The 98061-nt window shown below is 72.1% G+C and carries 74 protein-coding genes and 3 pseudogenes; 24 read left to right on the top strand and 53 right to left on the bottom strand.

Features of this window, described 5'->3' with window-relative positions:
* Positions 1-112: 112 nt before the first annotated feature.
* The 11 genes from ABZ887_RS41835 to betA all read right to left on the bottom strand — a co-directional run bounded on the left by ABZ887_RS41835 (position 113) and on the right by betA (position 17448).
* Positions 113-715, bottom strand: a complete 603-nt coding sequence (locus ABZ887_RS41835) for a sarcosine oxidase subunit gamma family protein (protein ID WP_361302404.1) — start codon at positions 713-715, stop codon at positions 113-115.
* Entirely contained in the window at positions 708-3923 is a 3216-nt protein-coding gene (locus ABZ887_RS41830) for a sarcosine oxidase subunit alpha family protein (RefSeq protein ID WP_361302401.1), read from the bottom strand. The genes ABZ887_RS41835 and ABZ887_RS41830 overlap by 8 nt, the downstream gene beginning before the upstream one ends.
* A gap of 11 nt (positions 3924-3934) precedes the next feature.
* Positions 3935-5167, bottom strand: coding sequence for a sarcosine oxidase subunit beta family protein (locus tag ABZ887_RS41825; protein WP_361302398.1), 1233 nt, complete (start codon positions 5165-5167; stop codon positions 3935-3937).
* Positions 5164-6447, bottom strand: a complete 1284-nt coding sequence (gene glyA / locus ABZ887_RS41820; protein ID WP_361302395.1) for a serine hydroxymethyltransferase — start codon at positions 6445-6447, stop codon at positions 5164-5166. The genes ABZ887_RS41825 and glyA overlap by 4 nt, the downstream gene beginning before the upstream one ends.
* Before the next feature lie 117 nt (positions 6448-6564).
* A complete protein-coding gene (locus ABZ887_RS41815; protein WP_361302392.1) occupies positions 6565-9003 on the bottom strand; it encodes an FAD-dependent oxidoreductase in 2439 nt (812 codons plus the stop codon).
* A 257-nt stretch (positions 9004-9260) separates the two neighbouring features.
* Complete coding sequence (locus tag ABZ887_RS41810) at positions 9261-10226, bottom strand: ABC transporter substrate-binding protein (protein WP_361302389.1); 966 nt, start codon at positions 10224-10226, stop codon at positions 9261-9263.
* Positions 10227-10239: 13 nt separating this feature from the next.
* A complete protein-coding gene (locus ABZ887_RS41805) occupies positions 10240-12213 on the bottom strand; it encodes an ABC transporter permease subunit (RefSeq protein ID WP_361302386.1) in 1974 nt (657 codons plus the stop codon).
* Entirely contained in the window at positions 12213-13304 is a 1092-nt protein-coding gene (locus ABZ887_RS41800; protein ID WP_361302383.1) for a glycine betaine/L-proline ABC transporter ATP-binding protein, read from the bottom strand. The genes ABZ887_RS41805 and ABZ887_RS41800 overlap by 1 nt, the downstream gene beginning before the upstream one ends.
* Before the next feature lie 21 nt (positions 13305-13325).
* Positions 13326-14795 carry an aldehyde dehydrogenase family protein gene (locus ABZ887_RS41795; protein ID WP_361302380.1) on the bottom strand — a complete coding sequence of 490 codons (1470 nt, stop codon included), beginning with the start codon at positions 14793-14795 and terminating at the stop codon, positions 13326-13328.
* Positions 14796-14937: 142 nt separating this feature from the next.
* A complete protein-coding gene (locus ABZ887_RS41790) occupies positions 14938-15774 on the bottom strand; it encodes a 5,10-methylenetetrahydrofolate reductase (RefSeq protein ID WP_361302377.1) in 837 nt (278 codons plus the stop codon).
* Positions 15775-15777: 3 nt separating this feature from the next.
* Positions 15778-17448, bottom strand: coding sequence for a choline dehydrogenase (gene betA / locus ABZ887_RS41785; RefSeq protein WP_361302374.1), 1671 nt, complete (start codon positions 17446-17448; stop codon positions 15778-15780).
* Positions 17449-17597: 149 nt separating this feature from the next.
* Between betA and ABZ887_RS41780 the strand changes: the two genes are divergently transcribed.
* On the top strand, positions 17598-18395 hold the full coding sequence (locus tag ABZ887_RS41780) for an IclR family transcriptional regulator (protein ID WP_361302371.1): 798 nt from the start codon (positions 17598-17600) through the stop codon (positions 18393-18395).
* Between the two features lie 132 nt (positions 18396-18527).
* On the opposite strand, the gene ABZ887_RS41775 is transcribed toward ABZ887_RS41780, so the two are convergent.
* The 4 genes from ABZ887_RS41775 to ABZ887_RS41760 form a co-directional block, all read right to left on the bottom strand.
* Entirely contained in the window at positions 18528-19661 is a 1134-nt protein-coding gene (locus tag ABZ887_RS41775) for an aromatic ring-hydroxylating dioxygenase subunit alpha (protein WP_361302367.1), read from the bottom strand.
* A gap of 52 nt (positions 19662-19713) precedes the next feature.
* Positions 19714-20877, bottom strand: coding sequence for an FAD-dependent oxidoreductase (locus tag ABZ887_RS41770; RefSeq protein WP_361302364.1), 1164 nt, complete (start codon positions 20875-20877; stop codon positions 19714-19716).
* Complete coding sequence (locus tag ABZ887_RS41765; protein ID WP_361302361.1) at positions 20874-21236, bottom strand: bifunctional 3-phenylpropionate/cinnamic acid dioxygenase ferredoxin subunit; 363 nt, start codon at positions 21234-21236, stop codon at positions 20874-20876. The genes ABZ887_RS41770 and ABZ887_RS41765 overlap by 4 nt, the downstream gene beginning before the upstream one ends.
* 262 nt (positions 21237-21498) lie before the next feature.
* Entirely contained in the window at positions 21499-22587 is a 1089-nt protein-coding gene (locus ABZ887_RS41760) for an S-(hydroxymethyl)mycothiol dehydrogenase (RefSeq protein ID WP_361302358.1), read from the bottom strand.
* On the opposite strand from ABZ887_RS41760, the pseudogene ABZ887_RS41755 reads away from it, so the two are divergent.
* The 3 genes and pseudogenes from ABZ887_RS41755 to ABZ887_RS41745 all read left to right on the top strand — a co-directional run.
* Positions 22523-23521 (top strand): annotated as a pseudogene (locus ABZ887_RS41755) (PAS domain-containing protein); the annotation flags it as partial. The gene ABZ887_RS41760 and the pseudogene ABZ887_RS41755 sit on opposite strands and share 65 nt — an antisense overlap.
* A gap of 310 nt (positions 23522-23831) precedes the next feature.
* Positions 23832-24833 (top strand): GAF domain-containing SpoIIE family protein phosphatase, encoded by a 1002-nt coding sequence (locus ABZ887_RS41750; RefSeq protein WP_361302355.1) that lies wholly within the window; start codon positions 23832-23834, stop codon positions 24831-24833.
* The gene (locus ABZ887_RS41745; protein WP_361302352.1) at positions 24811-25272 is read left to right on the top strand and encodes an ATP-binding protein; all 462 of its coding nucleotides are present in this window, start codon (positions 24811-24813) and stop codon (positions 25270-25272) included. The genes ABZ887_RS41750 and ABZ887_RS41745 overlap by 23 nt, the downstream gene beginning before the upstream one ends.
* Here ABZ887_RS41745 and ABZ887_RS41740 read toward each other — a convergent pair.
* Positions 25258-25461 carry a hypothetical protein gene (locus tag ABZ887_RS41740; protein ID WP_361302349.1) on the bottom strand — a complete coding sequence of 68 codons (204 nt, stop codon included), beginning with the start codon at positions 25459-25461 and terminating at the stop codon, positions 25258-25260. The two genes, ABZ887_RS41745 and ABZ887_RS41740, sit on opposite strands and share 15 nt — an antisense overlap.
* 174 nt (positions 25462-25635) lie before the next feature.
* On the opposite strand from ABZ887_RS41740, the gene ABZ887_RS41735 reads away from it, so the two are divergent.
* Together ABZ887_RS41735 and ABZ887_RS41730 are read left to right on the top strand one after the other, a co-directional pair.
* Complete coding sequence (locus tag ABZ887_RS41735) at positions 25636-27009, top strand: deoxyribodipyrimidine photo-lyase (RefSeq protein WP_361302346.1); 1374 nt, start codon at positions 25636-25638, stop codon at positions 27007-27009.
* A 97-nt stretch (positions 27010-27106) separates the two neighbouring features.
* Positions 27107-27547: an SPW repeat protein gene (locus ABZ887_RS41730; RefSeq protein WP_361302343.1), complete on the top strand. Its 441-nt coding sequence runs from the start codon at positions 27107-27109 to the stop codon at positions 27545-27547.
* Between the two features lie 76 nt (positions 27548-27623).
* Here ABZ887_RS41730 and ABZ887_RS41725 read toward each other — a convergent pair whose 3' ends face one another.
* Genes ABZ887_RS41725 through ABZ887_RS41715 form a run of 3 tightly spaced genes read right to left on the bottom strand, consistent with a single transcriptional unit; the run spans position 27624 to position 30516 of the window.
* Positions 27624-28391 (bottom strand): metalloregulator ArsR/SmtB family transcription factor, encoded by a 768-nt coding sequence (locus ABZ887_RS41725; protein ID WP_361302340.1) that lies wholly within the window; start codon positions 28389-28391, stop codon positions 27624-27626.
* 55 nt (positions 28392-28446) lie between these two features.
* Complete coding sequence (locus ABZ887_RS41720) at positions 28447-28986, bottom strand: GNAT family N-acetyltransferase (RefSeq protein WP_361302337.1); 540 nt, start codon at positions 28984-28986, stop codon at positions 28447-28449.
* Between the two features lie 60 nt (positions 28987-29046).
* A complete protein-coding gene (locus ABZ887_RS41715) occupies positions 29047-30516 on the bottom strand; it encodes an APC family permease (protein ID WP_361302334.1) in 1470 nt (489 codons plus the stop codon).
* Positions 30517-30656: 140 nt separating this feature from the next.
* On the opposite strand from ABZ887_RS41715, the gene ABZ887_RS41710 reads away from it, so the two are divergent.
* Together ABZ887_RS41710 and ABZ887_RS41705 are read left to right on the top strand one after the other, a co-directional pair.
* On the top strand, positions 30657-31844 hold the full coding sequence (locus ABZ887_RS41710; RefSeq protein ID WP_361302331.1) for an ROK family transcriptional regulator: 1188 nt from the start codon (positions 30657-30659) through the stop codon (positions 31842-31844).
* A 112-nt stretch (positions 31845-31956) separates the two neighbouring features.
* On the top strand, positions 31957-34704 hold the full coding sequence (locus tag ABZ887_RS41705; protein WP_361302328.1) for an exo-beta-D-glucosaminidase: 2748 nt from the start codon (positions 31957-31959) through the stop codon (positions 34702-34704).
* Here the strand turns inward: ABZ887_RS41705 and ABZ887_RS41700 are convergent.
* Positions 34691-36124: a hydrolase gene (locus ABZ887_RS41700; protein ID WP_361302325.1), complete on the bottom strand. Its 1434-nt coding sequence runs from the start codon at positions 36122-36124 to the stop codon at positions 34691-34693. The genes ABZ887_RS41705 and ABZ887_RS41700 overlap by 14 nt on opposite strands.
* A 216-nt stretch (positions 36125-36340) precedes the next feature.
* Here ABZ887_RS41700 and ABZ887_RS41695 point away from each other — a divergent pair, with 216 nt between their 5' ends.
* Entirely contained in the window at positions 36341-36604 is a 264-nt protein-coding gene (locus ABZ887_RS41695; RefSeq protein ID WP_361302322.1) for a GlsB/YeaQ/YmgE family stress response membrane protein, read from the top strand.
* A gap of 90 nt (positions 36605-36694) precedes the next feature.
* Here the strand turns inward: ABZ887_RS41695 and ABZ887_RS41690 are convergent, their stop codons facing one another.
* The 3 genes from ABZ887_RS41690 to ABZ887_RS41680 all read right to left on the bottom strand — a co-directional run bounded on the left by ABZ887_RS41690 (position 36695) and on the right by ABZ887_RS41680 (position 39406).
* Positions 36695-37483, bottom strand: a complete 789-nt coding sequence (locus ABZ887_RS41690; RefSeq protein ID WP_361302319.1) for a GNAT family N-acetyltransferase — start codon at positions 37481-37483, stop codon at positions 36695-36697.
* A 74-nt stretch (positions 37484-37557) separates the two neighbouring features.
* On the bottom strand, positions 37558-38412 hold the full coding sequence (locus tag ABZ887_RS41685) for a GNAT family N-acetyltransferase (protein ID WP_361302316.1): 855 nt from the start codon (positions 38410-38412) through the stop codon (positions 37558-37560).
* Positions 38413-38689: 277 nt separating this feature from the next.
* Complete coding sequence (locus ABZ887_RS41680) at positions 38690-39406, bottom strand: chaplin (protein ID WP_361302313.1); 717 nt, start codon at positions 39404-39406, stop codon at positions 38690-38692.
* Positions 39407-39687: 281 nt separating this feature from the next.
* On the opposite strand from ABZ887_RS41680, the gene ABZ887_RS41675 reads away from it, so the two are divergent.
* Positions 39688-41322, top strand: coding sequence for an alpha/beta hydrolase (locus tag ABZ887_RS41675; protein ID WP_361302310.1), 1635 nt, complete (start codon positions 39688-39690; stop codon positions 41320-41322).
* A gap of 3 nt (positions 41323-41325) precedes the next feature.
* Here ABZ887_RS41675 and asnB read toward each other — a convergent pair whose 3' ends face one another.
* A complete protein-coding gene (gene asnB / locus ABZ887_RS41670; RefSeq protein ID WP_361302307.1) occupies positions 41326-43164 on the bottom strand; it encodes an asparagine synthase (glutamine-hydrolyzing) in 1839 nt (612 codons plus the stop codon).
* A gap of 323 nt (positions 43165-43487) precedes the next feature.
* Positions 43488-44267 carry an alpha/beta fold hydrolase gene (locus ABZ887_RS41665; protein ID WP_361302304.1) on the bottom strand — a complete coding sequence of 260 codons (780 nt, stop codon included), beginning with the start codon at positions 44265-44267 and terminating at the stop codon, positions 43488-43490.
* Between the two features lie 168 nt (positions 44268-44435).
* Here ABZ887_RS41665 and ABZ887_RS41660 point away from each other — a divergent pair, with 168 nt between their 5' ends.
* Positions 44436-45530, top strand: coding sequence for a chemotaxis protein (locus ABZ887_RS41660; protein ID WP_361302301.1), 1095 nt, complete (start codon positions 44436-44438; stop codon positions 45528-45530).
* Between the two features lie 66 nt (positions 45531-45596).
* Positions 45597-46622 carry a Gfo/Idh/MocA family oxidoreductase gene (locus tag ABZ887_RS41655; protein ID WP_361302298.1) on the top strand — a complete coding sequence of 342 codons (1026 nt, stop codon included), beginning with the start codon at positions 45597-45599 and terminating at the stop codon, positions 46620-46622.
* Here ABZ887_RS41655 and ABZ887_RS41650 read toward each other — a convergent pair.
* Together ABZ887_RS41650 and ABZ887_RS41645 are read right to left on the bottom strand one after the other, a co-directional pair.
* Positions 46612-48639 carry a phosphocholine-specific phospholipase C gene (locus ABZ887_RS41650; protein ID WP_361302295.1) on the bottom strand — a complete coding sequence of 676 codons (2028 nt, stop codon included), beginning with the start codon at positions 48637-48639 and terminating at the stop codon, positions 46612-46614. The two genes, ABZ887_RS41655 and ABZ887_RS41650, sit on opposite strands and share 11 nt — an antisense overlap.
* A 140-nt stretch (positions 48640-48779) precedes the next feature.
* On the bottom strand, positions 48780-49193 hold the full coding sequence (locus ABZ887_RS41645; RefSeq protein ID WP_361302292.1) for an SsgA family sporulation/cell division regulator: 414 nt from the start codon (positions 49191-49193) through the stop codon (positions 48780-48782).
* A gap of 349 nt (positions 49194-49542) precedes the next feature.
* Here ABZ887_RS41645 and ABZ887_RS41640 point away from each other — a divergent pair, with 349 nt between their 5' ends.
* A complete protein-coding gene (locus tag ABZ887_RS41640) occupies positions 49543-50964 on the top strand; it encodes a SpoIIE family protein phosphatase (RefSeq protein WP_361302289.1) in 1422 nt (473 codons plus the stop codon).
* 93 nt (positions 50965-51057) lie between these two features.
* Here the strand turns inward: ABZ887_RS41640 and ABZ887_RS41635 are convergent, their stop codons facing one another.
* Positions 51058-52554: a hypothetical protein gene (locus tag ABZ887_RS41635; protein WP_361302286.1), complete on the bottom strand. Its 1497-nt coding sequence runs from the start codon at positions 52552-52554 to the stop codon at positions 51058-51060.
* Between the two features lie 266 nt (positions 52555-52820).
* On the opposite strand from ABZ887_RS41635, the gene ABZ887_RS41630 reads away from it, so the two are divergent.
* Positions 52821-53960 (top strand): aminoglycoside phosphotransferase family protein, encoded by a 1140-nt coding sequence (locus ABZ887_RS41630; protein WP_361302283.1) that lies wholly within the window; start codon positions 52821-52823, stop codon positions 53958-53960.
* A 290-nt stretch (positions 53961-54250) separates the two neighbouring features.
* On the top strand, positions 54251-56266 hold the full coding sequence (locus ABZ887_RS41625; protein ID WP_361302410.1) for a peptidoglycan recognition family protein: 2016 nt from the start codon (positions 54251-54253) through the stop codon (positions 56264-56266).
* Between the two features lie 18 nt (positions 56267-56284).
* On the opposite strand, the gene ABZ887_RS41620 is transcribed toward ABZ887_RS41625, so the two are convergent.
* The 8 genes from ABZ887_RS41620 to ABZ887_RS41585 form a co-directional block, all read right to left on the bottom strand.
* Entirely contained in the window at positions 56285-56782 is a 498-nt protein-coding gene (locus ABZ887_RS41620; protein WP_361302280.1) for a hypothetical protein, read from the bottom strand.
* Positions 56783-57406: 624 nt separating this feature from the next.
* Positions 57407-60070, bottom strand: a complete 2664-nt coding sequence (locus ABZ887_RS41615) for an AAA family ATPase (protein ID WP_361302277.1) — start codon at positions 60068-60070, stop codon at positions 57407-57409.
* A gap of 131 nt (positions 60071-60201) precedes the next feature.
* Positions 60202-61104, bottom strand: a complete 903-nt coding sequence (locus ABZ887_RS41610) for a universal stress protein (RefSeq protein ID WP_361302274.1) — start codon at positions 61102-61104, stop codon at positions 60202-60204.
* A gap of 159 nt (positions 61105-61263) precedes the next feature.
* Positions 61264-61506, bottom strand: coding sequence for a DUF397 domain-containing protein (locus ABZ887_RS41605; RefSeq protein ID WP_361302271.1), 243 nt, complete (start codon positions 61504-61506; stop codon positions 61264-61266).
* A gap of 83 nt (positions 61507-61589) precedes the next feature.
* Positions 61590-62756: a thiolase domain-containing protein gene (locus tag ABZ887_RS41600; RefSeq protein ID WP_361302268.1), complete on the bottom strand. Its 1167-nt coding sequence runs from the start codon at positions 62754-62756 to the stop codon at positions 61590-61592.
* The gene (locus ABZ887_RS41595; RefSeq protein ID WP_361302265.1) at positions 62753-63799 is read right to left on the bottom strand and encodes a thiolase domain-containing protein; all 1047 of its coding nucleotides are present in this window, start codon (positions 63797-63799) and stop codon (positions 62753-62755) included. The genes ABZ887_RS41600 and ABZ887_RS41595 overlap by 4 nt, the downstream gene beginning before the upstream one ends.
* Entirely contained in the window at positions 63799-64740 is a 942-nt protein-coding gene (locus ABZ887_RS41590) for an OB-fold domain-containing protein (RefSeq protein ID WP_361302262.1), read from the bottom strand. The genes ABZ887_RS41595 and ABZ887_RS41590 overlap by 1 nt, the downstream gene beginning before the upstream one ends.
* Positions 64741-64874: 134 nt before the next feature.
* Positions 64875-65675 carry a crotonase/enoyl-CoA hydratase family protein gene (locus tag ABZ887_RS41585; RefSeq protein ID WP_361302260.1) on the bottom strand — a complete coding sequence of 267 codons (801 nt, stop codon included), beginning with the start codon at positions 65673-65675 and terminating at the stop codon, positions 64875-64877.
* Between the two features lie 208 nt (positions 65676-65883).
* Here ABZ887_RS41585 and ABZ887_RS41580 point away from each other — a divergent pair, with 208 nt between their 5' ends.
* From ABZ887_RS41580 to ABZ887_RS41570, 3 genes are all read left to right on the top strand, one after another.
* Positions 65884-67497 carry an acyl-CoA synthetase gene (locus ABZ887_RS41580; RefSeq protein ID WP_361302257.1) on the top strand — a complete coding sequence of 538 codons (1614 nt, stop codon included), beginning with the start codon at positions 65884-65886 and terminating at the stop codon, positions 67495-67497.
* A gap of 188 nt (positions 67498-67685) precedes the next feature.
* Entirely contained in the window at positions 67686-69731 is a 2046-nt protein-coding gene (locus ABZ887_RS41575) for a sulfatase (RefSeq protein ID WP_361302254.1), read from the top strand.
* A 213-nt stretch (positions 69732-69944) separates the two neighbouring features.
* Positions 69945-71612 (top strand): sulfatase, encoded by a 1668-nt coding sequence (locus tag ABZ887_RS41570; protein WP_361302251.1) that lies wholly within the window; start codon positions 69945-69947, stop codon positions 71610-71612.
* On the opposite strand, the gene ABZ887_RS41565 is transcribed toward ABZ887_RS41570, so the two are convergent.
* The 4 genes from ABZ887_RS41565 to ABZ887_RS41550 all read right to left on the bottom strand — a co-directional run bounded on the left by ABZ887_RS41565 (position 71549) and on the right by ABZ887_RS41550 (position 76373).
* Positions 71549-72385, bottom strand: coding sequence for an alpha/beta hydrolase (locus ABZ887_RS41565; protein ID WP_361302248.1), 837 nt, complete (start codon positions 72383-72385; stop codon positions 71549-71551). The two genes, ABZ887_RS41570 and ABZ887_RS41565, sit on opposite strands and share 64 nt — an antisense overlap.
* A 63-nt stretch (positions 72386-72448) precedes the next feature.
* A complete protein-coding gene (locus ABZ887_RS41560; RefSeq protein ID WP_361302245.1) occupies positions 72449-73165 on the bottom strand; it encodes a class I SAM-dependent methyltransferase in 717 nt (238 codons plus the stop codon).
* 27 nt (positions 73166-73192) lie between these two features.
* The gene (locus ABZ887_RS41555) at positions 73193-74728 is read right to left on the bottom strand and encodes a metallophosphoesterase family protein (RefSeq protein ID WP_361302242.1); all 1536 of its coding nucleotides are present in this window, start codon (positions 74726-74728) and stop codon (positions 73193-73195) included.
* A gap of 142 nt (positions 74729-74870) precedes the next feature.
* A complete protein-coding gene (locus ABZ887_RS41550) occupies positions 74871-76373 on the bottom strand; it encodes an acyl-CoA synthetase (protein ID WP_361302239.1) in 1503 nt (500 codons plus the stop codon).
* A 267-nt stretch (positions 76374-76640) separates the two neighbouring features.
* On the opposite strand from ABZ887_RS41550, the gene ABZ887_RS41545 reads away from it, so the two are divergent.
* The 3 genes from ABZ887_RS41545 to ABZ887_RS41535 all read left to right on the top strand — a co-directional run bounded on the left by ABZ887_RS41545 (position 76641) and on the right by ABZ887_RS41535 (position 82217).
* The gene (locus tag ABZ887_RS41545) at positions 76641-78116 is read left to right on the top strand and encodes a cytochrome P450 (protein ID WP_361302236.1); all 1476 of its coding nucleotides are present in this window, start codon (positions 76641-76643) and stop codon (positions 78114-78116) included.
* Positions 78100-79107 (top strand): (-)-alpha-amorphene synthase, encoded by a 1008-nt coding sequence (locus ABZ887_RS41540; protein ID WP_361302233.1) that lies wholly within the window; start codon positions 78100-78102, stop codon positions 79105-79107. Before ABZ887_RS41545 ends, ABZ887_RS41540 begins: the two co-directional genes overlap by 17 nt.
* A 200-nt stretch (positions 79108-79307) precedes the next feature.
* Positions 79308-82217, top strand: coding sequence for an AAA family ATPase (locus ABZ887_RS41535; RefSeq protein ID WP_361302231.1), 2910 nt, complete (start codon positions 79308-79310; stop codon positions 82215-82217).
* Between the two features lie 17 nt (positions 82218-82234).
* On the opposite strand, the gene ABZ887_RS41530 is transcribed toward ABZ887_RS41535, so the two are convergent.
* From ABZ887_RS41530 to ABZ887_RS41485, 10 genes and pseudogenes are all read right to left on the bottom strand, one after another.
* Complete coding sequence (locus tag ABZ887_RS41530; protein WP_361302228.1) at positions 82235-83788, bottom strand: acyl-CoA synthetase; 1554 nt, start codon at positions 83786-83788, stop codon at positions 82235-82237.
* On the bottom strand, positions 83785-84894 hold the full coding sequence (locus tag ABZ887_RS41525) for a nitronate monooxygenase family protein (RefSeq protein WP_361302225.1): 1110 nt from the start codon (positions 84892-84894) through the stop codon (positions 83785-83787). Before ABZ887_RS41525 ends, ABZ887_RS41530 begins: the two co-directional genes overlap by 4 nt.
* Positions 84895-85011: 117 nt before the next feature.
* On the bottom strand, positions 85012-86577 hold the full coding sequence (locus ABZ887_RS41520) for an NAD(P)/FAD-dependent oxidoreductase (protein ID WP_361302222.1): 1566 nt from the start codon (positions 86575-86577) through the stop codon (positions 85012-85014).
* Between the two features lie 206 nt (positions 86578-86783).
* Entirely contained in the window at positions 86784-89018 is a 2235-nt protein-coding gene (locus ABZ887_RS41515; RefSeq protein ID WP_361302220.1) for a serine/threonine-protein kinase, read from the bottom strand.
* 63 nt (positions 89019-89081) lie between these two features.
* A complete protein-coding gene (locus ABZ887_RS41510) occupies positions 89082-89927 on the bottom strand; it encodes an oxygenase MpaB family protein (RefSeq protein WP_361302217.1) in 846 nt (281 codons plus the stop codon).
* A gap of 9 nt (positions 89928-89936) precedes the next feature.
* Positions 89937-91115, bottom strand: a complete 1179-nt coding sequence (locus tag ABZ887_RS41505) for an acyl-CoA dehydrogenase family protein (protein ID WP_361302214.1) — start codon at positions 91113-91115, stop codon at positions 89937-89939.
* Between the two features lie 94 nt (positions 91116-91209).
* Entirely contained in the window at positions 91210-91614 is a 405-nt protein-coding gene (locus ABZ887_RS41500; protein WP_361302407.1) for a cupin domain-containing protein, read from the bottom strand.
* 357 nt (positions 91615-91971) lie between these two features.
* A pseudogene (locus tag ABZ887_RS41495) lies at positions 91972-93063 on the bottom strand (Glu/Leu/Phe/Val dehydrogenase dimerization domain-containing protein); the annotation flags it as partial.
* A gap of 231 nt (positions 93064-93294) precedes the next feature.
* Positions 93295-93669 (bottom strand): ferredoxin, encoded by a 375-nt coding sequence (locus ABZ887_RS41490; RefSeq protein ID WP_361302211.1) that lies wholly within the window; start codon positions 93667-93669, stop codon positions 93295-93297.
* A 56-nt stretch (positions 93670-93725) separates the two neighbouring features.
* Positions 93726-94169, bottom strand: coding sequence for a universal stress protein (locus tag ABZ887_RS41485; RefSeq protein ID WP_361302208.1), 444 nt, complete (start codon positions 94167-94169; stop codon positions 93726-93728).
* 314 nt (positions 94170-94483) lie between these two features.
* Between ABZ887_RS41485 and ABZ887_RS41480 the strand changes: the two genes are divergently transcribed.
* Together ABZ887_RS41480 and ABZ887_RS41475 are read left to right on the top strand one after the other, a co-directional pair.
* Complete coding sequence (locus ABZ887_RS41480) at positions 94484-95149, top strand: CBS domain-containing protein (protein ID WP_361302205.1); 666 nt, start codon at positions 94484-94486, stop codon at positions 95147-95149.
* Between the two features lie 126 nt (positions 95150-95275).
* On the top strand, positions 95276-95641 hold the full coding sequence (locus tag ABZ887_RS41475; RefSeq protein ID WP_361302202.1) for a DUF6479 family protein: 366 nt from the start codon (positions 95276-95278) through the stop codon (positions 95639-95641).
* Positions 95642-95679: 38 nt separating this feature from the next.
* Here the strand turns inward: ABZ887_RS41475 and ABZ887_RS41470 are convergent, their stop codons facing one another.
* The 3 genes from ABZ887_RS41470 to ABZ887_RS41460 form a co-directional block, all read right to left on the bottom strand.
* Positions 95680-96135, bottom strand: coding sequence for an RpiB/LacA/LacB family sugar-phosphate isomerase (locus tag ABZ887_RS41470; protein ID WP_361302199.1), 456 nt, complete (start codon positions 96133-96135; stop codon positions 95680-95682).
* 10 nt (positions 96136-96145) lie between these two features.
* A complete protein-coding gene (locus ABZ887_RS41465; protein ID WP_361302196.1) occupies positions 96146-97069 on the bottom strand; it encodes an NAD(P)-dependent oxidoreductase in 924 nt (307 codons plus the stop codon).
* 153 nt (positions 97070-97222) lie between these two features.
* Positions 97223-97678, bottom strand: coding sequence for a MarR family transcriptional regulator (locus tag ABZ887_RS41460; RefSeq protein ID WP_361302193.1), 456 nt, complete (start codon positions 97676-97678; stop codon positions 97223-97225).
* A 258-nt stretch (positions 97679-97936) separates the two neighbouring features.
* On the opposite strand from ABZ887_RS41460, the pseudogene ABZ887_RS41455 reads away from it, so the two are divergent.
* Positions 97937-98061, top strand: a pseudogene (locus ABZ887_RS41455) (esterase); the annotation flags it as partial.

Below are 98061 nucleotides of genomic sequence, written 5' to 3'. Positions count from 1 at the left end.
CGCGAGTGAGGCGAAGCGTGGTTCGGGGCGGTGGGAAAGCGATACCGACGGGGCATGCGCCGGACGGCAAAGGGCCCGCCCGCTCGCGTGAGCGCCCGCGGTTCGTGGTGGCTCAGACGTGTTCCACGGCCGCGTCCAGCAGCCAGTCCACCAGGTAGCCGGCGAACGACGAGCGCACCAGCACCCAGAAACCGGCCCTGGTCTCGTCCCGTGCGACCAGCACGACCTGGGTGCGGGCCAGCGTGGTCTGGGCGCAGCGGCCCGGGCCGAAGGCACGGGGGTGCAGGTCCAGGGCGCAGCCGTGGGCGAGCAGGTCGCGGGCGCGCGGGCCGCCGACCAGGAGGGTGGTGCGCTGGGCGGAGACGTCGGTGACGGCGACCGGTTCGTCCCCGGCGGCCGCACGGATCCGGTCCTCCAGCTCCCGCTCGGTGCCCGGCCGGCCGACCACCAGCCATTCGTCGGGGCCGAGCCACACCGCGGTCACCTCCCCCGCGTGCACCACGGTGTCGGGTTCCAGGGGCAGTTGGAGCCCGAGGGCCAGGCCCACGGCGTCCGCCGCCGGGCTCTTGGCGTCGAGGCGGACGTTCACCTGGGCCAGGAACGGGAGTTCGGCCAGGCGCAGGGCACCCTTGGAGGAGCGGGTCACGGCGGCCAGGCGGGGCGCGGCGTCGGCCAGGGGGCTGCGCGGCCGTGCGGTCGGGGCGGTGTCAGCCATCGCGGCGGGCTCCCTCGGGGTCGTAGAGGACGGGACCGGCGACGGTCACCGGCAGCAACCGGTCGCCGACGGGGGCGTAGAGGCGCTCGCCGATGCGTTCCCGGCCGCCCTTGACCAGGGCGAGCGCGAAGGTCCGGCCGAGGGCGGCGCTGCGGTAGCTGGAGGTGACGTGGCCGAGCATCGGCACGGGCGGGGCGGGCAGTTCGCCGTCGGCGACCAGGTGGGTGCCCTCCGGGAGGAAGGCGCCGGGGTCGTCGGTGAGCAGGGCGACCAGGTGCTTGCGGTCGGGGCGCACGGCGTCGGCGCGGGCGTAGGAGCGCTTCCCGATGAAGTCGGGCTTCTTCTTCGACACCGCCCAGCCCATGCCGAGGTCCTGCGGGGTGACCGTGCCGTCGGTGTCCTGGCCGACGATCGGGTAGCCCTTCTCGGCACGCAGCACGTGCATGGTCTCGGTGCCGTACGGGGTGATGCCGTACGGCGCGCCCGCCTCGTACAGCGCCTCCCACAGGGTGACGGCGTCCCACGGCGACACGTTGATCTCGTAGGCGAGTTCACCGGAGAAGCTGATCCGGCAGACCCGGGCGTCGATGCCGGCGACGGCGGTCTCCCGCCACGCCATGAACGGGAAGTCCTCGTTGGCCACGGCCAGTTCGGGTGCGAGCGAGCCGAGGACCGCACGGGACTCCGGGCCGACCAGCGCGACGGTCGCCCAGTGCTCGGTGACCGAGGTGCAGTGCACCCGCAGCTCCGGCCATTCGGTCTGGAGCCACTCCTCCATCCAGTCCAGGACGGCCGCCGCGTTGCCGGTCGTGGTCGTGACCAGGAACCGGTCGGGGGCGAGCCGGATGACCGTGCCGTCGTCGAACACCATCCCGTCCAGGCGGCACATCACGCCGTAGCGGATCATGCCGACCTTCAGGTTGCTCATCATGTTCGTGTAAAGCAGGTCCAGGAAGCGCGCGGCGTCCGGGCCCTGGACGTCGATCTTGCCGAGGGTGGAGGCGTCCATGAAGGCGACGCCCTCGCGGGCGGCACGGCACTCGCGGAGCACGGCGGTCTCCATGTCCTCGCCGTCCTGCGGGTAGTACCAGGGCCGCTTCCACTGCCCGACGTTCTCGAAGAGCGCGCCGTGCTCCACGTGCCAGCCGTGCAGGGCCGTGGTGCGGATCGGGTCGAGCAGTGCGCCCCGGTCACGGCCGGCGAGGGCGGCGAAGGAGACGGGGATGTACGGCGGCCGGAAGGTGGGCAGGCCGAGCGCCGAGATGTCCACGCCGAGGAGTTCGGCGACGACCCCGCTCGCCAGCACGCCACCGGTCCGGCCCTGGTCGCCCGCGGTACCGGCCGTGGTGTAGCGCTTGGTGTGCTCCACCGAGCGCAGGCCCGCGCCGGTCGCGCGGCTCAGGTCGGCCACGGTGACGTCGCGTTGGAGGTCGACGAACCGGGGTGCCTCGCCGGGGACCGTGAAGACGTGCATGGGCGGGGTGTACGGCTCCGGGGCCACGGCGGGCAGGGCGGGGGCCTCGGCCGTGTAGCCCTCAGCCTGCACCGCGCGGGTGCCGGCCGCCGTGCCCTGGGCGAGGGCCGTGGCGAGGTCGAACGCCCCGTTCGCGGCGCCCGCGACCGCCACCGCCTGACGGCAGCTGTCGGGCACGAACGTGCCGAGCTCCGCGTCGTGGCGGAGCTTGCCGCCCGCCTGGCTGAACAGGTGCGCGACCGGGTTCCAGCCGCCGGAGACGAGGAGCAGGTCGGCGGCGAACTCCCGCTGTGCGCCGGTGCCTTCGTACGGGGCGACGGTCACGGCGGTGAGCCGCTCGCCGCCCGCCGTGCCGGTGACCGCATGCCCGGGGAGCACCTCGATCCCGGCGGTCCTGGCCCGCTCGGCCCACTGGCCCGGTTCGGGCCGGGTGTCGACGATCGCGGCGATGGCGACTCCGGCCGCCGCGAGGTCGAGGGCGGCGGCGTAGGCGCTGTCGTTGGTGGTGAAGACGACGGCCTGCCGGCCGGGGAGCACGGCGTACCGGTGCAGGTAGGTGCGGGCCGAGGTCGCCAGCATCACGCCCGGGCGGTCGTTGTCGCCGAAGGCGAGGGATCGTTCGTGGGCGCCGGTGGCGAGGACGACGTGCCGGGCGCGGATCCGCCAGACGCGTTCGCGGGAGACGTGCGGTGGGGCGTCGGTGCCGAGGTGGGTGGTGCGGCGCTCCACGGCCAGGAGGTGGTTGTCGTCGTAGTGGCCGAAGACGGTGGTGCGGGGCAGGACGCGTACCTCGGGAGCGGCTTCGAGGCGGGCACGGGTGGCCGCGACCCAGTCGAGGTGCTCGCCGGTGCCGAGCAGGCTGCCGCCGGGTTCGGGCTGGTCGTCGGCGAGGATGACACGGGCGCCGCTGGCGGCGGCGGCCGCGGCGGCGGCGAGGCCGGCCGGGCCTGCGCCGACGACGAGGACGTCGCAGTGGGCGTGTACGGCGTCGTAGCGGGCCGGGTCGGGGGTGGTGGCGAGGCGGCCCTGGCCGGGGAGGCTGGTCGCGGCGAGGCCGTCGTGGAGTTCGACGGTGGTGGCGGGGAGCATCGGCTCGGGGAACGGGGCCTCGATCTGGACGACCGCGTTGGGTTCCTCGACGCCCGCGGAGAAGATGCCGCGGGGGCGGCCGAGCTTGATGCTGGTGGCGGCCTGGATGACGCCGTTGGCGAGGAGGGCGGAGGCGAGGGTGTCGCCTCGGTAGCCCTGGTACTCGGTGCCGTCGAAGGTGAAGGTGAGGGGGGTGGTGCGGTCGATGCGGCCGCCGGTGGGGGTGCGGAGAGGGTGGTCGCCCCCGCCGCCCCTACCCGTCCCGTCCTGAAGGGGCGCTGCCCCTTCGACCCCGGCGGGGGCTGCGCCCCCGGGCCCCCCTTCGGCCTGAACGGCCTCGTCCTCAAACGCCGGACGGGCTGAAAGAGGCGGCGGCGTTGGACGCGGCTCTCCTGCCCTGTACACCGTCAGGATCTCGTTCGTCGAGGTGTCGCGGACCGCGTTGAACCATCTCCGGCAGCCTGCCGCGTGGCTCCAGCGTTCCGCGAACGGGCCCTTGGGGTTGTCCCGGAAGAACAGATACCGGGCCCACTCCTCGTCGGTGAGCGACGACGGGTCCTCCGGGTACGGCACGTGGGCCTGGCCGCCGTAGTGGAACTCGGTCTCGTCGCGGGGCCCGCACCACGGGCAGGGGATGAGCAGCATGGTTGGGCTCCCTAGTGGGCCACCGCGGCAGCGCCGTGCTCGTCGACGAGCGCGCCGGTGGTGAAACGGTCGAGCGAGAAGGGGGCGTTGAGGTGGTGAGGGGTGTCGTGGGCGATGGTGTGGGCGTAGACCCAGCCGACTCCCGGGGTGGCCTTGAAACCGCCGGTTCCCCATCCGCAGTTGAGGTAGAGGTTGTCCACCGGGGTGAGGCCGACGATCGGTGAGGCGTCGGGGCTGACGTCGACGATTCCGCCCCAGGTGCGCAGGACGTGGGCGCGGGCGAAGACCGGGAAGAGTTCGAGGGCCGCCGCCATCTGCTCCTCGATGATGTGGAACGCGCCGCGCTGGGTGTAGGAGTTGTACGCGTCGATGCCCGCGCCCATCACCAGTTCGCCCTTGTGCGCCTGGCTGACGTAGACGTGCACCGCGTTGGACATGACGACAGTGGGATGGACCGGTTCCAGGAGTTCGGAGACCAGGGCCTGGAGCGGGTGGCTCTGGAGGGGGAGGTCGATGCCCGCCATCGCGGCCAGGACCGAGGTGTGGCCGGCCGAGCAGAGGGCCACCTTGCCGGCCGCGATCGGGCCGAGGGTGGTCTGGACGCCGACCACCCGGCCGTCGACCACGTCCACCCCCGTGACCTCGCAGTTCTGGATGATGTCGATGCCGGCCGCGTCCGCGGAGCGGGCGAAGCCCCAGGCCACGTAGTCGTGCTTGGCGATGCCGGCGCGGGGCTGGTAGGTGCCGCCGAGGACCGGGTAGCGCACGTCGGGTGAGGTGTTGACGATCGGGCAGACCTCTTTGACCCCGTCCGCGTCCAGCCACTCGGCGTCGACGCCGTTGAGGCGGTTGGCCTCGACCCGGCGGACGCTGTCGCGGACGTCCTGGAGGCTGTGGGCCAGGTTCAGGACACCGCGCTGGGAGAAGAGGATCGGGTAGTCGAGCTCCTCCTCCAGGCCCTCCCAGAGTTTCAGCGCGTGTTCGTAGATGCCCGCGCTCTCGTCCCAGAGGTAGTTGGAGCGGATGATCGTGGTGTTGCGGGCCATGTTGCCGCCCGCCAGCCAGCCCTTCTCCAGGACGGCGACATTGGTGATGCCGTGGTTCCTGGCCAGGTAGTGGGCGGTGGCCAGGCCGTGTCCGCCGCCGCCGACGATCACGACGTCGTACGACCGCCTGGGCTCGGGCGTGCGCCAGAGGAACTCCGGGTGGTCGGGGAGGTCGGCGCCTGGGGTGCTGGGGCTCATCGGGCGTCTCCGTCGTGCGAGAGGTGCGGGTAGAGCGGGTGCTTGGCGGCGAGTGACTCCGTGCGGGCGAGCAGGGCGGCGGTGTCCGGCTCGGGCTGGAGGGCGAGCGCGATCACGTCGGCGACCTCGGCGAAGTCCTCCTCGGTGAAGCCCCGGGTGGCCAGTGCGGGGGTGCCGATGCGCAGGCCGGAGGTGACCATGGGCGGGCGCGGGTCGAAGGGGACCGCGTTGCGGTTGACGGTGATGCCGATCTCGTGAAGGAGGTCCTCCGCCTGCCGGCCGTCCAGCGGGGACTCCCGCAGGTCGACGAGGACGAGGTGGACGTCCGTGCCGCCGGTCAGCACCTTCACGCCGGCCGCGGCCGCGTCGGGCCGGGTCAGCCGCTCGGCCAGGATGCGGGCACCGGCCAGGGTGCGGGCCTGGCGCTCGGTGAACTCAGGTGACGCGGCGACCTTGAAGGAGACGGCCTTCGCCGCGATGACGTGCTCCAGCGGGCCGCCCTGCATCCCGGGGAAGACCGCCGAGTTGATCTTCTTGGCGAGGTCGGCGTCATTGGTGAGGATGACCCCGCCGCGGGGTCCGCCGAGGGTCTTGTGGGTGGTGGTGGTGACCACGTGGGCGTGCGGGACGGGGCTCGGGTGCAGCCCCGCCGCCACCAGGCCCGCGAAGTGCGCCATGTCGACCATCAGCAGGGCGCCGACCTCGTCGGCGATCCGGCGGAAGGCCGCGAAGTCCAGCTGCCTCGGGTACGCCGACCAGCCCGCGATGATCATCTTCGGCCGGTGTTCCTTGGCGAGCCGCTCCACCTCGTCCAGGTCCACGAGGTTGTCGGTCTCGGAGACGTGGTACGGCACGACGTTGAGCATCTTGCCGCTGTAGTTGATGCGCATGCCGTGGGTGAGGTGGCCGCCGTGCGCGAGGTCGAGGCCGAGGATCGTGTCGCCGGGCTTCAGCAGGGCGAAGAAGACGGCGGTGTTGGCCTGCGCGCCCGAGTGCGGCTGGACGTTGGCGAACCCGGCCCCGAAGAGGGACTTGACCCGTTCGATCGCCAGCCGCTCGGTGACGTCGACGTGTTCGCAGCCGCCGTAGTAGCGGCGCCCGGGGTAGCCCTCGGCGTACTTGTTGGTGGCCACCGAGCCCTGCGCCTCCATCACGGCGGTGGGCGCGAAGTTCTCGGAGGCGATCATCTCCAGGGTGGACTGCTGCCGGTGCAGCTCGGCACGGAGAGCGGCGTGCACCTCGGGGTCGAGCTCGGCCAAGGGCGTGTTCAGCGCGTTCATGTGAGTTTCGCGATCCTTTCAACGACCTTGGCAAGAGGTGCGCCCCAAAGGGGCGCGGGGAACTGCGCGACCAGCCACGACAAGCCCGCAGCCGAACAACGACGCCACCCGGATCCGTCACCCACGGAGCCGACTCATCCCCGGGTCGAACAACGGCTCCTCGGCCACCACCGCGTCCACGCGCTCGTCGAAGTACCCGATCTGAACGCCGGTCCCCGGCACCGCCAGCTCCACCGGCAGCCACGCGTACGCGATCCCCTTGCCGACCGTGTAGCCGTACGCCGCGCTGGTCACGTAGCCCACCGCACGGTCGCCGTCATAGACCGGCTCCTTGCCCATCACGACGGCGCTCGGGTCGTCGATCGTGAGGCAGCTCAGCCGGCGCCGTACGTCCGTCTTGCGCCGCTCCAGCGCGGCCTTGCCGACGAAGTCGCCCTTGTCGAGCTTGACGGCGAAGCCGACGCCGGCCTCGTAGGGGTCGTGCTCGTAGGTCATGTCGGTGCCGAAGGAGCGGTAGCCCTTCTCCAGGCGGAGGCTGTTGAAGGCGCCACGGCCGGCGATGATCCCGCCGAGCGGCTCGGCCGCCTGCCAGAGGGTGTCCCAGAGCTTCTGGCCCTGGTCGGCGGTGGTGTACAGCTCCCAGCCGAGTTCGCCGACGTACGACAGCCGCATCGCGGTGACCGGCACCGAGCCGATGTAGGCGCGCTTGGCGCGGAAGTACTTGAGGCCGTCGCCCGAGAAGTCCTCGTCGGTGAGGGGCTGGAGGACCTCGCGGGCAAGGGGGCCCCACAGGCCGATGCAGCAGGTGCCGGGGGTGATGTCCCGGATCTGGACCGTGCCGTCGGCCGGGAGGCGACGGCTGAACCAGTCGAGGTCGAGGTTGCCGTTGGCGCCGACCTGGAAGAGGTCGCGGGCGAGGCGGGCGACGGTGATGTCGCTGCGGATGCCGCCGTCGTGGTCGAGGAGCAGGGTGTACGTCACCGAACCGACGGACTTGGCGACCTTGCCGGTGACCAGCCCCTCCAGGAAGTCGGCGGCGCCCGGGCCGCTGATCTCCAGGCGCTTGAGGGCGGTCATGTCGTACATCGCGACGGTCTCGCGGGTGACCTGGGCCTCGGCGCCGACGATCGGCGACCAGTAGCGGGCGGCCCAGTCGTTGGGGATGGGGATGGAGCGGCCTTCGAGCAGGCCCGCGTTCGCCTCGTACCACTGGGGGCGCTCCCAGCCGTTCGCCTCCAGGAAGAACGCGCCGTGCGCCTGCTGGCGGGCGTGGAAGGGGCTGGTGCGGATCGGGCGCGGCTTCCCGGAGGGCTGGAGGGGGTGGAGGATGTCGTAGACCTCGACGAAGTTCTGGCAGTCGCGGGCCAGGACGTACTCGGGGGCGAGCTGGTGCGGCTCGAAGCGGTTGACGTCGCACTCGTGGAGGCCGAAGGACGAGCAGTGGCCGTCCACCAGCCATTCGGCGACCGCGCGGCCGACGCCCGCGGAGTGGGTGACCCAGACGGCCTCGGCGACCCAGAAGCCCTTGACGTCCGGGGACTCGCCGAGCAGGGGGTAGCCGTCGGTGGTGAAGGAGAAGAGGCCGTTGATGCCCTCCTCGACCTTGGCCTCGCGGGTCGCGGGGAGCAGGGACTGCGTCTCGGTCCAGGCGTCCTCGAAGTCCTCCTCGGTGAACTTCAGGACGGAGGGCATCTGCGCGGCCTCGTCGACGGAGAGGATGTCGTCGGCGGAGATCGGCATGGGTCGGTGGCCGTAGTAGCCGATGCCGATGGCGTCGAAGCGGTCGCGGTAGTAGAGGTCGGCGTCCTGGTGGCGCAGGATCGGGCGGACCGCCTCCTCGGTCTGGCCGGCCAGGGCGGGGACCGGGCCGGTCCAGGCGAGCTGGTGGGCGAGCGGGGTGAGCGGGAGGTTCATCCCGACCATGCGGGCGATCTTCGGGCCCCAGATGCCGGCGCAGCAGACGACGATGTCGGCGGGGAGTTCGCCTTGGTCGGTCACCACGGCGGTGACGGCGCCCTCGCTCTGCCGGACGTCGAGGACCTCGTGGCGGGCGAGGAAGCGGACGCCGCGTTCGGTGGCCCGGCGGATCTGGGCCTCGACGGCGAGGACGGCCTTGGCGAGGCCGTCGGTGGGGACGAGCAGGCCGCCGAGGACCCGGTCGCGGTTGACCAGCGGGTGCTGTGCGACGCACTCGTCGGCGGTCAGCAGGCGTGCCTCTATGCCCCACGCGGTGATCCAGCCGTGCCGGCGGTGGAGTTCGGCGAGGCGCTCCGGGGTGGTGGCCACTTCGAGGCCGCCGACCTGGAGGAAGCAGGGCTTGCCGTCGACGTCGAGGGAACAGAACTTCTCGACGGTGTACCGGGCCAGCTCCGTCATGGTCTTCGACGGGTTCGTCTGGAAGACCAGGCCCGGGGCGTGCGAGGAGGAGCCGCCCGTGGCCGGGAGGGGGCCCTGGTCGACCACGGTCACCTCGGTCCATCCGCGCGCGGAGATCTCGTCCGCGAGGGCCGCTCCCACGACGCCCGCTCCGATGATGACCACTCGGGGTCCCGCCATCGCCCAACCTCCGAACTTGAGACCGGTGCAGTTGCTTTGTGCGCAACGTGATTCAGGCTGCGCAACTCAATGTGCCCGCCGCCGAGGAGGGGTGTCAAGAGGGAGGTGACCCAGTGGAACGGCCCGTGGCACACCCTGCGGAACGGCCCCGTCCGCGGCGGTGTCCGCGGCCGGAAAACGGCAACGCCCGGCGGGCGGCGCGCGCAGCTGCGCACCGCCCGCCGGGCGTCCCGGAACGGTTCCTCCCGCGGCCCTCGTTACTTCAGCCAGGCCTTGACCTTGTCGGGGTTGGCGTCGACCCACTTCTTGGCCGCCGCCTCGTCCGACAGCTTGTCCACCGCGATGTACTTGGCCACGGTGTTCTGGTCGTCGTTGGTCCAGTTGAAGTTCTTCACCAGGTCGTACGCCGGGCTGCCCGACTTGGCGAAGCTCGCGCTGACGACCTTGTCGAGGTCGTAGACGGGGTAGTCGCAGGCGACCTTCGCCGCGTCGGCGTCGCAGCCCGTCGTGTACGCCGGCAGGGAGACCTTCTTCAGCGGCACCTCGGACAGGAACCACTGCGGCTCGTAGAAGTAGCCGATCAGCCACTGCTTGTTCTTCTCGGCCGTTCTGAAGGCCTGGATGAGCGCGGTCTCGCTGCCCGCGTACACCACCTTGAAGTCCAGCTTCAGGTTCTTCACCAGGGCCGCGTCGTTGGTGACGTAGGACGGGTCGCCGTCCAGCAGCTGGCCCTTGCCGCCCGACTCGGAGGTCTTGAAGTTGGCGGCGTACTTGTTGAGGTTCTTCCAGTCGAGGATGTCGGGGTGCGCCTTGGCCAGCCACGGCGGCACGTACCAGCCGATGATGCCCTTGTTGCCCGTCGAGCCGGCCTCGACGGCCGTCTTCTGGCCGGTGATGTACTTCTTCTTCAGGTCGTCGTGGCCCCAGTTCTCCAGGACGGCGTCGACCTCACCGGTCCCGAAGCCCTGCCAGGAGATCTCCTCCTTGAGGTCCTTCTTGTTGACCGTACAGCCGAGGTTGTGCTCCGCGACGTACGCGACGACCGCCGCGTCCGCCTCGTAGCCCACCCAGGGGTTGACGGCCAGGTTGAAGGTGCCGCACTTGCCGCCCGAGGACGTCGAGCCGGCGGAACTGCTGCCGCCGACCTTCGCCCCGCCGCAGGCGGTGAGGGTGAGGCCGAGGACGGCCAGGCCGGCCGCGCCGGCTCGCCAGTGTTGTGCCATGGTGTCGAGCTCCTTATGCCCTGGTGCGTCGTGCCGCAGCCTGAGTGATCCGGTCGAACATGACTCCGAGCAGTACGATGGCCAGCCCTGCCGCCAGCCCCTTGCCGTACAGCTCGCTCTGCGAGAAACCGGCCACGACGTCGTAGCCGAGGGCGCCCGCCCCTACCAGGCCGCCCAGCACAACCATCGACAGCACGTAGATCAGGCCCTGGTTGGTCGCGAGAGTCAGGGCGCCGCGTGCCATCGGCAGTTGGACCTTGGTGATGATCTGCCAGGTGTTGCACCCGGCCGAGGTGGCCGCCTCCACGGTGGGCGCGGACACGTTCCGCACCCCGTCCGCGATGATCTTGATGGAGACGGGTGCCGCGTAGACGACGCCCGCGATGATCGCCGTGAAGCGGGTGGCGCCGAAGAGCGCCAGGAACGGCACGAGGTAGACGAACGGCGGCATGACCTGCGCGGCGTCCAGAGTGGGCCGGATCAGCCGGTCGGCCAGCGTGCTGCGGCCCATCCACACGCCGACGACGACGCCGGCCAGCATCGTCAGGACGGTGGCCACGACGGTCGAGGCGAGCGTGGTCATGCTGTCCGACCAGAGTCCGGTGCCGACGAGGAGCCCGACGCACACAGCCGCGATCGTCCCGGCCCGCCAGCCGCCGAGGACCGCGCCGAGCGCGACCAGGACGGCGCCGACCAGCCACCACGGGGAGTCGGTGAGCAGGGTCTGGAAGGGGTTGAGCAGGCCGTTGGTGACGGCGTCCCGCAGGGCGTTGGTGAGACCGAAGAGATGGTCCTGCAGCCAGGTGGACGCGGTGTCGGCGGCGCTCGCGATGTGGCTGCCGACGGTGCCGTCGCCGGGGAACTCGGCCGCCCAGACGTAGGTGTGGGAGAGGTAGACCAGGACGGCGGCGACGACTCCGCCCGCCCCCAGCAGCGGGCGGCGCCACTTGAGCAACCGCCCGTCCGTGCGGCGGACCTCGGTACGCGCGGCGGCCGCCGTGGTGACCCGGTCGAGCACGATGGCCATGACGACGATGGCGAGGCCGGCGTTGAAGGCGGTGCCGACGTCGAGTGACTGGAGGGCCTGGACGACGGTCTTGCCGAGGCCGGGCGCGTCGATCAGGGCGGCGATGGTGACCATGGCCAGGGCGGCCATGATGGTCTGGTTGACGCCCACGACGACCGTGCGCTTCGACATCGGCAGCAGCACCTTCACCAGTTGCTGCGTGCGGGTGGTGCCGAGCGAGTCGGCCGCCTCGACGGTGGTCTCGGGGACCGAACGGATGGCGTACGCGGTGATGCGGATGGCGGGCGGGGCCGCGTAGATGACCGTGGTGATCACGGCGGAGGCGCCGCCGATCAGGAAGATCAGGGTCAGCGGGGCGAGGTAGACGAACGTCGGCATCGTCTGCATGAAGTCCAGGAAGGGCGTCATGATCCGGTTGACCCGGTCGGAGAGCCCCGCCCACACGCCGAGCGGGATGCCGACGAGCAGGGCCACCAGGACCGCCGACAGGGTCAGCGCCAGGGTGTCCATGCTCTCCTGCCACAGGCCCTGCAGCCCGAAGAAGGTGAAACCGGCGACGGCCAGCAGCGCGACCCGCCAGCTGCCCACGGCCCAGGAGACGTAGCCGGTGAGGCCGACGACGCCGAGCCAGCCGATCTGCGGGACCGGACGGCCGTCGGTGGGCTGGGAGATCAGGGACTGGACCAGGGTGACCAGGTTGTCGATGGCCAGCCGGATCTCGTTGAAGAAGTACAGGAAGACCGGGTTGGAGTTGCGGTTGGCGCCGATGCTGTCGTTGACGTCGTTCAGCCAGCGGTGCAGGCCGGTGAGGTCGGCGGCGGCCAGGGTCAGGGTCTGCCGGCCGCGGAGCGCGGCGAAGAGCACCAGCCAGACGACCAGGATCGCCGCCACCACCATCGGGCGGCCGACCTTCTTGCGTAGCGTCGCGACCGGCGCGGTCGCCTCGGCGACGGCGGCCATCAGGCGCCGCCCTCCTGCCCGGCGACGACCGCGAGGATCTCCTCGTCGCCGACGATGCCGAGCAGCTTGCCGTTCTCGACGACCTTGACCGGCTTCTCGGCCGCGAGCACCGCCCGGGTGGCCTCGCGTACGACGACGTCCGGGCCCAGCTCCGGTCCGTCCAGGGCGTCGTCGGGCTCGGCGGGCCGCATGATCCAGCGCAGGGTGAGGACGTCGCCGCGCGGCACGTCCTTGACGAAGTCCCGCACGTAGTCGTCGGCCGGGGCGCCCACCAGTTCGTCGCCGGTGCCGCACTGGACCATCTTGCCGTCCCGCATGATCAGGATGCGGTCGCCGAGCTTGAGGGCCTCGGAGAGGTCGTGGGTGATGAACACCATGGTCTTGCCGACCTCGTGGTGCAGGCGGATGACCTCGCTCTGCATGTCGCGGCGGATCAGCGGGTCGAGCGCGGAGAACGGCTCGTCGAAGAAGAGGACGTCGGGGTCGCCGGCCAGGGCGCGGGCGAGGCCGACGCGCTGCTGCATGCCGCCGGAGAGCTGGTCGGGGTAGGAGTTCTCGTAGCCGGCCAGGCCCACCAGCTCGACGGTCTCCATCGCGCGTTTCATGCGCTCGGCCTTGCCCATGCCCCGGATCTCCAGGCCGAACGCCACGTTGTCGACGACCTTGCGGTGCGGCAGCAGGCCGAAGTGCTGGAAGACCATGGAGAACTTGTTGCGCCGCAACTCCCGCAGCCGCCGGGGGTCGGCGTCCCGGATGTCCTCGCCCTCGAAGACGATCTCGCCGGCGGTGGGTTCGATCAGCCGGGTCAGACATCGCACCAGGGTGGACTTGCCGGACCCGGACAGGCCCATGACGACGAAGACCTCGCCGGGCGACACCTCGAAGTTCACGTCCCGGACGGCGGCGGTGCAGCCGGTGCGGTCCATCAGTTCGCGGCGGGTGAGTCCGCACAGCTCCTCGGAGCCGGGCACCTCGTCGGCCTTCGGCCCGAACACCTTCCACAGCCGGCGCACGGAGATGACCGGGGTGCCGTCCCGGGGGTCCTCGGACGTGTCGCGCCGCCGCGCCACGTCGGTCTGGGCTGGGGTCATGGTGGGGACCTCTCTTCGGCGTCAGCCGCGGAACCAGTGCTGCGGCCCGGGTTGGATGTTCTGCCAGATGTGCTTGGGCTCTCGGTACTCGTCCAGGCCGGTCGGTCCCAGCTCGCGGCCCACGCCCGAGTGCCCGAAACCACCCCATTCCGCTTGCGGCACATAGGGGTGGTAGTCGTTGATCCAGACGGTGCCGTGGCGCAGTCTGCGGGCGACCCGCTGGGCCTTGCCCGCGTCCTGCGTCCAGACGGCACCCGCGAGGCCGTACTCCGTGTCGTTGGCGATGCGGACGGCGTCGTCCTCGTCCTGGAAGCGCTCCACGGTGAGCACGGGCCCGAAGGACTCCTCGTGCACCACGCGCATGTCCTGGGTGCACTCGTCGAGGACGGTGGGCGGGTAGTAGAAGCCGTTCGCCAGCGCGGGGTCGTCGGGGCGGCTGCCGCCGCAGCGCAGTACGGCGCCCTCGGCGACACCGGCGGCGACGTACGCCTCGACCTTCTCGCGGTGCTGTGCGGAGATCAGCGCGCCGGTCTCGGCCTCGGGGTCGAAGGGGCCGCCCAGGCGGATCTGCCGGGCGCGGCGCACGACCTCGTCGACGAAGGCGTCGTGGATCGAGTCCTCGACGATCAGCCGGGCGCCGGCCGAGCAGACCTGCCCGGAGTGCAGGAAGACGGCGGTGAGCGCGAAGTCCACGGCGGTGTCGAGGTCCGCGTCGGCGAAGACCACGTTGGGGTTCTTGCCGCCCAGCTCCAGCGCGACCTTCTTCACGGTCGCCGCCGCGGTGGCCATGATCCGCTTGCCGGTCTCCAGGCCGCCGGTGAAGGACACCAGGTCGACGGCGGGGTCCTCGGAGAGCGCGGCACCCGCCTCGGGCCCGGCGCCGAGCACGAGGTTGCCGACACCCGGCGGGAGTCCGGCCTCCTCCAGCGCCTTCAGCAGCAGGATCGCGGTGGAAGGGGTCAGCTCGCTGGGCTTGAGGACGAACGTGTTGCCCGCGACCAGGGCGGGCGCGACCTTCCAGCTGGCCTGCAGCAGCGGGTAGTTCCACGGGGTGATCAGTCCGCACACGCCGACCGGCTCGTACACGACCCGGCTGACGGCGTCCGCGCGTCCGGTGTCGATCACCCGGCCGGCGTCGGTACCCGCGATGCCGCCGTAGAAGCGGAGGCAGGAGACGACGTCCGCGATGTCGTACTCGCTCTCCACCAGCCGCTTGCCGGTGTCCAGGGACTCGGCGCGGGCGAACTCCTTGACGTCGCGCTCGATGATGTCGGCGGTGCGCAGCAGCAGCGCGCCGCGCTCGCGCTCGGGGGTGTGCGGCCAGGGGCCGTCGTCGAACGCGCGCCGGGCCGCGCCGATCGCCGCCTCGGTGTCGGGGCGGGTCGCCTCCGAGACCGTGGCGACGAGGGTGCCGTCCGCAGGACAGCGGATCTCGCGCCGGCGGCCGGCCACCGCGGCGCGCCATTTACCATCCACATACAGATCTGCCACGGCCGCGCCCTTCGAGCCCGAATTCGTTGCGCATTGTGCATTGGATTGCTTTTGGTGGAACACCCTGACCGAATGTACGGACAGCCGTCAAGGGCTCCGCGTATCCCGATTCGGCCGCGAAAGCGGCGCCCTCGGGGGTGGGTCAGCCGCCCAGCCGGTCCAGCAGCGCGCGGCGCCACCGCTCCGTCTCGGCAACCTGGTTGAACGTGAACAGATGGAGGCCCGCCACGCCCGCCGACGGCGCGGTGAACGCCTCCTGGCCGCGGTCGAGGAGCCGCTCCGGGTCGTACCCGCCGGGTGTGGCGAAGCGCAGGAACCAGGAGGCGTGCTTGGTGAGGAAGCGGGTGGACTCCCCCACCCCGATCTTCGTCGCCATGGACAGCAGCCTGGCCCGCTGGACGGGCCCGGCGACGCCTAGGTAGACGGGCAGGGTGACGTCACGGCGCCGGATGCGGGTGAGCCAGTCGCCGAGCACGCGCGCGTCGAAGCAGAGGTTGCTGACGATGTAGGTGGCGTGCGCCCGCTTGTCCCACATCGCCTGGATGGTGAGGTCGTCGTGGATGAGCGGATGACTCTCCGGGTAGCCGGTGATCCCGGTCTCCGCGAAGGGTCTGCCCAGCTCGGTCAGCCGGCGCAGCACCGGCAGCGCTCCCTCGTACGGCCCGGCGGGCGGATCGGCGTCGCCCGCCGGGACGAACAGGTCGTCGACGCCCGCCGCGCTCAGCCGCTCCGTGACGTCCTTCAGGTGGGTGTCGTCGCGGAGCAGTCGTGCGGGTACGTGCGGGACGACGCGGTAGCCGTGCGCCGCGAGCCGCTCGGTGAGGGCGAGGGTCGGTTCCAGGCCCTTGACCGGCGACGCCGTGACGGTGACCACGACGTCCCGGGGCACGTGGGCGAGGACCTTCTCCTCGGTCGCCCTCGCCGGCAGCACCTCGTAGCGGACGCGGGCCAGCAGCGCCCGCAGCGCCTCGGCACCCATGGGCTACCCGGCCTGCTTCTGGGCGTCGCGGTGCCGGTAGTACACGGCCTCCGACGGCGGCAGCGGCTCCTTGCCGAGGATGAGGTCGGCGGCCTTCTCCGCGATCATCATCACCGGGGCGTAGATGTTGCCGTTGGTGACGTACGGCATCACCGAGGCGTCCACCACCCGCAGGCCCTCCACGCCGTGCACCCGCATGCTCGTCGGGTCGACGACGGACATCTCGTCGGTGCCCATCCTGCAGGTGCAGGACGGATGCAGAGCGGTCTCGCCGTCCTTGGCGACCCAGGAGAGGATCTCCTCGTCCGTCGCCACGGACGGGCCGGGTGAGATCTCCCCGTCGTTGTAGGGGGCGAGCGCGGGCTGGTTGAGCAGGTTGCGGGCGACTCTGATCGCCTCGACCCACTCGCGGCGGTCCTGCTCGGTGGAGAGGTAGTTGAACCGCAGGGCCGGGTGTTCGCGGGGGTCCCTGCTCCTGATCTTCACCGAGCCGAGGGCGTCGGAGTACATGGGGCCGACGTGGACCTGGTAGCCGTGGCCGCCCGCGGGCACGGAGCCGTCGTAGCGGACCGCGATCGGCAGGAAGTGGAACATCAGGTTGGGGTAGTCCACGTCGTCGTTGCTGCGGGCGAAGCCGCCGGCCTCGAAGTGGTTCGTGGCGGCCGGGCCCTTGCGGAAGAGCCACTGCAGGCCGATGAAGGGGGCCCGCCACTTCGCCAGGTACGGCTGGACCGAGACGGGCTGCTTGCACGCGTACTGGATGTACACCTCAAGGTGGTCCTGGAGGTTCTCGCCGACGCCCGGCAGGTCGTGCACGACGTCGATGCCGAGGGCGCTCAGCTCCTCCGCGTTGCCGACGCCGGAGAGCTGGAGCAGCTGCGGAGAGTTGATCGCGCCGCCGCAGAGGATGACCTCCTTGGCGCGGACCTCCTGGAGGGCACCCTTGCCGCGCCGGTACTCGACGCCGACGGCCTTCTTGCCCTCGAAGAGGACGCGGGTGACCAGGGCGCGGGTCGTCACGGTGAGGTTGGGGCGCTTGCGGGCGGGCTTGAGGTACGCCTTGGACGCCGACAGGCGCCGGCCGCGGTGGACGTTGCGGTCGAACTTGGCGAAGCCCTCCTGCCGGTAGCCGTTGACGTCGTCGGTGGGCGCGTAGCCCGCCTCCTCGGTGGCCTTGAGGAAGGCGGAGAAGAGCGGGTTGGTGGCCGGGCCGCGCTCCAGGACCAGCGGGCCGTCGTGGCCGCGGAACTCGTCGTCCGGGTCGGCGGCCAGGCAGTTCTCCATCCGGCGGAAGTACGGCAGGCAGTGCGCGTAGTCCCAGGTGGCCATACCGGGGTCGGCGGCCCAGCGCTCGTAGTCGAGCGGGTTGCCGCGCTGGAAGATCATGCCGTTGATGCTGCTGGAGCCGCCGAGGACCTTGCCGCGGGCGTGGTAGATGCGGCGGCCGCCCATCTGGGGCTCGGGCTCGGACTCGTACTTCCAGTCGTAGAAGCGGCTGCCGATGGGGTAGGTCAGCGCCGCCGGCATGTGAATGAACACGTCCCACGGGTAGTCGGGGCGGCCCGCCTCCAGGACGAGCACCCGGTTGCCGGGGTCCGCCGAGAGCCGGTTCGCCAGTGCGCTGCCGGCCGAGCCGCCGCCGACGATGACGAAGTCGTACTGCAAGGGAGCCATGGTGCCTCGTCTCGCTCGCGCCGTCGATTGCGCGGAATGCTAGTACGGGTATCGCTATACGCACCAGGTTGCGAACCACGCAACTTGTAAGATCTTTGTTCACATCGCGTTACTTGGAGGGTGTTGTTTACTGCGCGTATAGTTTCGCTATGAGCAACTTCAGTCCGGATACCGAAACGAACGGCTCATCATCTGGTGGCGTGCAGTCCGTCGACCGCGCCATCAGCGTCCTGGAGATCCTGGCCCAGCGCGGCGAGGCGGGGGTGAGCGAGGTGGCCGCCGAGATCGATGTTCACAAGTCGACCGCGTTCCGGCTGCTCGGCGCCCTGGAGGCGCGCGGTCTCGTGGAGCAGTCGGGCGAGCGGGGCAAGTACTCGCTCGGCTTCGGCATCGTACGCCTCGCCGGGGCCGTGACGGGACGCATCGACGTCACCCAGCAGGGCCGGGCGGTGTGCGAGCGGCTGGCCGAGGAGATCGGCGAGACGGTGAACATCGCGGTGCTGCAAGAGCACTACGCGATCAACCTCTACCAGGTACGGGGCACCGCCGCCGTCACCGCGCACAACTGGGTCGGCCAGCTGACCCCGCTGCACGCCACCTCCAGCGGCAAGATCATGCTGGCCCACGTGCCGGCCCAGGAGCGTGCCGCGCTGATCGCGGAGGGCGGCCTGAAGAAGCTGACCCCGCACACCATCTCCTCGAAGGCGAAGCTGGAGAAGAACCTCGCCGACGCCCGGGAGCGCGGTTACGCCTGGACGCTGGAGGAGCTGGAGATCGGGCTGCACGCCATGGCGGCGCCGATCAGGGACCGGGACGGCGTGGTCATCGCCTCGATCAGCGCCTCCGGGCCCTCCTACCGGTTCACCGAGGAGCGCATGCACGAGCTGGCCCCGGTACTGGTCAAGGGCGCGGAGGAGATCAGCCACCGGATGGGGTTCCTGGGCTGAGCGCCCTCGGGACGACCCCCGTCGAGCGCTCCGCAGGATGCGCTGTCGATCGTCTGCGGCGCCGTCGTGGCTGGTCGCGCAGTTCCCCGCGCCCCTTCGGGGCGCGGCCGAACCGCACCGGCGTCGGCACCGTCACTCCGGCTGACGGGTCCCGAGCCGCTCGTGGACCCAGTCGTGGAAGGCGCCGATGTGGTGCTCGCTGGGCACCAGCACGCCGCCCTTGGCGTACAGCCGGGAGCTCATGCCGGGCTGGGTGCGCTCGCAGGCGTCGAAGTCCTGGCGGTTGACCCGGTCGAAGAGCTCCACGGACCGGCTGACGTCCTTGCCGCTCTCCACCACGTGCGGGAGGTAGAGCCAGTCGCACTCGACGATCGTGCGGTCGACGGCCACCGGGTACATCCGGTGGAATATCACGTGGTCCGGCACCAAATTGATGAACACCTGCGGCTTGACGGTGATCGCGTAGTACCGCCGGTCCTGGTCCGCCGAGACCCCGGGAATGCGGTCCAGCCCCTCGGAGCCGTCGACGGTGAAGCCCTGGACGTCCTCGCCGAACTCTGCGCCGTGCCCTACGTAGTACTGCGCCGCGTAGCCGTCGGCGAACTCGGGCAGCACCTCGGTGAGTTCGGGGTGGATGGTGGCGCAGTGGTAGCACTCCATGAAGTTCTCGATGATGAGCTTCCAGTTCGCCTTCACGTCGTAGACGATCCGCCTGCCGACCGAGAGGTCCTCGACGCCGTAGCGCTCGATCGACTCGACGTCGCCCAGCCGCTCGACCGCCGCCCCGATCACGTCCTCCTCGAAGGACGGCGGGTTCTCCGCGAGACACACCCACACATAGCCGAGCCACTCCCGGACGGCCACGCCGACCAGGCCGTACTCGGTGCGGCCGACGTCGGGCATCTTGGTGAGGTTGGGCGCGGCGACCAGCTTGCCGTCCAGGCCGTAGGTCCAGGCGTGGTAGGGGCACTGGAAGGCCCGGGCGACCTCGCCGGTCTCCTCGGTGCAGAGCTTGGCGCCGCGGTGCCGGCAGACGTTGAAGTAGGCGCGGATCGAGTGGTCCCGGGCCCGGGTGACGAGGATGCTCTCGCGGCCCACGTCGACGGTGCGGAAGGCGCCGGGCTTCGGCAGGTCCGCAGCGCGCGCCACGCAGAACCACATCGTCTCGAAGATGCGCTCCTGCTCCTGGGCGAAGATCCCGGGATCGGTGTAGGCGGAGCCGGGGAGGGTGGCGATCAGGCTGTCCGGCAGGCTGGTCGAGGTCACGGTGCACTCCTCGGAGGACGTCGTGGATCGGTGGGGTGGTGCGGGCGCCGGGTCAGGACGCGGCGGTGCCGAACTGCTTGCGGGCGCGGGTGAACAGCCGCGGCTGGTTCATCCCGAGCACGGCGACCTGCCGGCCCGCCCGCCGGTACACGGCGAGAAAGCTGCGGTCGTCGGTCGAGCCCTCCTCGACCGTCACGCTGTCGGCCCCGGCTGCGTGGCCGACGAACTGGATCTTCACGCCGTACTGGTCGGACCAGAAGTACGGCGGCCGGGGCGTCCCCGGTTCCCGCGCGCCGTGCGCGAGCAGGGTGGCGACGGCGGTGTCCGGCCGTTCCAGCGCGCCGGTCCAGTGCTCGACCCTGCGGTGGCCGCCGGTGTGCGGGTCGTACCAGTTGGCGCAGTCGCCCACGGCCACCACCCCGGCGATGCTGGTGCGCCCGTCGGCGCCGCACTTCACGCCGTTGTCGAGCACGACGCCCGAGCCCTCCAGCCACTCGACGCAGGGGCGCGCCCCCACGCCGACGACGACGGTGTCGGCGGGCACGCTGCGGCCGTCCTCCAGCAGCACGGCCTCCACCTGGCGCTCGCCGCTCAGCCCCTTGACGCCCACCCCGCACAACAGCCGTACCCCGTGGTCGGCGTGGAGCGCGGAGACAACGGCGCCCATGGCCTCGCCGAGCGGTCCGGCCAGCGGGGTCGGGGCCGCCTCGATCACGGTGACGTCGAGGCCGAGGGCGTACGCCGTGGAGGCCACCTCGGCGCCGACGAACCCGCCGCCGATCACCACGAGCCGGCCGCCCCTCGCAAGGTCCGCCCGCAGCGCGCGGGCGTCATCGAGGGTGCGCAGGGTGTGGACCCCGGCGAGGCCCTCGGCACCGGGCAGGGTACGGGCGGCGGCGCCGGTCGCGATGACCAGGCCGTCGGCGCGGACCTCCCGGCCGTCGGCCAGCCGGACGGTGCGCGCGGTGCGGTCGAGCCCGGTGGCGCGGGTCCCGAGCAGCCACTCGGCGTGGAGCTCCTCGTCCTCGCGCTCCAGGGCCAGGTCGGCCTCGCCGAGGGTGCCGGCCAGGAACTCCTTGGACAACGGCGGCCTGTCGTACGGGCGATGGGACTCGTCGCCGACGACGACCAGCCGGCCGTCGTACCCGCGTTTCCGCAGCGAGCGCGCGGCCGACAGTCCGGCCAGCGAGGCGCCCACCACGGCGACCGTCCTCACGCGGCGCCCCCGGCCAGGCGGGCGCTGACGCACGGCGGCAGGTTGGGGGGCTCGGCGGACAGCCGGACGTAGACCGTGCCGTCCTCGACCACGACCTCGTGGGTGCGGACCGGACGCTTGGCCGGGGGTGCGTCCACGGCGCCCGTGCGCAGGTCGAACTTGGAGGCGTGCAGGGGGCATTCGACCTCACAGCCCTCCAGCCAGCCGTCGGCTAGCGAGGCGTCCTGGTGGGTGCAGGTGTCGTCGATGGCGAAGAGCTCACCGTCGTCGGTGTGGAACACCGAGACGGGCGGTTCGATGTCGAGCCGGTGGGCCTCGCCTCGCGGCAGATCCGCGAGACGGCACGCGGGAATCATCATGACACCTCGGTGCGTATAGCGAAACAGATTGCGGTTAGCGCAACGCCAGTCTGCGGGCCGCCGCGAAGCGTTGTCAAGGAGTTCACGCGCCGGTTTGCCCGGGCCACGACAGCGGGCCGCCGGGCACGCCGGAGCACCCTCGAAAGCGCGCGTGAGCAGGGCGAACAGGCCCCGCGTGAAGTGCGGCCACGGCCCTGCCCCGGTGCCGTCACCGGGGCAGGGCCGCTTCGTCGGCGGGGCGGTCAGAGACCGCGGCCGCCCGTCACAGGAGCACCACCGAGCGCAGGACGTCACCGTGGTGCATGCGCTCGAAGGCCTTCTCGACCTCGTCCAGGGCGATCGTCTCGGTGACGAAGGCGTCCAGGTCGAGGCGGCCCTGCAGGTAGAGGTCGATGAGCATGGGGAAGTCGCGCGAGGGCAGACAGTCCCCGTACCAGGACGACTTGAGCGCCCCGCCGCGGCCGAAGACGTCAAGGAGCGGCAGCTCCAGCTTCATCTCGGGGGTGGGCACGCCGACCAGGACGACGGTGCCGGCGAGGTCGCGGGCGTAGAAGGCCTGCCGGTAGGTCTCCGGGCGGCCGACCGCCTCGATGACCACGTCGGCGCCGAAGCCGCCGGTCAGTTCGCGCACCGCGTCGACGGCGTCGGTCTCCTTGGAGTTGACGGTGTGGGTGGCGCCGAGCCCGCGCGCGGTGTCCAGCTTGCGGTCGTCGATGTCCACGGCGATGACCCGCGCCGCGCCGGCCAGCTTCGCGCCGAGGACGGCGGCCGCGCCGACGCCTCCGCAGCCGATCACGGCGACGCTGTCGCCGCGGCCGACGTTGCCGGTGTTGAGGGCGGCGCCGATGCCCGCCATCACACCGCAGCCCAGCAGCCCGGCGGCCGCCGCCGACGCACGCCGGTCGACCTTGGTGCACTGCCCGGCCGCCACCAGCGTCTTCTCGGCGAAGGCGCCGATCCCGAGCGCAGGGGAGAGCTCCTGCCCGGTCGATGCGAGGGTCATCTTCTGCTTGGCGTTGTGGGTGTTGAAGCAGTACCACGGCCGCCCGCGCAGGCAGGCCCGGCACTGGCCGCACACCGCACGCCAGTTGAGGATCACGAAGTCGCCGGGCGCCACGTCGGTGACCCCGTCGCCGACCGTCTCGACGACCCCCGCCGCCTCGTGCCCGAGCAGGAACGGGAAGTCCTCGCTGATCCCGCCCTCGCGGTAGTGGAGATCGGTGTGGCAGACCCCGCAGGCCTCGATCCTCACCACCGCCTCGCCCGGCCCGGGGTCGGGGACGACGATGGTCTCCAGGCTGACAGGGGCGCCCTTGCTCCGCGCGACGACGGCACGGACCTGCTGGGACATGGCCACTCCTCGACTGACAGAGGCGGCGAGACGTTGCCCAATGCGGCACGCATCTCGTGTTTCGCAACACAGCATCGCGGAGCCCGCAGCGGCGGTCAAGGATCCGGACGACGGGCCGACGACCCCCCGGGCGGGGCTGCGCGGCCGTCCGCCGTTCGGCCGAGCCGGGGGCGGTCATCGCCTGCGCAGGTATCATCTATTGCGCAATCATCACAAACCACCACATCCCGAGTCCGGCACGGATGTGCCCGAGGTGAGGATGCGCGACATCACCTTCGACGACCGCGGCGAGCTCCCGGAGCCCGGGGGCGAGGCGGAGGTCCTGCTGGACGCGGCGGGCCGGGTCGTGGCCTGGGGCCCGGGCGCCGAGCAGCTGCTCGGCCGTCCGGCGCGGGAGGTGCTGGGCCGGCCCGCGGCCGAGCTGCTCCACGACCCGGCCGAGGGCGGGCAGGTCGTCCGGCGCTGGGCGGAGGGTGACCGCCAGGGACCGCTGGTGCTCCGGCGGCACGACGGGGAACCGGTCGACGTCCAGGTCTGGGCGCGCCCCCTCACCAGCGAGGACGGCGAGCAGCGGTGGCTCGTGCAGGGAGCGGGAGCCGAGTCGTACCGCACGTACGAATTCGGCCGTGCCCTGCTGCAGGGGCTGTTCACCGACATCCCCTTCCACATCGACCTCTTCGACACCCGGATGCGGTTCGTCGCCCAGAACCTCGCGCAGCGGCGCGCCGGGGTGTTCCGGGAGACCCCGTACAGCGGGCACACGATGCGCGAGATGGCCCCGCCCGGTCTGCTGGACCTCGACGCCCTGGAGGAGCGGCAGCGGCGGGTGCTGGAGACCGGCGAGGCCCTGCTCGACACCGAGGTCGTCGGCCATCCCGTACCCGGTTCGCCCAACGACTACGTGTGGTCGGAGTCCATCCTGCCGCTCAGGAACCCGGCCGGGACGGTGATCGCGCTGGCCCATGTGATCTCCGACGTGACCCAGCGGGTCCGCTCGCGTGAGCGGCTGGTCCTGGCCAACGAGGCCGGCACCTGGATCGGGACCACCCTGGATCTCTGGCAGACGGCCCGGGAACTGGCCGAGGTCTCGGTGCCGTGGTTCGCCGACGCCTGCCATGTCGACCTGCTGGACTCCGTCTTCTCCGACCGGGAGCCCGCCGACGAGGCACGGCCGCGCCACCCGGTGCTCCGCCGGGCCGCCCGCGGCGGGGCCGCCGAGGACACGGACACCGAGGGAGCCCCCGGTGGTGCGGGTGGGCGATCTCGACACGGCGGCGACGGCCCCCGGCTCGCCGTTTCTGGACGCCCTGACGAAGGGCGGGGCCGTCCTCCTAGCGGACGAGCAGCTGCGTCCCGGCCCCGGCGCCGCGGGCCCGCGCCTGCCGCCGGGCGCCGGCCCCGGAGTCCACTCCTGGCTGCTCGTCCCCATGCTCGCCCGGGGCGTCGCCCTCGGCACCGCAGTCTTCATGCGCTCCCGCAGCCCGCGCCGGTTCGAACCCGAGGACGTACAGCTCGCGGAGCAGATCGTGACCCGTACCGCGGTGTGCGTCGACAACGCGAGCCGCTACCACCGGGAGCGGACGACGGCCCGTACCCTCCGGCGCAGCCTGCTCCCCCAGCGGCTGCCGTCGCCGTCGGCGGTACGGACGGCGACCCGCTATCTGCCGGCCAGCGAGCACACCGGGCTGGGCGGGGACTGGTTCGACGTGATCCCGCTGTCCGGGGCGAGGGTGGCGCTCGTGGTGGGCGACGTGGTCGGGCACGGCCTGCAGTCGGCGGTGACCATGGGCCGGCTGCGCGGCGCCGTGCGCACCCTCGCCGATCTCGACCTGTCCCCGGTGGAGCTCCTCGCCCACCTGGACGAACAGATGAACCGGTTCCTCGACGAGCGCGGCGACGAGGTGTCCCTGGTGACGGGGGCGACCTGCCTGTACGCGGTGTACGACCCGGTGTCGCGGCTCTGCCAGCTGGCGCGCGCCGGCCATCCGCCGCCGGCGGTCGTCTCGGTGGACGGCGCCGTCGACTTCGTGGACCTGCCCGGCGGCCCGCCCCTGGGCCTCGGCGGTGTGGTGTTCGAGGAGCGCGAGATCGCCCTGGACGACGGGGACCTCCTGGTCCTCTACACCGACGGACTGCTGGAGTCGCGCGCAGGACTTCGACACCGGGCTGCGCCGGATGCGTGCCACCCTCTCCCGGACGCCCGCGTCGGCCGCGCCGAAGGAGGTGTGCGACACGCTGGTCCGTGAGCTGCTGCCGCCGGGCCACCAGGACGACGTGGCCGTCCTGGTGGCCCGGATGAGCGGCCTGGGCCCGGACTCGCATGTCACCTGGGAGATCGAGGCCGAGGAGAGGATGGTCGGCCGGGCGCGGGAGCTGACGGCGTGCCAGCTGGCGCGCTGGGGGCTGGCCGAGGAGTCGTTCACCACCGAGCTGATCGTCAGCGAGCTGGTGACGAACGCGCTGCGGTACGGCGGTGCGCCGATCACGCTGCGCCTGATCCGGGACCGGAGCCTGATCTGCGAGGTGTCGGACGGCAGCAGCACCTCGCCCCATGTGCGGCGCGCCCAGGACACGGACGAGGGCGGCCGCGGCCTCTACCTCATCACCCAGCTCGCGCAGAACTGGGGGACGCGGTACGGGGAGCGGGGCAAGACCATCTGGGCCGAGCAGTCACTCCCCGGCTGACGCGCCGGCCGCCGAGGACGGCCCGTCGTCGTCCGGGCCGGGTACCACGACCAGGAAGGCGTCCGTGCCGAGGTCCATCACCACGGTGGCCCGCCCGCCCTCGGCCCGGCACCTCGCCGCGTACTCCTCGGCCGGCCACGAGCCCCGGGGAGCCCCGGCGGGAAATCGCTCCAGCACCCTCGCGCCCACGGCCACCCCGCACCTCCCGCATCGGTTCCGCCTCTCCGCGCGGCTGCCCCGGATCGACGCGGACATGCCGGAAACGCCGGAACGGCGCCGGCCGCCGGTCCGCCGTCGGGGCACCGGGAAATGGGAGCGTGGGCCTTTTCGCAGCCTGCCGCCGTACCGCCCCGGAGCCGCCCCATGAACGTCTCGGTCGTCCTGTTCACCGCCGACCTGCGCCTGCACGACCATCCGCCGCTGCGGGCCGCCGTGGACAGCTCGGACGAGGTGGTGCCGCTGTTCGTGCGGGACCGCGCGGTGGACCGGGCCGGCTTCGCCGTGCCCAACCGGCTGGCGTTCCTCGCCGACTGCCTGCGCGAGCTGGACGCGGGGCTGCGCGAGCGCGGCGGCCGGTTGGTGGTGCGTTCGGGCGACCTCGTCGAGGAGGTGTGCAAGGCGGCGGCCGAGGCGGACGCCGGCGCCGTGCACCTGGCGGCCGACGTGAGCGGGCTCGCGCAGCACCGGGAGGAGCGGCTGCGCCGGGCCCTGGAGGCGGACGGCCGGCGGCTGCACGTCCACGACGCGGTGACCGCGGCGGTCCCGGCCGGTGCGGTGACTCCGGCCGGCTCGGACCACTACGCGGTGTTCACACCGTACTTCCGGCAGTGGTCGCGGCAGCCGCTGCGGCAGGCGGTGGCCGCGCCGCGCCGGGTCCGGGTGCCGGACGGGGTCGGATCCGAGCCGCTGCCTGGCCGCGACCGGGTGTCCGGGGTGTCGGCGGGCCTGGCCGCCGGCGGCGAGCCGGAGGGCCGCAGGCGGCTCGCCGCCTGGCTGCGCGCGGGCATCGGGTCGTACGAGGACCGCCACGACGACCTCGCCGGGGACGCGACCTCCCGGCTCTCGCCGCACCTCCACTTCGGGACACTCTCCCCCGTCGAGCTGGTCCACCGGTCGCGCGGGGCGGGCGGCGCGGGCGCCGAGGCGTTCGTGCGGCAGCTGGCGTGGCGGGACTTCCACCGCCAGGTGCTGGCCGCACGGCCGGCGGCGGCCACCGCCGACTACCGTACGAAACACGACCGTTGGCGCACCGGGCGCACCGCCGACGAGGACGCCGGGGCGTGGCGTGCCGGGCGCACCGGCTACCCGATCGTCGACGCGGCGATGCGTCAGCTCCGCCACGAGGGCTGGATGCACAACCGGGGCCGCCTGCTGACCGCGAGCTTCCTGGCCAAGACGCTGTACGTCGACTGGCGCGTGGGCGCCCGGCACTTCCTGGAGCTGCTGGTCGACGGGGACGTGGCGAACAACCAGCTCAACTGGCAGTGGGTGGCGGGCACCGGCACCGACTCCCGCCCCAACCGGGTGCTCAATCCGGTGGTCCAGGCGAGGCGTTACGACCCCGACGGCGCGTACGTCCGGCGCTGGGTGCCGGAGCTGGCGGGACTGCCGGGGGCGAGGGTGCACGAGCCGTGGAAGCTGGACGGCCCGGAGCGGGCCGCGTTCGACTACCCGGAGCCGATCGTCGATCTCGCGGACGGCCTCGCCCGGTTCCGGCGGGCCCGGGAGCGCGACTGAGCTACACATAAAGAAGAAATAAGAGCAGAATGTTATCTAGCGGCGTATACCGCACGCTCCAGACGCGGTCAGGCCTGCAAGTCAAAGGAGACGAGTCATGGCCAACGTCTCGCACGGCAGAAGTGACATAACCAGCCACCCCGATGTCTCCGAGATGCGGGAGCGCTACGCCCGCATGCTCGGCGGCCGTGATGTGGCGCTCGTGGACGGACCGGTGTTCCTGCTCGGTCTGTACTGCGCGGCGTCCCCGTGGATCCTCCACTACACGGCGAGCCAGCCCGCACTCGTGGCCCACAACCTGATCATGGGCATAGCGATAGGCCTGCTGGCACTGGGCTTCACCAGGGCACCGGAGCGCATGTACGGCCTGAGCTGGGCCATGTGCGCCATCGGCATCTGGATGATCATCGCCCCCTGGGTGGTCGGCAGCAGCCCGGACAAGGGCGTCATCATCAACAACGTCATCATCGGCGCGCTGGCCCTCTGCCTCGGGCTGGTGTGCGCCGCTTCGGCGGCCAAGCGGACGCCTATGACCTAGGCACACCGGGCACCCCCTTGAAGGGAGGATGCGGGGCCGGTCCGATGACGGCGGACCGGCCCCGCCGCAGGTCCGCTCAGTGGCCGGGGACCAGCCAGGGCTCCTGCGGGAGCGGGCTGCCGGTCTCGATGAGGGACTTCAGGTTGGACAGCACGGCCGGCCAGCCGAAGGAGACGTCGCGCAGCTCGCCCTCGTCGCCCAGGTCCTCGTGGGTGACGGTCAGCTTGACGATGTCGGCGTGCGGCCGGATGTCGAAGGTGACCCGGGAGTGCCGGTCCGGCTCCCCCTCGTGCTCGGGCGCGGCCCAGGTGGCGACCAGGCGGGTCGGGCGTTCGCTCTCGACGACGGTGCCGACCACGTCGGCGATCCCGGAGCCGTCGGTGCGCCGGTGTTCCCAGCGGGATCCGGGCCGCCAGTCGGAGACGTTGGAGTGGCCCCAGTAGACGGCGGTCAGGTCGGCGTCGGTGAGGGCGTCCCAGACCTTCTCGGGGGTGCTGGCGATATAGGTGACGTACACATAGCTGGGCTGGTCGCTCATGGCTTCCTCGGCTCGTCGCTTCAGGTCGCCGAGCGCGCGCAGGCGCGGGCGCTCGAACTTGTCGATCCACCGCTCCTGGATCTCGTGGAGCGGCACCGGGTTGAGGTAGTGCAGCTTCTCCCGCCCCCGCCGCACGGTGCTGATCAGGTTGGCGGCCTCCAGGACGGCCAGGTGCTGGGTCACCGACTGCCGGGTCATCGCGATGCGTTCGCACAGCTCGCCGAGCGTCTGGCCGTTCTGCTCGTGCAGCCGGTCGAGGAGCCGCCTGCGGGTGTCGTCCGCGAGCGCCCTGAAGACCTGGTCCATCCCGCTGTCGCCCTCTGATCGCACACTCAACGTTATGCAGGCAGCCGCCTGCATGTCAATGCCGGACGCCGGCAGTGCACGCTCGGCCCTTCGGGGCGAACGAGATCCACACGTCCGGCGGCAGCTCCGGCCGGCCCGGCACCGGGCGCGGCTCCTCCGTCCAGGCGTCGCCGGCGGCCTCGGCCGCGACCCGCCGCCAGAAGGCGACGGCGCCCGGGTTCTCGTACTGGAACGCGATCTCCCAGCGGCCCGGATGACGGGTGAGGACGTCGCGGACGGCGGCCAGGCCGACACCCGTCCGCCGTGCGCCGCGCACCACGAAGAAGCTGTTGAGCACGCGCACGGGCGAGCCCAGCGCCCGGACGAACGCGAAGCCGACCGGGTGCTCGCCCCGCACGAAGAGGTAGGGCGCCCAGTCGGGCGAGGAGAAGGCGTCCTCGACGCGTTCGTCGCGGAACGAGCCGTCGGGCCTCGGCAGGAGCTCGCGGAACTCGGTCAGGTCGTGGCGGAACATCAGCCACAGACGCTCGACGACGGGTCGGTCCCCGGGGGCGGCAGGACGGACGACGACGTCCGCCTCGGTGTGTTCGGTCATGAAAAAAGCCTCACCCGACGGGAGTTGGCCGCCGGGTGAGGCTTACGTGTGCCGGGGAGACTACACCACGACCGCCTCGTCGGGCGTCAGGTACTCCTCGCTGATCTCCTTCGCCCCGAACGGCCACACCTTCTCCAGCCGGGACCACACCAGGAACGCCACGCAGCCGAGGGCGAGCCAGGCCAGGGACCACTCGATGGGGTGGCGGCCCGGGGAGTTCCGGTCGGCGTAGCCGTAGATCACGCACCAGCCGGCGAAGGCGACGATGCTCGGCAGCGGGTAGAGCCACATGCGGTACGGCCGTTTCAGGGCCGGCTGGCGGCGGCGCAGCACCGTGAGCGCCACGATCTGGGCCAGCGCCTGGACGATCACCATCACGGTGGTGAGCAGCTGGATCAGGGTCGCGAGGTCCGTGTGGCGGCCGATCAGGAAGCCGATCGCGGTGATCACGCCCATGGTCGCGAGACCGAGCATCGGGAAGCGGTGCTCGGGGTGCAGCTTCTCGTAGGGGCGGAAGAAGACGCGGTCGCGGGCGGCGTCGTAGGGCACCCGGGAGCCGCCGAGCAGGCCGGTGAAGACCGAGGCGAAGGCCGTGATCAGGATCAGCACGGTCACCGTGTCGGCGGCGCCCCTGCCCCAGGTCTTCTCAAGGACCGCCGAGGCCACGGAGGTCGACGCGATGTCGTCCGGGTTCGTCATGCGGTGCCAGTCGATGACGCCGAGCGTGCCGATCTGGAGCAGCAGGTAGATCGCCATGATGCCGAGGATCGAGAGGAGGATGGAGCGCGGCAGGACGCGGCCGGGGTCCTTGATCTCGGCGCCCATGTAGGCGGTCGTGTTGTAGCCGAGGTAGTCGTAGATGCCGATGGTCAGGCCCGCGGCGAAGCCGAGCCAGAAGTGGTCGCTCGTCAGGTCGAAGGCGTGGGCCGGGTAGGTGAAGGCCAGGTGCGGGCTGAAGTCGCTCGCCGCGGCGACGATCACCAGCAGCACCGAGGCGATCATCACCGTCCACATGACGGCGGTGATCCTGGCGATGTGCTCGATGCCGCGCCAGAGCAGCAGGATCACCAGGGCGATGACGCCGAGCCCGATCAGGTCGCCGGAGGTCTGGCCGAGGCCCGGGGCGAGGTAGCCCAGGTACTGGACGAAGCCGACCACGCCCGTGGACATGATCAGCGGGATGAAGAGCATCGCCGTCCACACGAAGAGGAACGGCATCAGGCGTCCGGTGCGGTACTGGAAGGCCTGGCGCAGATAGACGTAGCTGCCGCCGGAGCCGGGCATCGCGGCGCCGAGTTCGGCCCAGACGAGACCGTCGCAGAGCGCGAGCACCGCGCCCGCGACGAAGCCGATGACGGCCTGCGGGCCGCCGAACGAGGCGACCATCAGCGGGATGGTCACGAACGGACCGATGCCGCACATCTGGCTCATGTTGATGGCGGTGGCCTGGAACAGACCGACGCGGCGGACGAAACCGCCGGTCGGCGGGGCACTGCCCGAGACGACGGGACTACCGGGACCTGCAGACATGGGGGCTCCTGGGCGAGACACGGGGAAGCGGGCGAGGGCGCGTACGACGGGCGGGGGCCGACTCGGCGGGATGGCCGATAAAGTTAAGGAGCCTTACTAGATGCGTCAAGTATGCGTCGGGAATCGGTGAGAATGGTGTGATGGCCGCCAGCGACGTCGAAGAGCAGCAGGAGCAGCCCTGGAGCCGCCGGCGCCTGCGCAGCACCAACGAGCGGCTGCTGCTGGACCGGCTGCGCACCCTCGGTTCGGCCTCGCGCGCCCAACTCGCCCGCGAGACAGGGCTGTCGAAGCCGACCGTGTCCAGCGCCCTGGCCGCACTGGAGTCGGCGGGCCTGGTCCACGAGGTCGGCACCCACGCCCCGGAGCGCGGCCGCACGGCCGTGCTGTACGCCCCCGACCCGGCGGCCGGGTACGCGCTCGGCGTGGACGTCGGCAGGAGCTGGCTGCGGGTGGCGGTCGCCGATCTCGACGGCACCCTGGTGGCCCGCTCCGATGTCCGCAACCGGGCCCGGGGGTCGGCCGCGATGGCCGACCTCGTGGTCGCGACCGCCCGGCAGGTCGTCGCCAACTCGGGGGTGGACCCGGCCGAGGTGGTGCACGGGGTGGTGGGCACGCCGGGCGTCTACGACGAGCGCCAGCGGCGCGTGCGGTACGCGATGCATCTGCCGGGCTGGGGGCGCGCGGGCCTCTTCGACCGGATGCGCGAGGAACTGGGCGTTCCGCTGGAGGTGCACAACGACGCCAACCTCGCGGCCCTCGGCGAGTACACGTACGGCGTCGGGGCGGGCAGCCGGCTGTTCGCGTACATCATGATCGGCACCGGCCTCGGGATGGGTGTCGTCAGCGAGGGGCGGCTGTTCACCGGGGCGCACGGGCTGGCCGGGGAGATCGGCTTCCTGCCCTGGCCGGGGCGGCAACAGGGGCCCGAACGCCTTGAGGACGCGGTGTCGGGGGTGGCCGTGGTCGAGACGGCGCGGCGGCTGGGGATGAGCGGGCAGCTCACCGCGAAGTCCGTGTTCGACGCGGCCCGCCAGGGCGACCCGGCCGCGGTGGAGGCAGTACGGCTCGAAGGCGAGCGGATCGCACACACCGTGGCCGCGGCAACCGCCGTGCTCGACCCCGACCTGGTGGTGCTCGGCGGCGGTGTCGGCCACAGCGTCGACCTGCTGCTGCGCCCCGTGCGGGAGCATCTGCGCACCCTCACCCCGCTGCGCCCGAAGCTGGCGCCCAGTCGGCTCGGCGAGGACGCGGTGCTGCTCGGCGCGGTGGCCACGGCCCTGGGCACCGCCCGTGACCTGGTGTTCGAGCGCAGGTCGAACGCGTCCTGAGAACGACGGCACCAACTCGCGCGGGCCCCACGGTGATTGACACGGCCTCCGCGGCAACCTAGCTTGAGCCGGGTTAGTAAAGTTTCCTAACTTTACGAGCCTGGAGACCATCGTGTTCCCTCGCCGTGCCCCCGGACACCGTCTCGCCCCGGCCGCCGTGGCCCTGGGACTGCTCTGCTCACTCAACACCAGCGCCTGGGCCGGGGCCCGCGACCCGGCGCACGGGCCAGCCCGGATCACCCGGGTGCCGTCCGACGCCGGGTCCGCGACCCCGCTGTCGGGCTACGCGATCCGGTCGACGGCCGACGTGGGCGACTCCGCGGCAGCGGTCTCCTCCCCCGGCTACCCCACGCAGGGCTGGTATCCGGCGGGACCCCGCTCCACGGTCCTCGCCGCGCTGCTCGCCGACGGCGTCCACGACGACCCGTTCGTCTCCACCAACCTCCAGAAGATCCCCAAGTCGCCCTTCCAGGTCCCCTGGTGGTACCGCAGCGACTTCACGGTCACAGACCCCTCGCACCGCACCTACCTGGACTTCAGCGGGGTGATCTCGGCGGCCGACGTGTATGTGAACGGCCGTCAGGTCGCCACCACCGCCGACGTCACCGGCGCCTACACCCGTCACGAACTGGACGTCACCTCGCTGGTGAAGGAGGGCGCCAACACGGTCGCCTTCCGCATCCAGCCCAACAACCCCAACAAGAACCTCACCATGGGCTGGCTCGACTGGCTCCAGCCCCCGCCCGACCAGAACATGGGCATCGTCCGTGACGTCCTGGTCCGGCGCGGCGGCCCGGTCGCGCTGCGTGACGCGCACGTGGTGACGAAGCTCGCGGTGCCGTCCCTCGCGACGGCCGACCTGACGGTGAAGGCCGAGGCCCGCAACGACTCGGACGCCCCGGTCACCGCCGAGGTCTCCGGCACCGTCGCCGGGGTGACCCTCACCAGGTCGGTCGAGCTCGCGGCCCACCAGACCAAGAGTGTCACCTTCACCCCCGCCGACACCCCGGGGCTGCACCTGACCTCCCCGAAGGTGTGGTGGCCGGCGAACATGGGCGGCCAGCCGCTCTACGACCTCGACCTCGGCGCCTCGGTCGGCGGCACGGCGTCGGACACCGCCCACGAGACCTTCGGCATCCGGGACGTCCGGGCCCCGCTGAACTCCGACGGCGCCCGCCAGTACTCGATCAACGGCCGCCGGCTGCTGATCAAGGGCGGCGGCTGGTCACCGGACGAGTTCCTGCGCTGGGACCGCACCTATGCCGAGGACCGCCTCAGATACGCCGTGGACCTGGGCCTCAACGCCATCCGGCTGGAGGGCCACATCGAGCCGGACGAGTTCTTCGACCTCGCCGACCGCCTGGGCGTCCTCACCCTGCCCGGCTGGGAGTGCTGCGACAAGTGGGAGGGGCAGACCAACCCCGGTGAGAGCGGCGAGAAGTGGACCGCCGCCGACTACCAGGTCGCGAAGGCCTCGATGGCCGCCGAGGCCGCCCGGCTGCGTGACCACCCGAGCGTGGTCTCCTTCCTGATCGGCAGCGACGCCGCGCCCGACGCGACGATCGAGAAGAACTATCTGGACGCCCTGAACGCCGTCGACTGGGCCGTCCCGGTGGTTCCCGCCGCCTCGGACAAGTCGGCTCCCCAGCTGGGCAGTTCGGGCATGAAGATGACCGGCCCCTACGACTGGATCCCGCCCGGCTACTGGTACGCCAAGCGCGAGGGCGGCGCCACCGGCTTCAACTCGGAGACCAGCGCCGGCCCGGACATCCCCACCCTCGACACCCTGCGCCGGATGATGACCCCGGCCGAACTCGACACCCTCTGGAAGAACCCGGACGCCAAGCAGTACCACCGCTCGCCGTCCGCGACCTTCGGCACCCTGAAGGTCTACGACGCCGCCCTCACCGGCCGCTACGGCGCCCCGAAGAGCCTCGCCGACTACGTAAGGAAGGCGCAGCTCGCCCAGTACGAGAACGTCCGCGCCCAGTACGAGGCGTACGGGCGCAACCAGACCGACGCCTCGAAGCCGTCCACCGGGGTCGTGTACTGGATGTTCAACAGCGGCTGGACGTCCCTGCACTGGCAGTTGATGGACCGTTACCTCGACCAGGGCGGAGCCTACTTCGGCGCGAAGAAGGCCAACGAGCCGCTGCACGTCCAGTACGCGTACGACGACCGCTCGGTGGCCGTGGTGAACAACCGGCACACACCGGTCTCCGGGCTCACCGCACGGGTCACCCTCTTCAACCCCGACGGCACCCAGAAGTACGACCAGACCGTCAGCGGCGTCTCGGTCCAGGGCGACGGCGCGCACAGCACCGCGCTCACCCTGCCGGCGTCGGTGACCGGGCTGTCGTCCACCTACCTGGCGCGGCTGGTCCTCGCCGACGCCGACGGCAAGGAGGTGAGCCGCAACGTCTACTGGCTCTCCACCAAGGCCGACACCCTCGACTGGGCGAAGACGGACTGGTGGCACACGCCGACGACGGGCTACGCCGACCTGACCGGACTGTCCTCGATGGCCCAGGTCCCGGTCACGGCGACGGCGTCGACGACAGAGGCCGACGGCACGTCGACCACCACGGTCACCGTCCGCAACACGGGCACGGGGAAGACCCCGTCCCTGCTGACGGACGTCCATCTGGTCGACGCGAACGGCAGGCCGGTGCTGCCGGTCCGGTGGTCGGACAACGAGGTCAGCCTCTGGCCGGGCGAGTCGGCGACACTGACGGCCACCTACCGGACCGCCGACCTGCACGGGTCGGCGCCCCAGGTGCGGGTCTCCGGCTGGAACACGGTGGAGCGGACGGTTCCGGCGGGCCTGCCGGAACCGTCCGTCCCGGTCAGCTCACGTTGAGCGCGGTGTCGTCGACGACGAAGGACGTCTGGAGGGTCGAGCCCTCGACACCGGAGAACTTGATGGTGGCCGTGGTGCCGGCCAGGGAGGAGACGTCGAAGCTCTTGAGGACGTATCCGGAGGCCGCGTTGAGGTTGGAGTACGTGGCCAGGGTGGTGGATCCGGCGGTGACCGTCAGCTTGTCGTAGGCGGTGCTGGTGGTGGTCTCCGCGGTGTCTATGTGCAGATAGAAGCTGAGCGTCGCGGAGCAGCCGGACGGAATGGTCACCGACTGGGACAGCGTGTCGGTGTGGGCGGACCCGTAGCCGTCGAGCCAGGCCTTGTAGGAGCCGGTACGGGCCGCCTCGCTGCTGGAGTTGGTGATGACCCCGCTGCTGGCGGTCCAGGTGGTGTTGCCGGACTCGAAGCCGGGGTTGCCGAGGAGCTGGGCGGAGGTGCAGGTGCCACCGCCGCCCCCTCCGCCGCCGCCTCCGCTGCCGCTGCTCGCGCCGGTGAGCCAGGCGGTGGCGTTGAGGGCGAGGGCGGCGTTGGTGGCGCCGGTGTCGTTCCAGCCGTCGTACAGCGTGTTGCCGGACTGGCCGGTGCCGTCGTCGATCGGGGAGCTGTCGCCCCAGAACGCGACCCGCCCGCTGCCGAAGGCGCTGGTGGCGAAGAAGGCGCCGGTGTTGCCGGAGTAACCGCTGCGGTATACGAGGCCCTTGACGTTGGAGTTGTCGGAGGGCTTGAGGGTGGCGGTGGTGCCGTCGGCGATCAGGCTCTTGGTGACCGTGCCGAAGGAGCCGTTCAGCACCACGTTGCTGCTGTCGCTGATCGCGGCCGGGTAGCCGGAGCTGATGTCCAGCGTGTCGACGGAGAAGCCGAACGGGTCGGTCGAGTCGACGCTGTTGTTGGTCATCAGGTCGTTGAAGATCTCGACCGCGTCGTAGCCGTCGCTGTTGCGGTCGGCCCCGGTGTGGTCGGAGATCATGAACAGACCGCCGCCGTTGTTCACGAAGTTCATGATCGCGGTCTTCTCGGCGGTCGTGAACAGCGTGTTGGGCTCGGGCAGGACCAGGGCGTCGAAGTTCGACAGGTCGGTCGTCGACGAACCGCCGTAGGTGAGCGCGCTCGTCGCGGTCTTCATGCTGTAGCTGCCGGTCTTCTGGAGGGCTACGCCCCACGAGGACAGCGCGCCGGTCCAGTCGGTCTCCGAGGACGGGGAGGAGTCCTGGGAGAGCGGGTCGGGCTTGCTGGTGGAGATGATCCAGTCCGCGTTGCCGGCCTCCTCGGCGTGGCCGTCGTCGAACAGGACCCGGTAGGTGGTGGCCGCGTGAGCGGGGGCGGCCGCTGTGCCGACCTGGAGGGCGGCTCCCGTGACGAGCAGTCCGAACCCGGCCAGGGCGGTGGTGAGTCTGTGGCGGGATCTGCTGGATCCAAGCATCCGGCGAACCTCCATGAGGGGTGGGGTAGAGGCGGTGCGGGCGCCAACTCTGCGCGCGTAGAACCTGCTTGAGATTTCTACACGCGTCGACCCTTTGAAAGGTACATGGCATGTCGGGTCGGTGAACAGAAAACCGCTGTAACAACCGGACGGGACTGCCTCCGCACTGAGCGGGCAGATTGGACAGCAGCGGGGTACAGACGAAGAGGGGCGGACATGGAGATCTCGGGCATCATCAGCGCCATCGTCATCGGACTCATCATCGGTGTGCTGGGGCGCCTGGTCGTCCCCGGCCGCCAGCACGTCGGTGTCCTGTGGACCGTCGTCGTGGGCATCGTGGCTGCCCTGCTGGGTTCGGCGATCGCGGCGGGCTTCGGCGTGGCCGACACCAAGGGACCCGACTGGATCGAGTGGTTCATCCAGATCGCACTGGCGGCGTTCGGCATCGCGGCGCTGGACCGCTCCAAGGCACGCCGGTGACCGGAGCGCGCCTCACGCGCGGCGGGCACGCACCGAGTGGTGCGGTCCCGCCGCGCGGGCACGCCGCCCGTCCGCCTACTTCGGAGAGAGCTACGGCGTGGTCGTGTTCGGTGAGAGGTACGGCGTGGTCGTGCTCAGGGCCGCGAAGCCCAGCCGCTCGAGGATGGGCCGGCTCATGGGCAGTGCGTCCACCTGGAGGTACCGGCAACCGTGCGAGGCGGCGACACGGGCCCGGTGGGCGACCAGGGCACGGTACACGCCGCGCCCGCGCCACCCCTCCACCGTGCCGCCACCCCACAGTCCGGCGAACCGCGCCCCCGGTACCAGCTCCACCCGGGCGGCGCTGACCGGCTCGTCCCCGGCGAGCGCGATCACCGCGACCATGCTGTCCGGCTGCTCGGCGAGCCGCGCCAGCAGCCGGTGCCGGAGCGGCGAACCGTCCGTGCCGAAGGCCTTCTCGTGCACCTCCACCATGAGCTCGATGCCCGCCCGGTCCGTGGCGGGCACCACGCGTACGCCGTCCGGCAGTGCGGCGTCGAGGCTCAGCCGGGCGACCTCCCCGACCATCAGCGTCTCCTCCGGCTCCGGCGCGAACCCGGCCGCGGTCAGCCGGTCGCCGAGGTCCGACGGCCGGTCGTGGCCGTAGACCTTCCACTCGAACTCCCGCCCGTGGGCCGCGAAGAATTCGACCTGCTCGGCGATGGCCCGATCCGCGGTCGCCTCGTCCAGGTCCGACCAGAGGACGCCGTTCCACCCCTCGGCGTCCGCCACCTGGCGCACCACCGCGCCCACGCGCTCGATCCGGGCGCCGGGCCCGTCGGGCCGGGCGCCTTCGCGCATGTCACGGTCGTACAGGGCGAGTACGGTTCGATGATCCATCCGGGCACTCCACCATCGGGACGCGACGGCCGCAACGCCATTTCCGGGTGGCAGCCGTTCGCCCGGGGTGGCGGTCAGCCCAGTTCGAGCGTCGTGATGCCGAAGACCCGCTCACGGGCATGGTCGCGGACCGGGCCCGTGTACATACGGGCGGTCTCGAACGAGGGGGTGAGGCCGGCCGCCTCGGCGAGGGCGACACCGGCCGTGCTGGTCTCGGGTACGTCGATGGCGACCTGGCGGCCGGCCGCCTCTGCGGTGAGGGCGGTGAACAGGGCGCAGGCGTCGTCGGGGGTGTCGGCGAAGAGCGGGCCGATGCGCAGGGTGTCGCGGCCGGGGCGGAGCACGCCGTAGCCGGTGAGGCGGTCGCCGTCGTGGCGGACGAAGGCCTTGTGACCGGGTCCGGTCAGCCATGCGGCCACGAAGCGCGGCCGGTCGGCCGGGCAGCAGGCGCTGTCGTACGCCGTGACGGCGGCCAGGTCGGCGGCGCCGGCGGGCCGGACGCCGGCGGGGGTCTCGGCGGCGGGGGCCTCGCCCACGAACCGGGCGGTGCGGTGGGCGAGTTCGAAGCCGGACTGGCGGTAGTTGTCCTGCTGGGCCACCACGCCGTCCAGGCCGACCGTGCGGTTGCCGGCGTGGGCGAGCGCGGTCTTCCAGATGGTGAGGCCGTGGCCCTGGCCGCGCAGGCCGGGGCGGACCAGATACCAGCCGAGGAAGGCGTAGTCGGCGCCGTAGTTGACGACCGAGATGGCCGACACCGGTTCACCGTCGATGCGGCCGACGAAGAACCCGTCGGGGTCCTGCGCGAAGAAGGCGGTGGTGTCGGACAGCCCGGGATTCCAGCCCTCGTCCGCCGCCCAGCCGACGATCACCGGCCAGTCGTCGGGGGTGGCCCGGGTGACGACGAGGTCCTGGGGGGCCGGAGAGGTCATCGATGCGCTCCATTCTTCAGCGTCCTTGGCGGGTGTCCGACCGCGCGGCGACCGGTGCCGCGCGCCCGCAGCATCCTTCCCGATCACCGGACACCGCGCCACGACGGGATCAAGCCGTTGCCGTGCCCGACGACGGCCGCACGCTCGCCGAACGGAGTGGGCGGCCGTTCGCTGCGGCCGGCGGCGGGCGGGTGCACGGCGCAGGCCCCACCGGTCGGGTCCGGTGGGGCCTGCCGATGCGCCGCGCGTCAACCCGCCCTGATATCACCTCGGCCGGTCAGCGCGTCCGGCCCGGGCGGAAGCGCCGGTGCAGGGCGGTCCCGGTGAGCAGCAGCGCCGCGCTGCCCGCCACGGCGGCGCCGGTGAGGTCCGTACCGGTGTGGGCGAGGGTGCCCTCGACCGGCGGCTCGGCGGGGTGGTGCACCTTGGGAGGGGTGTGGGTCTTCGGCGGCGTAGGGGCCGGCGGCTCGGGAGCGGGCGGCTCGGGGGCCGGCGGCTGAGCCCTGGGCGGCTCCGGAGTGGGGGTCTTCGGCGGGCTCGGGTGGTCGCCGGAGGTGTTCACGCAGGTGTTGCCGGCCGCCGGGTTCAAGAGCCCCACCACGTTCACGGTGTTCCCGCACACGTTCACCGGGACGTCCACCGGCAACTGGACACCATTGCCGGAGATCACCCCGGGCGAGTCCTTCTCGGCGCCCTGCGCGGACGCGCCACCGGACGTCGCCGAGCCGCCGGGAGCGCCGTGACCGGAGCCGCCGCCCTTGTTCACGCAGGTGTTGCCGGCCGCCGGATTCAAGAGCCCCACCACGTTCACGGTGTTCCCGCAGACGCTCACCGGGATGTGCACCGGCAACTGGATACCGTTGCCGGAGATCACCCCGGGCGAACCGGCCGCGATTCCGTCCGCGCCCGCGTCGGCCCAGGCCGGGACCGCCACGGCCATCGCACCGGAGGCGGCAGCGACGGCGATCACACCGTTTCGGGTAACCCGTTTCATAGGTTCCCTGCCTTCCAGACATGATTGCGGGCGCTCGCCCGCAACGGTTAAAACGCATACGAACCATGTGAGTTATGGCTTATTGACCTTTCACCCCATCGAGTGACACCCCACTCGAAACATCAGTAAAAGTATGCAAGGGCACGGAAACCGGATGATCACACGGAGAATGCGGCGCCCCCGGCCCGCCCGCTCACCGGCGGGCGGGACGCACGGAGTCCGTTTATGGTGGGCGAAAGCCCTGTATCCGGTCCGCCACGGAGCGTCTCTGGAGGCCCTCGATGCCTGCCGTGCCCCGTACCCGGCCCGTCCTGCGGCGCTGCGCCGGCGCCGGTGCCGTAGCGCTGGCCCTGCTGGGCGCCGGGCTGCCCGCGACCGAGGCCACGGCGACAGCGACGGCGACGGCGACGGCGGGCGAGAAGCAGCCGGACCTGACCCGTTTCTACCGGCAGAAGGTCGGCTGGACGGCGTGCGAGGACGGCGAGCTGCCCAAGGACATGCAGTGCGCCAAGGTCACCGTCCCCCTCGACTACGCGCGCCCGGCCGACGGCACCCTCGACCTGGCGCTGTCCCGCTACCGGGCGACCGGTAAGTCTCGAGGCTCGGTGCTGCTGAACTTCGGCGGTCCCGGCGGTTCGGGTGTCAGCCAGCTCGGACAGGACGGCAAGGAGTTCATGAGCCTGACCAACGGCTATGACGTGGTCGGCTTCGACCCGCGCGGGGTCGGTCGCTCCTCCCCCGTGAGCTGCGGCGACGGCCCGGAGCAGTTCCCGGACGGCGGCAACGCCGGCGAACCCCCCGACGTCGCGCATCCGCAGGCCCTGATGAAGGCGCTGAAGCAGCTGACGGTGCGCTGCACCAGGAACTCCGGGCCCGTGCTGTCCCACATAGGCACCGTGAACGCCTCCCGGGACCTGGATGTCATCCGCCAGGCGCTCGGCGACCGGAAGCTGAACTACCTGGGCTTCTCCTACGGCACCAAGCTGGCCGCGGTGTACGCGGCGCAGTTCCCGGACAAGGTGGGCCGGATGGTGCTGGACGGTGTGGACACGCTGACCGAGTCGCTGGCCGAGCAGGGCGTGGCCGGTGCCCGGGGGCAGCAGACGGCACTGGACGACTTCCTGGACTGGTGCGCCACCGACCTGGGGTGTCCGTTCGGGCAGGACCGGCGCAAGGCCGGCGAGGCGGTTCTGAAGCTGGTGCGCTCCCTCGACGAGGACCCGGTGCCCTCCGACTTCGGCGGCCCGTTCACCGGTCAGGACCTGGTGGAGGCCATCGGGCAGGGGCTGTACGGCAGGGAGCTGTGGTCGAAGCTGGCGCGGGCGCTGTCCTCGCTGGTCGACGACGGGGACACCCGGGGGGTGCAGAACTTCGCGTCCGGCGGCTCCGCGCTGCCGGTCGGGCGGGGGCCCAACGGGGGGCTGGTGAACAGCTCGGACATCCCCGTGGACAACCTGTCGGCCGCGCTGATGGCGATCAACTGCGCCGACGACCCGGACCGGCCGAGCGCCGAGCGGCTCACCGCGGACGTCGCCCGGCTGCGCAAGGAGTACGAGCAGGCGTCCCCGGTGTTCGGCCGGTTCCGGCTGACGCAGGTGATGCTCTGCTACGGCCGGCCGCGCGGTACGGACTTCATCCGCGACGAGGTGAAGGACGTGCCCTCCGCGCCGATGCTCCTGGTGGGCACGCGCGGTGACCCGGCGACGCCGTACAGCTGGGCGGTCCAGACGGCGAAACGGCTCGGTCCGTCGGCGGTGGTGCTGGACAACAGGGGCGACGGCCACACCGGGTACACGTCGTCCAGGTGTGTGCGCGGCAAGGTCGACGACTTCCTGCTGTACGGCACGCTGCCGGCCGACGGCAGCTCCTGTCCGGCGGACGGTGACGGCAGCGCCGTCACCGGCTCGTCGGGCTGAGGCTCAGCCGAGGGTGAGCTCCGGGTCGTAGAGGTCGAGCCACTGGGCCAGGTCGAGGGTGCGTTCCAGGCCGCGCCGGTCGGCCTGGGTGCTCAGTTCGGTGCGGCGGGCCGCCTGGTCCGCCCTCTCCCGGTCGACAAGGTCGAAGACCCGGTGGTCGGGCCGGGCCAGCAGGTCCTTGACCTGGTCCTGGAGGGCGCGGCCGTACTCCGGGTCCTGGGTGGACGGGTAGGGGCTCTTGACCCTGTCGTACACGGACTGCGGGAGAACGTCCCGGGTGGCCTCGCGCAGCAGGGTCTTCTCTCGGCCGTCGAAGGACTTGAGGGCCCAGGGCGCGTTGTAGACGTACTCGACGAGCCGGTGGTCGCAGAACGGCACCCGGACCTCCAGGCCGACGGCCATGCTCATCCGGTCCTTGCGGTCGAGCAGGGCGCGGACGAAGCGGGTGAGGTGCAGGTAGCTCATGCGGCGCATGCGGTACTCGAAGTCGCTCTCGCCGTCGAGGCGCTGGATGCCGGTGACGGCGGAGTGGTAGGCGTCGGCGACGTAGTGCTCCAGGTCGAGGGCCTTGGCGAGGTCCGGGCGCAGCACGTCGGAGTCGTCGCCGAAGTGCCGGGCGAACTGGAAGAGCCAGGGGAAGGTGTCCGCGGTGCGGGCTCCCTCGTCGAAGAACTGCAGGTAGCCGCCGAACACCTCGTCGGCGGACTCCCCGGACAGGGCGACGGTGGACTGGTCGCGGACGGCGCGGAACAGCAGCAGGAGCGAGGTGTCCATGTCGCCGAACCCGGCCGGCAGGTCGCGGGCCCGGATCACCCGTTCGCGGACCGCGGGGTCGGCGAGGCTCGCGACGTCGAGGACGATGTCCTGGTGGTCGGTGCGGGCGAGCCGGGCCACGTCGTGCACGAAGGGCGTGTCGGGGGTGGAGCGGAGCTCGTCGGCGACGAAGTTGTCGGTCCGGCCGACGAAGTCGACGGCGAAGCTGCGGACCTTCTCGCCGTGCACGGCGAGCTGCCGGGCGGCGAGGGCGGTCATGGCGGAGGAGTCCAGGCCGCCGGAGAGCAGGGTGCAGCGGGGCACGTCGGCGACCAGCTGGCGGCGCACGATGTCGTCGAGGAGTTCACGGACGGTGGCGACGGTGGTGTCGCGGTCGTCGGGGTGCGGGCGGGTCTCCAGGCGCCAGTAGGCCCGGGTGCGCAGGCCGTCGCGGTCGACGGTGACGACGGTGCCGGGCTCCACCTCGCGCATGCCCTCCCAGACGGCGTGCCCGGGGGTCTTGACCATGGTGAAGAGCTCGCGCAGCCCGTCCAGGCCGACCCGGGGGCGGACCAGCGGGTTGGCCAGGATCGCCTTGGGCTCGGAGCCGAACAGCACGCCGTCCGGGGTCGGGTACAGGTAGAAGGGCTTGATGCCCATGCGGTCGCGGATCATCACGAGCTTGTCGTGGCGGCCGTCCCAGACGGCGAAGGCGTACATGCCGTTGAGCCGCTCGGCGACGGTGTCGCCCCACTCCACATAGCCGCGGAGCACGACCTCGGTGTCCGAGTCGGTGGTGAACTCGTGGCCCCGGGCGGTGAGTTCGCGGCGCAGCTCGGTGAAGTTGTAGGCCTCCCCGGAGTAGACCATCGCGACGGTGCCGTCCGGGGTGCGGACGGTCATCGGCTGACGGCCGCCGGGCAGGTCGATGATCGCGAGCCGGCGGTGGCCCAGGGCGGCGGGACCCTCGCTCCAGGTGCCCCGGTCGTCGGGACCGCGGCAGGCCATGGTCTCCGTCATTGCATCCAATGCGCGCGTCTCGGTGGTGAGGTCGCGGTCGAAGGAGACCCAGCCGGTGATGCCACACATGTGCTACCTCCTGCTGTCGGTCAGCCGGGCCATGCGCGCCACCTGCGGTTTCGCGGCGGAGGCGATTGCCCGAGCGAACCACTTGTATTCAGCACCTATATGACGAGCGTGCGCCCGGGATCCCCGCCGGTCAACCTGGACGTAACACGAACGGAGTACCCCACCCTCGGTTTCGGACGCGCTTTGCCCGCGCGGGGGCCGCGAACCCGCCTCGCTTCGGGCTCCCTCGGCCCGGAACCGGCCAAGCGCAAAAAGTTCCCCAAACGGGTCGGCGCCGCGGCTTTCGCCGGGCGCCGGTCACCTGGTGCAGTCGGGGGCTCGCGCTATGCGGCCGGCGTCAGGAAGCGGTCCAGCGTCGCCGTCAGCTCGGCCGGCCGCTCCACCGGCAGCTCGTGGCCCGCGTCGATGATCCGGACCTCCGCGTCCGGGTAGGCCTTGGCCATCCGCAGCATCTGCCCCACCGGCAGCTGGATGTCGTGGTAGCCGTGCACCATCAGGGTGGGCGCGGCGATCTCGCCGACCCGGTCCAGGACGTCGAAGGCCCGCATGGCGCCGTACAGCGTCATGACGACCTCGCGCGGGGTGTCCGCGGACGCGCGGACGTACTCCCGGATCTGCTCGCGCGGGTAGCCGGGGGCGAAGGCCCGCTGGATGTTGGCGGCGACGAACAGCTTGAACGGCACCAGGGTCGAGGCCGCCATCAGCAGCCCGCGGCCGCGGCTGTACGCCATCCGGCCGATGGAGTCGACCAGGACCATCCGCTCGACCCGCTCGGGGTGGGCCAGCGCGAGGGTCTGGGAGATCATGCCGCCCATGGAGTGACCGACGGGGACGAAGCGGTCGACCTCCAGGTGGTCGAGGAGGGCGGTGACGTCCTGGGCCAGTTCGACAATGGTCTTCACCCCGGCCCCGGTGCTCTCGCCGTGGCCGCGCAGGTCGAGCCGGATCACCCGGCGCTGCCCGGCGAAGTGCGCCATCTGGTGGTCCCAGCGGTGCCGGTTCGCGGTCCAGCCGTGGATGAACACCAGCGGTGCGGCACCGCCGTCACGGGGGCCCTCGTCGTCGTACGTCAGCGCCGCTCCGTCGACTTCGAGCTGCGGCATGGGGGCCTCCTGGGGCGTGATCCGGTTACTGCCGGGTACGGTAACCGGCCGCCCCGCCCTCCGTCACCGGCCCGCGGGCCTCAACCCGGTCACGGCTCGCCCCGGACCCGAAGGTGTCGATGAATTACCCCAAATGCCGCAATGGCGAATCGGTCCTATGGTGCTGATATGGAGCACGCACTCAGTCCTTCGACCCTTGCCGAGCTGCGCCGCCCGCGCCCCTATCCGGCCGTCTCGGTGCTGACGCCGACACACCGTCGTGAGCCCGACAACACCCAGGACTCCGTCCGGCTGCGCAATGTCGTGGCCGAGGCGAAGAAGCAGCTGGAATCCGATCCCGCGATCACCCGGGACCGCCGCTCCGACGTCGTCAGGCAGCTCGAACAGGCGCTCGCCGAGGTCGACCTGACCTACAGCGAGGACGGTCTGGTGATCTTCGCCGCGCCGGGTGAGCACCAGGTGTGGTCGCTGGCCCGGAGCGTGCCCGAGCGCGTGGTGCTCTCGGACACTTTCCTGACCCGCAACCTGGTCTCGGCGCACGCCGCCGAGCGCCCGTTCTGGGTGCTGTCGATCTCGGCCGACCGGATCACGCTGTGGAACGGCGGGATCGACCGGGTCACCGAGAGCCGGTCCGGCGGTTTCCCGCTGACCCGCCCGACGGTGAACTTCGACGCCGAGCGCCAGGAGCAGATAGGCGACACGCCCAGCACCTTCCGCGACGAGGGCACCAAGCACTTCCTGCGGGACGCGGACACGGCGATGGCCGCGCTGCTGCGCAACGATCCGCGGCCGCTCTACGTCACCGGTGAACAGGCCGCCCTCTCCCTGTGGGACGAGCTCGGCAACGTGGCGAGGCACAGCATCTCCGTGCAGCACGGCGGACTCGCGCACGCCGGCCCGGAGGCCGTGTGGCAGGCGATCACCCCGCTGCTGCAGGCGGAGTCCCGCAGGAGCACCGCTTCGGTGACCCGCGAACTCGAGTCGGCGCGCGGTCACAAGACGTTCGCGGCCGGCGTCGACGAGGTCTGGCAGAACGCCCGCGAGGGCCGCGTGCGGCTGCTCGCCGTCGAGGAGAACTACCGCACCACGGTCCGCGACGACGGCGACCACCTGGTCCCGGCCGCGAGCGGCGACCTCGACGCCCGCGACGACATCGTGGACGAGATCGTCGAGCAGTGCCTGGAGACCGGCGCCGCCGTCCGTTTCGTGCCGGACGGCACCCTGGGCGACGAGAGCGGCATCGCCGGCGTGCTGCGCTACTGACGAGCCCCCCGACCGGCCGACGTAGGCTCTGGAACGTGATCGTCGGCCGAGAGGGAGTGTGTGGGCGTGGCTGAGTTGCTGGGCGTCGCGGTACTGGGTGCCGGACACATGGGAGCCGACCACATACGCCGACTCGACCAGGTGGTGAGCGGTGCGAGGGTGGCGGCGGTCGCCGACCCCGACCCCGACCGTGCCAAGGAGGCGGCGGCCGGGCTGGACGGCGTCACCGTGCACGCGGACCCGCTGGCCGCCCTTGACGCGCCGGGTGTGGAGGCCGTGCTGATCGCCTCGCCCGGCCCGGCGCACGAGGAACCGCTGCTCGCGGCCTTCGAGCGCGGACTCCCGGTGCTGTGCGAGAAGCCCATGGTGCCGGACTCCACCGGCGCGCTGCGGGTGGTGGAGGCCGAGGCGGAGCTCGGGCGCAGGCTGGCGCAGATCGGGTTCATGCGCCGCTACGACGCCGAGTACCGGCGTCTGAAGTCCCTGCTGGACGGGGGCCGTCTGGGCCGCCCGCTGATGCTGCACTGCGTCCACCGCAATGTGTCCTCTCCCCCCGGCTTCACCAGCGCGATGCTGATCGACAGCTCGGTGTCGCACGAGATCGACGCGGCCCGCTGGCTGCTCGGCCAGGAGCTGACCGCGGTGACCGTGCTCCGGCCGCGGCCCTCCTCGGGCGCCCCCGAGGGGCTGCTCGACCCGCAGTTGGTGCTCTTCGAGACCGACGGGGGCGCCCTCGTCGACGTCGAGGTCTTCGTCAACTGCGGCTTCGGCTACCAGGTGCGCTGCGAGGCCGTCTGCGAGCAGGGCAGCGCCCGGATCGGCGAGGACCACACCATGCTGGTCACCTCGGCCGGCGGCGCCCGCGAGGAGGTGGCCCAGGACTACCTGGTGCGGTTCGCCGACGCCTACGACCGCGAACTGCAGGCCTGGGTGGACGCCACCCGGCAGGGCCGGGTCACCGGACCGAGCGCCTGGGACGGCTACGCCTCCTCCGTGGTCGCCGAGGCCGGGGTCCGGGCGCTGGAGAGCGGCGGCCGTACGACCGTCGACCTCGCCCCGCGCCCGGACCTGTACGCGGGCCTCAGCCGCTGACGCTCGCGGCGCCCGTCTCCAGGTGGCCGGTGAACCGGCGCGACCAGGTCGCGTCGGAGTCCACCGTGATCGTGAAGTCGTACCAGCCGTTCTGGTACGCGACGGCGTTGAAGTAGTCCTCGGTCGAGGATCCGGCGGCGACCGTGTACGTCCAGGGGCCGTCGGTACGGTAGTTGTTCGAGGTGATGGTGAACTTCACCGCCGACGAGCCCGAGTTGGCCATCTTGAACCAGACGGCGAGCTTGCCGGTGCCGGGTTCCACGGCGTAACGGGTGCTCACCTCGGCGGACTTGCCCGCCTGGTTGGCGTCGCCCAGGAAGCGGCGCAGGAAGCGGTTGGGGCCGGTCATGGTCAGGTCGTACTTGCCGGCGCCGTATCCGGTGCCGATGTTGAAGTAGTCGGAGGCGGTGCCCCCGGCGGCGACCGTGTACTGCCAGGGCGTGGTGTCCCGGTAGGCGTTCGGGTGGATGGCGAAATGGGCCGCCCGGGTCGCCGGGGTGCCCTGGTTGGCCATGGTGAACCAGGCGCGGATGCTGCCGCCCGTCCCGAACTCCAGGTGGTCCAGATAGCCGCCCGGCTGGTAGGGCAGCGCGCGGGCCGGGCGGGTGCCGGACTCCTGGGTGGGCAGGGCGTTGGTGGTGGGCACCGGGTTGGGCAGCGGCCCGCAGGTGGCGTAGCCGATGACGCCGGTCGCGGGCAGGGAGACGGCGCCGTGGACGGGGTTGGCGAAGTCGAAGACGCCGGTCAGGTCGCCGCTCACCGAGCGCCGCCAGGCGCTGATGTTCGGGCAGTTCGCGGGCTTGCCGAGGGCCGCGGTCCAGGTCTCCAGGAAGCGCAGCACCGAGGTGTGCTCGAAGACCTCGGAGGAGACCCAGCCACCGCGGGTCCAGGGCGAGATGACGATCATCGGGACCCGGAAACCGAAGCCGTACGGCACGCCGTTCAGGAACTCGCCCGCCGTGCCGGCGGGCGGGGCCGGGGGCGGGACGTGGTCGAAGCAGCCGTCGTTCTCGTCGTAGTTGAGGAACAGGACGGTCGAGTCGAAGACGTCCGCGTCGGCGGCGAGAGCCTGGTAGACCAGGTTGACGAAGTGGGCGCCGTCGCCGGGCGGGGCGTAGGGGTGCTCGGAGAACGCCTGGTTGGCGACCACCCAGGAGACCTGCGGGAGGGTGCCCGCGAGCACGTCGGCCTTGATGGCGGCGGCGATGTCGTCGGGGGTGGAGCCGGTCACCGCGGGGACCGAGGACATGCCCCGGTCGTGGAGGGGGTTGCCCGCCTTGGCGTTCGCGAAGTTCTTGAAGTAGGCGCAGCCGTTGTCACCGTAGTTGTCCTGGGCGTTCTGGTAGACCTTCCAGGTCACTCCGGCACTCTGCAGGGCCTCGGCGTAGTTCTGCCAGGTCAGGCCGGACTCGTCACCGCCGTCGTAGCTGGTGGAGTCGACCTTGCCGCTCCACAGGTAGGTGCGGTTGGGGCCGGTGGCGCTGAGGGTGGAGCAGAAGTAGGCGTCGCAGATCGTGTAGTTGTCGGCGAGCGCGTAGTGGAAGGGGATGTCGGAGCGGTCCAGGTAGCCGAGGGAGCGGACGTTGCCGACTCCCGCGACCCAGTTGTCGAGGCGGCCCTTGTTCCACGCGGAGTGCTGGGAGGACCAGGAGTGCGGGAGGTCGCCGTTGCACTGGGCGAGCGTCTCGCCGTCCTTGCCGCCCGCGTCGGGGGTGGCGCTGAGCTTCCACGGGTACTGGCGGCCGGAGCCGTTCGGCTGGTTGAGGACCGGATAGCCGCCGCTGAGCGTGATGCCGCTGCGGTCCGCGAAGCCGCGGACGCCCTTGAGGCGTCCGAAGTAGTGGTCGAAGCTGCGGTTCTCCTGCATGAGGATCACCACGTGCTTGACGTCCGAGATCGTGCCGGTCGCCGCGCTCCGGGCGGCGGCCGCGGCACGTGGGCCGACGGCGCCCGCCGCCATGCCCGCCGCCACGGAAGCGCCCAGTCCCACGAAGCCTCTTCGGCTGATCGGTGTCATTCGCCCCGTCCTCGTCACCGGTGCGCCCGGGCGGCACACCGCGCGCAAGGGTGCACGAGGCGATCGGCAGGGCATGGACCGGATCGGTGAGGCGGGAGTGAACAAAAGTCAAAGTACGGGTCGGTAGCGCCTCAGGCGCCTCACACGCCTCCGAACAGCGTGCTCAGGCCCCGCTCCACGACCGCCTCGAGGTCCTCCTGCCCCGGGGCCACCACCTCGTGGGTGCGCAGCAGGAACCGGAACAGCGCCTGGGTGTCGAACTGGAGCAGGGCGAGGCCGTGCGGCGAGTGGAACTCCACGGCCGTCCGGCCCGGGCCGCAGGGCCAGATGTGGACGTCCCCGCGTCCGGCCGGGGCGGTGAGCCCCTGGTCGAGGAGCGAGCGCGCGAAGGTCCAGGTGACCTCCTCGCCGCCGAGGGTGACCTCGGCCGGGAAGTCGACGAAGACGGCCAGGGGATCACCGGAGGTGTACCGGAGCGTGGCGGGCACCGGAACCTCCTCGTCCTCGGCCGTGATCAGCCGGGCGCGGGCGGGTTGCTCGAAAGTGATGTCCATGCCTGTAGGACTCCGAGAAGGCCTCTTGCATGACGCGAAATCCGGACAGAGTTGCCGCGGTTGGCCGAGACCGCGACACTGTGAACACAGAGGTGTCGAACAATCGCCCGAGCGCGACACGGAGACCCCGCGAAGTCCGCCAAGTCACGTAGTCCGACTACGACTTGCCCCAGCCGGTCGCGTACGCCTTTCATGGGGGTCGACCAGCCCATGAAGACTCTGGCATATGCCAGAAGCACCACCGTATCGTGTGTTGCCAAATCCCTTACAGGGCGTCGCAGGCTGTGCAACAGTCGTAACCGGTCCCACCGTCCGCCTTGGCCGTACAGTCCCCGCATCGGAGTGCGTCATGCCGTCCCATGTCTCCGCGGACCGCCCCGCCGCCCAGCCGCCCGGGCGCGGCTCGGTCGAGGCGTTGATATCGCAGACGCGGCGGCTCAAGGGCGACGTGGACGCGGTCCGGCGGGACACCCAGAACTCCGGTTCACACCCCGAGGAGCGCTGGCAGCGCGCCCTGTACGACCTGGCGCTCCATCAACTCAACGACCTGGACGAGCACCTGGCCCAGCTGCGGGACGGTCCGACACCCCTGCCGGCCGGGGTGGTGGCGCCGCCCGCCCGACGCTCCTCGCCCGCTCCGGGCTCGCTGCTCAGCCGGGTCGGCAGCGCAGAGTGGAACCTCCTGACGGACGAGGCCAGTTGGTCGGGCGAGCTCTTCCAGATCCTCGGCCTGGACCCGGCCGCGCCCGCGCTCACCCTCGACGAACTCCCCTCCCTGGTACTGGACGAGGACCGTTCCCGGCTGACCGCGATGGTCACCGACTGCCTGGTCGACGCCCGGCCCATCGACGGCGAGTTCCGTGTCCTGCGACCCGACGGGAAGGTCCGGACCGTCCACATGATGGGCGAACCGGTGCTCGACGGCGGCGGCAGCACCGCCTCGATGTGGGCCGTGCTGCGGGACGTCAGCGAACTGCGGCGCAACCAGCGCACGGTGCGCGAGACGCGGGACACGATGCAGCTCCACCGCCGGCAGGCCGAGACCGAACAGCGGCTCGCCGTCGAACTCCAGGAGGCCGTGCTGCCCTCGGGGCGCGGCGCGCTGCGGCTCCCGCGCCGGGGGCCGGGCACGCTCGAAGTCGCCGCCCACCACCTGCCGTCCGGGGCCACCACCCTGCTGGGCGGCGACTGGTACGACGCGCTGGAGCTGTCCGACGGCGACACCCTGCTGAGCGTCGGCGACCTCACCGGGCACGGCGTCGCCGTCGCCTCGGGCATGACGATGCTGCTGGGCGCCGTACGCGGGATGGCGATGGCCGGCACCCGCCCCGGGCAACTCATGTCCCTGCTCAACCAGTTACTCGACGCCACCGTGCAACCCGCGCTGGGCAGCGCCGTGTGCTGCCGCTATCGGCCCGCCACCCGCACCCTGACCTGGGCACAGGCAGGACACCCCGCCCCGCTGCTGTTCCGCGGCGGAACGGGGTGTGCACTCAGCGCGCCGGACGGCGTGCTGCTCGGCGTCACCTCGGGAGCCGGTTACGGGCAGGCCGAAGTGACCCTGGAACCAGGCGATCTGCTCCTGCTGCACACCGACGGGGTGGTGCCCGGGCACAGCGGAACGGACTCTCTGGACGCTCTCCTCGGCCTGGCCCCCCGGTTCGGGGCGGCGCACACCGCCCAGGACTGTGTCAGGGCCGTCGTCGAGGAGTTCGGCGAGAGCGAGCGTGAGGACGAGGCCTGCGTGCTCGTCGCCAGGGTGAGTGAGTAACCGCGGTGTGGGAGTAACCGACCGCGGTGTGGGAGTAGCCGAGGTGGTGTGCGAGTCGGCGCTCAGCCGGCTCGTGTCGAGCGCGCAGGCCCCCTATGCCTGTGCGCTGCTGTTGTTCCCCTTGCTCCTGGCCCTGGGCAGGGCCAGCTTGATCTCCTCCCGCAGTTCCTGGATCTTCGGATAGCCGGCGTACTCGGCGGTGAGCCGGTACATCTGGCGCAGCCGGTCCCAGGTGCGGTGGGAGGAGTTGGATCCCATCGACATCAGGGCCAGCCGGGCGTACCGGTCCGCCTGCTCGGGGTCGTCCGCGATGAAGCAGGCGGAGGCCATGGAGAGGAAGTCGAAGATCTTCGACCGCTGCCGGCCGTCGATCCGCAGTGTCAGGGCCTTCTCCGCGTACTGCTGGGCGTGCACGGCCGCGGCCGGGTCGTGCTCGGCCAGCGTGCGGTAGGCGAGGGCCTGCATGCCGTACAGGTCCTCCTCCCTGAACATCTGCATCCAGCTCGGCGGCGGCACATCGCCCCGGTCGGAGACGAAGAGGTCCTCCGCCTGGCCGAGGGTGCGGCGCATCGCCTGGCCCTTGCCCATCGACGCCTGTGCCCAGGCCTCGATGGTGTAGAGCATCGCCCGGGTGCGCGGCAGCACCTCGTCGCCCGAGCCGGACTTGGCGAGCTTCATCAGGTCCAGTGCGTCGTCGGGCCGGCCGAGGTGCACCATCTGGCGAGCCGCTCTGGAGAGCGCCTCCCCGGCACGCGGCCGGTCGCCGCCCTCACGGGCCGCGTGGGCGGCGATGACGAAGTACTTCTGGGCCGTGGGCTCGAGGCCGACGTCGTGCGACATCCAGCCCGCGAGGACGGCGAGGTTGGCGGCGACGCCCCACAGGCGCCGCTGGAGATGCTCGGGGTGGCGGTAGGCGAGCATGCCGCCCACCTCGTTGAGCTGTCCCACGACGGCCTTGCGCTGCAGCCCGCCGCCGCGGGCCGCGTCCCAGGCACGGAACACCTCGACGGAGCGCTCCAGTTCCTCGATCTCCTCGGACCCGATGGGGGCGGCCTCGTAGCGGTCGAACCCAGCGGGGTCGGCGTGCAGAGGGTCGTCGAGGACGGGGGCGTCGGCCTTGAGTGTGGGGTCGGTGTGCAGCCACTCGTACATGGCGCTGCTGAGTACGGATCCCGCGGTGAGCGCGGCACCCGCGCCCACCAAGCCGCGTCGGTTGAGCATGAGGTCCATTCCCGTGAATTCGGTGAGGACCGCGGCGGTTCGTTCGGGCGCCCACGGCATGCCGTCGGGATGTTCCACGTTCCCGTCGTCCGGCCGTTTTCCCGTACGCCCGTGCCGTACCAGACCGAGGTCCTCGATGGTCACGACACGGCCGAGACGCTCGGTGAACAGAGTCGCCAGCACCCGCGGCACCGGATCGCGCGGGATCTCTCCCATGTCGATCCACCGCCGCACCCGGGAGGTGTCGGTCGCCAGCTGGGGGTGGCCCATGGCCGCCGCCTGCCGGTTGACCAGCCTCGCGAGTTCACCCTTGGACCAGCCGGCCAGGCCGAACAGGTCCGACAGGCGGGTGTTGGGTTCTCCGGTCACGTCAAGCCCCCAGGTTCTCGGCTGAGTTGACAGTAGCCCCGTGCCGGTTGCCGGGCGACTATTCGCCACGGTTCGCCAGGGTGCGCCAGATGGTGTGCCACTGGGCAACGGGTGTCAGGTAGGAACGCGCCACCCCGACCCGGTCGCCACTCGACGGGCACACTCCCCAGGGTGTGCCCGGGCGGCCGGGACGGGTTGGGCGCGAGAACCCCTCACAGGACTTCTCAGGCAGGCACCGCAGGTACACGAAGGGATCTGTATCGCCCATGTACGCAGCATCGTCCTCCGTGTCCGCTCCGCCCCGGTCACTGCGCCCCCGCCCGGCGGGCGGCGGACCCTATCTCGACCCCGCGCGTCCAGGGGCCGCAGTACCGGTCGTGGGCCGGCAACGGCGCGCCACGGGTCTGGGCACCCAGCCCCTCAGCGGCAGACTCGACCTGTCCGGCCCCCAGGGTGCGCAACTGCGCACCGCGATCGCGTCGGTGCACCGGATCTGCCCGGAGTTCTCTCCCGTGCAGGTGCTGCGCCGCACCGGGCGGTCCGTGATCCTCGTCGGGACGACGGGGCGCAGCACGGCCGTGGCGAAGTGTCTACTGGACCACTCCCCCGCCTGGGCGGAGCGCAGCCGCCACGAAATAGCGGCATACCGTTCGTTCGTCCGGCACCGGCCGCCGATCCGGGTGCCGAGGCTGATCGCGGCGGATCCGGACAACTGCACGCTGGTGATCGAGCGGATGCCCGGCCGGGTGGCGGCGGTCCACCGCCACCCGGCGGAGGCCCCGCCCCGGGCGGACATCCGGGCCGCGCTGGGCGCGATCTGCCGGCTGAACGCGTGGCGGCCCCCGGCGGGCACCTTCGACGCCCCGGTGGACTACCCGGCCCGCATCGCCCGGTACCACGAGCTGGGGCTGCTCACCGACCGGGACATGGGTGACCTGCAGAAGCTGCTGCACGGCATCGCGGTCGCGGCCGGCCGCCAGGGAATGGGCCAGTTCTGTCACGGCGACGCCCTGCTCTCGAACATCCTGCTGTCCCCGGCCGGTCCAGTGCTGGTGGACTGGGAGCACGCGGGCTGGTATCTGCCGGGGTACGACCTGGCGACGCTCTGGTCGGTGCTCGGGGACGCACCGGTGGCGCGCCGTCAGATCAGCCAGATCGCCCAGTCGGCCGGGCCCGCCTCCAGGGACGCCTTCCTGGTGAACCTGATGCTGGTCCTCACCCGGGAGATCCGGACCTACGAGACCGCCGTGCAGCGTTCGATGCACGACGCGACCCCGGCGGCACCGGGTACGGCCCACCAGGGTGCCGCGCCGACCGGCGAGGAACAACGGCTGCTGCTCCGGCGGCTGCACGACGACTGCCAGCTGGCCCGCCGGGCCGTACGCGCGGCGGTCGGCACTCGCTGACGGGGACGAGGATCCGCGGTGCGCTCAGGGCAACTGCGCGCCGCGGATCCTCGCATGTGCGGGGTGTTTTCGGGAGTGTCCCCGGCGCCCACTGGTGTACGCCACTGACGCCCCGCAGGCCTGTGGCCCACCACCGCGAAACTCCCACGATCATCGCATGACATGGGAATTCCTGCCTCTCTGGGCATGATTGACGGATCGTCGGCAAGCCGGTACCACTGAGCCACGCTCAGCCCCGCACGCCCCGTCGCGCCCCATCGCCCCAGGAGGCTGCATTGCGAGGATCCGTCATCGAGCCCGCACCCCCGCACAGCGGCAGACGTACGCGCAGGACGGCCGGAGCCGTCGCCGCCGCGGCTCTGCTGCTGCCGTTGCTGGGCGCGGCACCCCCACCGGACACCGGCGAGTCGTCCGCCGGACTGCTCCAGCGGGCGTTCGCGTCCGCCGCCGACGAGTACCACGTGCCGCAGAGCGTGCTGCTCGCCGTCTCCTACCTCCAGTCCCGCTGGGACATGCACGCCGGCGCGCCCAGCGTGACCGGCGGCTACGGCCCCATGCACCTCACCGACGCGCACACCGCGCTGGCGACGGCCACCGAGCACTTCGCCGACGGCACCGAGGACGCCCGCGGCGACAGCGCCCGCCCCGCCCTGCACCCGAGCGTGCAGGTCCCGCAGAACTCCGCGCTCCCGGACCGCCTCAAGACCCTCCCCAAGGCCGCCGCGCTCACCGGGATCCCGGCCGCCGACCTGCGCACCGACGCGGCGGCCAACGTGGCCGGCGGCGCCGCCCTGCTCGCCGCCACCCAGCAGGACCTCCACCAGCCGCTCAGCGCCGACCCTGCGGACTGGTACGGCGCGATCGCCCGCTTCTCCGGAGCCGACGACACGGCGACCGCGGCGGCCTACGCCAACGACGTGTTCGACGTCCTCCACACGGGCGAGGAGCGCACCACCGACGCGGGACAGTTCGTCGCCCTCGCCGCCCAACCCGACCTGGCGCCCGACACCGCGCAGCTGAAGCTGACCGGGCTGCGCACGACGGCGGCGGACGGCGAGACGGAGTGCCCGACAACGGTGTCGTGCCAGTGGATCCCGGCGCCCTACTCCCAGTTCGGCGACAACGACTACGGCAACCACGACCTCGCCGACCGGCCGGCCTCGCAGAGCATCAAGTACATCGTCATCCATGACACCGAGGGCTCCTGGGACACCACCATCAAGCTGGTCCAGGACCCGACCTATGTGTCCTGGAACTACACCATCCGCTCCACCGACGGTCTGATCGCCCAGCACGTCAAGGCGAAGGACGTGGCCTGGCACGCGGGCAACTGGTACATCAACGCCAAGTCGATCGGCATCGAGCACGAGGGCTTCCTCGCCTCGCCCGACGCCTGGTACACGGAGGCGATGTACCGCTCCTCGGCCCGGCTGGTGAAGTACCTCTCCGAGCAGTACGGCATCCCGCTGGACCGGCAGCACATCCTCGGCCACGACACCGTGCCCGGCCCGACCACGTCCACGATCCCCGGGATGCACACCGACCCCGGCCCCTACTGGGACTGGCGGCACTACTTCGAGCTCCTTGACCACCCCTTCAAGCAGAAGGCGGGCAAGAAGCACCGGGTGGTGACGGGCGGTGTGGTGACGATCCTGCCGGACTACGCCACGAACCAGCCGACGTACACCGGCTGCGTCACCAAGGGCCAGCCCTGTGCCGCGCACGGTTCCAGCGCGGTACGGCTGTACTCCGACCACGACGAGAGCGCGGCCCTGATCAAGGACATCGGCCTCGGTACGACACCGACGACCGACGTCAACGACCTCTCCTCACGGGCCGCCACCGGCCAGCAGTACACGGTGGCGGACACCTGGGGCGACTGGACGGCGATCTGGTACCTCGGGCAGAAGGCGTGGTTCGAGAACCCGGCGAGCGCGCCGACGGCGGTCGCCGCGACCGGGCTCGTGATCACGCCGAAGGCGGGCCGGACCAGCATCCCGGTGTACGGCCGTGCCTATCCGGAGGCGTCCGCGTACCCCTCCGGGGTACCCGCCCAGTCGGTCTCCCCGCTGCCGTACACGATCCCGGCGGGCCAGAAGTACGTGGCCGGTGACGAGGTGCCGGGCGAGTACTACTACGCCGTCACCTTCAGCACCGACTCCCACAAGGTCGTGGTGGGCAAGGACCTGTACTACGAGATCCAGTACGTCCACCGGGTCGAGTTCGTCCGCGCAGCCGACGTGGACGTGGTGCCGGCCGCGAAGACCGGACGGCACCACGGCCACGGCCACGGCCACGGGAAGTAGCCGACGGAGGGGTCTGCCTCAGCCCTGCTGGAAAAGCTCCGCCGGGAGCGGCTTCAGCAGGGCGTACAGGTCGTCGGTGATCGGCCGGTCCCAGGCGGCGATGGTCACGAGGACGCCGTCGCTGCGGTCGAACTGGACACAGGAGATCCGGCTCTCGGAGAGCTTGAGACGGCGCACGATCAGCAGGTTGTCGCCCTGCAGGACCGGCATGTCCTCGGTGCCGACGACGGTGACGTCCTCGTCGTTCTCCAGGGCGAGGAGGAGCTGGCCGACCTCGAAGGGGACCTCGTCCTCCTCCACCTCGCGGGCCGGGGAGCCCTCGGGGAGGTTCCCGATGATCATCGCGGGGCCGCGGCCGCCGAAGAGGTCGTAGCGCAGGAAGACGCCCTGGCAGGTGCCGTCGGGGGCGGGCAGCAGCCCGGCTCCGAGGTTGCCGGGCCAGTCACCCGGGTCCATGGCCAGTACGTCGAATTCGGGGCCGGCGGGAGTGGCGCTGCGGCGACGGAGGAACGACATGCGCTCCATGGTACGGGGCCCGGGTTGTGGGGCGGGGATCAGTACCGGGTGCGGTTTTGCCGACCTTCGTACGGGGGCGGCGCTTTCCGGAGGGCCGGAACGTTCTGCGCCACCGTTCCCTTCAGCCGGCCGAGCTCCCTCCACGGACACCCCTGCCTCCGACGGCCACTCCACTGTGCCACCTCTCCGACTCTGCCGGCCCTCCTGCCTGCTCAGCCACCTCCCCAGCTCAGCCGACCCTCCCGAGCTGCCACCCCTTCTGCTCGGCCACCCTCCCGAGCTGCCACCCCTCCTGCTCAGCTGCCACCTTCCTCCGCCGCCCCCCTAATCTGCCTAATCTGCCACCGCTTCCCTCCGCCGGCCCCCCTGCTCAGCCGCCACCTCCCTCCGTCGGGCCCCCTTGCTGTGTCGGCGCCCTCCTCTGCAGGCATTCTTGATCCGCCGCAACGGCGCTCAGCCACGGCGGTGGTGTTCGGCGGTGCCGTGCCGGGCGTCGGGGTTCGCCGTGGTGGGTGGCGGTCCTTCGGCGGGTGCGGCGCCGTCGTGGCTGGTCGCGCAGTTCCTCCCCCAGCCTTCGGCCGGGGGTACCCCCAGCGCCCCTGGGGGTGTCGGTGTCGACGCCCGCTACAAAGCAGCCCTTCCCATCGCCGCCAGTTCGGCCCGTGCCGTGTCCGCCAAGCCGTCCGCCCCGCACTGCGAGGCCGTTGCGAGCCCCCTGCGCAGGTGATCGGCGTCGCGGCGCTCCGTGCCGAGGGCCACCAGCGCGCAGGCCAACTCGTAAGCGGCGGGAGAGCGCTCCAGGTACGCCACCGACTCGCGCAGGTACGCCACGCGGGACTCGCCGGTCGAGACCTCCGCTGCCGTGCGCAGGGCCTGGCCGATGGCCGAGGGGGCGCCGAAGCGGCGGGCGCGGGTCAGCGCGTCGAGGGCCGTCGTCAGAGCGCGTTCCGGGGTGTCGTGGGCTTCGGCGCGGGCCAGGTGGAGCTGCCAGGGGCACCATGAGGGGTTGCGGATGCCGCGGGGTTCGAGGCGGCGGCCGGCTGCGGAGAGCTCGGCCGCCGCGTCCTTCGTGAGGCCGCGGGCGAGGAGCAGTTCGCCGTAGACCGTCTGGGCGTCGGGGAAGACCACGGCCGCCGGGAAGGGCTCCCGGAAGGCGTGGTCCTCGGCGAGTCGGGCGGCCTCCTCGGTGCGGCCGCGGGCGATGAGGGTCTGGATGAGGATGCCGACGGCGTACCAGTGGGCCGGGGTGCCGGGTCCGACGCGTTCGGCGAGGCGCAGGCCGGAGCGGGCGTGCTCCTCGGCCTCGGCGAGGCGGCCGCGGCGGTAGCGGACGTAGCCGAGGAGCGTGTAGGCGAAGGAGAGGTGGGCGCCGCGCCAGCCCTGGCGTTCGAAGTCGGCGATCCCGGCGGCGAAGAGCTCCTCCGTGCGCTCGGGCCGGTCGGCGTACATGAAGGCGAGGGCGACGAGGACGGGGACCTCGAACCCGCGGTCGGCCTCCGCCCAGCCGAGGCCGCCGGCCAGGGCACGCTCGGCGTGCTGGAGGGCCACCTCGGCAGGCTCGCCGCGCTGGATCGCGTCCCAGGTGCGCAGCCCGATGACGTACCGCTCGGTGAGGTCGCGGCCCTTTATGCGGTCGGCGAGCCGGGTCAGGCGGCGGGAGCGGGAGGGGTGGTCGGGTTCGTCGGCGCGGAAGGCGTCCCACATGAACTGTTCGGAGAGCATGCGGAGCCGGACGCGGGCGTCGCCGGTCACGTGGATCTCGCGGGCGAGGGTCTCGGAGGCCTCGGCGAGGCGGTCGCTGTGGGCGAGGACCTGGGAGAGGCGGTAGACGATGTGGTGGCGCAGGGCGGGCTCGGCGATGGGCTCCTGGAGAGCCGCGCGCAGGTGGTTGACGGTGGTGGCGGGTTCGGTGAGGAGGGAGGCGCTGCCCAGTTCGTGGAGGACGGCGGCGCGCTCCTTGGCGGGCGGGGGTTCGCGCAGGGCGCGGGCGAGGTAGGCGCGGGCCGTGTCGGGGGCGCCGGCCCGGAGGGTCTCGCCGGCGGCGGCGCGCAGCTGCCGTACGACCCAGGTGTCGCCCTCGGGGTGGGTCTCCAGGAGGTGGCGGGCGGCGGCGGTGGCGCCCTGGCCGTCGTCGGTCACGCACCAGGCGGCCTGGCCGTGCAGGGCAACCCGGGTGGCGGGCGGGATGGCCCGGTAGACGGCGGTGGCGATCAGCGGGTGGACGAACTCCAGGGTCTCGACGCCGGTGAGGACGCGGGCGCCGCGCAGGGCGTCGGCGGCGTCGGCGGCCTCCTCGTGGCCGAGGCCGGCGACGGCGGCGGCGAGCGCCGGATGGATCTCGGTGCCGAGGACGGCGCAGGCCCAGGCGAACCGGACCGCTGAGGGGCCCAGGCGTTCGAGGCGGGCGATCAGGCCGCTGCCCTTGACGGCGGCGGCGAGGTCGCGCAGCAGGGGCGCGCCTGCCTCGGTGGGGTCGAGGCCCCGGTCGGAGACCTTGGCGGTCAGTTCGACGGCCTCGAAGGGGTTGCCGGCGGTGACGGCCCAGCACTCGTGGCAGAAGGCGTCGTCGGCGTGGTCGCCGAGGCTCTCACGGACCAGGCCGGCGACGGCGTCGGCGCTGAGCGGTTCGAGGCCGTGCGGACGGCCGCCGGCCCGTCCGGGCAGGCCGCGGAACGCGTCGGCGTGCTCGGGGAGTTCGTCGGGCCGGTACGCGACGACGACGAGCAGCGGGAGTTGCTCGGCGCGCGGCGCGAACGCGGCGAGCCAGCCCAGGGATTCGGGGTCGGCCCAGTGGGCGTCGTCGAGGACGAGGACCATCGGGGCCTGGCGCACGGCGAGGTGGGTGAGTACCCAGTCGAGGCCGTCGCGCAGGCCCTGCTGGTCGGGCGGGGCGCCCTCGGTCGGGGCGCACAGGCCGAGGGCGGGGCCGACGATGTCGTACCAACTGCCCAGCGAGGCGCGGAGTTCGGCCTCCGGGGCGCCGGCGAGCCGGGGTTGCAGGAGCTGGCGGGCGACGTGGAAGGCGACGCGCTGTTCCTGCTCGCCGCCCCGCGCGGTGAGCACGGTGCAGCCCCGGGCGGCGGCGCGGCGGCGGACCTCGGCGAGCAGGGTGGTCTTGCCTATGCCGGCCCGGCCGGCGAAGGCGAGGAGGGCGCCGAGCGACCGGTCGCCCGGTGCCGCGCCGTCCGTGCCCAGGCCGGTGAGTTCGGCCAACGCCTCGTCGACGGCGGAGAGTTCGCCCTCACGCTCGTAGAGCGTCCGTCGGTTCCGCAGGACCCGCTGTCCCATGACCACCCCCCGCCACGGTGGTACGCGAGCGCGGGGAGCGGGCGCGCACCGTGGCTTGCAGGCAGCTCAGCGTACGCCCGACTACGGTGATCCGCTCCCTACTGACGGTAACTGGGCGAAGGGACTTGACATCACCGCTGCGGTGGCGACGGCGGGACCACCGCGATCGGGGCGGCCGCGTGCAGCAGCACGGCCTGGGTGACCGAGCCGATCATGCGGGCCGGGGCGAGCAGCCGTCGGCGGTGGCGCCCGACGACGACCAGGGTGGCGTCCTTCGAGGCGGCCACCAGCAGGCCGGCCGCGTCGCCGGGCAGCGCAAGGACGTCGGCGCGCAGACCGGGGCGGTCCTTCAGGTGCGGGGCGAGGAAGCCCTCGGCGAGGGTGCGGGTCTCCTGTTCGACCTCGTCCCGGTCGACGGCCGGCGGGACGATCTCCCCGGCCGCGACCCAGCTCTGCAGCGGCCACGGGTAGGCGGCGATCACCTGGAGCCGGGCGCCGTGCCGGGCACCCTCGGCGAGGGCGAAGGCGAGGGTGGCGTCGTCGGGGCTGTCCACGTCCAGGCCGACGACGACCCGGGGCCCGGGCTCGGCGGGCAGTTCCTCGTGGACCTCGCGCCCCGGCCGGGGGACGACGACCACCGGGCACGCGGCGTCGCGGGCGGCGGCCATGCCGTTGGAGCCGAGCAGCAGGCTGGCGAAGCCGCCGCGCCCCCGGGAGCCGAGCACCAACAGCTGTGCGTCGGCGCCCAGTTCGGGCAGCAGCGCGCTCGGGGCACCCTCCAGGGCGACGTACTCGACGGTCAGCCCCGCGGCAGCGGTGCGCAGCCGGTCCCGGACCTCGTCGAGCACGGGGTCGCCGGCCGCGTCCGGCTCGCCGGCGACCAGCACGTCGGGCTGCCCCCACGCGGCGTACTGGCGGACGTGCACCACCCGTAGCGGTGCGCCCCGTTGCCGGGCCGCCCGCACGGCCCAGTCCAGGGCGCGCAGACTGTCGTCCGAACCGTCCGCCGCGGCGATGACCGGCGCAGTGCTCATCGTTCCTCACCTCCGGAATACGACCTTCCCCGTCCGGGGCCAGCCTGTCTCAGGCGGCGGCCCCGGAAGGGCGCTGCTGGTCACGTGTCCGGAAATCCTTGCGGAACACCCCCCGGTTCACCTCTCTGCCGCAGCGGCGGAACCGGGGGGAGGAGACGCTCAGGTGAGGTCGAACTCGCCCTCCCGGGCCCCCGACACGAAGGCACCCCACTCGGCGGGGGTGAAGATCAGGGAAGGGCTCTCCACCCGGCCGCTGTTGCGCATCGCGATGAATCCCTCGACAAAGGCGATCTGGACATCCCCCAGGCCCCGGCTGCTGGACTGCCAATCGGCCCCGCTGAGGTCCAGCTCCGGCTTGTCCCAGCCCAGTACCGGCTGCTGCTGGATGGTGCTCTCGGCCACGTCCGTGCTCCTCCCGAATTCGTCGTCCGCGGCCAGCCTAGCTTCCGGTTCCGGCACTCAACAGGCCACGTGAACGGGTCCTTTCAGCTGTCGGGGGCCGAGGCGCCGACGAGCCACATGGAGAAGAACTGGGAACCGCCGCCGTAGGCGTGCCCGAGTACCTTCCGGGCACCGTCCACCTGGTGTTCTCCGGCCTGGCCGCGCACCTGGAGGGCGGCCTCGGCGAACCGGATCATCCCGGAGGCGCCGATCGGATTGGTGGAGAGGACACCGCCCGACATGTTGACGGGGAGGTCACCGTCGAGTTCTGTGACCCCCGATTCGGTGAGTTTCCAGCCCTCGCCCTCCTCGGCGAAACCGAGGTTCTCCAGCCACATGGGCTCGTACCAGGAGAACGGCACGTACATCTCGACGGCGTCGATGTCCCGGCGCGGGTCGGCGATCCCCGCCTGCCGGTAGACGTCGGCGGCGCAGTCCTTCCCGGCCTGCGGCGACACCGCGTCCTTGCCGGCGAACAGGGTCGGCTCGCTCCGCATGGCCCCGCCGAGCATCCAGGCCGGCGGCTTCGTGGAACGGGCTGCTCCGGCACGGTCGGTGAGGACCATGGCGCAGGCTCCGTCGGAGGAGGGGCAGGTCTCCGAGTAACGGATGGGGTCCCACAACATGGGGGACGCCTGGACCTTCTCCAGGGTGATGTCGTGCTCGTGGAGGTGTGCGTAGGGGTTCTTGAGCGCGTTGCGCCGGTCCTTGTAGGCGACCAGCGAGCCGACGGTGTCCGGGGCGCCGCTGCGCCGCATGTAGGCCCGCACGTGGGGCGCGAAGAAGCCGCCCGCGCCCGCCAGCAGGGGCTGCTGGAAGGGGATCGGCAGGGAGAGCCCCCACATGGCGTTGGACTCGGACTGCTTTTCGAAGGCGAGGGTCAGCACGGTGGAGTGGACACGGGCGGCGACGAGGTTGGTCGCGACGAGCGCGGTCGAGCCGCCCACCGAACCCGCCGTGTGGACCCGCAACATGGGTTTGCCGACCGCCCCCAGCGCGTCCGCCAGGTACAGCTCCGGCATCATCACGCCCTCGAAGAAGTCGGGCGCCTTGCCGATGACGACGGCGTCGATGTCCGCCCAGTCCAACTCGGCGTCGTCGAGGGCGCGTCGCGCGGCCTCGCGGACGAGCCCCGCGATCGACACGTCCCGCCGGGCCGCCACGTGCTTGGTCTGGCCGATCCCTACGACGGCCACGGGCTCCTTGCTCATCGCGGATCCCCTTCGAGTACGGCGACCAGGTTCTGCTGCAGACAGGGCCCGGAGGTGGCGTGGGCGAGGGCGCGGTCGGACTCGCCGCGGTGGATGCGGGCGGCGGCCTCGCCGATGCGGATCAGCCCGGCGGCCATGATCGGGTTGGCCGCGAGGGCCCCGCCGGACGGGTTCACGCGCACGTCGTCGCCGAGCCGCAGCGCCTTGCGCAGCACGACCTCCTGGGAGCTGAACGGCGCGTGCAGCTCGGCGGTGTCCACGGGCCGTTCGAAGGCGCCGGCCTTCTCTGCGGCGAGCCGGGCGGACGGCGAGTCGGTCAGGTCCCGGACGCCCAGGCCGTGCGCCTCGATGCGGTGGTCGATGCCCCGGATCCAGGCGGGCCTGGCGCACAGCTCCCGGGCCCGCTCCCCGGCCGCGAGGATCACGGCCGCGGCCCCGTCTCCGATGGGCGGGCAGTCGCCGGTACGCAGGGGCCGCACGAGGTACTCCCCCTGGGGCACCGAACCCCGCAGCTGGGCATGGGAGTTGGCGACCGCATCCGCCCTGCTGCGAGCGCCGACCGCCGCCAGCGCGGGCTCGTCGGTCTCGCCCGCGTCGATGAGGGCCTGGGCCTGGAGGGCGGCGAGGGCGACGGAGTCCGGCCAGAGAGGGGCCACGTAATAGGGGTCCAGCTGCCGGGTCAGGACGTCCCGCACGGAGCCGGGCGAGGACTTGCCGTACGAGTAGACGAGCGCGGTGTCCGCGTCTCCGGTGAGCAGCTTGGTCCAGGCCTCGTACAGGGCCCAGGCGCCGTCCATCTCGACGTGCGACTCGGAGATCGGCGGCCAGGCCCCGACGCCGTCGAGGGCGAGGGTGAAGGAGAAGGCGCGGCCGGCCAGGTAGTCGCTGGAACCGGAGCAGGTGAAGCCGATGTCGGCGGTCTTCAGGCCGGTCTGTCCGAGCACGTCGTGCAGCACCGGCATGAGCATCTCGACCTCGGAGAGATCCTCGCTGGTGCGGCGGTGGTCGGTCTGCGCGAAGGCGACCAGTGCTATGTCACGCATCACAGCAGCTCCTTGTACGTCTCGTAGTCCGCGTCCGGCTCACCGCTGGGCCGGTAGTGATCGGGGAAGCGGGACCCCTCGGTCCACACCGGCTCGACCCTGAGCCCCATCCGCACCTGGTCGTAGGGGATCCCGCCGATCCGGCCGTGCAGGGCGAGGCCGGCGCCGTCGAGGGCGATGTGGGCATAGACGTACGGCACCTCGATGTCGAGGTTCTTCGCCTTGATGTTGACGATGCAGAAGGTGGTGACCGTGCCGCCGGGACCCACCTCGACCTGTTCCGATGTGGCCACCCCACATGTGGGGCAGGCACCCCTCGGCGGGACGTACACCTTCCGGCAGGAGGGACAGCGCTCGCCGAAGGTCCGCCGGGACGCGAGGGCCTCGATGAAGGCGGACTGGGCGCGGCCGGGCGAGTAGGTGTAGTCGAGGCGGGCGTGCGCGATGATCCCGTGCACCGGATCCTCGAACTCGCCCGCACGGACGGTGCCGAAGGTGTCCTCACCGTCGTACGGCTCGAAGCAGGCGATGTCGGTGATGGCGCCGGAGCGCTCCTCGGCCCAGCGGATCCGGACCCGCATCCCGGTGCGGACGGCGTCGGGGCCGGGGGCGTCGAGGGCGTGCAGCAGGGCGGTGTCGGCGCCGTCGAGCCGGACCAGGACCCAGGCGAAGGGGGTATCGAGCGGCTGCCCGCGGCGGGGCTCGTGGTTCCAGGCCCAGGTGGTGACGATCCCGGTGGGCGCGACCTCGACCAGGTCGCGGATCTCCTCGGCGGTGACGGGGTCGTACTCGACGGGCGGCACGAGGACCCGGCCGTCGCCGGCCTTCACCCCGAGGACGAGGCGTTCCCGCAGCCCGGTGAGAAAGGCACTCTGCACGGGCCCGAGGGACCGGGTGAAGGGGAACTCGACGACGAGGGGGGCTTTGAGGACTTCGGGCATAGGGGGCTTGCCTCCTTTAGGTCGGTGCGGGTGACGCCCCTTCTTTCGGGGGCGCGGGACGTGGACATATGCGGCTCCGCCGCGTGGGCGCGACCAGCCGCATACGGCCCGCAGCGTCCGACGCACCCCAGGCATCACTTGCGCTTGTAGACGGCCGCTCGCTTCTCCGCAAAGGCACGGGCCCCTTCCTTCGCATCGGCCGTATCGAAGACCGGCCACCCCCGCTTCAGCTCCGCGGCCAGCCCGTCCGCCTCCGTCATCTCCGCGGTCTCGTACACCGACGCCTTGACCGCCTCGACCGCCAACGGTCCGCACGCGTTGATCTGTTCGGCGATCTCCAGCGCCTTGTCGAGCGCGGTGCCGTCCGGGACGACGTGCCCGACGAGCCCGATGTCCGCGGCTTCACGGGCGCTGTAAGCGCGCCCGGTGAGCAGCATCTCCAGGGCGTGCGTGCGCGGAATCTGCCGCTGGAGCCGCACCGTGGACCCGCCGATCGGAAAGAGCCCCCGCCGGACCTCGAAGAGGCCGAACGTCGCGGACTCGCCCGCGACCCGGATGTCGGTCCCCTGGAGGATCTCCGTGCCGCCCGCGACGCAGTACCCCTCGACCGCGGCGATCACCGGTTTGCGCGGGCGATGGTGACGGAGCATCGCCTTCCAGTGCAGGTCGGGGTCGGCCTTCAGCCGGTCGCGCAGGTGCTCGCCCGCCATCCCCTGTCCGGCCAGCGCCTTGAGGTCCATCCCGGCGCAGAAGGCGCCCCCGGCCCCGGTGAGCACGATCGAGCGGACGCCGTCGTCCTCGTCGGCCTCGAGCCAGCCGTCGTACAGGCCGACGAGCATGGCGATCGAGAGCGCGTTCTTCGCCTCGGGCCGGTTGAGCGTGAGCACGAGTGTGGCGCCCTCGCGCCGCACGGTGAGGTGTTCCGTCCCACCCATGGACCGTCTCCCCTCCGAAAGGGATCGTCTCCCCTCCACCAGAACGAGAACAGGTTGCAGTAGCCGGGGAGGCACTTCAAGGGTTTTCTGACAGACAGTCAGATTTCTTCGCGCGAGCCCTTCACACTTGCCGCGCCCTTTGCTCTGATGACCGGCGAACGGACAGGTGCGCCTTTCTTCGTCACGGTCGCCGGGGTCAGGAGGAGCGGTGGAGTACAACCTTGCCGATCTGTTCGAGTCGGTCGTGGACGTGGCCACGGACCGCGAGGCGCTCGTCTACCTCGACCACCCCGGCACGGGGGCGGAACGCCGGCTGACCTACGCCGAGCTGGACGCCGCCGCCAACCGCATCGGCCACCATCTGATCGACAGCGGCATCCGCCCGGGCGAACATCTCGGCCTGCACCTCTACAACGGGGTCGAGTACCTGCAGACGGTGCTCGGCTGCCTGAAGGCGCGGGTCGTGCCGGTCAATGTCAACTACCGGTACGTCGAAGAGGAGTTGGTGTACCTCTACCGGGACGCGGATCTCGTCGCGCTGGTCTTCGACGCGGAGTTCGACGGCCGGGTGGCGGCGGCGCTGCCCCGGGCGCCGAAGCTGCGGCATCTGGTGCGGGTGGGCGAACCGGTGGACACGGGCCTCAAGGCTCTCGCCTTCGCGGAGGCCGAGGCCGCCGGGTCGCCCGGGCGGGGGTTCCCCGCGCGCTCGGCGGACGACCAGTTCATCATCTACACCGGCGGCACGACCGGTATGCCCAAGGGCGTGATGTGGCGTCAGGAGGACCTGTTCTTCGCCGGGCTGGGCGGTGGCGCGCCGACCGGTGAGCCGGTGAAGCGGCCTCAGGAGCTGGCCGAACGGGTCGCGGCGGGCGGGACGGGCATCACCTTCTTCCCCACTCCCCCGCTGATGCACGGCACGTCCACGCTCACCACCTTCATCGGCTTCAACTTCGGGCAACGGGTCGTGATCCACCGCAAGTTCGTGCCCGAGGAGGTGCTGCGGACCGTCGAGAAGGAGAAGGTCACCAGCATGTCGCTGGTCGGTGACGCGATGCTGCGCCCGCTGATCGACGCCCTCAACGGGCCGATGAAGGGCACCGACTGCTCGGCCCTGTTCAGCGTCTCCTCCTCCGGTGCGATCCTCTCCGAGACCGTGCGCCGGCAGTTCAGCGAACTCGTCCCGAACGCCGTGCTGCTGAACAACTTCGGGTCCTCCGAGTCCGGCTTCAACGGCACCGCGACCAACGACTCCGGGGCCGGCAGCGGCTTCCGGGTCCGCGTCAACTCCCGTACCCAGGTGGTCGATCCGGCCGACCACGAGCCGGTGGCGGTGGGCGAGATCGGCCGGGTCGCGCAGAGCGGTCACGTGCCGCTCGGCTACTACAACGACCCGGCGAAGACCGCCGAGACGTTCTTCGAGAAGGACGGCCGGAGGTGGGTGCTCCTGGGCGACATGGCGACGGTCGACGAGGACGGCGTCGTGAACGTGCTCGGCAGGGGCTCGCAGTGCATCAACACCGGGGGCGAGAAGGTGTACCCGGAGGAGGTCGAACAGGCGCTGAAGTCGCACCCGGACGTGTACGACGCGCTCGTCGCCGGGGTACCTGACGCCACCTGGGGCAACCATGTGGCGGCGGTGGTGCAGCTGCGCGAGGGCGCGGAGCCGCCCTCGCTCACGGACATCCAGGCCCACTGCCGTACCCATCTGGCCGGGTACAAGGTCCCCCGTCAGCTGGTGATCGCCGACGCCATCCAGCGGTCGCCGAGCGGCAAGGCGGACTACCGGTGGGCGCGGGAGGTGGCGGCGGCGGCCGACCGGTAGGCCGCGCGGGCCGACCTGCAGGCCTCGCAGGCAGCGGGGCAGGGGCCCGTCGAGCGCGCTCTTTGCACGCGATTGACCCGGATGTTTGAACACCGGGTAACGTCAGGCCGTACGCGAGGTTGGCGGTTCCTGACCTGCGGGCCCGGTCCGCCGTGCCATCACCGGGCTTCGCACGGAAGGACTTACGGGTGTCGCACCTCACGCCCCCTCGCCAACTGCTGGACGCGGACGCGTCGGCCCCGGACCCGGCGGCGGGGACGCCGGCCGAGCCGGCGCAGACCGAGGCCGAGCCGGACTCCCCGTCGGCCGAGCACCCGACAGACGACGGGGCCGAGGCCGAAGCCGGCACTCGGGTCGAGGCGGACGAGGCAGACAAGGCGGACGAGACAGCCGAGGCAACCGAGACAACCGAGGCGACCGGCGACGAGGAGCGCGGCGAGGCAGCCGAGGAGGCCGATACCTCGCTGCCCGCCGACGACGGCGAACACGATCCCGAGGGCGCCGAGTCGCATCCGGCCCCCGCCACGGCCGGGGACGAGACCGAACCCGCGTCGCAGGCCGCCGGATCCGCCCCACGCAGCCGGTTCGGCCGGTTCGGCCGAATCCGCCGCCACCCCCGCGTCGCCACCTCCGTACGGCTGGGCACGAGTGTCCTGGCGGCCGCCTTCGTGCTCGGCGCGATCCTCGTGCCGGACCGCCTCGACCGGTTCTCCTTCCAGACCTTCCTCCGCCTCCCCGTCGAGGTGGTGTACCTCTCGGTCGTCCTGCTCGTGCTGCCGTCGAAGGCGCGGCGGATCGCGGCCGTCGTCACGGGGACGTTCCTCGGCCTGTCCACCGTCCTGAAGTGCCTCGACATGGGCTTCTACCAGACCCTGGCCAGGCCGTTCGACCTGGTCTTCGACTGGGTCCTGCTGACCGACGCGGCGGACTGGGTGAAGGACTCGTTCGGTCACACGGGCGAGGTGCTCGCGGTGATCGGGGTGATCGTCCTGCTCGTCGTCGTGCTCGTGCTGAGCGCGCTCGCGATGGTGCGGCTGGCGAACGTCCTGGACCGGCACCGCTCCGCGGCCGTGAGCACCACGCTCGTCCTCGGCACCGTGTGGATCACCTGTTTCTCCCTGGGCGTGCAGTTCGCCGGCATCCCGTTCGCCACCAAGGGCTACAGCCAGTTCCTCGCCAACCGTGTGCAGTACGTCCGCGACGGACTGGGGGACGCCGACGTCTTCAAGAAGGAACTCGCCGTCGACGCCTACGCCGACACCCCGTCCGACCAGCTGCTGACCGGACTGCGCGGCAAGGACGTGCTGTTCACCTTCATCGAGAGCTACGGCCGGGTGGCGATCGACGATCCGGCGATGGCTCCGGAGATCGACGCGACTCTCAACGAGGGGAACGACAGGCTCAAGTCGGCCGGTTTCGCGGCGCAGAGCGGCTGGCTCAGGTCCCCCGTGACGGGCGCCGGCAGCTGGCTCGCCCACTCGACGTTCCTGTCCGGTCTGTGGATCAAGAACCAGCAGCGGTACCGGACCCTGACCACCGGTGACCACGCAACCCTCACCAGCTACTTCCAGAAGACCGGGGCCTGGCGCACGGTCGGTATCGTGCCGGGCGTGCGCAAGTCCTGGCCCGAGGGCAAGTACTTCGGCCTCGACCACATCTACGACTCCACGCACCTCGGTTACTACGGCCCGTACTTCAGCTGGACGCCGGTGCCGGACCAGTTCAGCCTGGAGGCCTTCCAGAAGCTGGAGCACGGCAAGAAGAACCGCGACCCGATCATGGCGGAGATCATCCTGGCCTCCAGCCACAACCCCTGGTCCCCCATCGCTCACATCATCGACTGGAAGGACCTCGGGGACGGCAGGATCTTCTACAAGATCAAGAAGGAGGGCACGAACCCCACGGAGGTCTGGAAGAGCGCGAAGAGCGTACGCACCGAGTACCGCAAGGCGATCCAGTACTCCCTGGACAGCCTGACCCAGTGGATGCAGCGCTACGGCGACGACAACACCGTCCTCGTCTTCCTCGGCGACCACCAGCCCGTGCCGACGGTCACGGGCGGCAGCACCAACCGGGACGTGCCGGTCACCATCGTCGCCCGCGACCCGAAGGTCCTGGACCGGGTCTCCGGTTGGGGCTGGACGGACGGGCTCAAGCCGGCGGACAACGCACCGGAGTGGGCGATGAACCAGTTCCGGGACCGCTTCCTGAAGGCGTTCGGGCCGCAGAGCTGAGCCCGCCTGCGTGGCGGGGCGGTCCCGGGGTCGTACTGTGTGCGCACGATATGGCATCGATCAAGCACGCAGCGTCACGACGACCGTTCGGAAGGACCTCCGGTGTCGCACCCCACGCCTGCTCAGTTGCCGGACACCGAAGGCGCGCCGACCGGTGCGAGCGATGACGGCGGCCGGCTGCGGAGACATCCGGGTGTCGCCAGGACCGTCACGGTGGGGACGACGCTCCTGGCCGCCGCCCTGCTCCTGACGGCACTGCTGCTGCCGAACCAGCTCGACCACCTGAGGCCGGGCGCGTTCCTGCGCCTCCCGGCCGAGGGGATCGCGCTGGCCGCCGTCCTGCTGGTGCTGCCCGCCCGGGCGCGGCGCGTCACGGCGGTGCTGGCGGGCGCGGCGCTGGGGGCGCTGACGCTGGTGAAGTGCCTGGACATGGGCTTCTACTCGGCGCTGCAACGCCCGTTCGACCTGGTGCTCGACTGGGTTCTGCTGGACGACGCGGCGGACTACGTACGGGAGTCGTTCGGCCGGACCAGTGAGCTGCTCGCGATCGCCGGGGCCGTGCTGCTCGCCGTGACCGTGCCGGCCGTGACCGTCCTCGCCCTGGTGCGGCTCGCCGACCGGCTGGCGCGCCGCCGCCGGCCTGCGGGCCGTACCACGCTGGTGCTGGCCGTCGCCTGGGTCACCTGTGCCGTCTTCGGCCTCCAGGCCGGTGGCGCGCCCGTCGCCGCGACGCTCGACGCCCAGTTGGTGGACGACCGGGTGCGGGCGGTCCGGGCCGGTCTGGCGGACGCGCGGGTCTTCGCGGCGGAGGCCACCGTCGACGCCTTCGAGAACACGCCGCCGGACCGGCTGCTGACGGGTCTGCGCGGCAAGGACGTGCTGTTCACGTTCGTGGAGAGCTACGGCCGTACGGCGATCGAGGATCCGGCGATGGCGCGACAGGTCGGCGCGGTCCTCCAGGAGGGCACCGCCTCGCTCAAGGCGGCGGGTTTCGACGCCCGCAGCGGCTGGCTGCGCTCCCCGGTCCTCGGGGCGGGCAGCTGGATGTGCCACGCCACGCTGCTGTCCGGACTGTGGATCAACAACCAGCAGCGCTACCGCAATCTGGTCTCCGGTGACCGGGCGACCCTCAACCAGTACTTCCGGAGGACCGGCGCGTGGCGCACGGTCGGTGTCGTCCCGGGGGTCCGCCGCGCCTGGCCGGAGGCCCGGTTCTTCGGTCTCGACCGCGCCTACGACTCCACGCGTCTCGGCTACCGCGGCCCGTACTTCAGCTGGACGCCCGTCCCCGACCAGTTCACGCTGGAGGCCTTCGACCGCCTGGAGTACGGGAGGAAGAACCGGCGTCCGCTGATGGCGGAGATCATCCTCGCCTCCAGCCACCAGCCCTGGGCGCCGCTGCCCCGCATGATCGGCTGGAAGGACCTCGGTGACGGCTCGGTGTTCGGGCCGATCCGGCGGGCGGGCAAGGACCCGGCGGAGGTCTGGAAGGACACGGAGAGCGTGCGCGCCGAGTACCGGGCCTCGATCGAGTACTCGCTGCGCAGCCTGTTCGGGTTCATGCGGCGCTACGCCCACCGGAACACGGTCCTGGTCTTCCTCGGCGACCACCAGCCCCGCCCGGAGGTCGTCGCGGGCAGCCCGCGCCGGGACGTCCCGATCACGATCGTCGCCCACGACCCGGCGGTCCTGGACCGGGTCGCCGGCTGGGGCTGGACGCCGGGTCTCAAGCCCGCCCCCGACGCGCCGATCTGGGCGATGAACAAGTTCCGTAACCGCTTCCTGACGGCGTTCGGACCGCAGCGCCCCAGTCCGGCTCAGGCGTCCAGGAAGGCGACGGTACGGCGGACGAACCACTCGGGGTCGTCGAGCCAGGGGTAGTGGCCGGCGCCTGGCTGCACGGCGAGTTCGGCGGTCCGGAAGGCCGTGGCGGCGCGCCGGGCCAGGGCCGGGCTGGGGCCGCCGTCGAGCCCACCGGCGTACACCAGGACGGGGGCGGCGAGGGCGCGCAGGGCGGTCCGGGTGGCGTCCGGGGTGAAGGCGCCCTCGGCGAAGTAGCGGTCGCCCGCCCCGTCGTTGGTCTGCTCCTCGGCGGCCGCGTCGTGCGCGCGGGCGGCGTCGTCCCAGCGGCCGTAGAAGAACGGCATGAACGCCTCGTCGAAGTCCCCGGAGCCGGTCAGCCACGTCTCCAGCGCGGGGAACGCCCCCTCGAACCAGGGCTCCCCGGCGCGCAGCCGGGCCGCCGCCAGCCGGTCCTCGGGGGTGGCCCGCAGGCCGAGGGCCGAGGGGTTGCCGGTGATCAACGCGAGCCGCCGCACGCGCTGCGGACGGGCCGCCGCGTACAGGATCGCCAGGCTCGCACCGGCCGAGTGCGCCAGTAGGTCCATGTGGTCGAGCCCCATGTGGGCACGCAACATCTCCACGTCGTCGACCAGTCGGTCGCAGCGGTACGACGCCGGGTCGGCGGGCACCGCGGAGTCGCCGGTCCCCCGCAGGTCGAGCAGGATCAGCCGGCGATGCGCGGCCAGCCCGCCCAGGTCCCCGAGGTAGGCGGAGGCCCGCATGGGCCCACCGGGGAGTACGACGAGCGGTTCGCCCTCGCCTCTGACGTGGTAGGCGAGGCGGGTGCCGTCCGCTGCGGTGAAGGTGGGCATGGCGCCGATCCTCGGGGACGGCGGCGCGCCGTGGCAACGGATTTCGGGCGGGCGGCCGCGCTGTCAGCCCCGGGCCGGCTTGCTCACCCGGAACGCGAACTGCCCGCAGAACGTGAGCTTGCGGAGGTTCACCAGGGCGGTGCCCCGCTTGCTCTTGCGAGCCCAGGTGTCGATCTCCGTGTTGAGCGGCGACTCCGTCTGCCAGAAGCGGCCGTACTCCTTCTTCCGCGAAGCGTGGTAGGTGCGCATGATCAGGGTCACGCCGTCGAGCGAGGGCCGGATCTCCTCCAGGGCGAGCCCGGCCTCCTCGACCAGCACCCGGAATCCGTAGGGCGTGTAGTTCCAGAGGCTGAAGGAGTGGTAGGGCTCGAACTGGGAGGTACTGCCGATGAACAGGCCGCCCGGGCGCAGCACCCGGCTCACCTCCGCGAGCAGTTCCCGGGGTCTGGCGACGTGTTCGAAGACCTGGTGCGAGTAGACGAGCGGCACAGTGTCGGAGCGGAACGGCAGGTTGACGCCGTCGAAGTACACCACGCTGTCGCCGCCGGGCGTGCGCTGGGCGGCCTCCGGCGAGTCGCGGATGTCGACCCCCACCCAGCGGACGCGGGAGTCGTGCTTGCGGAAGAGCTCGGCCGACGTACCCCGCCCGCAGCCGAGGTCCACCACCCGGTCCGGTGCCCGCGGCGAGCGCATGGCCTCGTCGAGGTAGTAGCGGGAGGTGACCTGGCGGGCGTGGTCGTCGGGGATGCAGTCGCGCATGAGTTCCCACAGGGTCGACATGTCCCCACGCTACGGAGGTGCCCTTCGCTAGGCCACATCCAGGCGGGGGTTCGGGACGGCCGTCATCCCTTGGGAGGAATGCGGCTGCGCGGACGGCGGCACCGGCCGGCCGATGCCGGACAGGTCGCGGACGGTCACGCTGTTGCGGTCGGCGACCGTACGGCCGAGCGCGTGGTACGGCCACAGTCCCCCGGCCTGCCGGCGGCTGTGCTCGTTCCACTCCAGTGCCTCGGCGGCACGGGCCCGGAAGAAGTTGAGCGCGTAGCCGCCGCTGTGGATCCGCAGCAGGAAGAAACCGCCGGGGTACTCCTTGGCGGCGCCGACCTCCTGCAGTGTCACCTGCGGGGCGAGGGGCACATGGGTGCGCTTGTTGCGGTGGGTGTGGCCCACATGGTGGAGGAACACACCCGGGGCGGCGGCGTAGGCGCGGAGGATCGCGCGGGCCTGGCGACGGCCGAGGCGCTGCGCCGGGCTCACCGGGAAGAGGGCCTCCCGTACGGTCAGCGGATGGTGGCCGAAGACGACGGTGGGCTGTTCCCTGTGGGCCCGCAGCCGGCGCCGGAACCAGGACAGTTGCTCGGCGCCGAGGCCGCCCGTGTCACCGCCGTTCCCGCGCTTGTCGTAGGTGTCGAGGCCGATGATCCGCAGCCCGCCCACGTCGTGTTCGAACCAGCCGGGCCGGTCGGGTCCGCCGAACACCTGGTGGAAGGCGTCGCCCCCGCCCGCGCCGCGGTCGTGGTTGCCCCGGACGACGAGGTAGTCCCGCCGGTGGGTGCCGAAGCCGTCCAGGATCCGTCTGGCCTCCGCCAGGTCGCGCGGTCCGCCGCCGGCGGAGATGTCACCGGCGGCCAGCAGCAGCTGGGCCCCGCGGCGGCGGGCCTCGTCCACCACGGCGCGGCTCATGAGCTCGGGGTAGGGGGTCTGCCCGGTCCGCTGGGCCACTCCGCGCAGCAGGGGGACTCCTGCCACCAGGCCGGCGACGGTCTCGCCGATGTGGAGGTCGTTGCAGAGGGCGAGGGAGAGCAGGTGGCGGCCGGGCGGAGGCTGCGGGGTGGTGAAGGAGTAGGGGCCGCCGGGTGTGCCGAGACCGTGCCGGGAGGTGCCGGCCGCGTTGCCGCGCACCAGGTGCAGCGCGGTGGGTGTGGCGGGCACGCCTTGGGAGCGGGCCTGGTAGTAGTACGTCTGCCCGGGTTCCAGGCCGGTGAGTTCGACGTGGTGGTGTGCGGTGGGACGGTCCTCGCCCGCGGTGCGGTTGAGGCGGGCCGGGTGGGTGCCGTAGACGACCTCGCCCTCGGTGACGGCGGGCAGCATCCGGCCGGTGCCGTCGTCGGTGCCGGGCAGGGCGGTGTGCCAGGTGATGACGGCGCGGTCCTCGGTGAGGGTGACGAGTTCCAGGTGGACGGCGGCGAGCGGGCCGGGGTGCCGGGGGCGGGGTGCGGTGGCGGACCGGAGCAGGGCGGGCGCGAGGAGGAGGCCGGAGCGCAGTATCTCGCGCGGGCCGGGGATGCCCGCGAGTGCGCCGAGGGGGACGGGGAGGCAGCAGGACATGTGGGTGATGTGCACGCCGGCGGTGAACGGCGGACGAGGTGTCGGAAGCCGCACACGGTATGGAACCAGACTTCTTGGGTCCTGGGCGGGCGTTGTGCCGACACTCACGTCCCGGGGCCTCGCGAGAACCGCCTCCCTGATCCTCACGAGGCGGTCGTCACGAGGCGGGGCCGAACCGGTCCCGCAGCTCTCGCTTCAGGATCTTCCCGCTGGCGTTGCGGGGCAGCGCGTCCACGAACAGGACCCGCTTGGGCGCCTTGAAGGCGGGCAGCCTCTCCTTCACGTGGGCGATCAGCCCGGCCTCGTCGATCTCGCCGCGCGGTACGACGACCGCCGTGACCGCCTCGATCCACCGCTCGTCGGGCAGACCGATCACGGCGGCCTCGGCGACCGCCTCGTGGCTGTAGAGGGCGTCCTCGACCTGCCGCGAGGCGACCAGCACGCCACCGGAGTTGATGACGTCCTTCACCCGGTCGACGATCGTGTAGTAGCCGTCGGCGTCGCGCACCGCGAGGTCGCCGGAGTGGAACCAGCCGTCCCGGAAGGCCTCCTCGGTCTCCTCGGGCTTCTCCCAGTAGCCCTCGCAGAGCTGCGGTGAGCGGTAGACGATCTCGCCGGGTGTGCCGTCGGGCGCGTCCTTGCCGTCCTCGCCGACCACGCGTGCCTCGACGAACAGGACGGTGCGGCCGCAGGAGTCCAGCCGGCCCTTGTGCTCCTCGGGCGCGAGGACGGTGGCGAGCGGCCCGATCTCGCTCTGTCCGAAGCAGTTGAACAGGGCGAGTTTCGGGAGGCGTTCGCGCAGCCGCTCCAGGACGGGCACCGGCATGACCGACGCGCCGTAGTAGGCCTTGCGCAGTCCGCCGAGGTCGCGGGTGGCGAAGTCGGGCCGGTTGGACAGTCCGATCCACACGGTGGGCGGCGCGAACAGGCTGTCCACGTCCCCGCTCTCGATCAGGTCGAACAGGGTGTCGCCGTCCGGCCCGTCGAGGATGACGTTGGTCGCGCCCACCGCCAGGTAGGGCAGCAGGAACACGTGCAGCTGGGCGGAGTGGTAGAGGGGCAGCGCGTGCGCGGGCCGGTCCCCGGCGCTGAGGTCGAGGGCGGCGATCGCGCTCAGGTACTCGTGGACCAGCGCCCGGTGGGTCATCATCGCGCCCTTGGGCAGCGCCGTGGTCCCGGAGGTGTACAGCAGCTGCACCAGGTCCTCGGTGCGCGGTTCGGGCCCGTCGTACGGCGCCGCGTCCGCGAGCCGGGCGAGCAGCGAGCCGTCGGCGTCCCGCAGCGGCAGCGCCCGTACGCCGTCGGGGAGCCGGCCCGCGAGGTCGGGGTCGGCGAGGACCAGGGAGCTGCCCGACTGGCCGACGATGTACGCGAGGTCGTCGCCGGTGAGGTTCTGGTTGACCGGGACGTGGACCAGGCCGGCGCGGGCGCAGGCGAGGAACGCGATCAGGTAGGCGTCGGAGTTGTGTCCGTAGGTGCCGACCCGGTCACCGCGGTCGAGGCCCTGGCCGAGCAGGACGCTCGCCGCCCGCGAGACGGCGTCGTCGAGTTCCTCGTACGTCCACCGCCGCTCGCCGTACCGCACCGCCACCCGCGCGGGAGTGCGCCGGGCGCTGCGCCGCAGCACCCCGTCCACCGTGCTGCCCTGTCCCTGCGTCATGACTCATGATCCTCGGCCCGTCGCCCGGACAGGTCAAGCGACCGGGGCGGGACCGGGCTGGAGTGCCACCTGGAATCACAGTCGATGCATCATGCATCAAGAGGTGTTCACGCCCGGTGTTGTTTGCTTCAACGTGCCCCCGTGCGCCCCTTTGGAGAAAGGTTTCCGGAAACCCGGGCACGGTTGAACTGGGCAGGACTTGTCTCGGGTTGTCAGACCCTGAACAGGTTCGCTCATTTCACGTGTCGTACTGGGCAGGAGGTTTTCATGAACGGTGCCGTGCCTGAACAAAAACGAACGTGGACTACAGGTACTGCTCCCGGCATATTCCCACTCCTCGGTCACGCTATCTCCCTATACCGCCGGCCGCTGGCGTTTCTGAATTCTTTGCCCGCGCACGGGGATCTGGTCGAGATACGCCTGGGCCCCCAGCGCGCCTGGATGGTGTGCCACCCGGAGCTGGCCCACGAGGTGCTCATGGACCCGCACACCTTCGACAAGGGGGGCCCGCTCTACGACCGCCTCGGAAACCTGATGGGGGACGGACTGGTGACCTGCCGTCAGCCGGCGCACCGGGACAAACGCAGGCTGCTGCAGCCCCCTTTCCGGCCGTCCCACGCCGCCGCGTACACGGAACTCGTCGCCGAGGAGGCCGAGTCGGTGTGCGAGGGGTGGCAGGCGGGCGGGACGGTTCCCGTCACCGAGGCGGCGATGACCCTCACGACCCGGGTGATCAGCCGGGTCCTCTTCTCCGGCTCACTGGACGACACGGCCGCCGCCCAGGTGCGGGACTGTCTCGCCGACATCGTCCGCGGCCTCTTCGTCCGCACGGTCGTCCCGGTCGACGCCCTGTTCCGGCTCCCGGCCCCCGCGAACCGCCGCTACCGGCGCGCCCTCGCCCGTCTGCACGCCGTCATCGACACCGTGATCGCCGAGCGCCGCCGGGGCCCCGCCCGCGACGACGTCCTGGGCAGCCTGCTGGCGGCCACCCGCGACGACGGCGCGGCGGCCCTCGGCGACCAGGAGATCCACGACCACCTGATCACGCTGCTGCTCACGGGCGCGGAGACCTCGGCCCTGACCCTGGCCGCGGCCTTCAGCCTGCTGGCCGGCCACCCGGAGGCCGAACGGCGCCTGCACGCCGAGCTCGACGCCGTCCTCCCGGGCGGCCGTCGGCCCGGCCCCGGCGACCTGCCGGACCTCGTCCGCACCCGGTGCGTCGTCTCCGAGACGCTGCGCCACTCGTCCCCGGGCTGGCTCTTCACCCGCGTCACCACCCGGGAGACGGAACTCGCCGGACGCCGGCTGCCCGCGGGAGCCACCGTGCTCTACAGCCCCTACCTCCTGCACCACGACCCGTCGTCGTTCCCCGACCCCGAGCGCTTCGACCCCGACCGCTGGCTGCCGGGGCGGCCCACCGCCGGACAGCGGCGCGCGACGATGCCGTTCGCCGCGGGCAACCGCAAGTGCCTCGGCGACGAGTTCGCCATGGTGGAGGTCACCGTGGCGCTCGCGACCATCGCCGGCCGGGTGCGCCTGCGCCATCTCCCCGGGTACGTCGCACGGACACCGCGCCCCGCGATCACCCTGGGGCCGCGCTCGCTCGTCATGGCCTGCGAGGCGCGTCCGCACGGGCCGTCGGACGCGTCGTCGTCCCGCGCCCCGCTGCCCCGCCGCGCGGTGTGCACCCGCCAGGCACCGCAATCCCGATCGGCAGGTGACCACAGTGTCGACAACACATGAGGAAGTCAGGTTCGACGTACCGGGCGGACAGCCGGCGGCCAGCCTCAAGGACCTCATCGACATCCGTCTGCACATGCCCTTCCCGTTCCGCCGCAACCCCCACGAACCCGAGGCCACGGCCAGTGTGGAGTCCTGGCTGAGTACCTGGGGGCTGACCGCCGAGCCAGGGGTGGCGGCGATGATCGCCCGGACCCGCCCAGCCCAGCTCGCGTCGTTCACCAGCCCCGCCGTCGATCCCGGGCTGCTGCGCATCGTCGCCCACCAGATCGCCTATCAGTTCGTCTTCGACGACCGGGCGGAGGTCGTCGGCCGGCGCTCCCCGGCGGGGCTCGTGCCCATGCTCTGCGAGAGCATCGAGATCCTGCGGGACGACCGGGCGCCCACCACACCGCTCGGAGCGGCACTGACCGACCTCCACCGGCAGGTCCGGGAGCGGTGCACACCCGGGCAGGCCGCACGGTGGGCCTGGCAGAGCCGCGAATACGTGCACGGGCTGCTGTACGAGGCGGTGGCCCAGGCCCACCCCGTCGCCCTGCACACCGGGGACTGCACCTCGATACGGTCGCTGACCGCGGGCGTCGAGCCGTTCCACCCGCTGTACGAGGCCTCGGCGCCGGACGAACTCTCCCCCGAAGAACTCCACCGTCCGGCCCTGCGGCGGCTCGCCCGGCTCTCGGCCGACGCGGCGGTCTGGACGGCCGACCTGTTCTCCGCCGTCAAGGAACAGCGCGCGGGCGAGGTGATCAACCTCGCCCTGGCCCGGCAGCGCGAACACCACTGCTCCCTGCAGGCCGCCGTCCTCCTGGCCGTCCGGCAGATCAACGGCACGATCCGCGAGTTCCAGCGGGTGCTCGCGGAGGTGGAACCGGAGCTGAGCCCGGCGGGCGTCCGATACGTGGAGGGCATGACCGGCTGGATCGGCGGGTGTTACCACTGGTCCCGGACCGTACCGCGGTATGCGGACGTGGCGTCGGTGCCCGCCGTGCCATAGGCGCCGGACGAATTCCGGAGTCCGCGTTTCCGGGTGGCGGCTATCAGGGCCTCTTACCCGGACCGCGGACATTATCCCTTCTGCAGTTCATGATTCACCCGATAGTACTCAGTCCGGCCTGCCCGCACCGCGACAAGGCGTACGCTCGGCTCTCCCCGGGCCGAACAAAAGAAGCCGAACGAAAGAAAGCGGTACGGCATATGGCGACGGAGCCGCGGCAACCGGTCACGGACCAGGAGACCCTGATCGAACGCCGACGGGAACTTCAGGCCGTCGACGCGGCGTTCCGGGAGTTGCGGCGCACCACGGGCGGCGTGCCACGAACGAGACGCAAAGGGCTGCTCGCCTTCACCGGGTCGGCCGGACTGGGCAAGACGGCGCTCCTCACGGAGGCGCGCGCCCGGGCCATGGCACACAAGTTCACCGTGCTGTCCGGCAGGGGCAGCGAGACGGAACAGGGCGCGGCGTTCCGGGTGGTACGCCAGTTGATGCAGCCCTCACTGGCGAGGATGGACGAGAGGGAACTCCGCGTCTTCCTGGGCAGCTGGTACGACACGGTCGCCGCCGTGCTCGGTCTCGAGGCGACGGGACCCGCCCCGGCGCCGGACCCGACCGGAGTCCGCGAAGGGCTCGACTGGGTCATGACACGCCTCACGGTCAAGAAGGATCCCGTCGTCCTGCTCCTGGACGACCTCCACTGGACCGACCCCGAGTCGCTGAGCTGGCTCACCTCCTTCGCGCCACGGGTCGACGACCTCCCGCTGCTGATCGTCGTCGCCTACCGGCCCGACGAACTGCCGCCCGAGGCAGGCGGACTCCGCGCCCTCGTGGGAGACCACGGGAACCGCCCGCACAACCTGGCGGTGCTCACTCCCGAGGGGGTGACGCGGATCGTCAGGAGCGAGGTCGGGGCGGCGGCCGGGGACGGGTTCTGCAAGGAGTGCTGGTCGGCCACCGGCGGAAGCCCCTTCGAGGCGGTGGAACTCGCCATGGGGCTCGCGGAGCGGAACCTGGGCGGCACCGACGACGACCTGCCCGCGATGCGTGAGCTGGCGGCGGCGATCAAGGGCCCGGGACTGATCGAACGCCTGGAGCGGCTCGGCACGACGACGGTACGCTTCGCGCAGACCGCGGCCGTGCTGGGTTCGCCCTTCTCGCCGGAGCTCGCCGGGACCATCGCCGTGCTCGGCGACGAGGCCGTCGGCGAGGCGACCGAGAAGCTGCGCGCGGCCCGGATCCTGGCCGACGGCCACGGTCACGAGGGCGAGCTCGAGTTCGTCCACCCGCTGATCGCCACGACGATCTACCGGTCCATCCGCACCGGCTTCCGGACCGGTCTGCACAACACCGCGGCACAGGCCGTCCTCGCCGCGGGGTACGGCCCCGCCAAGGCCGCCCGGCATCTGCTGGAGGTCCCCTGCGAGGACCGTCCCGAGACCGTCGCGTGTCTGCGTGAGGCCGCCCGCGAGTACCTCCGGGCCGGTGCCACCGAGGCGGCCCGGCGCCTGCTGACCCGCGCGCTGCAGGAACCTCCCCTGCCCGAGGACCGCGCCGCCGTCCTGCACGAACTCGCCTGCGCCACCTTCCTGATCGAGCCCACCGCGACGGTGCGGCATCTGCGCCAGGCGCTGGCCCAGCCCCATGTCGACCCCGATCTGCGGGCCTCCATCGTCTACCGGCTGACGACGGCCATGGCCCACACCGACCAGCTGGCCGAGGCGGTGGACGTGGCCGCCGAGGAGGCACGGCAGGCCACGAATCCGCGCGTCAAACTGCGCATGCAGGCCGACCAGTTCGTCTGGAGCATGGTGCGTCCGGACGACCACGACTCGCCCACCCGCTCCCGGACGCTGGCGCGCCTGGCCGAGCAGCTGCCCGGCCGCAGCCTGGAGGAGCGCTACATCCTGGGACTGCGCGCCTGGGACGCGGCCATGCGCGGCGAACCGCGGGAGACCTCCCTCGCGTACGCCGACAAGGCCCTGCACGGCGGCATGAGCTGGACCGACGAGAACCGGGGTTTCGAGGTGCCCCTCTCCGTCGCCCTGGTCTTCATGTACGGCGACCAGCCGCGCCGGGCCGAGGAGCTGTTCGCCAAGGGGATCGCCGAATGCCTGGCCAAGGGCTGGCACGGCTCCCATCTGGCGTTCGGCCAGACCATCGCCGGATACATCCGCTACCGGCGCGGTTGCCTGGCCGAGGCCGAGAACACGGTACGGGAGGGGCTGCGGATCGCCGACAAGGTGGACGGGGTGGTGGCCGCCCAGTGGTTCGGCGTGAGCATCCTGATCAAGACCCTGCTGGCCCGCGGGCGCGTCTCGGAGGCGCGCGCGTTCGCCGACGGGCACCACTTCGGCGAGACACCGGTCAACGCCGTCATCTACCCCGACCCCCGTACCGTCTACGCCGAACTGCTCCTCGCCGAGGGCCGGCACGCCGAGGCGGCGCGACTGCTGTCCGCGGTCGGGGAGTGGCTGGACGGGCGGGGCTGGCGCAACCCGGCCTGGTGCCCGTGGCAGCTGCGGCTCGCGTCCGCGCTCGCCCCCGCCGCCCCCGAGGAGGCGGTCGCCCACGCCGAGGAGGCCGTCCGCCGGGCCCGGGAGTTCGGCGCCGCCTCCGCCGTCGGGCAGGCCCTGCACACCCTCGCCGAGGTGACCGCCGGACCGGCGGCGGTCGGCCTGTACGCGCAGGCCGTCGACCACCTGGAGCAGTCGCCCGCCGCCTACGAACTGGCCCGCGCCCAGATCGGCCACGGCGCCGCGCTGTCCCGGGGCGGCCGGCTCCAGGAGGCCGCCGACCGGCTCTACCAGGGGCTGGAAGGAGCCGTCCACTGCGGGGCCGAGGCGCTCGCCGCCCGGGCCAGGGAGGAGCTCTCGGCGGCCGGGCTGCGGCCGCTGCCGTTGCGCTACCCGCAGGCGGACACGCTGACCGCGCAGGAGCTGCGCACCGCCCGGCTGACCGTCCAGGGACAGCCCGTGGCCGTGGTCGCCAAGGAGCTGCGCCTCACCGAGCAGGGCGTGCGGCAGTTGCTGTCCCGCGTCTACCGCAAGCTCGGCACCGACGCCGCGGGGCTCGCCGGGTTCCTGGAGGCCCGGCACCGTCCGCGCCCCTGAGGCGCCGGGCGCTGTCGTCACACCGGCCGGGTGCGGCCCTCCCAATACGGGTCCCGGAGCCGCCGCTTGTACAGCTTTCCGTTGGGGTCGCGGGGCATCTCGGCGATGAAGTCGACGGTCTTGGGGCACTTGTAGCCGGCGAGCTGTCCGGCGCAGTGGGCGAGCAGGTCGGCGGCGAGGTCGGGGCCGGGCTCGTGTCCGGGGGCGGGTTCGACGACGGCCTTGACCTCCTCCCCCCAGTCGTCGTGCGGAATGCCGAAGGCGGCGGCGTCGGCGACGGCGGGGTGGGAGAGGAGCACGGACTCGATCTCGGCGGGGTAGATGTTGACCCCGCCGGAGATGATCATGTCGATCTTGCGGTCGCGGAGGAACAGGTAGCCGTCCTCGTCGAGGTAGCCGAGGTCGCCGACGGTGAAGAAGTCGCCGATGCGGTTCTTCTCCGTCTTGGCCTGGTCCTTGTGGTAGGCGAAGCCGCCGGTGTTCATCTTCATGTAGACGGTGCCGAGTTCGCCGGGCGGGAGCCGGTTGCCGTCGTCGTCGAAGACCGCGAGTTCGCTGATGGGCCAGGCCTTGCCGACCGTGCCGGGCTTCTTCAGCCAGTCCTCGGCGGTGGCGAAGGCGCCGCCGCCCTCGCTGGCCGCGTAGTACTCCTCCACGCTGGGCCCCCACCAGTCGAGCATGGCCCGCTTGACGTGGTCCGGGCAGGGGGCGGCGCCGTGGATGGCGTGCCGCATGGAGGAGACGTCGTAGCGGGCGCGCACCTCCGCGGGGAGGGCGAGCAGGCGGTGGAACTGGGTGGGAACCATATGGGTGTCGGTGCACTTGTGTGCGTCGATCAGGCGGAGCATCTCCTCGGGGGTCCACTTGTCCATGAGGACGAGACGGTGGCCTATGTGGAGGGACGCGCCGGCGAACTGGAGTACGGCCGTGTGGTAGAGCGGCGAGCAGACCAGGTGGACGTCGTCGCCGAAGGGGCGGATGCCGAAGATGCCGAGGAAGCCGCCGAGGTAGGCCTCCTCGGGGAGCCTGCCGGGCAGCGGGCGCCGGATGCCGCGGGGGCGGCCCGTCGTGCCCGAGGTGTAGTTCATGACCCAGCCGAGTTCGCGGTCCGCGGGTGCCGACTCCGGCTGTCCGTCGAGGAGTTCGGCGTACGGCCGGAAGCCCTCGACCGCGCCGACCGCGTACCGGTGGGTGGCCGGGAGGCCGGCCTCGTCGGCGGCGTGGCGAGCCGGTCCGGCGAACCGCTCGTGGGCGAGGAGCACCTTGGCGCCGGAGTCGGCGACGATCCAGGCGATCTCCGGGCCGACGAAGTGGTGGTTGATCGGGACGAGGTAGAGACCGGCCTGGCTGGCGGCCAGGTAGGCGGTGAAGAACTCGGGCCCGTTGGGCAGGACGACCGCGAACGCGTCGCCGCGTTCGAGGCCCGCGGCCCGGAGTCCGTGGACGAGCTGGTTGGTGGCCGCGTGCAGGCGGCCGGCGGTCCATTCCTCGCCGTCGGGTGCGACGAGGACCGTGCGGTCGGGGTCCGTGGTGGCCTGGGCCCAGAATCCGGCGGGGGGCGTACTGGTCACGTGCCGCTCCTTCCGGCGATGCGGTTGATGCGGTCGACGGCCTGCTCGAAGCCCCGGGTGAGGTCGTCGAAGACGGCCTGGACGCTGCGTTCGCCGGTCATCCGGCCGACGATCTGGCCGACGGGGGTGCCGAGCAGGGGCTCGACCTCGTACTTCTGGATGCGGGTGAGGGCCTCGGCGACGAGCAGGCCCTGCAGGGGCATGGGGAGGGTGCCGGGGCCGTCCGGGTCGTCCCAGGCGTCGGTCCACTCGGTGCGCAGCTGCCGGGCCGGTTTGCCGGTCAGCGCGCGGGAGCGGACGGTGTCGCCGGAGCCTGCGGCGAGCAGTTTGCGGGTCACGGCCGGCGAGGAGAGGTCGGCTTCCGTGACGGTCAGCCACATGGAGCCCAGCCACACTCCTTGAGCGCCGAGGCTGAGCGCGGCGGCCACCTGTCGGCCGCTGCCGATGCCGCCTGCCGCCAGCACCGGCAGTGGCGCGACGGCGTCGACGACCTCCGGGGTGAGCACCATGGTGGCGATCTCACCGGTGTGGCCGCCGGCCTCGTAGCCCTGGGCCACGACGATGTCGATGCCCGCGTCCTTGTGCTTGATCGCGTGCCGGGCGCTGCCGGCCAGCGCGGCGACGAGGACGTCCTGGTCGTGGGCGCGGTCGACGACGTCGGCGGGCGGTGAGCCGAGGGCGTTGGCGAGCAGCCGGATCGGGTAGTCGAAGGCGACGTCGAGCTGGGTGCGGGCGACCTGTTCCATCCACCCGGTGATGCGCCAGCCGGACGCCTCGCCGTCGGCCAGCTCGGGCACGCCGTACTTGGCGAGGGTGTCCCTGACGAACTGCCGGTGCCCCTCCGGGATCATCGCCTCGACGTCGGCCTCGCTGACGCCTTCCACCTTCTTGGCGGGCATGACGACATCGAGCCCGTACGGTTTCCCGTCGACGTGCGCCTCGATCCAGTCGAGGTCGCGTTTGAGGTCGTCGGGGGCGGTGTAGCGGACCGCGCCGAGCACTCCGAAGCCGCCGGCCCGGCTGATGGCCGCGGCCACGGCGGGGAACGGCGTGAAGCCGAAGACGGCGTGCTCGACTCCCAGGGTCTTGCTCAGCTCCGTCTGCATGGGCGCAGGATGCCGCAGTCGTGCGGCCGACGGAAGAGGTTTTCTGATGCTCCGTCAGATTACTTCGGCGCTCGGCGGGACGCCCGCGGTCGACCGGATTCCGAACGCACCGCTCGGTCAGGTCTGTTCCAGCACCGCCATCGCCGCGTTGTGCCCCGGCACCCCGCTCACCCCTCCCCCGCGCACCGCGCCAGCCCCGCAGAGCATGACGTTGGCGTGCCGGGTCTCCACGCCCCAGCGGCCGGTGCCGTCCTGGGCGTAGGGCCAGGAGAGGTCGCGGTGGAAGATGTTGCCGCCGGGGAGGCGCAGGTCGCGTTCGAGGTCCAGGGGGGTCTTCGCCTCGATGCAGGGGCGGCCGTCGGCGTCCAGGGCCAGGCAGTCGGTGATCGGCTCGGCGAGGTGGGTGTCCAGCTGGGCGAGGGTGGCCTTGAGGAGTTCGTCGCGTACGGCGTCGTTGTCGGCGGCGAAGAGCCGGGCCGGGGTGTGCAGGCCGAAGAGGGTGAGCGTCTGGTAGCCGCGTTCGGCCAGTTCGCGGCCGAGGATGGTGGGGTCGGTCAGGGAGTGGCAGTAGATCTCCGAGGGCGGGGCGGCGGGGAGCCGGCCGGCCGCCGCCTGGGCACGGGCGGCGGCGAGTTGCCCGTAGCCCTCGGCGATGTGGAAGGTGCCGGAGAACGCCTCGCGCGGGTCGACGGCGGTGTCGCGCAGCCTGGGCAGCCGCTTGAGCAGCATGTTGACCTTGAGCTGGGCGCCCTCGGCGGGCTCCGGGGCCGGGTCGCCGGTGAGGTGGGCGAGTTCCTGCGGGGAGGCGCCCACCAGGACGTGCCGGGCGGCGGCCACGCCCTCCCCGTCGGCGGTGCGGTAGGCGACCTCGGCGGCCCGGCCGTCCGTCTCGATCCGTACCGCCTCGTGCCCGGTGGCGAGCACCGCGCCCGCCGAGCGCGCGGCGGCGGCCAGCGCGTCGGTGAGGGCGCCCATGCCGCCGACCGGCACGTCCCAGGCGCCGGTGCCACCGCCGATGACGTGGTAGAGGAAGCAGCGGTTCTGGCGCAGCGAGGCGTCGTGGGCGTCGGCGAAGGTGCCGATCAGCGCGTCGGTGAGGACGACCCCGCGGACCAGGTCGTCCGTGAAGTTCTCCTCGATCGCCACCCCGATCGGCTCCTCGAACAGCGCGCGCCAGGCCGTTTCGTCGTCGATCCGGCGGCGCAGTTCCTCGCGCGCGGGCAGCGGCTCGGTGAGTGTCGGGAAGACGCGTTCGGCGACCCGGCCGGTCATGGCGTAGAACCGCTGCCAGGCCTGGTACTCGGTCTTGCCGCCGGTCAGCCGTTCGAACGCCTCGCGGATCCGGCGCTCGCCGCCGCCGACCAGCAGGCCGGTCGGGCGCCCGTCGCGCTCCACGGGCGTGTAGGAGGAGACGGTGCGGCCGCGGACGCGGAAGTCCAGGCCGAGATCGCGGACGATCTTCCTCGGCAACAGGCTGACCAGGTAGGAGTAGCGGGACAGCCGCGCGTCGACGCCGGCGAAGGGGCGGGTGGAGACGGCGGCGCCGCCGGTGCGGCCGAGCCGCTCCAGCACCAGGACGGAGCGGCCGGCCCGGGCGAGGTAGGCGGCCGCGACGAGGCCGTTGTGGCCGCCGCCGACGATGATGGCGTCGTAGGAGCGGGAGGGTTCCATGGCAGCGGGCATGGTTCTTCGTAACACATGATGATCTAGGTGGGTAAGAGGCGTGCCGGGCGCTCCGCTGGGGAGGGGCCGATATCGGCGTGTGCGGGGGTACGCATGGTTCGAACGTGCGGGCCGGATGTGGCTGGTCGCGCCCACGCGGCGGAGCCGCATATGTCACAGCCCCGCGCCCCTATGGGGCGCGGGTGGGGCGCGTGGTGGGGCGCGTTTCAGAGCCGTCCGCCTGATGCGCGCTGTTGGCGCAGTACCGCGACGCGTCGGTACAGCTCCACCGCCTCCGCGCCCCGCCCCAACTGTTCCAGGCAGTGGGCCTCGTCGTTGCGGCTGGCCAGGGTGTCGGGGTGGTCGGAGCCGAGGACGCGTTCCCGGGCGGCGGCGACGCGGCCGTACTCGGTGAGCGCGTCCGACCAGCGGCCCAGCCAGCCCAGGCTCACCGCCACCTCGCGGCGGCTGACCAGGGTGTCCAGGTGGTCCGGGCCCAGGACCCGTTCGCGGATCGCGCAGACGTCGCGTGATTCCGCGAGGGCCTCCTCCCAGCGGCCGAGGCGGCCGAGGTTGACGCCGAGGCCGTGGCGGGCGCGCAGGTTCTCGGGGTGGGCGGGGCCCTGGACGCGGGTGCGGTCGTCGATGAGGGCGCGGTAGAGGGTGAGCGCGTCGGCGCTGCGGCCCAGGCGGCCGAGGCTGATGCCGACCTCGTAGCGGGCGGCGAGGGTGTCGGGGTGGTCGGGGCCGAGGGCGCGGGCGCGGGCCTCGGCGACCTCGCGGTAGGTCTGCAGGGCCTCCTCCCAGCGGCCCAACTGGCCCAGTGCGTAGGCGACTTCGTAGCGGGTGACCAGGGTGTCGGGGTGCTGCGGGCCGAGCACCCGGGCGCGGGCCGCGGCCACGTCGTGGGCCATGCGGTACGAGTCCTCCAGGCGGCCCAGCCTGCTGAGGTTGAAGGCGAGGTTGTGGCGGCAGCGCAGGGTGTCCGGATGGTCGGGGCCCGTCAGCCGCTGCCGGGCGCCGAGGACGGCCGTGTACACCTGGTGGGCGTCGAAGTGGCGGCCCAACTGGCCCAGCACGTAGGCCGTTTCCTGACGGGCGGCGAGGGTGTCCGGGTGGTCGGCGCCCAGGACGCGCTCCCGGGCGGCGGCGACCTCGGTGTACTCGCGCAGCGCGTCGGCGGCGCGGCCGGTGCGGCTGAGGGTGAAGGCGATCTCGTAGCGGCTTGCGAGGGTGTCGGGGTGGTCGGGGCCGAGGAGGTGGGTGCGTTCGGCGGCGACGGCGCGGTGCACCTCGCCGGCCTCGGCCCAGCGGCCGAGCCGCCCCAGGCTGAGCCCGGCGTTGTGCCGGCCGGCGAGGGCGGCCAGGGCCTCCGGGGCGGGGGCGGGGACCGCCGGGAGCGGTTCCGCGACGCCGGTGGCGGGGCGGGCGATCCACTCGCCGGTGAGTCCGGCACCGGGGTCGGGCGGGGTGGTGCCGAGGGCCGCGCCGGTCGCCTTGTGGCCGGTGGTCATGCCCCGGGTCCAGGACGGCAGCCGGGGCTCGCGCGCGGCCGGTTCGGGCAGCCGGAGCGCGGGCTGCGCGGTGACGACGGTGGGGACGTACGTGGGTGTCGTCCGCCCGGAGGTGATCCGGCGGCCCAGTTCCCGGGCGTCGTACGGTCGTTGCTCCGGCCGTTTGGCCAGCAGGTCGAGGACGACCTGCTCGAACCAGCCGGGCAGTTCGGGGCGGTGGCTGCGCGGCGGGGCGGGCAGGGTGTCGCGGTGGCCGACGAGGATCGCCCAGGCGTCGTCGAGGTCGAACGGCGGTGCCCCGGTGGCGATCTCGTACAGCACGCAGCCCAGGGAGTACAGGTCGCTGCGCTGGTCGACCTCGGTGCCGCCGATCTGCTCCGGGGACATGTAGTGCGGGGTGCCCATGGCGATGCCGGTACCGGTGAGGCGGGAGGTCAGGCCGATGTCCTGGCCGAGGCGGGCGATGCCGAAGTCGCAGAGTTTCGCCGTGCCGTCGGTGAGCCGCATGATGTTCGCCGGTTTCAGGTCCCGGTGCACGATGCCCTGCTGGTGGGTGTAGGCGAGGGCGGCGGAGACCTGCTCGGCGATGTCGACGACGTCGCCGACGGGCAGCGGGTGGTGTTTGTTGTCCTCCATGAGCTGGCTGAGGTTGCGGCCGTCCAGCAGCTCCATCACCAGGTAGAGGATGCCGTCGTGCTCGCCGAAGTCGTGGACGACGGTGACCCCGCGGTGGGAGAGCGCCGCGGCCACTCTCGCCTCGCGCCGGAACCGCTCCCGCAGGACGCGGGTGAAGGCCTGGTCGTGGTGCGGGCCGAGCGGTTTGAGGCACTTCACGGCGACCTGCCGGCCGAGTGACTCGTCGCGGGCCCGCCACACCTCGCCCATCCCGCCCCGCCCGATCAGGTCGAGCAGCCGGTACCTCCCCTGGACCAGCCTGCTGTCAGCCATCGCGCGCCGTCGCCCCCCCGTCGCGGTCCGTGACACCCCCTCCTGCTCGCCCAGTATGGCTGTCTATTGCCCGACTTTGTACGGTGCGGGGCGCGCGTCCGGGCCGAGCCTCGCGATGGCGTCCAGGATGTGTTTCGGCGGGAGTTGCCAGCGCAGACGTGCGGGAACACAGCGCAGCAGGGTGCCGGTGGCGCGCAGTCGGCGGGTGACGACCGCGGGTTCCGGGGCAGGTCTGCCGTACAGCGCGTGGGCGTACGGCGGCAGAGAGGCGTACGCGAGGTGGGCCACGCGCCGCCACAGCACCTCGCGCGCCGGTATCAGGAGGGGGTGCGTCGACGGCCGGAGCAGGAACTCGTCCACCGCGCGTGCGTCGGCTCCGACGGCGAGCACGGGCCGTACCGACGCGAAGTACGCGGCCAGTGCCGCCCGGTCGCCGGGCACGGCGTCGGCGTCGAGGCCCACCAGGCGGGCGCGGGCGCGCTGTTCGGCGACGTACCGGTCGGCCTGGGCGTCGGTGAGCGGGATACCGGAGCGGCGGCCGACGTGCAGGTACGAGTCGATCTCGGCGCAGTGCACCCAGAGCAGCAGGTCGGGTTCGTCCACGCCGTAGCGTTCGCCGGTGTCGGGGTCGGTGGCGCCCAGCATGCTGTGGATCTTCCGTACCCGGGCCCCGGCCCGCTCGGCGTCCTCGGTGGTGCCGTAGATGGTGGTGCGCACGTAGTTCGCCGTGCGCATCAGACGGCCCCAGGCGTCGCTGCGGAAGTCGGAGTTCTCCATGACGCCGCGCACCGCGCGCGGGTGCAGCGCCTGGAGCCAGAGCGCCCGGACGCCGGCGATCCACATGATCGGGTCGCCGTGCAGGTGCCAGGTCACGGAGTCGGGGGTGAAGAGCCCGGCGTCACCGTCCATACCGGCAGGCTAACGCCGTACCCGTGGCATCCCCAGTCCGATCCACGAGATGATCTCCCGCTGGATCTCGTTGTTGCCGCCGCCGAAGGTGAAGATGACCGCGGAGCGGTAGCCGCGTTCCAGGTCGCCGTGGAGGACCGCGCCCGCCGAGCCTTCCTTGAGCGGTCCGGCCGCGCCGGCGACCTCCATCAGCCAGGCGTAGGCGTCGCGGCGCGCCTCGGAGCCGTAGACCTTGACGGCGGAGGCGTCCTGCGGGGTGAGGGTGCCCTCCTGGACCGCGGTCACCATCTGCCAGTTGAGGAGCTTCATGGCGTCCAGGCGGGTGTGGGTCTGCGCGAGGCGGCGGCGCACCCAGGGCAGGTCGACCACCCGGCGGCCGTCGGTGAGCTTGGTCTCCATGGCCCAGCGCTGCACGTCGCGCAGGGCGCGGATGGCCATGGTGCCGTGGGCGGCGAGGGTGACGCGCTCGTGGTTGAGCTGGTTGGTGATCAGCCGCCAGCCGTGGTTCTCCTCGCCGACCCGCCGGGAGACGGGGACGCGGATGTTCTCGTAGTAGCTGGCCGTAGTGTCGTGCGAGGCGAGGGTGTTGATGACGGTGCAGGAGTAGCCGGGGTCGGTGGTCGGGACCAGGAGCATGGTGATGCCCTTGTGCGGCGGGGCCCCGGGGTCGGTGCGGGTGGCGAGCCAGACCCAGTCGGCGGTGTCGCCGTTCGTCGTCCAGATCTTCTGCCCGTTGACCACGTAGTCGTCGCCGTCCCGTACGGCCCTGGTCTTCAGGGCGGCCAGGTCGGTGCCGGCGTCGGGCTCGCTGTAGCCGATGGCGAAGTCGATCTCGCCGGAGAGGATGCGGGGCAGGAAGTACGACTTCTGCTCGTCGGTGCCGTACTGCATGATCGTCGGGCCGACGGTGTTCAGCGCCATCAGCGGGAGCGGTACACCGGCCTGGGCGGCCTCGTCGAAGAAGATGAACTGTTCCATCGCGGTCAGGCCGCGGCCGCCGTACTCCTTCGGCCAGCCCACGCCGAGCCAGCCGTCGGTGCCCAGCCGGCGGACGGTCTCCCGGTAGAAGCGTTTCTGCGCGGCCGGGTCGGCGTAGCGTGCGTAGGCGTTCTCCGGCACCAGGCAGGCGAAGTAGGCGCGCAGTTCGGTGCGCAGCCGCTGCTGCTCGGGCGTGTGGTCGAGGTGCACGGCGCCTCCAGGCTCCCCAAGGGCGGTCCTGACGGCGCACACCGTAGAACGTGTTCCAGAAATTGGGAATGGCGGCGGACCGTCGCGACCGGGTTCAGGACTCGCCGGGCGCCAGCGGGCTGCCGTGCAGCGAGTCGAGCACCCCGGTGCCCAGGACCTTCAGCAGCGGCTCGGTGAAGACGCCGTCCACGAGGACGAACACCATCCGGGCCGCCGTGTCCGTGCGGTTCTCCCAGCGGTGGTCGGTGCCGCGCTGGATCACCACGTCCCCGGCGCGCAGCACGCGCTCGGAGTCGTCCAGGACGAGGACGACCTCACCGTCCAGGACGATGCCGTAGTCCACGGTCTGGGTCCGGTGCGTCGGGGAGACGCAGCCCGGCGGGAACTCGTTGACCCGGATCTTGGTGCCGCCCGGGGCCGGCGGCACGGTCAGGTCGCGCTCCGTGGGCTCGGGCTCGTCCGCCGCCACGGGTGCCGGTACGGAGTCGGTGTTCCACATCTCGTAGAAGGCGGCGCCGTCGGGTGCGGTGCGGATGACGGGCGGCTCGCCGTCGGAGAGGAACACGGAGGTGCCCGTCTCGTCGTGACCGGTGACGATCCGGCGGGGCGGCTGGCTCATGGGGGCACTCCTCTTACGGCGCACGGGAGGCTGGGGACGGGGCGGTGCTCCTGTCACGCTAGGCAGCCCGGCGGTGCGGCGGAAACGCGCATCGGCGATGCCAGCCATCGGGTCAGCGGTTCGTGCCGGCCGGGCACCCGGCCGGCTCAGGAGGACGTCGCGCCTGGCGTCGGCGAGGTGGCGGGCGGCCTGGCGGGGCGTGCACACCGCGTTCTCGGCGAACCGCAGGGTCTCGGTCACCAGGGCGCGCAGCGCCGCCCGTACCTTGGCCAGGAAGGCCGCCGCGTCCGGTGCGACGTCGCCGTACAGCACCCACCACCAGGCGTTGGTACCGGAGTTGGCGACGACGTCGGGTACGACGACGCAGCCGCGCCGCAGCAGGCGTTCCTCCGCGTCCGGTGTCACGGGGAGGTTGGCCGCCTCCACGATGTACCGGGCGGCGATCCGGTCCTGGTTGGCGCCGTCGATGCTGTAGGAGGTCGCGGCCGGGACCAGCACGTCGGCTTCGAGCGCCAGGCAGGCGTCGCGTTCCAGGAGGACGTCGTCGGGACCGAGCCGACCGCGGTCGACGGCTCCGAACGCCCGGCGGTGGCGCAGCATGTCCTCGACGGCGAGGCCGCGGGGGTTGGCGACGGTGCCGTGGACGTCGGAGACGCCGACCACCCGGACGCCGGCCGCGTGCAGGTACCGGGCGGTGGCCCCGCCCATGGCCCCGAAGCCCTGGACGACGGCGGTGGCGGACGAGCGGGGGATCCCGTCCCGGTCCAGGACCGTGAGGGCGGCCTCCGCGACCCCGCAGCCGCCGACGAGTTCGGCGAGCCCGATGCCGTCGACCTCGACGGCGAACGCGTCGGCGAACCGTCTCCGTGCGGCCGCCGGGTCGTCGAGGGTGCGCACCACCGGGGCGATGCAGCCGTCCACGCCCAGTTCGCCGAGCACCTCGTCGATGAGCTCGGTGGTGGTGCCGAGATCGTCTCCGGTCGCCCAGTGGTTCGCCACGTAGGGCCGGATGAACGCGAGGAAGCGGGAGAGCACGCCGCGGGCCTCGCCGCTGAGCGGGTCGCAGTCGATCCCGCCCTTGGCACCGCCCATCGGGAGGTAGCGGCCCGCGGGGTCGTAGTGCAGTGCCTCCTTCACGCTCATCGCCGCCGCGAGCTCCCTGACCTCCTCGTAACGGCAGCCCTCGCGCATCCGCAGGCCGCCGCTGGCCAGGCCCCTGACGAGCCGGTCGACGACGAGGAAGCCCTGGCGTCCCGTGACGGGGTCGGTCCAGGTCAGTGCTGCTTCGGGAGGTCGGGGTGCGGCGGCACCGGCACGGACCGCGGGCATGGTGAGAAGACCGCTGTTCACGGCGATGGACTCCTAGCGAAAGCCGACGAGGACGGGCCACGGAGCGCGCCGGTGACGGCCGACGGCCGCCGGAGAGCGGCCACCCGCGCACGCTCCGACGGTAGTTCCGGCCGTGGATCACTGGGCAGTCCCCCGTTCCGGGGGCAGCCCCGGTCCCCCGCTCGGGACTGCCGGCCGCTCGTCAGCGGCCCGACTTCCGGGGTCCCGGTGTCAGCCGAGCGCCGCCGTGAAGTCCGCGCAGGCCGCGGCGCACACCCGGCAGGCGGCCGCGCTCGGTTCCGCGCCGGGCCGGGCGTCGAAGGCCCGCGCGCCGTCGAGGCAGACCGTGCGACACCACTCCAGCTGGACGCGCAGACCGGCCGGGTCCTGGCCGGTGTCCTCGGTCAGCGCCCGGCAGGTGGCGTCGCACACCTCGGCGCACATGGTGCCGGTGCGGCGGTACCGCTCCGCCTCGGCGGTCCCGGCCGGATCCAGCACGGCGGTCCGCAGCACACACATCCGGGCGCACTCCGCGCAGGCCTGCGCGCACGCGAACCGGTCCTCGAGGAACCGGTACACGTCCTGCTGAGAAGACGTCCACGTCATACGGGCCGGGTAACCGGTACGCGGGCCGGCAAACGCCGCACCGTACGGGTCGCGGATCAGTCCTGTTCCGCGCGGACGATCACGACCGGGCAGCTGGCGTGCTGGGACACCTGCTGGCTGACGGAACCGAGCAGGGCGCGGGCGAACCCGCCCCGCCCGCGGCTGCCGACGACCAGGGCCTCGGCGCCCTCCGCGGCCCGCAGCAGCACGTCGGTGGTGTTGCCGTGCACCAGGTGGGAACGGACCGAGTCCGCCTGGTCCGCGCCGAGCACGTCGGTCAGCTCCTGCCGCATCCGGTCCCGGGCCTCCTCCGCGTCGACGTCCATGTCCACGGCGGGCCCCGACCATCCGTACAGTCCCGGCAGCTCCCACACGGCGACCGCCTCGACGACGCCGTCGACGAGACCGGCGTACCGCAGGGCCCAGCGCAGGGCCGCGTAGGAGGACGGCGAGCCGTCGACGCCGACCACGACCCGTCGCTCGGTGACATCCCTGTCCATCCGTTGCACCTCTCCTCGGGCGTTCGGCCGGCCCCCTCCTCCACGCTGCGCGACCGGCGGCCGCACCGCCAGAGAAGTGCGCCCGGCGGCATGACGGGGCCCGTCGGCCGACGCACTTGCGGGCACTGCGAATTCCGGGCCGGTCGGCCCTGGTGGAGTGGGCGTTCCCGTGGTGTGCTGGAGGTGACGGGAAGGACCCGCAGTGACGCGGAGAAGCGGTCGGCCACGGCCGCGCACCGCGCAATCAGGATCCGCGAGAAGTGGATGGCGTCCTTCCCGCCCTCTCGTGATCGGCGGGATCCGAGGAGGCAACCATGCACGGCAGCCCGCACACCGTCGGCGACGTGATGACCCGCACCCCCGTGTCCGTCGGCCGTGACACCCCGTTCAAGGACGTCGTCACGCTGATGGACCGGTGGAAGGTCGGTGCCCTTCCCGTGCTGGAGGGCGAGGGCAGGGTGGTCGGCGTCGTGTCCGAGGCCGACCTGCTGTTCAAGGAGGAGTTCCGGGACCGCGACCCGGACCGGTTCGTCGAGCGGGCGCGGCCGGCCGACGTGGCCAAGGCGGGCGGGGTGACCGCCGGGGAGCTGATGAACGCGCCCGCGGTGACCGTGCACGCCGACGCCACCCTGGCGGAGGCCGCGCGCATCATGGCCCGGCGCGGGGTCAGGCGGCTGCCCGTCGTCGACGGCGGGGGCGTGCTCCAGGGCATCGTCAGCCGGGCGGACCTGCTGAAGGTGTTCCTGCGTGCGGACGAGGAGCTGACCGAGGAGGTGCGCCGGCAGGTCGTCGACCGCCTGTTCCCGCTTTCCGCCGACCACATCCGGGTCGAGGTCACCGAGGGGGTCGTCACGCTGACCGGCTGGATCGACAGCCCGGAACCGGCGCCGGTCGCCGAACGGCTGGCCCGCGCCGTGGAGGGAGTGGTCGACGTGCACTGCCGCCTCTGCCCGGTCTCCGTGCGCGACGATCCGCACTGACGCCCGGCCGGCTGCCCGCCGCCGCGGTCGCTCACGGCCGCGGCGGCCCTCACGGTCGCCCGCTGTGTGCGATCAGCCACCGAATGCGTCCGGTTCGTGCCGTTCTGGGTGGGGTATTCCTCTGCTATGAGTACGGAACCGATGCAGCTGGCCGCCCCCAGCGGCCTTTTCAGTCTCGCGCTCTTCCTGGTGGCCGTGGCCGTGCTGGCGATGCTCGCCGGGGGTTTCTGGCTGGGCAACCGGGTCAAGTACCGCGAGTCGCCTCGGCCACGCCCCGAGGAGCAGCCGAAACTGCCACCGGAGGGCGCGGTGCGCGAGGTCCGGGAGAACCGCGAGTCCGAGGAGATCCCCCAGATCCCCAAGGGCGGCCGTCCGCTCACCCCGTACGAACTCAGCAACCAGCAGACCAGGCCGAGCGCGTCGAAGGACCGGCCGCGCTGGAGTCCGGGCTCCAGCGGCTCGTTCGGCGGTGGCGGGCTCGGCGCCCACTGACCCCCGGGCGGCCCACCGCGCTGCCCTCCGGCCGGTACCTAGACAGTTCCCCGGCCCGCGTCGAGCCGCCCGACGTGGGCCACGTTCCCGAGGTCCTCGGCGTCCCGGCTCGGCGTGGCCGTGAACCAGGCGTCGAGGATCTCCTTGAGCACCGGCTGCGAGGTCAGCCGCAGGCCGAGGGCGAGGACGTTGGCGTCGTTCCAGCGGCGGGCGCCGTCGGCGGTGTAGGCGTCGACGCACAGCGCGGCGCGGACCCCGGGCACCTTGTTGGCGGCGATCGAGGCGCCGGTGCCGGTCCAGCAGCACACCACCGCCTGGTCGGCGGCGCCGTCGGCGACGTCCCGGGCGGCCGCCTCCGAGCAGACGGCCCACTGCGGGTCGGCGCCGGGTTCCAGCGCACCGTACGTGCGCACCTGGTGGCCGCGGCGGCGCAGCTCCTCGACGAGGAGGCGGGCGACGGGTTCGTCCATGTCGGAGGAGACGGAGATCCGCATGCCCCGGAGCCTAGTCGGCGGACGGCTGCGGTGCGGTGTCCGTGCGGGCCTCGATGGCGGTGAGGACCGAGGACATGTCGAGACGGGCGTTGCCCAGCCCCACGCTCTCGCCGTAGAGCTCGCTGCTGAGGTCGAGCAGGGGCGTGGCGATCCCGGCCGCGCGAGCCGCGTCGGCGATGAGCCGGGTGTTGGCGTAGGCGTCGGCGGTGGCGGCCTGCACCGTGAAGTCGTGGGCCGCGAGCATCGGGACCTTGACCCGGGTGATGCCGCTGCCCAGCTGGCCGGAGTCGACGACGGCACGGAAGGTCCCCAGGTCCAGGCCCTGCCGCTGGGCGAAGTGCACGGCCTCGGCGAGCGCCGCGAGCGTCGTGTCCAGGTAGAGGTTGACGGCCAGTTTCATCAGGACCCCGGACCCGGCCGGACCGCAGTGGACAATCTCCCGGCACATCGGGGCGAGCAGCGGCCGCACCTCCGCGACCGCGTCCGGGGCGCCGCCGAGCATCGCGACCAGTTCACCCGCCTCGGCCGGCTTGCGCGACCCGGAGACCGGCGCCTCGACGAAGCGGCCGCCGGCGGCCTCGACGTCGGCGGCGAGTCCCCGCGCGTACGCGGGTGCCGTCGAGCCCATCGACACGACCACCCGGTCGGCGACCAGTTTGGCGAACCCCGGGCCACCCCGGCCGAGGACCGCGTCCGTCACCGTCTCATCGAGCAGCATGACGATGACGACCCGGGCACGGGCGAAGACCTCCTCGACACTCTCCGCCACCCGCGCCCCGGCCGCACGCAGTGCCTCCGCACGCCCGGGCGTCCGGTTCCACACGACGAGCGGGGTGCCGGACCGGGCCAGGTTGAGCGCCATGGGCTGCCCCATAACCCCGAGCCCGACGAAGCCGTACTTCGGGGCACCGAGGCTTCCGGTCGCTTGCGTCATCGTCGCAACTCCTGGTCGTCGTGCGGTGCGGAGGGTGAGGATCACCGGCACTGCACGGCGGCCGGAACAGGGGACGGGGGACCGGTTCGGGCCCCGCGTCGAGCCGTCCGGGGGCACCCTCGCCCGGTGACCCGCGCCCGGCGAGAGGGGCCGTCAGCCTTCGGAGACGTTCGCGGTGAGCAGGCGCAGCAACTGCTTCGCCGTCGCGTCCTGTTCGGGCGTCAGGCCCATGGCGTCCCCGATGGCGACGGGGACGGACCGGGCGCGGTCCCGGAGCCGGGCGCCGTCCCCGGTCAGCCGGATCTCGACGGACCGCTCGTCGTCGGGGCGCCGTTCCCGGGTGACCAGGCCGTTCGCCTCCAGGCGTTTCAGCAGCGGGGAGAGCGTGCTCGACTCCAGCTGCAGCGCGGCGCCGAGCTCGCGCACGGACACCGAGTCCTGGTCCCAGAGGAGGAGCATCACCAGGTACTGCGGATAGGTCAGCCCCAGTTCGTCCAGGAGCGGCCGGTAGCGCGCGGTCACCGCGCGGGAGGCGGCGTACAGCGCGAAGCAGAGCTGGTCGTCGAGGAGGAGCGAGCCCTCGGCCGGCTCGGCAGCGGTGCGGTCCACGGGGCGACTCCTGATTCCGGCGGTTCCGATGGTTCCGGTGATTGCTGTGGCGTTCAGCGCCGTTCACCACCTTAGCTTTCCGGTCCCCTCGACCCTGTGGAGCCCAAACACTTCGCATCCGATCATATCGGACACAAATAGATCACCCAAGAATAAGTAGCGCACGACTTAATCGCGCGCTACTATTCTTCTCGTGCCGCCACCCCGGCGAAGACCGCCGGCCGCCCTGTGCGCGACACCCGAACCGAGGAGGCCGTCATGACCGACACCACGCCCGCCCGCCCCGTTCTGGAGCCCGCCGCTCAGGCCTTCGTCGAGGCCACCGCCAACCCGCCCTACCTCTTCGACCTCGCCCCCGCCGAGGGCCGCAAGGCCGTCGACGA

This window comes from Streptomyces sp. NPDC047061 (assembly GCF_040643955.1).
Taxonomy (GTDB): domain Bacteria; phylum Actinomycetota; class Actinomycetes; order Streptomycetales; family Streptomycetaceae; genus Streptomyces.
This window is presented reverse-complemented; position numbering and strand designations above follow the sequence as displayed.

Bases quoted from the DNA above. Each gene is read 5' to 3' on its own strand.
- ABZ887_RS41520 (WP_361302222.1), bottom strand. From the start codon at position 86,577: ATGCCCGCTGCCATGGAACCCTCCCGCTCCTACGACGCCATCATCGTC.
- ABZ887_RS41565 (WP_361302248.1), bottom strand. From the start codon at position 72,385: ATGCCCACCTTCACCGCAGCGGACGGCACCCGCCTCGCCTACCACGTC.
- ABZ887_RS41690 (WP_361302319.1), bottom strand. From the start codon at position 37,483: ATGGATCATCGAACCGTACTCGCCCTGTACGACCGTGACATGCGCGAA.
- ABZ887_RS41800 (WP_361302383.1), bottom strand. From the start codon at position 13,304: ATGACCCCAGCCCAGACCGACGTGGCGCGGCGGCGCGACACGTCCGAG.
- ABZ887_RS41525 (WP_361302225.1), bottom strand. From the start codon at position 84,894: ATGCAGACGGAGCTGAGCAAGACCCTGGGAGTCGAGCACGCCGTCTTC.
- ABZ887_RS41550 (WP_361302239.1), bottom strand. From the start codon at position 76,373: ATGACGCAGGGACAGGGCAGCACGGTGGACGGGGTGCTGCGGCGCAGC.
- ABZ887_RS41510 (WP_361302217.1), bottom strand. From the start codon at position 89,927: ATGGACGGTGACGCCGGGCTCTTCACCCCCGACTCCGTGACCTGGCAC.
- asnB (WP_361302307.1), bottom strand. From the start codon at position 43,164: ATGTGTGGCATCACCGGCTGGGTCTCCTTCGACCGCGACCTCACCACC.
- ABZ887_RS41490 (WP_361302211.1), bottom strand. From the start codon at position 93,669: ATGACGTGGACGTCTTCTCAGCAGGACGTGTACCGGTTCCTCGAGGAC.
- ABZ887_RS41660 (WP_361302301.1), top strand. From the start codon at position 44,436: ATGGAGCACGCACTCAGTCCTTCGACCCTTGCCGAGCTGCGCCGCCCG.
- ABZ887_RS41780 (WP_361302371.1), top strand. From the start codon at position 17,598: ATGAGCAACTTCAGTCCGGATACCGAAACGAACGGCTCATCATCTGGT.
- ABZ887_RS41535 (WP_361302231.1), top strand. From the start codon at position 79,308: ATGGCGACGGAGCCGCGGCAACCGGTCACGGACCAGGAGACCCTGATC.
- ABZ887_RS41710 (WP_361302331.1), top strand. From the start codon at position 30,657: ATGGCCGCCAGCGACGTCGAAGAGCAGCAGGAGCAGCCCTGGAGCCGC.
- ABZ887_RS41825 (WP_361302398.1), bottom strand. From the start codon at position 5,167: ATGAGCCCCAGCACCCCAGGCGCCGACCTCCCCGACCACCCGGAGTTC.
- ABZ887_RS41695 (WP_361302322.1), top strand. From the start codon at position 36,341: ATGGAGATCTCGGGCATCATCAGCGCCATCGTCATCGGACTCATCATC.
- ABZ887_RS41560 (WP_361302245.1), bottom strand. From the start codon at position 73,165: ATGTCGACCCTGTGGGAACTCATGCGCGACTGCATCCCCGACGACCAC.
- ABZ887_RS41650 (WP_361302295.1), bottom strand. From the start codon at position 48,639: ATGACACCGATCAGCCGAAGAGGCTTCGTGGGACTGGGCGCTTCCGTG.
- ABZ887_RS41720 (WP_361302337.1), bottom strand. From the start codon at position 28,986: ATGACCGAACACACCGAGGCGGACGTCGTCGTCCGTCCTGCCGCCCCC.
- ABZ887_RS41615 (WP_361302277.1), bottom strand. From the start codon at position 60,070: ATGGGACAGCGGGTCCTGCGGAACCGACGGACGCTCTACGAGCGTGAG.
- ABZ887_RS41725 (WP_361302340.1), bottom strand. From the start codon at position 28,391: ATGGACCAGGTCTTCAGGGCGCTCGCGGACGACACCCGCAGGCGGCTC.
- ABZ887_RS41610 (WP_361302274.1), bottom strand. From the start codon at position 61,104: ATGAGCACTGCGCCGGTCATCGCCGCGGCGGACGGTTCGGACGACAGT.
- ABZ887_RS41765 (WP_361302361.1), bottom strand. From the start codon at position 21,236: ATGATGATTCCCGCGTGCCGTCTCGCGGATCTGCCGCGAGGCGAGGCC.
- ABZ887_RS41600 (WP_361302268.1), bottom strand. From the start codon at position 62,756: ATGAGCAAGGAGCCCGTGGCCGTCGTAGGGATCGGCCAGACCAAGCAC.
- ABZ887_RS41645 (WP_361302292.1), bottom strand. From the start codon at position 49,193: ATGGACATCACTTTCGAGCAACCCGCCCGCGCCCGGCTGATCACGGCC.
- ABZ887_RS41815 (WP_361302392.1), bottom strand. From the start codon at position 9,003: ATGGCGGGACCCCGAGTGGTCATCATCGGAGCGGGCGTCGTGGGAGCG.
- ABZ887_RS41835 (WP_361302404.1), bottom strand. From the start codon at position 715: ATGGCTGACACCGCCCCGACCGCACGGCCGCGCAGCCCCCTGGCCGAC.
- ABZ887_RS41700 (WP_361302325.1), bottom strand. From the start codon at position 36,124: ATGCTTGGATCCAGCAGATCCCGCCACAGACTCACCACCGCCCTGGCC.
- ABZ887_RS41675 (WP_361302310.1), top strand. From the start codon at position 39,688: ATGCCTGCCGTGCCCCGTACCCGGCCCGTCCTGCGGCGCTGCGCCGGC.
- glyA (WP_361302395.1), bottom strand. From the start codon at position 6,447: ATGAACGCGCTGAACACGCCCTTGGCCGAGCTCGACCCCGAGGTGCAC.
- ABZ887_RS41480 (WP_361302205.1), top strand. From the start codon at position 94,484: ATGCACGGCAGCCCGCACACCGTCGGCGACGTGATGACCCGCACCCCC.
- ABZ887_RS41590 (WP_361302262.1), bottom strand. From the start codon at position 64,740: ATGCCCGAAGTCCTCAAAGCCCCCCTCGTCGTCGAGTTCCCCTTCACC.
- ABZ887_RS41715 (WP_361302334.1), bottom strand. From the start codon at position 30,516: ATGTCTGCAGGTCCCGGTAGTCCCGTCGTCTCGGGCAGTGCCCCGCCG.
- betA (WP_361302374.1), bottom strand. From the start codon at position 17,448: ATGGCTCCCTTGCAGTACGACTTCGTCATCGTCGGCGGCGGCTCGGCC.
- ABZ887_RS41465 (WP_361302196.1), bottom strand. From the start codon at position 97,069: ATGACGCAAGCGACCGGAAGCCTCGGTGCCCCGAAGTACGGCTTCGTC.
- ABZ887_RS41485 (WP_361302208.1), bottom strand. From the start codon at position 94,169: ATGGACAGGGATGTCACCGAGCGACGGGTCGTGGTCGGCGTCGACGGC.
- ABZ887_RS41685 (WP_361302316.1), bottom strand. From the start codon at position 38,412: ATGACCTCTCCGGCCCCCCAGGACCTCGTCGTCACCCGGGCCACCCCC.
- ABZ887_RS41545 (WP_361302236.1), top strand. From the start codon at position 76,641: ATGAACGGTGCCGTGCCTGAACAAAAACGAACGTGGACTACAGGTACT.
- ABZ887_RS41680 (WP_361302313.1), bottom strand. From the start codon at position 39,406: ATGAAACGGGTTACCCGAAACGGTGTGATCGCCGTCGCTGCCGCCTCC.
- ABZ887_RS41830 (WP_361302401.1), bottom strand. From the start codon at position 3,923: ATGCTGCTCATCCCCTGCCCGTGGTGCGGGCCCCGCGACGAGACCGAG.
- ABZ887_RS41620 (WP_361302280.1), bottom strand. From the start codon at position 56,782: ATGTCGTTCCTCCGTCGCCGCAGCGCCACTCCCGCCGGCCCCGAATTC.
- ABZ887_RS41665 (WP_361302304.1), bottom strand. From the start codon at position 44,267: ATGCCGCAGCTCGAAGTCGACGGAGCGGCGCTGACGTACGACGACGAG.
- ABZ887_RS41475 (WP_361302202.1), top strand. From the start codon at position 95,276: ATGAGTACGGAACCGATGCAGCTGGCCGCCCCCAGCGGCCTTTTCAGT.
- ABZ887_RS41470 (WP_361302199.1), bottom strand. From the start codon at position 96,135: ATGCGGATCTCCGTCTCCTCCGACATGGACGAACCCGTCGCCCGCCTC.
- ABZ887_RS41500 (WP_361302407.1), bottom strand. From the start codon at position 91,614: ATGTGGAACACCGACTCCGTACCGGCACCCGTGGCGGCGGACGAGCCC.
- ABZ887_RS41805 (WP_361302386.1), bottom strand. From the start codon at position 12,213: ATGGCCGCCGTCGCCGAGGCGACCGCGCCGGTCGCGACGCTACGCAAG.
- ABZ887_RS41735 (WP_361302346.1), top strand. From the start codon at position 25,636: ATGAACGTCTCGGTCGTCCTGTTCACCGCCGACCTGCGCCTGCACGAC.
- ABZ887_RS41630 (WP_361302283.1), top strand. From the start codon at position 52,821: ATGTACGCAGCATCGTCCTCCGTGTCCGCTCCGCCCCGGTCACTGCGC.
- ABZ887_RS41585 (WP_361302260.1), bottom strand. From the start codon at position 65,675: ATGGGTGGGACGGAACACCTCACCGTGCGGCGCGAGGGCGCCACACTC.
- ABZ887_RS41790 (WP_361302377.1), bottom strand. From the start codon at position 15,774: ATGGGTGCCGAGGCGCTGCGGGCGCTGCTGGCCCGCGTCCGCTACGAG.
- ABZ887_RS41515 (WP_361302220.1), bottom strand. From the start codon at position 89,018: ATGGCTGACAGCAGGCTGGTCCAGGGGAGGTACCGGCTGCTCGACCTG.
- ABZ887_RS41730 (WP_361302343.1), top strand. From the start codon at position 27,107: ATGGCCAACGTCTCGCACGGCAGAAGTGACATAACCAGCCACCCCGAT.
- ABZ887_RS41595 (WP_361302265.1), bottom strand. From the start codon at position 63,799: ATGCGTGACATAGCACTGGTCGCCTTCGCGCAGACCGACCACCGCCGC.
- ABZ887_RS41810 (WP_361302389.1), bottom strand. From the start codon at position 10,226: ATGGCACAACACTGGCGAGCCGGCGCGGCCGGCCTGGCCGTCCTCGGC.
- ABZ887_RS41640 (WP_361302289.1), top strand. From the start codon at position 49,543: ATGCCGTCCCATGTCTCCGCGGACCGCCCCGCCGCCCAGCCGCCCGGG.
- ABZ887_RS41760 (WP_361302358.1), bottom strand. From the start codon at position 22,587: ATGTCCCAGCAGGTCCGTGCCGTCGTCGCGCGGAGCAAGGGCGCCCCT.